Here is a 115,343-nt window from a genome sequence, read left to right as displayed (position 1 = left end):
ACATTAGCTATATTCTCATTTCAATGGAGGTGGAACGACTATATTTGGCCACTTATAGTAATTAGTAGCCCAGAACAGTACACTCTTCAAATTGCGTTAAGGAATATTATTGCAGCGAATAGTATCAACTGGCCATTGTTGTTATCAGCTTCAGTGATCTCTATTTTACCAATGGTAGTCCTATTTTTCATATTTCAGAAATATATCATGGATAGTCAAGCCACTTCAGGGTTAAAAAGTTAAATAAAGAAATACTAAATTAGAGACTTGTGCTATATTTAAATGTTATTAGATTAAAAATTCTTAAAACCACCTTTAACATCTTTCGATGCCACTGAAAAACTGTACTGTTTATGATCTAAGGAATAAAAACAGCGGTTTTCTGAACGTATTTTTTCGAAAACCGCTGTTTTTAAGAGGAGAGTTTTCCCGCTTATTTCTCTATGAGTTTCAATATTCTTTTGACGTTGAAGGTGAAGATAGCTATGGTTGCTTGTAAGTCCATGGCTTTGAGGCCTGGAGATGAATCTTATATCCGTGCCGATGCTTTAACTCTCTATTTTTCGCCTCTATTTTGTACCATTCTTTGGCTCGTTCTTTAAATGCCTCCGTTTTTAAAACTCTCCTTGTTCTTGATGTCCATGCGATGTAGAGCGGTATAGGTTTTACTTTTGCGGCCTCCTGAAAGCATCCTTCTATCAGAGTACAGGTCTTGCATTTATCTATATCATATATTCTAAGGTTTGAAATTAAATAAATAGTCCAAGCTGATCAGTTACCGTTTCCATGTCTTTATTAATCAAAATTACTCTTGATTGTAGAATTTCTGATTAATAGCTCAGGTTCGAATAATATCGATTTGGTTTTTGTTTTTTTGTTATTCTCTTTAATTTGTTCAATTATTAATTTAGCAGTTGTTTCAGTCATGTAGCTTTTGGCATGCTAAGGGACGGTTAGGTTCACTTCAGAAGCTTCTGCCATGAGAATTATCAAACCTAAATATTTACGTTAAAATTGCAAGTGCGATTTTATCGTTACAATAAAATATTTATTCACCGCTTAAACTATCTTCTTGCAACTAAATTTCTCTGATAAGTAATGAAAATAAGTTTGTGTAACTTTCTCAGGCATCCAGAAAATCCTTTATGATTGGGCGGTATAGGGAAAATCAGCTCTCTTCAGAATCTTCCCCGTAACCTTTTGCAAAACATTATCTTCATGGCTGGGGAAGCCATACCGAAGCCCTGCCACTTGTGCGGAATTTGGAGCCAGTTATAGCGAAGAAAAGAACTACCGTTTGCGGAACAGTTATCCACTGATCGAACTAAATCATTTACAGAATATAGCCTGAACCACAGCGAAGCTGCTTGCCATTGACTGTAACACCTCATTCCAGTAAGTGCTTAGAATCTATGTGTCAGTGTTTATCATATCTGAGCAGGTGTGCTCTTTCTTAGGCATAATTTGTGCTAAACTCTTTTTTTGTCTCAAGGATCTAAACACAAACTTCTTACGTTATCCTTTGATAAATTCATTTATACCATTTCATCGATGATGTGGAAAAAGGCTTGGCAAACGGAGGGAGGTTTTTAGTTCCTTTCGGTTCCGAGTGCATATAGAAACAATTAACAATAAAAAAGATAGAGAGGTTTTAACTCTCTATCCCTTGGTATGTTTAGTATTCTATTTGATTGTATACCAAAGCCGAGAAACTCCGCTTTCAATTAACAATTAGTTTGGCCCGCTCAGTGATTTTTAACTATTATTCAGTGCTTTATGGTAGGCACCAGTACGTATAATTACCTCTTCAATAACTTCATTTAAGGATTGTATACTTGGTTTTAAGATCTCCATAGGTGCATATAAGTCCTGGTTTTCTATTAATACTTTTCTAAGCGCATCAGACCAGGCAATGTTCAGCTCTGTATTATAGTTAATTTTCGCGTGCCCGTGTGAGATTGCTTTTTGCAAATCACTATCAGAAATTCCAGAAGCTCCATGCAGTACAAATGGGGTATCGATAGATTGTCTTAAACTGGCCATCTCTTCAAAACCTAGATTTGGCTCTCCTTTATATTTTCCATGGACTGACCCTAAAGCAGGAGCCAAGCTATCTATTCCTCCCTTTTTTACTAGCTGAATACATTCGTTCTGATCGGCATATTTAAGATCACTGTAAATACCATCTTCAGTTCCTCCGACACTTCCAACTTCAGCTTCCACAGTGACACCATGTTGATGTGCATATTCAACTACTTCCCTGGTATTCTTCACGTTTTCTTTAATCGGCAATTTAGAGCCATCGTACATTATTGAACCATAACCTGCATCCACCGCTTTTTTACATCGTTCAACCGTTTGACCATGATCCAAATGCAGTACGGTTGGAACAGTAATCTCTAGATCTTCCTTCATAATATCAAAGGCACGGGCAAGCAGCTCAAATCCACCCAGTTGGTCAACTATTTTATCTGTTGTGCCTACAATAACAGGAGCGTTACATTTCTCAGCTGTTTTCAAAATAGATTCCAACCAAATCAAGCCATTCATATTGAATTGCGGAACAGCATACCTTTTTTCAAATGCATCATCTAAAATATTATACATATCATCACCCTACTCCATGGTTAACTTTCACAGGTAATCCACTTTCGTATGATTCTCTGGCAGCCAACGCGATTCTCTGGGCCATAATTCCGTCTTTAAATACCACTTCTGTTTCTGTATCGTTGACAACGCTATCTACAAATTCCTCGGTTTCCCTTATAAACGAATCATTATATCTTTCAAGGAAAAAGTGCAGTGGCTGATCCATTTCCACTGTATTCGAATGGAAATACTTCAGATTTGTTGCTGTTTCATTATCAGCCACCAGAGCACCACCATTGCCAAACACTTCAATACGCTGATCATATCCATATACAGCTTCCCTGCTATTATCGATTACTCCAAGTGCCCCGTTTTCGAAAGTTAACGTAATAACAGCCGTATCGATGTCATTTTTCTCGGCAATCTCAGGGTTAACCAGGCTCGTTCCTTTAGCGAAGACTTCCACTACTTCAGAACCTACTAAATACCTCGCCATATCAAAATCATGAATACTCATATCCATGAACAACCCGCCGGACGTTTCAATATAATCCAGATGTGGCGGGTTAGGATCTCTGGAGGTAATCTTCAGTACATGAACGTCCCCAACATTGCCACTTCCAACTCTTCTTTGCATTTCCTTGAAGTTTTTGTCAAATCGTCGGTTGAATCCAACTTGGAATTTCACACCTGCTTCTTTAATTTCTTGATACGCCTCAAGCGTTTCCGCATCATCGAAACTGATCGGCTTTTCACAGAATACATGTTTGTTAGATTTTGCCGCTAATTTAATCAGGTCAGCGTGTGTGCTAGTAGGCGAGCAGATGAAAACGGTGTTAATCTCTTCATCTTCAAAAATATCGTTATAATCTTTGGTTATCTCTTCAACCTCACTGTCTTTAAACCACTCTTGTAATTGGTCAGCAAACAAATCAGATACCATTTTTAATCGGACGTTCGGATTTGCTTTTAAATTATTAATGTGTAATTTACCAATTCGTCCTGCGCCAATAACGCCTGCTACAACTTTGCTCATAAAGATATCTTCCTTTCTCTAATTAAGCTAATACCAATGGGGAGAATATAATATACATAGCTACGACTGTTAACAGAATAATAGCTCCCACCCATTTGGAGTGTTTCCATGGAGTTAAATCCACTTTATTCTTATACTTCTCAAATTCGAAGTCTTCTTTATCAGGCTTCCAAGTGCTGAATACATACAAGATCGCAATATCAAGCAGGAACAATACACTCCATACATACAAGTAATGGACATCTGCAAGCATTATCTTCGACAAGCTATAGGTGATTACATGGAAAATGAATGTAAGTTTCGCACCGAGTGCTGATGTTTTCCTCGAGAAAAATCCGACTAATATAATTGCTAGCAGAGGCATGTTATATAAGCCATTAAATTCCTGGATTACCGCAAACAGACCTTGAGGGAACAAAGAAATTAATGGAGCTATAATAATAACAATAACCCCGACGGCAACAGTAAGTATTCTACCCATCTTGGCTATTTGACGATTATTCGCCTGCTTATTGATCACTGGCTTATAGAAATCAAGGCTGAATAATGTTACCGTAGCATTTAGGGCGCCAATGAATGAACTCATGATCGCTCCAAAAACGACAGCGCCGAATATACCATAAGCCCAATCAGGTAAGACCATCCCAACTAAAGAAGGATAGGCAAAATCCATTTTCATGTCACCACCGAAAATATTATAGGCAATAATACCTGGTATAACTAAGAAAAAGATGCCGAATATTTTAAAGAAACCGACCAACATAGTACCTTTCTGAGCTTCTTTTAAATTTTTAGCAGCAAGCGCTTTTTGAACAATCATCTGATTTGTACACCAAAAATACAAATTGTTAAAAAACATCCCGAAGAAAAGTGTAGGCCAAGGCACGATGGTCGAGTCTACAGCTCCCCAGGCATTCAATTTATCGGAAGATTCAGTCACTAAAAGGTCTACACCACTTAAGAAACTATTATTTCCTAAGGCTATAAAACCTAATATAGTAATAGATAAGCCGCCTACTACTAAACCAATTCCATAAATGGAATCGCTATGGGCAACTAAGGACAAACCACCCACAAATAGATAGAATACACCGACTAACCCAATCAGCGAGGCGATGATGACTACAGCCGTCATAGAACTTACTCCAAGTTGCTCTTCAATATTAAATAAATCATTAAAAATTAACGACCCGGAATATAACACAACCGGCATAAAACTGACTGTGTATGTAAACATGAATAGGATAGAAACAATCCTTTTCGTCATGGTGTCATATCGTACCTCTATAAAATCCGAAATGGTATTTACACCATATTTGAAATACCTGGGAAGAAAAATCCACGCACTCATTACAATAGCGACAGCAGCTGTAACTTCCCATGCCATAACTTCTGCACCGACTACATAACTTTGGCCATTTTGTCCGACAAGGTGTTCTGTCGAAAGGTTGGTCATTATGATAGACATACCAACCGTCGTTCCTACCAGGGATCGTCCTCCCAGAAAATATCCTTCAGAATCACGTGTATTGACGCTTTTACTTCGATAATAAGCGTACAAGTAAATAGCCAGGACAACGGCTGCAAAACTTAAAATAGCAAACCAGTTCATAATTATTCTCCTTTGTACTTAAACTACGCTTTCAATATACTGTTTCGCTTTCAACGCATATTCGAATGCATTGCAAGTACCAGGATCCTGTTCAGCTTCTACAACAATCCATCCTTGATAATTGTTCTCCACTAAATAATCCATGATCGGCTTGAAATCAATAAATCCATCACCCGGTACAGTAAAAGCGCCTTTCTTTACGCCGGTAAGAAAACTGTCTTTTTTATCGACTACTTCTCTGGCAATCTCTTTTCTGATATCTTTAAAATGGACATGTTTGATTCTATCAAAATATTTCTGCAATATATAAAGAGGGTCTTCACCAGAGAAAACGAGATGCCCAGTGTCGTACAACAAACTGACTTTTTTCGGGTCTGTTTCTTCCATTAATCTATCGATTTCCTCGGTTGTCTGGACACTCGTGCCCATATGATGATGATAAACTACAGTCATCCCCTTTTCATTAGCCAGTTCTCCTAGTTTCTCCAAGCCTGTAGTGAAAAGTTTCCATTCTTCCTCAGTAAAAGTCGGTTTCTGTTCAAACAGCGGAGTTTCCATCTGCCCTTGAATGCTATTACCTTGCTCAGACACTACGATTACTTCAGCTCCCATCGCATACAGAAAGTCTCTGTGTTCAATGAAAGCTTCTTTTACCTTTTCAAAATCCTGAGTAGTCAGGAAGGCACTGAACCATGCACTGGCAACCTCAAGCCCTCTGATCTCGAGATATTCTTTTAAGGTATCTGGATCTTTCGGATATTTGTTACCAATCTCCGTTCCTTTATATCCCGCAAGTGCCATTTCGCTTATGCACTGTTCAAATGAATTTTCTGAGCCTAATTCAGGCATATCATCGTTTGTCCAGGCAATCGGGGCGCATCCCAATTTAATATTGTACATTATCTAATCCCCTTCGTATTCAAGTTCCACCAGGTTGTCCTCTTCGAAGGACTTTTGGCATGCAAGTGCGACTTCTGTACTTCTTAATCCGTCTACAGCTGAAACTTCTGGTTTCGACTGTTCCCGGATACATCTGACAAAGTCTTTGATTTCATCCACATATGCCTCCCTGAAACGTTCCGGAAAGCTTTGAGACGTCGGCCTGACCACCCCGTTTTCATTAAAAACTGTAACTTTGTTTTTATCAGGGGTCGCAGCGATCCGGACCATCCCTTTGGTACCGATAACTTCTGTTTCCACATGATATCCGTGGCTTGCGGTACGTCCCGCCACTAAAAAAGCGGTTACATTATTTTCAAGCTGCATCGTCACCGTACCAATTTCTACTTCATTCAATTCACCCAGTTCAGGAGCAGCTTTGTTATTGCCCGTTGCCCAAACTTTTTTAATTTCAGAATTTGTAAACCAGCGAACGACGTCGATGTCATGGACACTCATATCCAGGTAAATGCCACCACTTGGGCTCTTTTTAGCAAATTTCACGAAGCTGTCCAGTCCAACAATCGGGTCGATTCCATACGAACGAATAATAGAAATGTCTCCAATTTCTCCACTGTCGATCATTTCTTTCGTATATAAGTAATCCGCGTCATATCTACGCATAAATCCTAAGTGGAATACATGGTCACTATCGTTGATTACCTGGCATGTCTGCTTAATGTCCTCTACATCCAAACCAATCGGTTTCTCGCAGAACACATGAAGTTTATGCTCAAGAGCCAATCGAATATGTTCGGTATGAAAACCGGAAGGCGTAACAATACATACGGCGTCCAGTTCTTTATTTTTTACCATGTCTTCATACTGGGTATAGGCGTATGGAACGTCATATCTGTGCTGCACTTCCTTATTAACTGCTTCATCCAAATTGGAAATGGCGGTCAACTCGACGTGTTTCATATTGCAGATATTATCCGCATGGATAAGGCCAAGACGGCCTAATCCAGCGACACCAATTTTAATTGTTTTCATCTATCTCACTCTTTTTCTCTTAATATTGTTTAGCCTTGTTTCTCATGCTGATTACTTCTTTTACTTTGTCAGTGACGTTCTCATTAGCGGAATGTTCCGAGATACCAACATTCCAGAAACTCTCATAGCCATCTGTCATCGTCTTAGGCAATACTTTTATATCAATCAATGTGGAATTTTCACTTTGCTGTGCTTTTTTGATCGCCTCTTTCAGTTCCTGATCGTTTGTGGCTGTGAACGTATTAAAGCCATAACCTTCTGCTACTTTCGCATAGTCCACGGTTAGAATACTGCCATCAGATTTGGTGAACTCTGTACAGTAGCTGTCGCTTCCGTGCCCCATTTGAAGGTTGTTAATACATCCATAACCAGAGTTGTCAAAGAGTACGATATTCATCTTGTATCCATATTGAAGAGCGGTCACCATTTCTGTATGGAGCATTAAGAAGCTTCCATCCCCAACCATGCTATAGACCTCTTTATCAGGATGGGCGATTTTTACGCCTAAGGCGCCTGCTATTTCATACCCCATCGTGGAGTAGCCGTATTCAACATGGTAGGTGTTTTCCACAGTTGGATTCCATAACCTGTGCATATCCCCCGGCAGAGAACCAGCAGAAGTGACAACGTAACTGGAAGGATCGATCAAGTCATTTACTTTTATCAATGCATTAGTCTGAGGATAAGTTGTTTCCAATGCATCGGCATAATCCTTCAGTTTTTCGTGGCCGAAAGCATCATTGATTTCCGGTTGATAAGCTTCATTATCAAAATCAACAGTAATTTCCCCCAACCTCTTTCGTTCATCCAGCCATTCATTTTTGTAGCTTTCCAACTGTTCAGCAAATTCGCTTTCATAGCTGTTCAACAGATCATCAAGGCGTTCAATGGTCGCTTTCGCATCGCCCACGAGCTGTATGGCATCCATCTTATACGTTTGCATCCTGCTGACATTAATATTGATGAATGTCGACTCCTCAAAATTGAATGCTGTTTTGGAAGAGGAAGTAAAATCGGTATATCTTGTACCAATACCAATGATTAAGTCAGCTTCTTTAGCAGCCTTGTTGGCAGCCAAGGTTCCAGTGACTCCGAGTCCTCCCATGATATATGGATGATCGGAAGATACAGTGGATTTCCCTGCTTGTGTTTCAGCAAGTGCCACTTTGTACTTTTGTGAAAAATCAGCGATTTCTTTGCCTGCAAGGGAGTATTTTGCTCCCCCGCCTACAACGATCAGCGGTTTCTTCGAGCTACTGATTGCTTCCTTCGCTCGCGCCAGTGCCGCTTCAGATGGTACGGCACGATCAACGTAATGAACTCTTTTCTGGAAGAAGGATTCATCATATTCAAATGACTCGCCTTCGACATCCTGGGCAATTGATAGCGTGACCGGTCCAGCAGTTTCAGGATTTGTCATTACTTCAAAAGCGCGCAGTAGCGCTGACATCAGCTGTTCAGGTCTTTCAATCCTATCCCAGTAACGGGATACAGGCTGCAGAGCGTCATTAGTGGTAATTTTATGGCTGTGTAGCTGTTCAATCTGTTGCAATACCGGATCAGGCTGACGAGTAGCAAACGTGTCACCTGGCAGGAATAGAACAGGCAGGTTATTAGCTAATGCCGTCGCACTGGCTGTCACAAGATTTGCGGAACCAGGCCCTACAGAAGAAGTTACTGCAAAGATTTTTCTTCTGAAGTTTTCTTTCGCAAAAGCTACAGCAGCGTGTGCCATACCTTGCTCATTCTTACCTTGAATCACTTTTAGATCTCCCCCATCCTCCTGGAGAGCCTGACCGAGTCCAAGCACGTTTCCATGACCGAATATGTTAAAAACTCCTTCGACAAACGGAGTTTCCTCACCGTCGAAATGGATATACTGGTTATTCAAAAACTTCACAAGTGCCTGAGAAGTAGTTAATTTGATTTTTTTTGACATAAAAACTCACCCTTCATGACTATTCATTAAGTTTTCAATGTCTGCGACTGTAGGCATCGCATCTGATGAGCTATGCTTAGATACCACGATAGAAGCAGCCGCGCTGCCATATTGTAATGCTTCTTTAATGCCTTTGTCTTTTTTCATTGCATAAATGAAACCAGAGGCAAAAGAGTCACCTGCACCGAACGTTTTCAACACTTTGGTTTTGTAAATGGTACCTTCAATGACTTCTCCATCATCGGTGAAAGCTCTTGATCCCTTTACGCCATGTTTGACGACAATCAAGTGTGGGGAGTACTCCAATAGCTGCTTTACCGTTTCTTCATCGGTATTGCCTTCCCCATTTTCCATCACGTCGAATTCATCTCTTGTTCCAATGACGATATCTGCCATTCTTGCTATCGCTGTCATATAAACAGCAGTCTCTTCTTTGCTTTTCCATGTATACGGACGATAATCCAACTCAAAAATTACTTCAACACCATTCTTTTTAGCCACATCAACCGCATGCAGTGCCGCTTCTCTTGATGGAGACTGGCTCAAAGAGGTACCGGAAATAAGGAGCGTGTTGGCACTTTTGATATAGTCGTCATCAAAATCGGGAACGCTTAAATAAAGATCGGCTACATTGTCACGATACATTAAGATACTGCACTCTTTCGGGCTTTTGATTTCCGTGAAGGTAAGACCAATTTTCCTACCTTCTGTATCTTTCTTAATGTACTTAGTGCCAACCCCGGATTCTTTCATGTAATCTATAACGAAGTTACCATGTTGGTCATCGGAAACTTTTGCAATCATTCCGACATTTAATCCCAATTTAGAAGTTCCAATCGCTATATTTGCAGGGGAGCCTCCCACATACTTAGTAAAAGTCATCGATTCTTCCATTGGGCGATTAAATTCTGTAGCATTCAAATCAACAGCAGCTCTACCAAACGTAATTAAATCTATTTTTTTCATCATTTATCCCTCTCTAATATCCATTCATGGTCTTTGTCATTATGAAACTTCCATTTTCTTTTTGGTCCAGCCATAACATTTAGATAGTAAAGGTCGTACCCATCCGGAACTCCTACTGGATGAAAACCTTTAGGAACAGACACACAATCCTGGTGTTCTACGGACATGGTTTCATCTAAATCACGGTCATTTGTATATACTCTCTGAAATACAAATCCCTGTTCTGGATTCACTTCATGATAGTAGGTTTCCTCCAGCATCGATTCTTCCGGGAGATTATCCTGGTCATGTTTGTGCGGCGGATAGCTCGAAAAGTTTCCACTGTCTGTATACACTTCTACCACCAAAAGATTTTCAGGAATGTCTACATAATCAGGCAGTATATTGTGTACGAGCCTTTGATTGGAGTGCTTTCCCCGTTCTTCAATATCATTTTCTGCCGCACGGATTACTTTTGTGTCCAGTACTTTAGTAGAGTTCGAGTAACATAGAGCCAGTTTTGCCTGTTTGTTAGACTTGACTTTAAACTTTTTAGTAGAAGGGACATAAATGCTGTCCGTCGGCTTCTTTTCAAACACAGATTCTCTGCTGCCAAGGTCTGAATAGGTTTCACCATCGACATCCACATCCACATTCCCTGTCAGGACAACAGCACATAATTCTGTATTTTCAAGGTTCTCTTCGTACTCAGCACCTTCGTCCATTTCAATCACCTTGAATTGGACATATTCAAGGCCCGTATTTGATTTGTTCAAATCCTGAATTAAAGTTACCCCTTCAGATAACTTTAATTCTCTTTTTTTATATAATAGATCAGCCACTATTAACCCTCCTCAGTAAACTCTGGTTCCTGATAACGCGCTGTAACAACTTTTTTTCTTGTGTAAAACTCTACACCATCTTTTCCGTTAGCATGAAGGGACCCAAAGAAGGAAGATTTCCAGCCGGAGAACGGGAAGATTGCCATTGGAGCAGGAACTCCCAGATTGATTCCCAACATGCCTGCATCGATGTTTTCGCGGAAATAACGGACGCTTGAAGCACTGTCCGTGAACAGGCAGGCACCATTAGCAAATTCTGACTGATTGGCTACTTTAATACCCTCTTTCAGATTTTTCACTTTGACTATTGACAAGACAGGAGCAAAGATTTCATCTTTCCAGATTTTCATTTCTGTGTTTACATCTTCAAAGATTGTCGGTCCTACAAAGTAACCTTCCTCGGAGCAATTCTCACGTCCATCTATAAGGAGCTTTGCACCTTCTTTTTCTCCTTCTTCGATGTATTGGATGGTACGTTGCTTGTTCTCCTCTCTAATAACAGGTCCCAGGAATACACCATCATCCAGACCGTTACCCATTTGGATGTTTTCTGCTTCTGTCTTTAGTTTCTGAGTGAACTCATCATAGATACCTTCTTCTACAGTAATGACTGCAGCTGCCATACAACGCTCCCCAGCAGAACCAAATGCTGCACCAATTACTTCTTTTACAGCTTGATCCACTTTAGCATCGTCAAGCACAATTGTATGATTTTTGGCTCCGGCCAAAGCCTGTACGCGCTTTAGATTGTCGGTACCTTTCTTATAGACATACTCCCCAACTGGTTTTGAACCGACGAAAGAAATCGCTTTAATATGTTCATTTTCAAGAATGCCGTTTACTACATCGTGAGCTCCGTTCACTACATTGAATACACCATTCGGCAATTCTGAAGCTTCCATTAGCTCAACAATTTTCTCAATGAGTAGTGGAGTTTTTTCTGATGGCTTCAATACAAATGTATTGCCTGTTGCAATCGCCATCGGGAACATCCAGCAAGGTACCATCATTGGGAAGTTGAAGGGAGTAATACCACCGACAACACCCACAGGATAACGATAATTGGTTCCCTCAATATCTGTCGCAATGGAAGGCAAGGAATCCCCCATCATAAGACTTGGTGCACCAGCTGCAAATTCAACATTTTCTATTCCGCGTTGAACTTCCCCAAGTGCTTCGTTTAAGCTCTTCCCATTTTCTTTTGTAATGATTTCTGCCAGTTCCTCTTTGTGGTCCATCAACAATTGTTGAAACTTGAATAAAATACGAGCTCGCTTAGGCACGGCGACATTCTTCCACTCATGGAAAGATTCTTCAGCCACCTGAGCAGCTTGATCGAGTTCCTCTTTAGTAGAAAGCGGCACTTTCGCCATAACTTCTTTCGTAGCCGGATTATAGACATCAATTGTTTCAGTACTTTTACTTTCGACCCATTCACCATTGATATAGTTTTTAAGTATCTTTGCTTCTGACATTTTACATCCTCCTAGGTAATCGCTTTCATAAAAGTGATTATTTTATGATTAAAGACTATCAATCAATCACTTTTTAGTCAAGTATTAAATATATATTGATAAACTTTTGATATTTTTATGTATCTTTTGATGATATTAATCATGGAATGTGCTACAATGTGACTATAAACATATTAAACGGATATTTCACCATATGTTATCAAATACATATGAGTTCGTAGAAAAGCGGAAAATAATAGGGGGTGGTGCTTCATGAAGGTTAAACGAATTAACCAAATTGAAGAATACCTAAAAGACAAACAGGAGGCATCTTTAGAAGAACTGAAAGAGCATTTTCATGTCTCACTTAACACAATCAGAAGAGATATCAATGAATTAGCAAAATCTTCTACTATAAAGAAAGTATATGGAGGGGTTATTTACAACAAAAATAACCCGGTTACGAAAGATTATGAAGACCGGAACATTAAACATCTAAATGAAAAAAAAGACATCGGTCAACATTGTGGTCAATTTATCGAGCAGCATGACATCGTTTATTTAGACTCTGGTACGACAACACACTTTGTGCTTGATAATTTGGACGAGAATATTGAATTCACACTAATTACTAACAGTTTGGAAGTGATTAACAAAGCTGTCGAATTTCCTAATGTCAGCCTTATCATCATTGGAGAAACATATAAAAGATCGACGAAATCGTTCACCGGTATTTCCGATGACCAGACAATAAGCAAGTTTAATATCAACAAAGCGTTTATGTCAGCTACAGCATTTTCTCTTGGTAATGGAGCTTCTAATTCGGATTTGTTGGAAAACAGAATTAAAAAACTGGTATGCAAACGAGCACAGCATGTCTATCTACTAATCGACTATTCAAAATTTGGAAAGACTTCCCTGTACACTTATTGTAATTTAGAAGATCTCCATACTATCGTTACAAATAACCAGGTTGACCACTCATACGTGAATGCAATTAAGGAATCTAACACGAATATCGTTCTATTGTAGAAAGGAGAAAATTATGCCGTTATTAAAATTTCATTTATATGAAGGTAAGAAAGAAGAAGAAATAAAAGAGATACTCGATGTTACCCATGAGGTAATGGTCGATGCATTTGAAGTTCCTGGAAGGGACCGCTATCAACTGGTTCATGAACATAAAAAGTATCAGATGGTAATGGAAGACACGGGACTGGGGTATGAAAGGACAGACAACTTTCTTTTGATTCATATGATTTCAAGAGAAAGAACCAAAGAACAGATTACTAAATTCTACAAAAACCTAGCTAAAGATCTTGATATAAAGTGTAATATTAGCCCATCTGATTTAATGATATCAATATCGTCTAACGGCGATAACGATTGGAGCTTCGGTGGAGGAAAGGCTCAATTTCTAACTGGAGAGCTATTATAAATAATCATTGGTCCTCATAAATATAAGCAAGGCCCGGGATTCTTTTTAAAAATCCCGGGCCTTGCTTTTTCATTTCAACTATAGCTATTTATTTAAATAAAGGTTAGCTACTTCCTTAACAAGATCATGAACCATTTGAGCATTCGAAACATGATCCATGGCATGGATTAAATATACGGTTATAGGAATTTCTTCTGTCCTTGCATTCAAACTTAGAATATTCGTCTGTTCCTTATGAGCATTGAGCAGAAACTCCTTGGAGAGAGACATCTTTTCATGGTATCCTTCCCGGTCTCCGTCTTTCGCACAAGTTAATGCTTCAAAGGCATTATTTTTCGACTGAGCAGACTCCGTAATTAGAGGCATAAACGCCGTAATATCGACGTCCATTTTTATATAACCTCATTCAGCTGTTCAAAAATACTAAATGCATTCATATTGTTAAAATCACTTACTGAAACCTTAAGTACTTTACCTTTGGTGACCTTCCTGTATTCATCTTCTCTATGATGGATCTGAGGTACAAGAAGAACGGCATCAACAGCTTCTTCTTGTACATAATCCAACCCTTCTTCAGTGCTCTTCGAATTTATATTGAACTCTTCTTCATTCTCTTGCGCTAATTCGTTCAGCTTTGTCACTAATAAACTTGTTGTAATGCCGGCTTCACATACTACAATAATATTTTTCATTGCGCATACCTCCGAAATTCTGATATATCCTAATTTATATTACTTCAAACTGTTATTTCAAACATAATACATTCCTTCTTATACTGTTTAACCTAAAATTATACATTTTAAACAGAGCACCCAATGAATTACCTCAGGTCCTCCAGAACCTGAAGAACCTGGGGCAAAATGTCTATCCCTCAACTACATTTTCTCTATGTATGGACTCATTGCAAGTATCCAGCACCTTAATATTGTTATTGGTATCTTCAGGTGTACACACTGGTTTTGTGCCTGGTATCGGCTTCCATTTCAGATTATCCTCTTTCTAAAAAAATTAAGAGAAGTACCATTCCTAGCACTCTAAGTTTAACAGAGGAAATAAGTGCAATATTACGCGGTGAACCCTCTAAAGGTAAAATGCAACATTTGTTACTTCTTTTGTAAGATTTTCTTCATCACTTTCAATTAAATCATCTAAGTTATCTTCTGCTGCTAAAGAAAGTTCTGGTTCGCTACGTAACACTATTTCTTTAGAATCAATAGTTACGCCGAATTCTGTAACATCCTTAAAAGAAATAACATGAATTTGTTCCTGCTGATAATAATCTCTTCTCTCTTTTTTGTCATTGTCTAATAAGTTATTATATTCATCTAAAAAAACAATTATTCAAATCTATGCTCACAAACTCATATCCAAAATTAAAATTAGTAAACCTAGATTTTCCAAAATTCAAAACTCTATTTTTATCGATATGATACTTCGATTTTTTCTTCTAATTTATCTTTTTGATTTTCCTTCTAAAGACTCCCCACACATTTAATCCCCCTAGTGAAATTTATAACTATGCACAGAAACCTATCATTAGCTACTTGATTTTAGCCTTGGATTATTATTCACCTTAAGAGTATTCATTTCCTCTTTTGGGTTACAAATAAACTTATTGAAACTTCCTACATTAACCAATATATAGATATAGCATCTATTATCTTAACTCAACTGAAAGTATACAACCCTTCACCAAACAATTTGCAATTCTTGATATGAACTGCTTTTGCGTTCTTGAACTTACGATCAAAAAAAACTACCCCTTTTTATAAGGAAATAGTCTTCTTAACTATTTATGCATTGTACAGCTTCTTTAAAATCAGGCTATAAGAATAATGTTATCACACCACACCGCCCCTTCACTACATTAGTTAAATAATGAATGATAAAATGTAAAAACCCCTATACAATCGGTTTTCCGACTTCAAAGTATTAGCATGAGATTAAATAATTACCAGTATTAAAAAAAAACCCAGTCACGAAAAGACATCCACCCTGTCAAAGTGAATGTCCTTGTATGAATGCTATCAAAAATCTTGTAATAAATACTGTTATATCACTTTTTTGACAGCCCAATAGGAATGAACCACCCCATTTTATATGTAATTTGATAAGTTCGGTCCACAAATGCTCCACTTCTGCCCACTAAATAAACGGTTTATGATCAACAGCTTACAAGGACTTGGGAGTACATATGATCAAACTAAATGAGGATGGTTGTAATACCAGCAAATTAAGCTTTTTTGGGATTAAAAGTGATGGGTCCAAATAAAAATGGGGCAATAATAATGAAATCCTGCCCCAAATCCGCCCCAAAGGAACATGTTGTTAATTACTCGAGTTTCTTCAATACTAGTGACGTGGGTAACTTTTCTATTACATATTTATCCTCTTTCAGTACTGGCCGCACTTTCTTGTTCAAATTTTTCTTTTCTAACTTTTACCGGATCTTTTGTCATCATACTTACTATTATTAATCTTACCAAGGATAACCCTAAGACAAAAGTGACATATGGGATAGTTGTATTCAAAGAGTGGGCGATACCTGTCCCCAATAGGAGCCGTTGTGGGGGTGCAGCCTTTTGCTAACCCTCCTTACGTGGAGGCCTCCAGTGTGGACAGCGCAGCCCTATCTATGAAATATGTTTTTTTCATTGGGGCCTTCACCCTTGGGCGATTTTTGCCTTGCTAGGCCTGGGACTTGCATACTTTCAGTATAGAAAAGATTTGCCTGCAACGATAAGTTCCATCTTTTACCCCATTTTAGGCGACAAAATTTATTCGCCGATGAGAAAGACCATTGATATCCTTGCTGTATTTATCACAGCCATCGGTGTCGCAAGCACGCTGGGGTTAAGTGCCCTGCAGATCACCGGTGGGTTAAATTTTTCTTACGGTATTCCGAATACGACAACCTTCCAAGTAAACGTGATTGTAACCGCTACGGTTCTCTTCTTAATATCAGCTTTGTCTGGACTTAACCGCGATTTTGGTCACCTTATGGAAGAGTTCTATCCTCATATTATGCAGCTCACCCACGAAAGTCATTTTATTTACGATCGTGCTTCTCGTCTCACGGATAAAGATACGCTCATTCTAGTGGCCAATGCACCTTACACTACTCAAAGTGTAAAAGTAGCGAAATTCCTACATAAAAGAGGTGTATCCATTATCCTCATTACAGACCTCCCATCCTGCCCAGCTGCATCATACAGTTCTATAGTGCTCAACACAAAAAGCAGCGAAAAACAATACACCATTCTGCCTGCAATAGCCCTATTAGAATCTCTTGTCATTGAATTTGGCTGAAAAAAATCCGACACTTCCATCAGTCATCTTGATGAATTGGGAAAAGTTTTACGAGAAAGGAATATTACTAGGTCTTAAAGGAATTTTCTAGCATACTTCAAAAGAAGGAGTTGGTTGTTCAACATATCGTAAACTTTCAATCCAAAATAGATGAAATTAAGCCAATCCATATTATTAATTACTTAGATAGTCTAGGACATGATGTAGTAAGAAAAGATGGTAAAGCAGGCGGTTTAGCTTCAACAAGTGTCTTATATCATTATCGTGTCCTTGAAGATATATTTAGCCGGGCTCAAGAATGGATACTAATTAAAGAGAATCCTGTTAGAAGTGTGAAGCGTCCTAAGATAGATAATACATAAATAAAGAAGCGATTCCCCTTATTTGGCCCCTTTAATGGATAAAGTGATAGAACAACATCTTTTAGAACTATACTACTCTATTATCTTCATGCTCTTTCGCAAACCACCTAATAACTTGTTGAGATAGGATATCTAAACACTTGGTGAAATCTCCTAATTGTTCGGATGGGCACTCCATGCCCTTCTTTTCATAATTTGTTTTAGCATGAGCAAACATATTTCTAGTATTACTAATAGCATTAGCTACTTCTTCAACAGCTTTTATTTTGTCACTATCTTTGCTATCGTGATTTAATTTCTTGGTGAATTTCAGGAAATTTGGTGCTTGTTCTCTGATTTCATATAAGTCACAACATGTTTCGATAGTCAATTTAATAGCAAAATAATCCTTTTGATTTGTTCTATTTCCTTCAAACACTTTACTTAATTCCATAATATAGTTAGCATCTGGATTAAGAGCTCTTGAACTAAACAATTTCTTAGAAACCGAATTAATTAAATCTTGTTGAATAACTGTCTGAGAAACATATTCTATTACTTTTGTATAATTTAATACAAGAATCTCAGTATTCGAAGTATTCAAAGAAGAATTGTATAACTTTAGTAATTCTTCTACTCCTTTTCCACGTAATAATGGTCTAAGCCTCGTAGTATCATCATTGCAATCTAATTCATCATAGTGAGAGTCACCGCTCATAAGCCTAGCAGACAAATGAATACTAATCCCTAAAGTGGATTTCAACTCAAATAAATATGCTTCAATTAAGCTTTCTGCTATGCTCTCATCTACCGAGTCCTCCGCACGTATTTCTATAAAATTGTCGTAATCGTCTATGGGAGGTACATGATCGTCATATTTCTTATCCATTATTAATTTAATTCCATAACTTGTTAAACCACTTACCACTTCAATTACGTATTCTTGGTCGTCTATTATTTCTTTTGTAGCAGGTATATCGATACCATGCACATGCATTAGTTCTTGTAACTGGCTGTCTATATAAAAAAGTGCTACTCTTTTACCAATAAACTTATACTCATTAAACACTCTATACCGATTAGCTTCATAAACTACGTCAAGTAATTCCCCAATAGGATAAGTTTCATCCGAGTAGGATTCTGGAAACCAAACCAATAGTTCATAATTCTCATCTATTACGTCTTCTTCATCGTCTTCTTCAGAATCGTCTAATACAAAGTTACACCCAATAGAATGTCTTTCAAAAAAATCTAACAGTTCACTTACCTCTTGTCTTAAATCATCAGGAATAAATTTAATACTCAATAAACTCCCTCCTCTTATTAATTAAATAAAATAAGGGCGATATTCTTATTAAATAATCGCCTCGATTGTTTAATACTCTAATTAAAGGTAAATTGCCATCTGATCGATTTGTTATAAGTCGCACGGTCAACTCTAAAATTACAGAACTCTTGATGACTCACATATACAAAAGAATTGTCTATAACAGCTATAACATTCGAGAAAATACACAATCAGAAAATTATTTTGGGAAAAGATTCTCATTTTCCCAAAATCTAGCTCCTAAACTATGGTACATTGTGCTCCTGTCACCTTTTGACTTGTTGCAATGTTCGCAAGTTAACTGGAAGTTAGTAGGATCATTCGTCCCCCCAGATGGAAGTTAATAATAACAGAACTGTTCATCAACAAAAGAGAGAACTCTGTGTGATTTTATGAGTGGTTCTATCACCAAAAAAGCGGTTTTTAAGAAATACGTCCCCAATACGTCCCCATTTCACCTGTATCAGCCTATTTACTCCATATCTGTATTAACTTTATATACAAGAAAAACCCCTGCATAGCAAGGGTTTCCTGTGTTGTGTACTAGTGGAGCATAGCGGGCTCGAACCGCTGACCTCTACACTGCCAGTGTAGCGCTCTCCCAGCTGAGCTAATGCCCCGTATAATTTTTCCGACAAAATTTATTATAGCGCTTTTAAGTCGTTAATTCAATACTTTTTGGACTTTATTTTTACATTTCAGCCAATAATTCTGACATTTGGGAAGTTATTTCTTTCATTTGTTTTCACAACCGACTCTTCCCTCCAGCAAACACAACAAAAGTCTATCTCTCTAAAGTTAAGAGAGATAGACTTCTTTCAGTTATCTAGTCTGCGACCACTTCTTCTTCTTTTTCTTCCCTCAGCTGATCCATAAGGTTCTTAAGCAGTTGAATGCCGTCGTTTGTTCCGATGGATTCCGGGTGGAACTGGACGCCTTCAATAGGATATTCAAGGTGTCGGATGCCCATGATTTCTCCTTCAACGGTGGCGGCGGTGATTTCAAATTCTTCGGGGACATCTTTTTTATCGACGATCAAGGAATGGTAGCGCATGGCTTCCATAGGGTTATTGAGATTTCTATAGATCGATCGGTTATCGTGAAAGATTTCCGAGCTTTTGCCGTGCATCAATCGATCAGCTCGGACGACTTTTCCGCCGAATACTTGAGCAATGGCCTGGTGGCCTAAACATACGCCAAAGATGGGGATCGTCTTTTTATATCGGTCGATGACTTCAAGTGTGATTCCGGTTTCATCCGGTGAACAGGGACCTGGTGACAGAAATAACAATTCTGGCTGCAGCTCATCGATTTCTTCAAAGGTGACTTCGTCGTTTCTTCGCACGATCACTTCTTCGCCAAGGTCGCCTAAATACTGGACGAGATTGTACGTGAAGGAATCGTAGTGATCAATCATGTAGATCAACTCTGCTCAGCTCCTCTGGTCTAGATTCATTTTACAAGCTGTCGAATCTCTTGATAAAAACGTTCGAGTGCTTCTTCTTCCTGTCCATTTTCGAATGCTTCCAGCTCGCCTTCGATCAAACGAATAATCTTACTTCCGATGATGACGCCATCGGAGTGCTCTCTTACTAATTGTACATCTTCATTCGTAGAAACACCAAATCCGACGGCTACCGGCACTTGGCTATGCTCTTTTACCTTTTTAATAAATGATAAGGTTTCTGCAGACATCTGATTGCTTCCGCCCGTCACTCCGAGCGTCGAAACGCAATACAGAAAACCTTTAGCATGCTCAGCAATTTGTTTGATGCGGGTATCCGAATTAGGTGCTACAAGCGAAATGAACTCGACTCCTTTTTCTTCTGCCAACCCTCTGATTTCTTCACTTTCTTCGTATGGTAAATCAGGAATCAGAACACCTTCTGCTCCGTTTTCTTCTAACATTTCGAAAAAGCGATCGTATCCCATTTGAATGACAGGATTATAATACGTGAAAATAACGACTGGAATTTCCACCCCTGCTTCTCGCAGCTTAGGCACTAGTTCAATTGCCTTCGTCAGTGACATATTCTGTTGCAATGCGCGCTGTGCCGCCCTCTGGATTGTCGGTCCATCAGCTAATGGATCTGAATAGGGTACCCCGAGTTCCAATATGTCTGCACCAGCCTTCTGCAGCCGCAGTGCAAATTGGATCGTCAGTTCAGGAGTCGGGTCTCCAGCTACAACGAACGGGATAAACAAATCTTCTGTTTTCGTCAGCTTCCCTTGAAATGAAGTTTGTGTCAGCATATTATTCCTCCTCCTGAAAATGTTCCATCAGCGTGGCCATGTCTTTGTCGCCACGGCCTGACAAGTTGATCAGGATCGTCTGCTCTGGAGTCATTTCAGCTGCTTCCTTGAATGCTTGTGCCAAAGCGTGTGCCGTTTCAATCGCTGGGATAATACCTTCTTGCTCGGTCAATAGCTGCAATGCACTTAACGCTTCTTTATCAGTAATCGATTCATAGCGCACTTGCTTCGTTTGGAAAAGATGAGCATGCTCCGGTCCGATTCCCGGGTAGTCCAGCCCTGCTGAGATTGAGTACGGCTCTGTAATTTGTCCATTTACATCCTGCATAAGGTAAGTCATAGATCCGTGGATTACACCTGGAGTTCCTTTTGTCAGTGTAGCAGCATGTTCTGGAGTATCGATTCCTTTACCAGCCGCTTCAACTCCAATTAATTCACATGGATCCTGCAAAAATGGATAGAACATCCCCATTGCATTACTTCCGCCGCCTACACATGCATAAATCCGGTCAGGAAGCTCAGATTCCACTTCTAAAAACTGCTTTTTCGACTCATCCCCTATAACACGCTGAAAATCGCGGACCATGCGTGGGTAGGGATGCGGACCTACAACAGATCCTATTAAATAAAAGTGGTCTTCACAATTGGCGACCCAGTAACGAATAGCTTCGTTCGTTGCATCTTTTAACGTTCCATTTCCGCTCGAAACAGAGATGACTTCAGCCCCCAGCAGCTTCATTCGGAAGACATTGAGTTCCTGACGGCGAATATCTTCTTCACCCATGAACACTTTGCACTCAAGGCCGAATTTAGCCGCAACCGTAGCTGAGGCTACACCATGCTGGCCAGCACCAGTTTCTGCGATGATTTTCTTTTTACCCATACGTTTAGCAAGCAACCCCTGGCCGATCGCATTGTTAAGCTTGTGTGCACCCGTATGATTCAAGTCTTCTCGTTTTAAATATATTTTTGCTCCGCCCAGCTGCTTAGATAACTTATCCGCATAGCTTAGGGACGTCGGGCGTCCCGCATATTCTTTTAATACATGATGGTACTCGTCCAGAAAAGCCTGGTCGCTCATAGCTTCATCTAAAGCTTCTTCTAATTCTTGTAAAGGCCCCATCAACGTTTCTGGCACATATTTGCCGCCAAAATCACCGAAACGTCCTTTGATATCAGGAAAAACTTGCTGCATGTCGGTCCACCTCTTTCATGATTGCTTGGATTTTATATAAATCGTTCTGTTCATTCGTTTCAATTCCGCTAGATATATCGATGCCTTCTGGATGATGTCCAAGAAGCTGTGACACGTTCTCCGGTGTGATCCCTCCAGCAATCAGGCAGGAAACATTTTGTTCATTAGCGACGCGTACATAGTCTTCTACTGTACTCCAGTCAAAGCTGACTCCTGTGCCGCCGTATGCACCTTCTACTTTTGAGTCGATCACATAACCATCCGCTACGCCTTTGTATATCTCCATCTGTTCTAAGGCACCATCACGGTGGTGAACGACTTTCCAAACAGGCAGCCCCACCGCTTCTTTGATTTGCAATATATTTGAAACGGTCTCACTGCCGTGAAGCTGAATAACGTCCAATGAAACAAAAGAAAGCACTTCCTCCAGCTGCTCAATCGTCGGATCAACGAATACACCTACAAGCTTTTGTTTCGGCTTTGTACGGCGTACCCATTGGCCCACTCGTTCCGGCCGGACGTAGCGCTTTGTTTTTTTAACAAAAATAAAGCCTAAGTGGGTAGCGTTCGAAGAAGCGCTCTTCTCTACATCGCTTGCTGATCGATTGCCGCATAATTTAACGAGAGGCTCACGTATCATACGTTCACTCCGTCCAGGAGATTTGTCACTGCCTGTTTAATATTGTTTTGTCTCATCAGTGACTCTCCCACTAAAACAGCGCCCGCACCATAACTAACGACTTTCTGGATATCCTCATACGTGAATATTCCGCTTTCAGACACAAGAAATGCTTCTTCTGGGGCCAGCTTCGCCATTTTTTCGGTTTGTTCAAGCTTCGTTTCAAACGTGTGAAGATTGCGGTTATTCACACCTAATACCTCAGGTGTGAATTCCTTCAACACACCTTCAAGTGTTTCTTCACTATGCACTTCAACGAGCGCTTCCATGCCAGATTCATAAGCTTGCAAATATAACTCATGAAGTTTTTTCGGCTCCATGGCTTCGCCAATCAACAAGATAGCGTCAGCACCCATTAGCTTGCTCTCCTCCACCTGTACGGGATCGATAATAAAATCCTTGCGCATGACAGGAACATCCACGAATTTCTTAATATCCGTTAAAAAGTCGCGATGCCCCTGGAAGAAGTGCTGGTCAGTCAACACTGAAATCGCCTGAACGCCCGCATCAGCATACTGTTTCCCAACCATCACGTGGTTGAAATCATCGCGGATGACTCCTTTCGAAGGAGAGGCTTTTTTCACTTCTGCAATCAACCCGGCAATTTTATTCGAATTTTTAAGAGATTCAGCAAAAGGAACCTTCTTCACGTCAGCCGCTTCAGGTAAATATAGTCGTTCAATCTCTTGTTGTTTTATCGCTAGAATCGTATCAAGCATACTGACGTCGCTCCTTTTCCTCTTGAATAGAAGTGAAATAATCATATACCGTACCTGCTTCAATAGCTTGCTGGACTTTTTGAACGCCATCTTTTAAGTCTGCAGCTTTGCCGGCTACATACAATCCAGCTGCAGCATTCATCGTCACAATGGTCATGGCACTTTCGTTAGCTGTGCCTTGAAGTACCTTCTCTATAATTTGCGCACTATCTGTGCTTGTTGTAATTTGGATATCTTTCAATTGACCTGTATTCAATCCTAAATCTTCTGGCTCAATTGTGAATCGCGTGATATTTCCGTCTTTCAGTTCTACGATGTCCGTGACACCCGACATTGTGATTTCATCCAGCCCATCCCGGCCGGTAGCTAATAAGACGTGTGTAGAACCTAATTTATTCAGCGTTTCGGCCATCTTTTCAGCATAGGCCGTATCGTAAATGCCAATGAGCTGACGCTTGGCGTTCGCAGGGTTAGACATCGGTCCAAGCAAGTTGAAGACGGTTCGAAAACCAAGTTCCTGACGGGCTGGCCCGGCATGCTTCATCGCCTGATGATAATTCGGCGCGAACATGAATGTCATCCCTTTTTCTGAAATAGCTTTTGCCCCTTCTTCCGGGGTCGTATCAATCGGAATGCCCAGAGTTTCTAATACGTCGGCGCTTCCGCTTTTTGATGATACTTTACGATTGCCGTGTTTAGCGACTTTTACGTCCATGGCAGCAAGGATAATCGATACGGCTGTGGATATATTGAATGTGGAGCTGCCATCTCCTCCTGTTCCGCACGTATCTACGATCTCATCATTTTCTACTTCGAGCTTTGTCATATTGGCACGCATGGCTCGAACAAAGCCGGTCATTTCTTCAACCGTTTCTCCACGATGACGGATGACGGAAAGGAGACTCATCAGCTGGCCCGTCGTTGCGTTGCCCTGCATGATTTCGTTCATAGCTTCGAATGCAGCTTCTTCTGTCAACGTTTTTCCTTCTACAATCTCACTTAAAATTTGTTTCATTTCGTCTCGACTCCTTCTCTGCTCTTCTCAAATGCTCGCTCAGCTATTTCTATTGTGCGCTTCAATGCGCTCGCTTTATTAATCGTTTCTTGATACTCTGCTTCTGGATCGGAATCGGCTACTACGCCGGCTCCTGCCTGCACGTATACTTGATCGCCTACTTTAGTCATCGTACGAATGGTGATGCAAGAATCGATATTACCATCAAAGCCTAAATAAACCACGCCTCCTCCATATAAATGACGGGGGGTTGGTTCAAGTTCCCTTAAAATTTGCATAGCTCTGATTTTCGGTGCGCCAGAAAGTGTGCCGGCTGGGTAAGCAGAAATCAAGGCATCAATTGGGGAAACTCCTTCTTTCAACTGCCCTGTCACCTTGCTGATGATGTGCATAACCTTCGAAAACCGACCAATCGTCATATAATCAAAAACTTTGACGGTCCCATATTCTGCAACTCTTCCCATATCGTTACGCGCTAAATCTACTAGCATCCTGTGTTCTGCCTGTTCTTTTTCGTCAGCTAAAAGCTCTTCAGCTAAGGCATCATCTTCTTCCTGAGTGCTGCCTCGTTTTCTCGTGCCGGCAATAGGGTGGATTTCAAGTTCACCGTCCTGCACTTCTAACAGCCGTTCGGGAGAGCTTCCCATCACTTCTACGTCATGAAACCTCAAATAAAACATATAGGGAGACGGATTGACTTTTCTTAGAATTCGATAAAGCTCAAAACCGCTCCGTTCGGTCGTTGCTTGAAACCGCTGGGAAAGCACCGCTTGAAAGATGTCGCCAGCTAATATATATTCTTTAATTTTCTCTACATCATTTTTGAAATCTTCTTTTTCGTAATTACTCTTCAAATCTATGGAATGATCTGAGAGCTCGTCCGTCAACATCAAGTCAGGAAGGAAACTGTTTTCTTTCAGACGCTGGCTTACTTCTTTAACACGCCCGGCTGCTTGTTCATACATTTCCTCCGCAGCCTCATCGCCGTTTAATCTAGCAAAAGTCAAAATTGTCGTTTCTTTTGTTTTATGATGGTAGGCAATTAGAGTTTTACAGAACAATAGGTGATAATTGGATAAATCCATATGATCGGGTTCTGCAAACGGTACAGGCTCATAATCGGAAATCGCATCATAAGCGATATATCCAACAGCCCCTCCCTTAAATGGCAAAGGAACATCTGCCTGTTTTACTTTTAATTCATCTACCGTCTTTTCAAAGGCGTCCTTGAAATTCGACGCAGTACGGGTTGTTTTTTCCTGAAAATCTTCTATTATAAACGTGCCTTCTTGCTGAGAGATATCAATCATCGGGTCTAAACCAATAAATGAGAAATTAGACCATGGAGATTCAGGGTCCTGGCTTTCCAGCATATAGACGGCCTCATCGCGCAATGCGTGAAACATGTGGATGGGCGTAAGTGTATCGGTATAAAAGGATTGGGAAATCGGAATCGTGCGGTATTCCTCAGCATCTGCAAGGAATGATTCCTTTGTCGTCATACTCATGGGTGCTCACCTCTCCATAATTTGTTATGGAAAATGAGACGTTGAGGGGTATTCAAATGTGGGATGAAAAAAGGTGGAATTCAATGGCTCAGGCCATCTGACAGCTCCTAACGTCCGTCGGATTCCTAAAGCTCGCTCAGCTCACCCTGTTTCCTCAACTAGACTAATCTCATTCTCTGCTCTTCATGCTTTCAAACAGTGTATAAAATTCTGATAATAATGTCAACTCATCAATTCATAAAAGGGAAACCAATTGGATATATAGAACGTATAGAAGATGAAGGAGGAAAAATAAATGATTCTATTAACACAATCTGCCCCACAATTTTTCAGCGACAACTTGGCTATCTTAGCTCCGCTCATCATTATTCAGCTGATCCTTGTGATTACGGCTCTTATAAGTTTAGCAAAAGTACAATTCACGAATGGCCCAAAATGGTTATGGGCGCTTATCATTATCTTCTTTAATATTCTCGGACCTATTGCTTATTTCATTTTCGGAAAGGATGACTAGAAGTGCAAGTTGAACAACTCACAAAATCTTTTGGTAAACAAGAAGTCGTACGTAATGTTTCCTTTCATTTAGAGCCGGGACATTGCGTCGCGCTCCTTGGTCCTAACGGTGCTGGAAAAACGACAACCTTAAGGATGCTGGCAGGACTTATACGTCCAACAAATGGCAGCATCCGATTCTCTGAATTCGAAACGAAAGATATCCGCGAGCAAATCGGATACCTGCCGCAACATCCACAATTCCACACTTGGATGAGTGGTAAAGAGTTCCTCGTCTATGTCGGACGCCTTGCCCGCTTATCTAAGAATATGGCAAATGAGCGAGCTTTAGAATTACTGGAACGAGTAGGTCTAAAAGATGCCGGACATAAAAAGATCGGCCAATACTCTGGAGGGATGAAACAGCGCCTTGGCATCGCCCAGGCCATGATTCATAAGCCTAAGCTGCTGATGCTTGATGAACCTGTTTCTGCATTGGATCCGATCGGGCGTCGTGATGTACTTAATTTAATGGAAGAATTAAAACTGGAAACCACATTATTGTTTTCCACGCATATCTTAAGCGATGCAGAAGAAGCAAGTGATCAGCTGTTATTGATGCATCATGGCGAAATTATTGAATCCGGTTCTTTTACTGAGGTTCGGGGTAAGCATCCGATGAATAAGATTCTTCTTCAACTCGAGAGTCAAGAATTGCAAAGCTATCTCGAGAAGCTGCGAGAACTTCCTTTCATCACCGAGGTAACCGTGAAGAAAGAGAGCTTTCATTTAATTGTAGATGATATGGAATCCGCTCGTCACAGCCTGCTTACACTATTTGCTGAAAACAATTGGCCTGTCGTTCATTTCGAATATGGACGTATCTCTCTGGAAGATTTGTTTATGAAGGTGGTGAATCAGCATGCAGTGGATGACCATATTTAATGCACAGTCTCTCGAATCGTGGCGAAATTTCAAGTGGATATGGGTGCCTCTCGTTTTTATTCTTCTCGGGCTGATGGATCCGCTAACTACATATTACTTGCCGCAAATACTCGATTCAGTAGGCGGGCTGCCTGAAGGTGCTACGATTGATATTCCTACTCCCCCTCCCACTGATGTAATCATGATGAGCATCGGCCAGTTCAATATGATTGGAGTTGCTGTTATCGTTCTTATATCCATGGGCGCAATTTCAGGAGAACGAAAAAGCGGTAAAGCTGAGCTGATTCTCGTCAAACCAGTCAACCACATGGCTTATATTACTGCAAAGTGGGCAAGCTTTTCACTTTTGAACCTTACTGCAGTATACGCCGGCCTATTATCAAGCTGGTATTATGTTTCCATACTATTTGAAAACATTCCTTTCACAAATATTATCATGTCCGGGGCTTTTTATAGTTTATGGATCCTTTTTATTACTGCCGTTAATTTTTTCATGAATACACTTGTTAAAATTCCGGGCCTTGTGGCTTTTCTAACGATTGCAGTAATCATTGTGATGCAAATCTTCAGTCAGATTTTCCAACACATCATTGAGTGGCTCCCTAACTTAATCCCTAACTATATGATAGAGATCATAGAAACTGGAAATGTACCTTCAGAGTTATGGGGAGCTTCTTCCGTTACGGTATTACTCATGGTAGTTTTACTTATAGGGGCGAGTTATTCACTAAAGACTAAAGAAATGAGTTGATGGGAAATATAGTATGATTGTACTCTCAACTAAAAGGGTATGAAATGGATAATGATGTTGAAAAGGGAGAGATTTGTTTGAAACCTACTGCGTTGATTACCGGTGCTTCTGGAGGTATCGGCTATGAATTTGCCCACTTGTTTGCCAAGGCGGGTTATAACCTTATTATCGTCGCTCGTTCAGAGTTGAAGCTTCAACAACTTAAATCAGAATTAGATGGCCATTCAGTCATCATCATTGCAAAAGACTTATCAAGACCCGGTGCCGCAAAAGAGCTTTACCACCAAGTACGTGATCACGGAAAAACGGTCGAAGTCCTTGTCAATAATGCAGGATTCGGGCTCAATGGGCCTTTTGAGGAATTACCTTTAATAGATCAACAAAATATGCTTCAAGTCAACGTTCAAGCGTTGACTCAATTAACTCATTACTTTTTGCCCGATATGAAGGAATCTCCGCTTCATGATATACCAAAAGGAATTTTGAACGTGGCCAGTATTGCAGCTTTCCAGCCCGGACCGCGAATGGCGGTCTATTATGCTTCTAAAGCCTATGTGCTGTCATTTTCTGAAGCTTTGGTAGAAGAGTTGAAAGATACTGATCTGACGGTTTCAACCTTATGCCCAGGTCCGACCTCCACCAACTTCTTCAAAAATGCGAAAGCTGAACATACGAAATTGGTCAATCGTACAATGACTGCTAAACAAGTAGCAAATGCCGGTTTCTTAGGATTCATCAAAGGAAAACGTGTGGTCGTTCCTGGAACTATGAATCTTTCCTTATCTTATACAACCAAATTCGTACCAAGGTCACTGGCAGCTAAGCTCGCTCATTATATGGATTCTTAATAATACCGGGTGACCACTTCAGAAAAGAACTGTATTCTTAAAAGCACGGTTTCGTTATTCATTACTTGAAGAAATGAGTTCTTACAATCCTGCCATATTAAGGAATAATCCTTTTATGGATTAACCTACCTTAAAAAATAGGCTTGGTTAAAGTTCCGTGTTGATATTCATATAAGCTCCCTATAGTGGAAGACTCAGGATCGAGATGTTTGGACTGTTTCCGTTATGTTTAACAGAGGTAAGAGCTCCGGGAAATCACTCGCTTTCCGTGGGAGCGCAGTGAGCCTCCTCGAGCTTCGCTCTCCGGGGTCTCACCAAGCACTCTCTTCCCACAGGAGTCTTGCGATTTCCCGGAGCTCTTTGCGATGAGTAGGGGGTACGGAAGCACCGTTTTCAGGATATCAGATGCTGCTGCGCTTCAGTTATGATAAAAGCTTGATATTGAGCGGTTTATCCCCATAAACAATCGCTTCGTCAAAAAACATATAAGTATGTTAGTATGCTGATTGTTATAACCATGCGCCTCAACACCTTAATGTAAAGCAAAATCTTCTAACTGGACAGAGATAAAGAAGACGCTCCTTATTGCAAAACAGGTTCATTTCTAGCTTACTTTCACGGAAATGAAAAGCCTATTAGATAGTTAGTTTTTCTAAAACAACCGGTTGAATTATTCTGTAAACGTTCGTATAGAGAGTTTCTGCTTCTCATTTCTTAGTTCCATCCCGTAATATAAGTTAGGGGTATTAGGGATTGGCGAGACTCCTACCTTTGAAAGCGGAAGCGCTTCTTTCAGCGGCGTTGGACTGGACTGAGCTGGCGGAGATAAAGATAATTATAAGAACGATATAAGGGGGTTCGTTCATTCCATTTCTCATGGGGTGGTTGGGAAGCTAGGAGACTCGCGTGGGAGAAGGGTGTAGCTTCCCAACCACCCCTGACTCTTAATAGGGTAACGAACCCTGGTTATCTCGAAACTGAGTCTTAAAGTATCCTGCCATATTGTTGAATAACTCACTTATCAATATCCACAATCACCTTTAATATAGCCTAAAAATAAAGAGATCAGCCTTTTAAGGCTGATCTCTATTTTTAAGCAAACTCCTCCGCTGCTTTTCTGAACCCGTGAAATGGGCGGAACCCTTTACTGGTGTAGTAACCCTCAGATGAGTTAGTCGCCAGCATTTCAACCCGAGTACTCGGATAACAGCTATGAGCTTTCTCAATCAACTGCTGGGCAAAGCCTTGCTTCCGGTAATCCTCACGAATAAGGAGCTCTGTAATATACAGCGTCACTGCCCCATCTGTAATCCCCCTTAGATATCCAATAATCTCCTGATCCATTAATAACACAAGAGCCGGCTCAGAGTTAATCCACGCCTGTAACGTTTCCTCTGAATTATCTATTAATTGAGTCCACCCTTCTTGTTTGTTCATCTCTTGAATCGTGTCAAAATCATGAATGCGGAATGAGCGAATGGAAACTTGTGACATGTTAATTATCCTCCTTTAATTCGTTTTAAGGACCTCTTCCTTACATAACGATTGAACTTGGTTTTCGTTTCACTTAAAATATAATTCTTAATCATCACCCTGACTTATTTTGAATTATGCTAAAATATGTTCTAGAAGAGATTTATGTAAGGTTTAGGAGTGACTAACTTGAGAATTATGATGATAGCTTTTGCTTTACTTGCCACGCTTACGATCAGTGCCTGCTCATCTGGTGCAGACCTTTCAATCGAATCATTGAAAGAAAATTATCCAGAATCATTCGGAACACCTGTTGAAGACAATTTATCAAGTGAGGAGCAAGAAACATTAGGCCTACCTTCTGAACTTCCATTTGAAAGTGAGTCTATCGAGGCTAGTGTGATAGAGAATGAAGCAGAAATACATTACCAATCTCGTAATGCAGACGAACTAACGGTAACAACGATCTACAATCCCGGAAACGTTCTTCAAGAGACAGAAACAAGAATGACACTGAACTCTGGTTCTATTGCTGGAGTTGACGAAGGGGAAGCTGCTGTATTCGTCGAATGGTTCGATGACGAGGACGGAGTGATCTATCAAATGGCTTATTCACCTATGGAAGAGGAAAACAGATTAGAAAAAGCTATAGACATTGCGAACTCTATATAAAAAATAAACCCGAGAACGGTTCACTCTCGGGTTTATTTATTTAAAATGAGGGCGGAAACCCGTCTCCAGGAAATACTTGGTTGCCTGCTGCACATTCATAAACGATTTGATATCAGCCAGTTCAACTCCATTTTGAGTGAACTGCATCACTACTTGAGGACGTAACCCAGCCAGCACTACCTCGATTCCTAATAGCTGCAAATTTCTCACTAAATTTTTCAGGAGGACGGCCCACTCTTGATTGATGCTTGATATGCCGGAGAATTGGATAGCTAACCTGCTGATGTTTTGATCGCGGCATTGCTCTGGAACACGTTCTAACAAAATATGTTTTTGCTCTTCTCGTAGAATGGGCTGCAAAGGAAGTAAAGCGTATCCTTTAGCTATCGTCACCACGTTGGCGGTCATGTCTTCGATCATTTGTACAAGCTGCTTCTCACCTTCAGCGGTCTCGGTTAAGTCATACACTCTTGTCAGTACGAAACTTTTCCCTTCATGTTCGAATGTTTTCGTATAAATTTGTAAAACCATTTCCTTGCCACGCCATTTATAAGGCAGCCGTTCAACACTTCTCTCTATTTTGTCCTCAATGGTTTTTGCGGTAATCTGTTTTGATTTATCCTCGTGGGGAAACAGTTCTTTTATATTTTCTCCGATGATTCTCTCATTTTGCAGCTCAAAAATCTGAACATAGGCAGGGTTTACATATGTAATCTCATAATTCTGATCGGTGATCACAACACCTTCATCTAATAAGTCCACAGCATGTCTTAATAACATAGCCCCATCCCCTATCGCAATTTTCTTACTATTAATTATGGCGCATGTTGTCAAAAAATCAAGATAAATAAAAAAACACCCTTTCCTAGGAAAAGATGTTTTAAACGCCCTCAAGATCAGATACAGATTCCTCACTATGTTTTAGAATAATTTCGACATGCCTCAAGTTTCCCATTTGGTCGAAGTCAATGGACAAAGTATCCCCAGGTTTAGCAAATTCTATGAGCCTATCCTTTAGGATCATTATTTCATTACTAAACAAATCCTTTTGAATCAAAATTGCATGGGTGTCCTCGTATCGGTCTAAGACATAGATGTTCAAAGCAACATACACCCCTTTTTAGAAATGGCCTAATTTTCCGACAAAATTCTACTATATATTGAAACTTCCCTTCCTAATCAATTTTAAACATGCTTTCAAAACAAAATTCTAGACAAAAGAAATAATAGCTGTTAAATTAAAACTAACAACCGTTAGTTAGTAAATGTTGAGGTGAGAATAATGACAGAACAAAAAATAATAGATGCCGCCTTAGAATGCTTTGCGAACGCTGGCTATCAAAATACAAGTCTCTCTGATATTGCGGATAAAGTTGGCATAAAGAAGCCGTCTTTATATAACCACTTTGCCAGCAAGGAAGCGATATTTCTTAGAGTTTTAAAGGAAGTCTCACAGAAAGAATTGGCCTACCTTAAAGGCTTCACAGAATATACGGAGAATCGAACGGTTAGAGAAAAATTCCAGGAAATTTTCAAACTTTATGTAGATCATATGTCTTTCTCTACCGAAGGAGCCTTCTTTAAACGTTTTACTTTTTTTCCACCTGAAGAATTTGCGGAGGAAATAAAGCAGGTATTCGTACGAACTGAAGAAGAAGTGAACACAATTTTAGCAGATATTTTTAAGGAAGGAATAAAAAGAGGAGAAATACGTCCTTTACACTTGAGTGAACTTACCTCCGCTTTTTATACCATAATAGACGGGTTGTTTTTAGAAGAAAATTTTTATGACAGAGATACACTTATTAAACGCCAGAAAGCCAGCTTCAAAATTTTTTGGCTGGGTATTCAAGCGTCAGACCAGGAGGGATAATCCATGGCGTGGATTTATATTTTAGTAGGAGCCGTCTTTGAAGTAGGCTGGGCGGTAGGTTTGAAGCTTTCAGAGGGATTCTCAAGACCGCTTATTTCCATTATTACAGTCTTGTTTATATTCATCAGTTTTTACTTATTCACAAAAGCGTTACGTTTGATCGATATCGGTACAGGCTACGCCATTTTCACAGGGTTAGGCGCAGCTGGTACGGCAGTTATCGGAATGACATTTCTTGGTGATGGAACTGGCGCCGGGAAGGTCTTTTTTATTGTTCTTTTAATTTTCGGAGTGATCGGGTTGAAAATGTCAGATACCCCTGACGAAGTCACCCATTCTGTTCAGGAGGGATAACCATGGCATGGATGTTTTTAGTGTTGGCTGGTATGGGAGAAATGCTCGGAATGTTGTTTCTCAAGCTATCCGATGGTCTGAGTAAACTAAAACCTAGTATCTTCGCCCTGCTTTCAGGTTCTTTAAGTTTTTATTTTTTGTCATTGTCTCTTAAGGACCTTCCAGTAGGTACAGCTTATGGAATTTGGACCGGTATTGGTTCTGCCGGGACAGTGATTCTCGGAATCTTGTTTTTTAAAGAAAAAGTCAATACAAAACGAATCTTCTTCGTATCTTGTATCATTGCTGGGGTTGTAGGACTAAAACTTGTCTCTTAATTTATTAAAGAGCCGCTTCCTTATGCTGCATTGTATCTATTAAAAAATATGCTAATGCAAACTATTCCTTATAATCCAACAAATCTTTTTATTTGGTGGGTTACAACGATAGGAACCTAACCCCGCACCTGAAGAAACCAGCGATGATGATTCTTAGACTCAACAATATTAAACTTAAAAGTGGTCCACCTCTTTCACATGAAGAGGTGGACCACTTTTATTTTTGAGGCAGATCAAGTTTCCGATCCTCTCCCCAGATTTCATTCAAGTAATCATCGCGCCCGGAGTTGCCACGATAATAGTCATAACGCCATTCATTCTCTTTATAATAATCCTGATGATATTCTTCGGCTTTATAAAATTTCTGTGCTTCTTTAATCGGTGTTACTATTTCGCCTTCATATCGCTCGGTTTTTTCTAAAGCGGATTTAGAATTTTCAGCTGCTGTTCTCTGGTCCTCAGAGTGATAAAAAACCCCCGTAGTGTATTGGTATCCACGATCGATAAACTGGCCTTCATCATCTGTAGGGTTGATTTGACGCCAGAATACTTTTAAAAGATCCTCATAAGAAATAACCGATGGATCAAAATATACTTGAACTGCTTCGAGGTGGCTCGTTTCTCCACTTGCTACCTCTTCATATGAAGGATTCACTTCTTCTCCACCCGTATAACCCGATACAACTTCATCCACACCGGCGAGTTTCTCAAAAGGAGGTTCCATACACCAGAAACATCCTCCAGCGAAAGTGGCTACATCATAGTTTTCAGGAATTTCTGTATCCGTCACAGCTTCACTTTCATAGCTTCTTTTCGTAAAATAAGCGTAAGCTTCAGGTATGAGAAAAATGCCAAGAACAACCGTAACGACTGCAACGAGTAACCATTTCATACGCTTCCCCATCTCGTTCACCTCATCGTTGAATTAGCTTTTAATTCATGATACCACGGCTGCTCCTCAAACCCCTACCATATTGTCTGCTCACTGCTCATTGAATGCTTGATCTGCTGTCGTTTCCCCAGTCTCTGTAATGTTCGCAAAGAGAGACCTCTTGATGATCTTCAATGCATTATCATTGTCATCCGTTTTTTCTGAGGCTACACAGTCTGCAGGTACCCAGAGGTCATAATCTCTCATATAAGCGTCATTAGCTGTGAAGAGGATGCAGATATCTCCAGCAACTCCTGTAAGGATGAGTTTCTTAACCCCCAGCTGCTCAAGCAGAATACTTAACTGAGTGCCGAAAAATCCTGAATGCTTTGGTTTTATTACAAAGTAGTCTTCGTCGTCCGGTATCATTTCGTCGATTACAGGTTTGCCTGGTCCACTTTTACATTCTTCTATCAGTTCTGGTACATTATCCTGCCATAAGCCAAAGTTGTCGTTTACATAAATGACTGGCATGCCTTTTTCCTTCGCTTCACTCTTTAATTTATTGATAGGTTCTGTAATTTCCTTCGTGTGTTCGAGGAGGTCTTCTCCTCCATCAAAATCCATTTTGTTGATCATATCGATAATAATTAATGCTGTATCTTGAGACATGTTTAATCACTCCTCTCTATACTTCGGAGGGCCTGCGGGAATCTGACGTTTGTGCTCACTCGTTGTGTGAAGGTTACGAAGAACTTTTTCATCTTCAGGATCAATCGACTCGCCTCGCAAGTAAGCATCAATCGCTTCGTAAGTAATGCCCATTTCTTCCTCGTCAGACTGGCCGTCCCAAAGCTCGGCACTAGGCTTTTTATTAATGACTTCATCTGTAACACCTAAATGGCTTGCCATCTCTCTAACTTCTTCTTTTCTTAGATGAATGAGAGGTACAAGGTCCACTCCTCCATCACCATATTTTGTGAAGTAACCCGTATAATCCTCTGCTGCATTATCAGTACCCACCACTAAATATCCATAATTTTGCGCCACAGCGTATAATGTACTCATTCGAAGACGAGCCTGTAAATTCGCTCCTCTCAGCTGAGCATTTTCTTCGTTCCATTCTCCTTTGTTCTTCAACTCTTCCTCAATACTGGAATAGGTTGCTTTATATGATTCGGTCAGTTCGATACCTATATAGTCAAGGTCAGCATTCTCTACGGTCGCCAGGGCATCAGGCTGATCCTCTACCCCTTTATTGATCGGAAGGAGTACCCCTAAGGAATGATCAGGGAAAGCCCTCTTGATTAAGTAAGAAACGACAGCTGAATCAATACCGCCGCTCACCCCTACTAAAGCTCCATTCGCTCCTGCCTCTTTCACTTTATCTTGCAGCCAGGTTACTAAGTATTCAATGCGTTTTTCCATCATCAAGCTCCTCTCGTCTTTTTGCTTCTTGTCCTTATGTTCCTGTAAAACTATATTAATAAACGTTATAAAAGAGTTTGTGTGAGGTTATTTTCGGATATCCAATGAAAAGTACTATGAAGATAAAGGTTCTTATTATGGTAAAAAAGTAAATAATTTTATTTCAATTCACTGGAATTCTTACTCGCATCGTAGTCGTAACTCCCCAAGAATGATTTTCAAATCGAATAGGATAACCGCTATAAAGAAAAGAGATAGCTTAATTGGAATTAAGCAATAAATATAAAGGGACTTTTAGTATATAAAGAAATAATTCTACATTTTTTAAAAATCCTGCCTCTGTCGAAAAATTAAAATCTGGAGATTGATCTTACTTGGAGAAAGAAAGGGCTCCATAACCTGAGCTCTCAAATCAAATAGCTTTAAAAAATATATTTTTTACGTGATAATGAAGAAAGAACCAAGGTCAAGGAGTGACTTTTAATGATTGAAAAAGAACAGCACGTACTTGTTATATTCCCACACCCGGACGATGAAGCGTTCGGAGTATCTGGGACCATTACTTCATATATAAAACAAGGAACTCCCGTTACTTATGCCTGCCTTACCCTTGGGGAGATGGGCCGTAATCTGGGTATGCCTACATTTGCGACTAGAGAAAGCCTTCCAACTATCCGGAAAAAAGAACTTGTGAAAGCGGCCGGGGAGATGGGGCTGACAGATTTACGCATGATGGGGCTGCGTGATAAAACACTGGAATTCGAAGATGACAACCGTATGAAACAGCTCGTGACTGATTTAGTCAATGAACTTAAGCCTTCCCTTGTCATAAGCTTTTATCCTGGTTACGCCGTCCACCCCGATCATGAAGCGACTGCACGTGCCGTTGTCAGTGCTTTAGGGGAAATGGACCCTGCCTTCCGCCCGAAATTGCACGCTTTAGCGTTTGCCAATAATACCGAAGAGGAACTAGGTAAGCCTAATGTTATTAATGACATCAGACATGTTCAGCAAGAAAAGCTGAATACGATGCGCGCTCACATCTCTCAAACAGCCCGCATGCTTGACATGCTGGATGAAGGGATCGAAAAGAACGATCCTGAAGCATTGAAGTGGGTTACATCGGAGCACTTTTACACATATACTTGGGAAGACAGCTGACCTTTATGGTCGGCTTTTTTTATTGTATAGTTTTGTTCTACTAGACTCGGATGGGCACACTAAAGCAAGTTCGCTGCTGTCCGCAGTTTCGTGTAACCGAGCTTTCCTTTAAATAGCCCGTTTGAGTCATATGATTTTTATGTCTACTCATGCTAATCTAGTGTTAGTGACCTTAAAAGGAGTCTTATTATGAAAAAAATATCGTTATTATCCCTATTGTTTTTTCTAACGTTTTTGGCGGCATGTGGTTCGTCTGAAGAAGAGAATTCATCAAATGAAGAAGAAATGTTCCAACCTGAAGTAGAAGTTAACTTCGAGGAAGAACCTCTTTCGGTTAATGAGCAGGCTTCGATTCAAGCGATCGTTACTAGTAATGGTGAACCTGTAAACGATGCTGATTATGTAGAGTTTGAAATTTGGAGTGATGAAGAAGGCGAAGATGAGTCTGAGACTATTGAAGCTGAACGTGTAGACGAAGGTCAATATGAAACTGCCTACACCTTTGATACTTCTGGTACATATCAGGTCATTGCCCATACTCAAGCAAGAGACGTCCATACGATGCCACAGGTGGAAGTACAAGTCGGTGAGGCTTCAGAAGGAGAATCTGACGGCGAACACAGCCATTCAGAAGACACTGAACATGATCATGGATCTGGTGAATTTACCGTCCACTTGATGACAGCAGAAAATTTTACTGCAGAAGAATCTTCTGAGTTAATGACTCACATCCAGCAAAATGACTCCCCTTTCGAAAAAGGTGAAGTCACTTTTGAAATCAGATCGGATCAATTAGAAAAGCATGAATTCGTCGAAGCTGAAGAAGACGAAGCCGGCGAATATACAGCGGATTATGAGTTTCCTTCTGAAGGAGAATATGTAGTTAATGTTCATTATGAGAAACCTGAAGAAGAAATTCATGGACATAAGGAAGAATCCATTGAAGTAAAAGAATGAAGAAACCTGACCGGTGATGCGGTCAGGTTTCTTTGCTAATTGCTCATTTTCTAACTGTTCATCAAAATAAAAACGAGCCTCTCAAAAGAGAGACTCGCTTCTCATTTTTAGCATTTAAAGCTCAGCGTTTTGAAGTTTTTTCTTCTTCGCAGCTTTCTCACGCTCGTTTTTATTAAGGTATTTCTTACGAAGTCTGACTGCTTCCGGTGTTACTTCGCAATACTCATCATCATCTAAATACTCGATGGCCTCTTCAAGAGTAAGCTTACGAGTTTTCTTGATGGAGCTTGTAGTGTCTTTGTTAGCAGAGCGCACGTTCGTCAAGTGCTTCTCTTTCGTAATGTTTACAGTAAGATCGTTATCACGATTATGCTCGCCTACGATCATTCCCTCATAAACTTCAGTACCAGGTTCAACAAAGATAATACCTCTATCTTCAAGGTTCATAATACCATAAGTGGACGCTTTCCCTTTATCTAGAGAAACAAGAACTCCTTGACGACGCCCGCCTACTTGACCTTGAGCTAATGGAGCATATCCATCAAACGTATGGTTAAGGATTCCATACCCACGCGTCTGAGTCATGAACTCAGTAGAATAGCCTATCAGACCACGAGATGGTACGAGGAATTCAAGGCGTACTTGACCGTTACCATCGTTCACCATGTCCTGCATTTCACCCTTACGAATTCCGATGGATTCCATGACAGCACCCTGGTAATCTTCTGGTGTGTCAATTTGAACACGCTCTACTGGCTCGCAAGTGACACCGTCGATTTCTTTGAGGATAACTTTCGGCTTGGAAAGCTGAAGCTCAAATCCTTCACGACGCATATTTTCTACAAGGATGGACAAGTGAAGCTCCCCACGCCCTGATACCGTAAAGGCATCTGGTGAATCCGTAGGTTCTACACGTAAACTTACGTCCGTTTCTAATTGGGTCAACAAGCGTTCTTCAATTTGACGGGAAGTAACATACTTACCTTCGCGACCAGCGAAAGGACTGTTGTTCACTAAGAACGTCATTTGAAGAGTTGGTTCGTCGATACGTGGAATTTCCATCGCTTCTTGATTATCTGTCGGGCAAACTGTTTCGCCGACGTTGATATCTTCTAAACCAGCAAGAGCAATGATATCTCCCGCTTGAGCTTCTTCGATTTCAATCCGCTTAAGGCCGATGAAACCAAACAATTTAGAAATACGGAAATTCTTCACAGAACCATCTTTTTTCATAAGAGAAACCTGCTGGCCTACTTTTATGCTCCCACGGAACACACGTCCGACGCCGATACGTCCAAGGTAATCATTATAATCAAGTAATGTTACTTGGAATTGAAGAGACTCTTCTTTCGTATCTAAAGGAGCCGGGATATTGTTCATGATCAGCTTAAAGATAGGATCCATTGTTTCGTTCTGATCTTCTGGCTCATCACCTGAAGTTCCATTTAAAGCAGAGGCATAAACAACTGGGAAATCAAGCTGTTCATCATCTGCACCTAATTCAATAAATAGATCCAGAACCTCGTCTACTACTTCTTGTGGACGAGCATTCGGGCGATCAATCTTATTTAGAACGACCACTGGAGTCAGTTTCTGTTCAAGAGCTTTTTTCAAAACAAAACGAGTCTGTGGCATACATCCTTCATAGGCATCTACCACTAATAATACGCCATCAACCATCTTAAGGATACGTTCCACTTCGCCGCCAAAATCAGCGTGACCAGGTGTATCCAGAATGTTAATACGTGCGTCGTTATAATTGATCGCGGTATTTTTAGCCAAAATCGTAATTCCGCGTTCTTTTTCCAAATCATTAGAGTCCATTGCTCGTTCATCCACATGTTCGTTATCACGGAAAGTTCCTGAGTAGTGAAGCATTTGGTCCACTAACGTAGTTTTTCCGTGGTCAACGTGTGCGATGATTGCGATATTTCGAATATCATTTCTGTGTTGCATGAAGCACACACCTCTTTCAAATTGCAAATTATTCAACCGTTCTATTGTACCATACTTCAAAACATATTAATACCTAATGTACACTACTTTGTCATAATTTAAACACATCTGCTTTCAATTCCATGATAAAAGTATATAACAATCTTTTTATAAAGACTAATTACTAGTACAATATGAGTGACCTATCAGGCGAGAAGAGGGAGTGAACTATGACATATCAACAAATTAAATGGCTGATTGTTGTCGTACCGGCCCTTGCTATCGGACTTTGGGAATACATTCGTCATGAATGGCTGCTATCCATCATATCCATGGAACTTGGAAATTGGCTTACTCCCTTATTCGTATTAGCCTTCTCCATTCTTATAAATTCCAAACTTTTTCAAATACTAGAGAAAAATCAACGAGAGCTTGAACAAGAGAAAATGAAACAGGCGATTATTAACGAGCGTCAGGAGATTTCAAGAGAGCTGCATGATTCCATATCTCAGTCACTCTTTCTCCTGTCTGTCAAAATCCAGCAGCTTCACCACTCTGATCAAAAAAAGATAGTTGAAATTGAATCAACTATTGATAAAATACAGTCTAATGTCCGTCACTCGATCAAACACTTAAGAACGCCAGACCTTCAAGATTGGAATATTGCTTTACATGACTTGCTTGATCCCATGCGCAGACAACGTCCCGACATAAAATTCCATATGAATTGGCCTTTTCAGAACCAAAACTACACTATGGACGAAAAAGTTCATTTTTTCTGGATTATCCGTGAGGGGTTGATCAATGTCCTTAAACACGGTGATCAAGTCTCCAACGTTACAATTATAGGCACCCCAAATAAAATAGAACTCATAGATGATGGAACAGACCTAATAGCAGAAGACGCCCAACCCCATTATGGACTGGAAATGATGAAAGACCGCGCAAAGTCGATTAACTGGAAGCTCTGCCTAGTCAGAGAAAGAAATCAGACGGTACTAAGATTGGAGAAAGGAGAGAACGCGAGTTGAATCCCTATAAAATCCTAGTTGCCGATGACCACGAAGATGCGAGAGAAGCGATTCGCTCTCTCCTCTCCCCCTTCGATCATTATGTAATTGTCGGAGAGGCAGCCAATGGCCAGCAAGCAATAGACTTGACGGCTCAGCTCCACCCGGATGTTATTTTAATGGATATCCATATGCCGGGCATAAACGGCCTTGAAGCTACCAGACATATAAAAAAACACTCCCCTGAAGTGAAGATCATCATTTTGACTGTATCTGAAGAAAGCACTCACCTTTTCGCTGCTTTAAAAGAGGGCGCACAGGGCTATTTATTAAAAAGTGTACGTCCTTCCGATTGGAACAGCTACATTGATGCTGTTATAAAAGACGGGGAATTTTCCGAAGAATTAATAGAGCATACCTTATCCAAGCTCACCCAAAAACAGACAAGCAAACCACCACTGTCCGCTCGTGAATCCGAAGTGATGAAACTGGCCGCTTCGGGAGCAACAAACAAGGAAATTTCAGAACAGCTATTTATAACGGAGAACACGGTAAAAAACCATTTGAAAAGTGTACTTCGTAAACTGCACATAAAAAATCGAGTAGAGCTTGCACGAATGGCTTATGAAAAGCATTGGCTGTAAGGGAAGGGAAGTTTTATGAAAACGAAAAGACAAGGAGAATGGCTCGAAGTCATTGTACCTCGAAAGTGGGATGGATTCACGATTGAACGGATTATGAAGAAAGAATGGCTCGTCCCTAGAAAATTGCTGCACAAATTTCGTACAGAACGATCCGTCACTTTAAATAACGAATCGAAACATTGGAAGCAAACCACTGTAAAAACTGGAGACGCCCTGCGGATTAGATTGTTCGAACCCCAGGATCTTGAAGTCACTCCTACCTATATGGAAATAGACGTGATTTATGAGGACGACCACCTGTTAGTCGTTAACAAGCCGGTCGGGATGGATACCCACCCGAACCAGCATGAGCAAGCGAATACGCTCATCAACGGTGTTGCCTTTTATTTTCAAAGTCATGGGATTGAAGCATCTCCCAAATATGTTCACCGCCTGGACCGGGACACTTCCGGGGCGATCCTATTCGCTAAGCACGATCTGGCTATTGCACGCCTCGGCCAGCAATTGAAGGAAAGAAAAATTAAACGAACATATATTGCCTGGGCTCACGGGAAAGTAAAACCGGCTAAAGGAGAAATCAATCAGCCGATCGGGAAAGATCGGCATCACCCGGTCAGACGAAGAGTTTCAAAAAATGGACAAGACGCAATGACTCACTATGAGAGGATCGATTATAGTTCTGAATTCAAAGCTTCTCTCCTTAAGCTTGACCTTAGCACAGGAAGAACGCACCAAATCAGAGTACATTTAAGTCATATGGGTTATCCATTATTAGGAGACGTATTATATGGTGGGAAAAGCGATCCCCAATATAAACAGGCCCTTCACGCAGCACGCCTGACATTCACTCATCCATTCACGGAAGAACATATTGAATGCTTAGCTCTTCCTAATGAAAATTCTGCTCTGTTTAAGCCTTACCACGTCCAACGTCTCTCCCATTCTTTCGGGAAGTAAATTTCACAGACAAAGCCACCGATGCAACGAAGCGTCTGTTGGTCTAATAGACAAACAAGGTAACTGGAATTTTATATTAAATTAAATGTAGAGTTTGTGAAGGGTTGTTCTTAAAGTATATGGCAGGATAGTGGAAGACTTGGTTTCGAGATAATTTGGGTTCGTGGCTGTAATGAGAGTCTGGTGTGGTTGGAAAGCTACTCGCTTTCCTGTGGGGGAAGTGGCGAGCTTCCTCGGGCTTGCAGCCCTGTGGGATCTCGCCTACATCCTTCTCCCACGGGAGTCTCGCAGCTTCCCAACCACACCAATCGATAAGAGATGAACGAACCCTCTTATACCGTTCTTTGAATTATTTTTATCTTCGCCAACTCAGTCCAGTCCATACGCCGCTGAACGAAGTGCTTCCGGTTCCAAAGGTAGGAGCCTCGCACATTCCTAAAACCCCTAACTTACATTACGGGACGGAACTAAGAAATGAGAAGCAGAAACTCTCTTGTACCAACGTTTGCAGATTCATTCAAAACCGGTTGTATTAGAAAAACTAACTATCCAATAATGAACCCTTTTTGCAAGAAGGTGCGTCTTCTTTATCCATGTTCGTTTTTTGGTGAGCGGTTGTTTATAGGGATAAACCGCTCAATATCAAGTTTTTATCATAGCTGTAGCGCAGCATCCGAAATCGGTGTTTCCATACCATCTAATTATGGCAAAGAACTCCGGGAAATTACGAGACTCCTGTGGGAAGAGAGTGCTTGGTGAGACCCCGGAGAGCGAAGCTCGAGGAGGCTCACCGCGCTCCCACGGAAAGGGAGTGATTTCCCGGAGCTCTTACCTCTATTAAACATAACGGAAACAGTCCAAATATCTCGAAACTGAGTCTTCCACTATAGGGAGCTTTAGTGGAACAAGACAGAAAACCAGCAAACAACAACGCTTGGATATTAATAACCAAGCGTTGTTGTTTGCTATTTATTATTTATGGCACTAACATTCTTCCTTGAATAGTAGTAATTAAGCTGCTCTTTCAAATTTCCCCTCAGTATCTCATGGGAATTTTTAAAAGTGTTCAATCCGTTATAGCCTTATAGAGTTCATCGTATTTTTCAGCACAACTTAGATCTAAATCAGTAAGTCCCTTAGCATTCCAGGAAGTCAGTTTCATCGTTACCATTTTATAGTCAATGCTGATGAAGGGGTGATGTTGAATATCCTCTGAATAAGCAGCCACTTGATCAACGAACTCTATTCCCTTTAAGAACTCACGAAACCGATATCGCTTTACGATGAATTTCCCATCTTCAAGCTTCCAGTTATCCAGCTGATCGACTCTATCCTGCTTTTCTCCTTCAGGTATTCTTTCGGCCATATTATTCACTCCTTTGTTTTAGAGTACTGCTCAGTTCAATGAATTCTTCGACATCTGCTGTGCAGAGCTTCAACGCTTCTTCCCAAAATTCAGTATCCTCTAAGTCTACCCCCAAATGTTTCTTAGCTAAATCCTCGACATTCATAACTCCTGTATCCTGTAACAAAGCAATATATTTCTTTTCGAAAGCATGGCCTTCCTTAGCAGCTTTTGCATAGATTCCTAGACTGAACAAGTAACCGAACGTGTATGGAAAATTGTAAAATGGTACGCCTGTTATATGGAAGTGAAGCTTGGAGGCCCAAAACGTTGGATCGTATTCAGAAAGAGAATCCTGATAGGCTTCTTCCTGGGCTTCGACCATTAACTCGTTTAACCTCTCTGTAGACACTTTACCCGCTTTCCGCTCATTATAAAAACGAATTTCGAACAAATAACGGGAATGGATGTTCATAAAAAATGCGACACTCCGCTGAATTTTATCTTCAAGAAGGAGAAGCTTTTCTTTAGGATCAGCAACACTCTTGACTGCCGCATCAGCTACAATCATTTCAGCAAAAGTCGACGCTGTTTCCGCCACATTCATAGCATAGCTCTGGTTATAAATGGGGAGGTCATTCATAACATGCTGGTGATAGGCATGTCCAAGCTCATGTGCAAGTGTAGCTATATTTGACAATGTGCCTGAATAAGTCATGAATATCCTTGTTTCCTTGCTGTGAGGAAAACTCGTGCAGAATCCTCCCGGTCGTTTCCCAGGCCGGTCTTCTGCTTCAATCCACCTTTTCTCAAAGGCCTTCCGAGCAAACGATGCCATTAATGGACTGAACCTTTCAAACTGTTCAACAATGAACCTGGCGCCCTCTGTGTATTCCATTTTACGCTCCACGTTTCCTATAGGCGCGTCCACATCATAGATGCTCAGCTTGTCTATCCCTATCCATTCCGCTTTTTCCTTCAAGAACTTTGTATAATACGACTTATACTTTGTAATCGTATCCCACATCGCTTTTAAAGTTTTTTCACTCATACGGTTATAAGATAGCGGTTCCTTTAAGGGGTTGTCCCACCCTCGATGTTTATACGTTTGTAAACGGAATCCCGCAAGATGGTTCAAGGTTTCCGTGAACACATCCGATTCTTCCTGCCATGCCAGCTGCCAATTATTGAATACTTCTTTTCTGATTGTACGGTCCGAATCACTCAACTTATTAGCAGCCTGCCCCACGGAGAGTTTTTCACCTTTATAAGGTAAGGACATTCTACCAACGAGAGTATCGTACAATTGGCCCCAGCCATGGTATCCATCCACAGCCAGATTATTGATGAGGGTTTCCTGCTCTAAGTCCAGCTTATCTTTGGCTTTTTCTCGACGTTCATCAAGAACGAAAGCAAGTTCGGATAATTCGGATTCCAGCATTAAAGCCTTCCAAGTAGAAGAATCTATTTGGACAAGCTTTTGATCGAATTCTGTTTGGATGTTATTATATTTCGCGCTAAGTTCTGTACGTTTTGAAACCCACATTTGTGCCTGCTTATCCTTCACATCCTGAGCAGATAAACAACTGATGAAAGCACTGAATTCCTTTAATCTTTTAGCTGCCTCCTGAGCGTGGTCAATTACTTCTCTCAGCTCTTTTGTTTGTTCAGGTATTTTCGGAAAAACGAAATTTTGGACGTGCTGATGAAGCTCGGATATTCTTAATTCTATATTTGCAACATAGGTTGTCAGCTCAACAGAATCGCTGCCCCCTGGAAAAATAGCATCCAAATCCCATTGTTGATGGTATTCTTTCATGTCATAGTACTCCTTCCTTTTTTCAAGCGTAAACCTATTGGAAGACAATCATTCCCATGGTAAACTTGAGAAAATATGTAGTGATCAAATTGAACCATTACTAAATATATCTTCATTATTCATCCTTATTTATTGTATCAGAATATTCCAATAATCATAAAAAATTAAAGAGTTTTTTATAGGGTCAGACAAACTCCGGTGTTAACAATCAACAATCCTGGCATATTACTGAATAACCATTTCATGAAACCAACAAGGAAAGGATGATGGAAATATGCGTTATAATCGCCAGGAAAGCCTCAGGTATACATTAAAAAATCCCCCGCCTGCTAAATTCAAAATCTTTCAAATAGAAGATAACCCTGTACATACGTCAGTTGGCGATGGACATGTATTAAATCTCAGTCCGAATGGCCTGCTGCTTTCCACCAATTTAAAAATGCCTTTCCACAAAAAAGTACGTGTTATCATAATGGCGACTTTTTTGAATACAGCAGTAGAGTGGAAAGCTGAAATTGTATGGGGAAAAGAAAAAGGTTCGACTTATCATTACGGATTGACCCTGCTGGATGATCACAGTAAAGAAATCATCCGTATATTGAAACAATATAAAGCAAATGAAAGTACTAGCTGAGAAGCTGGTACTTTTTTTGTGTGCAAGAATAGTTATTCGCCTATTCTCTCTGCTCCTCATAAAAGTATTCAAAAAATTTCAAATCTATGGTTCACATACCCTAATTTTAATGATAAACTTAGTTTGTAACATAATTGAAATATAAAAGTCATATAAATGAAACTATTGTAACATTATGTCGATTATCAACTACTAATAAACCATAGTTTAAGCTGAAAATAATTTGGGAAAACTCTTATCACATCAAGTCACTGATTCGGAAATCATCCATTGAAAGGGGATTTTTTTAATGAGAAACAAAGCAGAATATGATTCTATAGATTTCATATATGGTTTAGGCGGCTCTGCATTTCTTACTGGTCTGCTTTACGTACTGATTTATATTGTATAATACACATACTTAATCACTTAAACCCATTTCCATTTTCTATGGAAATGGGTTTTTTGGTTATTCCCCGCCGTAGGGCTTGTATGACTTTTGTTTTACATTTTACTCCTCTATACTAAAGGGCACGAGGTGAAGTATGATGTTAAGAAACCATCAAGGGTACAACCAAATGTTTAAAAAAAATAAATTAAGTTTCGGTTTGACTATCCCTCTGGAAAACCATCATAAACAAGTCCCCACGATGGATTTTCAAATTGAGAGAGCTCAGCTTGCTGAAGAGCACAATTTCCAAGCATTGTGGCTGCAGGATGTATTACTAGAAGATCCTACTTTTGAAGATCCATCTACTGGACAAATTTTTGATAGTTTCCTGTATGCAGTCTATCTCGCTTCCCATACGTCTGCTATAAAAATAGGTACAGCTGCAACCGTCCTACCTTTACGCCACCCGCTCCGCACTGCCAAGGAAGTGGCCAGTATAGACCGTCTTTTTCCTGAAAGGTTTTTGCTCGGGGTTTCTTCAGGTGATCGACGAAAGGATTTCGAAGGGCTGGGAATTCCGATCATGGAACGAAGAGAGTGGTTTAGAGATGCCTTTGAAATGCTTCAGATCTCCCTTTATGAAGAATATCCTAATTACCAATCCAAGTTTGGAAAAATGGATAAATCGAACCTCGTTCCTAAGCCAAGCAAGCAGATCCCAATTCTTATGACCGGCTATTGCCAGCAGACATTAGACTGGGTCGCGGAGCACGGGGACGGCTGGATGTTCTACCCTCAGCGTCCTGAACAACAAAGAGAGACGATTCACCAATACCGTGAAAAAGTTAGCACTTACCACGGAAATGAGTTTCGTCCATTTATCATGCCGCTGCCCTTAGATTTAATGGAAGATCCCCATTATCCCATTGAAAAAATTCCAGCAGGTTACCGCACGGGACGGCTAGGTTTAATTAAAATATTGGAAAAGTATCGTATCGTCGGTGTCAATCATATAATGTTCGGCTTATCTCAAAGCACGAGAGAGATTGAAAACGTCATTGATGAAATAGGAAACGAAGTCATTCCCTACTTCCAATAGAAAGGAGAGTCTTTAATGCAGAAGCCAAGCATTCTTCTAATTGGCACGGTTCATTTAGCCATGGATCCTGATATAGTTAATCATCAAAAAGATCAAATCAAAAAAGTAGTGGACGCTCTCCAAACCTATGAGCCCACTAAAATAGCCGTAGAAAAACCTTTCCTGATTGAAGAAGAACTGGATAGGAAATATAACGAATTCAAGGATGGAAAGCTTCTCCCTAGCTATGACGAAGTGGAACAGATCGCTTTTCCACTCGCCGCCCATTTTGAGCACCAGAACATTTATCCAGTGGATGAAGTAGTCGATATGTCAAATCCTTCATTAAACCAGGTGTTCCAATGGGCAAAAGAACATCAGCCTGAGCTTTTTCAAGAAATCGCAGGAGTACAGACACAATTAAAAAGGATTGAAGACCATTCGACATTTATCAAATCCCTTCAAACAATCAATGATAATTCCTATATAGAAGAAATGCAAAGAGTTTATATGAAGTTGACAAGAGTAGGCGACCGTCAGCACCAAGTCGGAGTGAAGTGGCTTAAGCAATGGCATGAACGTGACTTAGCCATTGCAGCTAATATTTCAAGAATGGCTGGTCCTGGTGACAGGATTATTGTTTTAGTGGGCGGCGATCATCTTCATTTGCTGCGCCGATTTCTCAACGATAGCGGAGATTTTAATATTGAATCCCAATTAGAATATCTTCCAAAATAAATAGAAGAGCACGGCCATATGGCCGTGCTCTTCTATTTATTTTTTTATTAATCATCATCTTTGTTGCGGTCTTCAAGTACTTCTAAAGCCGACCTTTTTCTCTTTTTACCCTTACGGTTCCAACGTTTGATATGAATCGTTGGCGACTCATAATCATCAGAAGCCCTTATATCGCTGTTTGAGGCTTTCATAAAGGACCAGGACAATAATAACATAATGAAGATCAGTGGAAATCCACCTACGATACTCGCTGTTTGAAGCGTATCAAGTCCTCCAAGGAACATTAAAGTCATCGGCATAATACATAAAGCAAAAGCCCAGAATAAACGATTCCATCGAAGAGGTTCTCCTCTTACTTCCTTCTGAACAACAGCCGCAAGTATATAAGAAGAAGAATCAAAAGTAGTGGCTAAAAAGATAATCGCTAAAATAGTGAAAATAAGAACGATAAACTTAGCCAGCGGTAACTGATTGATAATTTCTATAATCGTGGCAGGTGCTCCGTTAGCATCCAGGAAACTAACCACGTCTAATTGACCCGTCAACTGCATATATAGACCAAAGTTACCCATGATTCCAAAGAACAAGACACATCCCAGTGTTCCATAGATCATTGTTCCAAGAACCATTTGCCTAATCGTTCTCCCTCGAGAAATGCGAGCAATGAACAACCCGACAAATGGCGCATAAACAAGCCACCATGCCCAATAGAATACAGTCCATGACTCTGGAAACATGGTCTCTTCATATCCGCCTACGTTTGCGAAGGGTTCGGTCCAAGTTGCCATTTTGAAGAAGTTATCTAAAATGATTCCTAATGAGTTAAAAGTCGTTTCACTCATGAAACGTGTCGGTCCTACGATAAAGATAAAAGCTAAAATAAATATGGATAACCAGAGGTTGACGTCACTTAAGATTTTTATCCCTCTTCTTAAACCTGAATAAGCACTGATAGCAAAGATGGTGGTACAAACTATCATAATTGCCGCTTGTAAACCTAGAGTAACCTCTATACCAGTCAAGTCACTCACGCCCTCAGCGATCATCGGCGTACCGAGCGCTAATGTAGTACCTGCTCCTCCCATTAAACCGAACATGAATAAAACGTCTATAACTGTGCCAAGCGGTCCGTCTACAGATCGTCCCAGCACGGGTCTTACAGCTTCACTGATCTTAAGTACTGGCTTTTTCCTTACATAATAGAAATAAGCGATCGGCAGTGCAGGTAGAGTGTATATCGCCCAAGCGATAGGTCCCCAGTGGAAAATGCCATACGCCGTAGCCCATTCTACAGCTTCCTTAGATCCACCTTCTTGACCGAACGGGGGACCTTCATAATAATAAGCCCACTCGATGACCGCCCAATACAGAATACTGGAACCGATACCGGCAGCAAACAACATTGCCGCCCACGAGAAGGTGTTGAACTCAGGTTTTTCCCCTTCGTCACCCAATTTAATTTGTCCATTTTTACTGAAGGCAACAAAGATAAGAAAAGCAAAAATCAGCAAGCCCATCATCATGTACATAACGCCAAAGTTCCCGCTTACGAATGTGTTAGCCTGACTAACAATTTCTTTACCGCTTTCCGGGAACAGAACAAGAGGCACCGTTACTCCTAGCAGTAAGATCAGCGCCCCAATAAACGTACCCCAGTCTATTAACTTTGCATTCAAAACGATCGTCTCCTTTTTATCTCTCTTTATATCTTGTTTAAAGCGTAGCAAAGGTGATAAACAAGCACAAACAGGGTATATCCTTATAAATGTCTGTTAACTACAAAGAGCGGGCTATTACAACACATTTCGATTCCATTCGACATATACCTCCCAATTGCTGTGCATTCATTTTAACTGATAGAAAATGGAAGGAAATCGGTTTGAGTTTCTTCAATTAAAAAATCAAGCCTTTCATGTACACTCAATTTTTTTCACTTATATTATTTCTCTTTTCCATTCAGCTTCATACTTACAAATAAACATTTGGTAAAATAGCGATAACAATATATTTGACGGCTAAAGCGGCTGACATTTCGTTTCAAGCCTATAGGTACTCTTATAGGTTAAGGTTATTTTTCAGGTAACAACGGAGAGGTTACTGATTTAACAGACGCTTTCTCTTCGACTTCCTTATTCATTCTTTTGTTTGTCTTACCCTGTATCAATAGCATGATACATATCGGCGGATATGATGCAGATTTAAAGAATTTATTATTTCTAAAGGCTGCATTCAGGAAACATAAGCCTCTTCTAGCCAATGTATGGAGCCCTATTTAAATATTTATAGCACTAAGCATGGAGCAAAGGCTTTGAACTTATCTCTGTACTCGACTCTTTCGATACTATTGTTTCTGTTGGAATGGTGGTGTGGCTGGTTTAAATGCAGAAATACTTCCATTAAAATGGAAGTTGATGAAGGGTTAGATAAGAGGGACTTTTTCAGTATATAGCTTTACTGTTTTATACGTTATTTTGTTGATCTTTCTCTCCTTTAGATTATGAGACAGCTCAAAACCCATCATCAGATATAAAGATGAAGTTTGGATTGCTCAAATGAATAGGATTCATTGCTAACTTTGGCCTTATCCAGCCTGGATCCTGCGACGCTGCCGGCAACTTAATACAACTGTTTCTATAATAATCCAATTAACACTGAGTAACCCTTACAGAGTTACTCAGGGAAACTTTATATTTGCGATTTGGTTCGGTACGGCCATGGTTTATGAACCTGGCTGTTATTGTAAGAAAGGAAGGATCGATATTTATGTTAAAAAAAATCAGAAACGCCTGGTCCCTGTTCAATCCTTTATATCTTCCCTTAATCACCGCATTACCTGTCGGCGGCTGGTTGTTGGTTACAGATATAGATTGGAACGCCACCTATTTAGCCTTATATATTCTTATTATCATGTTCCTCACCTTTTCAGGTGCAGTGGAGATTAGCAGTGAGGAAATGAAGCATCAAATATTCGGATATGTTTATATGACAGCAAGCTTAATACTGGCTGGAGGCGGCCTTTTTCTTTGGCTCGCATAATTGAAAAGTATTAGGCGACTTAGTTTGAAGCTTCAGATTCGATGTAATCAGGAAGTTTCCGTGCCGAAAATGATATGATCTTTTTCCGTTTGTAAGAATAACGTAAACCCCTGCTGAGGGGTTTACGTTAAGAAAAACTTATTGTGAGGAATTTTTACAGAAGGACGCCTTCTTTATTATGCTTACATAAATTTCATGGGTAGAGCGTTTATCCCATTCTTAATGGGGGGTGGGGAAATGACGAGACTTCCGCGGGAGAAGGATCCAGGCGAGATGCCGGAGGGCAAGGTCCGAGGAAGCTTGCCAGGCCTCCAGGAAAGCGAGTTGTTTTCACCGCCAACCCACCATCTTATACGGCAACTATCCCATTTATAATAGTCCTCAACAATTCTGCTTCTATAATTGTATAATTCACTTATGATAATTCACTAATAACTGTATACAAAGAATTAGATAAAAAATAGAAATGGAAGTATCATCGGGATCATGATGATTATGGTGAATATCAGCCAAGCGCTAGGGTTGTCGCTTGTGAGTTGTTTTCGATAAGACATCCCCCATGCCATCAACAACAACAAGGTCATGATGATACTGCGCAGATGAAAATCGCCGTCCTTATTGTTTGTGAAGATATAAACCCCGCCCTCAATAACGAGAAGGGCTCCGACTGCTGAATTAAATATATGTGTAAATAACCTGTTCATCGTTTCACCTCTCACATATCTTTTAAACAAAAACAAGTATATCAGACTAGATAAACAAATGGGAGCAAAAGAATAACCAGATGAAGTTTGTTTACACTCCTCTGGTTAGAAACGATCGACCACTTGTTTCAGTGAATCTGTTAATTCGAATACTGGTCCATCCTTCTTTAATATTTCCCAATGGTTCGGATAAAATAACACCTCTAATAACGTTCTTCCATTAGATTTCAAAGTAAGACCTCCGTTAACTTCTTCTGGGGAGCCGACCTCATCTGAAGAAGACTGCGGACTTTCTTTAAGTTCACTTAGTACTTCACGGATTTCTCTCTCTCGCTCTATCTTTTCAGATTTTCTGCCCTCTTCGAATGAGTAGAGCTTTAACTCAAGAGGACGTTCATATTCATCCCATGAGTAAGGAGTTACAGGATCTTTATTGAAAGATATTGGACTGAAAAAATATTGATTATTCACGTAAATGACCCCAATAACAAGGGAAGCAGCTATTAAAGGAAGGATTAAAAATATTTTCTTCATCTTCTCACCTCTAGTTATTATGACAATATGTATTCTCTATAAATATATACGAGCAACATCTGGAAATAGTTTCACATTATTCCGAAATTAAGTGGATATATTTAAAAAGCATCAAAGTTTGGGAGGTGATCCAAGCTCTGATGCTTTTTTCATCATAAATCTTTATAAAACCCAGTTGCTTTTCCTTCGAACCCTAAACGATGGTAAACAGAATGTGCGGAATCTCTCTCGCTGCGATTCCCACTATTCAATGTAATACGATTAGCACCTTTAAACAATGTCCATTCTTCTGCTTTCCCCATTAAACGCCGGCCAATACCTTTACCCTGAGCATGTTCATCGACTACAAAAGCAATGACTCTTACATGAGTGTCCGATGTATGATAAGCCAGGCTATAGGTCATACCTATCATCCCTAACAGCTGTTTATCTTTTTCATAAACGAACGTTTGGTAATAAGAATCATTGACGATTCGCTTTAAACGGACTTTCATTGCTTCGGAATCGGAAGGATAACCGAGGATGGTCATCAATTTTGCCAATTCCTCACCATCGCTTATATAAGCTTCTCTAATCATATTAGAAAGAGTTCTGTTCCTGCCGGCGCAGTTCAACTCTGCGAATTTTGCCTGAGGTGGTTTTGGGAAGCTTATCTACAAATTCTATCTTTCTTGGATATTTGTAAGGAGCTGTTAGATTTTTCGTATGGTCTTGCAAGTTTTTAACAAGTCCTTCATCTTCGTTATATCCTTCTTGCAAGATGATGAAAGCTTTCACTACATTTCCCCGCACTTCATCCGGGCTGGCGACCACAGCGCATTCCTGAACAGCCGGATGCTTGACGAGTGCATCTTCCACTTCAAAAGGACCTATCGTATAACCAGAACTGATGATAATATCGTCGCTTCGTCCTTCGAACCAATAATAACCATCTTCATCTTTACTCGCCTGATCGCCTGTAATGTAGTACTCTCCTCTTTGAGCCATTTTTGTGCGCTCAGGATCTTTATAATAATTTTTAAATAAGGCAGGGGTATTGGTATGGACAGCAATGTCCCCCACTTCACCAGGCATTACCGGTTCCCCTAACTCATCGATAATCTCCACTGAGTTGCCAGGTGTCGGCCGTCCCATTGATCCGGGACGCACCTCCATATTTTTCAAAAATCCAACTAATAGAGTGTTTTCAGTTTGTCCATATCCATCTCTCACCGTGACACCAAAATAACGTTGAAATCTATCTATTACCTCACGATTAAGAGGTTCTCCAGCCGAAACCGCACTATGAAGATGCTTCAATTCATAATCAGATAAGTTATCGACCTTAGACATAAGACGGTATTCTGTCGGAGTACAACAGAGTACATTCACTTCATATTTATCCAAAAGGCTCAAATAAGTTTTAGGTTCAAATTTCCCCTGATAAATGAAGCCAGTGGCACCTGTACCTAGAACAGATAAAAACGGACTCCATACCCACTTTTGCCACCCAGGCCCAGCTGTTGCCCAAACTGTATCTCCATCCTCAATAGCTAGCCAATTATCTGCTGCCGTTTTCAAATGAGCGAATCCCCATCCATGGGTATGAACTACACCTTTTGGATTTCCTGTAGTTCCTGAAGTATAGGATAGAAATGCCATCTCATCACGGGTGGTTGCAGCCGCATCCAAGTGATCAGGTTCGTCCTTCATCAATTCATCAAGATGAAGCCATCCATCTTTATAACCACCTAAAGAGAAAGCGGTTACATTAGTCATTTCAGCTACATCATTAAACTGCTCTGTAAATGGTTCATAACAAATGACTGCCTTAGCTTCACTATGTGACAAGCGATAAGAAAGGTCTTTAGCCCTAAGCATTTCTGAACTTGGGATTACGACTAAGCCTGATTTCAAGGCTGCTATATAGACAGCATACGCTGAAATGAATCGCGGAAACATAACAAGAATTTTATCACCTCGACTCAGCCCTGCATTTTGAAAGACTCGCCCAATCTGGTTCGCCTGTTTAACCAGGTTTCTATATGTAATTTCTTCCTTTTCACCATTTGCGTCTAACCAAATCAAGGCTTTTCGGCTGGGATCGTCAGCGTATTTCTCGATTTCTTCTGATATGTTGTATTTTTCGGGTGCGATCAATTCTTCACGATTCATAGTGGTACCTCCCATTAAATCTTGATAACATGTAAAACCGTTCCTATTATAACAAATTATCTAAATTATTAAAAATTAAACTCCTTGAAATATCCTGCAAAATATGAGGCATCCATAAATTATATTAAAGGCGTCAACTCTGCGGTTAACAAAACTGCCCCAAAAGTCTTCTTTAGACTTTTGGGGCAGCTCCTTATTACATTACGCTAGACGTTTAAAATTCTGCCCTAGAATTTCATTCATAGAATGAACTGTAATAAAGGCCTTTTCATCTACCGCTAACATATATTTCTTAAGTTTAGAATAATCTTTTCGATTCATGATCGTTGTAATGACTTCTTTATCTTCTTGGTTGAATGCTCCTTTTGCATAGTGGACCGTTGCGCCACGCCCAAGATTCTTCACGATGTAATCCTGTATTTCTTCACTCTTACGGCTGATAATGACGATTTCTTTATTGTTATCAAATTGCTGCAAGGTATAGTCGATGACTAACCCGTTCAATATGACACCAAAGAAAGCGTACATACCGACTGTTGGTCCGAAAATGAAAATGGATGAAGCAGCGATTGCTATATCTGAAACCAATACTCCTTTACCCACTTCTATTGAAAAGTATTTATTCAATATCATCGCTATGATGTCTGTTCCGCCAGTAGAGGCCCCTTGATGAAAAACAATTGCCATCCCGGACGCTGCTATAATTTGTCCAATGATTAACTGAATCAGCAGATCATCACTTAATGCTTCCTGCATAGGAAAGAATGTTTCTAACCCCCATACCATAAAGGACAAAGCGAAACTTGCATATATCGTTTTTGCACCGAATTGGAATCCTAGAAATATAAAACCGACAATAAACAGGACAATGTTCAGCATGATCATGATCGTTCCTAGAGTCAATCCGGGAAATACATTATTCATAACGATTGATAAACCACTGACTCCTCCTGTAGCTAAGTTGTTAGGTGATAGGAAAAAATGCACATTGACCGCCACTGCAAGCGCACCTACATTCATGAGTAAAAAAGATAGCAATTTTTTAGTCATCTGTGAGCCTCCTTTTATATAAGTATTTTTTATAGTATTTTTCGTATGAGAAAAACAAGTACATACGGGATTATAGAAGGCTTTGAAGCACTTGTAAACAGTTATGATCAAAAAAAAATAAATACTTTTTTGTAAGCGGTTATTAAACAATTATTAAGAAAATTCCGATGTTATTATTAGAAGGTGACAGTAATCTTTTCCTAGGAAAATATGCTCTCTTTTTGTTTATTTTAAATAGCTGTGTTAAACGTTGGTGTGGATTTATACATAAGTGAATTATTCAATGAGATGACAAAAGGAAGCTCCGGGAATTTGCGAGACTCCTTTTGTAAAAGCGGAAGCGCTTCGTTCAGCGGCGCAGGGACTGAGCTGGCGGAGATAAACACACCTTTGCGAATAAAAAACTAGCAGCTGATCGATCAGCTGCTAGCTCAGGTTCTAAAAGGAAGCCTTACAGTAACGCACGTTCCTTCGTTCTTACTGCTTTGATAATTTAACCTGCCATCTAAATCATCAATCATTTTTTTCGTGACCATAATTCCCAGGCCCGTTCCTTTTTCTTTTGTAGTATAAAAAGGCTCGCCTAACTTCGTTAGTTCCTGCTCAGATAACCCATGGCCGTTGTCAATGACAGATATGATAAGCTCGTCATTTTGAAGAACGGCTTCAATTTGAACTTCACCGTCTTCGTCGAGAGCATCCATGGCATTGCTTACAAGATTGATCAAAATCTGTTTTAAGCGTTTAGGTTCACAATAAAACCCATTCAGTCTTGAGTCACACGTGTAGTGAATCATCACTTCTTTATTTGAGATGTCTGGGTCTAGCAGACGACTCACATATGAAATAATAGCATCCAAATTAACGTATTCAAGCTGGACTGAAGATTTAGGCTTTGAAAGCATCATAAAGTCTTGAACGATGGATTCTATGCGATTGACTTCATCCAGGATAATATCATGGTAACTGTCACGAAGGTCTGGATTGACGGCCCCTATTTGCAGGAAGCCCTTGATAGCGGTTAATGGATTCTTAATTTCATGAGCTACACCTGCAGCCATTTGAGTGATCGTAGACAACTGCCTTGACTTTTCTTCAAGAAGTGTCATTTCTTTAATTTTTGTGATCTCTTCGTCGATTCCGACCACATATTGTTTGCCATCATCTTCGGCTGGGAACCCTTTCATTCTTATCCATTTACTTTCACCGTCAGGCGTTGTAATCGTAAATTCGACCTGGTGCTCCTTTTGAGTCATTATAAGGGCCGCTTCTTTCACTTGATCAAGGTATTCCTTATCGATCAGATCAAAAAGACGGGGAGGATCATTTAGAATGATTTCCTTATCCACTCCATAGATCTGAGTAAAGGAGTCACTGAGAAAAACTAACTCCCCTGTTTCAGGAGAACAGACCCAGCATGCTTCTTTGATATGGTTTGTGATGATTGAAAAGCGGTTCTCCGACTTTCTCAATCTTTCAAATTGATCCATATACCAGGTAATATCTTTCGCAATGATGGTAATACCTTGTTCACTAGGTACTATAGTCAAGTCCATCATAACTCCCTTTTTATGAAGTGCGCCCTGGAATTCGACGGTTTCTTGGGTTTCCATAGCTCTCAGACAATGTTGGAAAAAGTTATTATAATCATCTACAGAAAACAAGTCCCAAAGTTTTTTCCGATAATATTTAGATAAAGGAAGATCGACCATGTTTTCCATGACTGAATTTGCATAGATGACTTCCCAATTACTGTTCAGCATCGCTAAACCATATGGGAAATTATCTGCCGCTTCAACTAACCGTTCTTTTACCTTTGATGTTCTCGTCGTCTTAGCCTGCGTCTTGAATGTTTCCGTTAAATTGAGTACCGTACATGAGGGTAATGGATTTTTTTCGTATACTGGTAAGATTTTTGAGAAGGTATTTTTGTTTGGTTAAACAAAGAGGAAAAAATAACCGCTATATCTCCATTCGATAAATGAAGCAATTTACAGGAAAATGTTTTATTCACATCAGCTATTGGAATGGTCACAGTTAATTCCGCCTCATCCCACTCTGCTAATTGGTGGATGACACGGTAGATTTCACCACGATCATGAATTCGAAATAGAGATAACCAATTGGAAAGATGCAATTCGGCTTCATCTATCATTAGTTCAGAAGATAACCCACTATTAAGTGTAACGGTCTGGTGATGTACGTCTAGAATACACGCCGGAGTACCACTAATCTCCAGAATGGCAAGCATTTCTCCACTATACAGATGGTCGGAATACTTTTCTTTAATCACCAAATTTATGACCTCTTTTCTTTACTATTCAATATTTTCCAATACGGCTTTCATTATAACTTAAACAGGGAAATTTTTGTATATTTTATTACATTTTATTATTTAAAAAGATTGTAGAAATTACGCATGGTAATAGCCTATGAAAGCCCCAAAGGAATTAGTACATTTTTAAATGCTATCTATACTTCTCCAAAGTGTCAACGACGCATAACTTCGAAAAGGATGCCATCCTTTGCTTAATTGTATCATTTTCTGGTGGTCGGGTTTACTCTCTAAATCGAAGTAGTGTTTCATCGCATTTTGAATTCCGATATCTGCTTTAGGAAATAGATCCTCTCTACCTACACCGAACATCAACCAATTTTCCGCCGTCCAAGGTCCAATCCCCCGAACTCTTGTAAGCTGTTTGATGACAACTTCGTCAGGTAATGATGCTAGACGCTCTAAGTCAAGTTCGCCAGAAGCAATCAGCTTTGAAGTATCTATTATATATTCTGCTTTCCTTTGACTGAACTGTAATTCACGTAATTGGTCGTAACTTAATTCTGATACCCTCTTAGGACTTGGATAAAACCAAACACCTTTATAACAGTAACCGAATTGCTCTACAAATCGAGTGCTGAGCGTATAGGCAAATTTCATATTCAGCTGCTGATGAATGATTACCTTCATCAAACAATCATACAGATGGAAATCTTTAACGATCGGAGTGCCGAAATGAGTTGTAAATAATTCAGCCAGGTTTGTTTTTTGAAAGTGCTCATGAACCTCGTTCAAGTCTCTATCCCATTGAAAAATAGAATAGATATATTCCAATAAATCTTCTTTAGATTGTTCATCTTCACTTCTTACTTCAAATAGAGGGCGTTTTGTCGTTCCAAGCGCTTGAATACGCACGACATGCGATCCATTCGTTAATTTCACAGGTATCTCAATCCATCTCTCTTCCCGGCTCAGCTTGGTCAAAGGATCGAAAGCCCATCGTGCAAGCGAATAGTCAAAGTCATACCCAGGAACTGATTCAACTTGTTTTTTCCACATGCCGCAACCCGCCCTTCTCTAAATAAAAAGATCTGACTACCATTACAATAGCCAGATCTCTCTTTTATCAAACTTATAGTCCCAGGATGGGAAATGGTAAAATTTTTTTAAGCATCAAGTCATTGAGATTTCCAAATTCATATCCGCGTTTTCTCAGCTCCACGATTAAGCTCTCCAGGGCTTCAGCATTATCTTGAGAAACGGTATGAAGCAGAATAACTGCGCCCGGATGAATCTGTTCCATAACATTCTCATAAGCATAATTACTTCCTTTTTGACGGTCCGTTTCCCAATCTACAAAAGCAATGGACCAGAAGGCATGCATATAACCAAGTTCTCTCGCCCATTCTAACGTAGTAGGGTTAAATGTCCCACGTGGAGGACGCAAAAAAGTCATTGTATTTTGATCGGTTATTTTTTGGACAGCTTCGTCTACTCGATCCAGCTCTTGTTTTATTTCCTCTTTTGAAAGTTTAGTGAAATCAGGGTGCGACCAAGAATGGTTCCCAATCAAATGGCCCTCTTCATTCATTCTCCGCACTAAATCCGGTGCGCTGTTTATATAGTGACCCGTAACAAAAAAAGCGGCTGGCACTTCTTGTTCTTTTAAAACATTTAAAACCTCATCAGTATACCCTTGTTCATATCCATTATCAAAGGTGAAATACACCACTTTATCTCCAGAAGAATCTGCGTAAAAGCCATCATACTTTTCAATCATCGGACCGTATCTTCCTACGTCTGGAATTTCACCACGTTTATTTTTCTCAAACCCCCATCCTTCTGCATCAGCAGCGATAGGAAGCATTAAAACCAATGTGATCAATATACTTGTTACCCTTACCATCATTCTCACCCACTTTTTTTTAGTATGTGTGGGAAAGAGTAAAATATGAAAAAGACGAACAGAAATTTTCCTGTCCGCCTCGCTATATAAAATTGGCTCTATAATTTTCAGAATTAACCTTCACATAAGCTCCCTATAGCGGAAAACTCAGTTTCGAGATGTTTCGACTGTTTCCGTTATGTTTAACAGAGATAAGAGCTCCGAGAAATCACTCCCTTTCCGTGGGAGCGCAGTGAGCCTCCTCGAGCTTCGCTCTCCGGGGTCTCACCAAGCACTCTTTTCCCACAGGAGTCTCGCGATTTCCCGGAGCTCTTTACGATCATTAGTAGAACGGAAACGTCTTTGATAAAACAGATAATCTACGAACCGAGGTAGAATTTAAATCATGAATACTTTCACTCAGAACATGGCCAGCGGTAGACATACACCACCTCCAACCATGTAGTGTGTCATACCTAAATAGAAGTAGCTTCTCTCTTTAATTATATACGAACATTGGCGTTAAATACTGAGGGTCATAACAAAGAGCTCTGGTTAAAAAACTGAGGTGGAAAGCAATATTTTCATTTCGAAGATATCGTGAAGACGCTCTTTCTTAGGTGAGGGTTCGTTTCTCACCTTCATTGAATGGGGTGTTGTGAAGCTGCGAGACTCCCGTGGGAGAAGGATGTAGGCGAGATCCCACAGGGCTGCAAGCCCGAGGAAGCTCGCCACCTCCCCCACAGGAAAGCGAGTAGCTTCACAACAACCCCTGACTCTCAACACGGCAACGAACCCATACTATCTCGAAATCAAGTCTTCCACTATCTTGCCATATAGTTGAATAACTATATAATCTACAGCGAAGTTTAACATTAACGTTTGTTTTTAAACTTGAAACAGAGACGCAGTATTTAATTTCAAAGTGGCTATAAAATTAACGACGCAGCCCATCCAAAGATAAACAAAGGAATATTGTAGTGAATGAAAGTCGGCACACAAGTATCCCATATGTGGTGGTGTCTTCCGTCAGCATTTAATCCGGAAGTCGGTCCTAAAGTACTGTCAGAGGCCGGCGAGCCCGCGTCCCCAAGTGCTCCAGCTGTACCAATCAATGTAGCCGTAGCCATAGGCGAAAACCCTGCACTGAAACAGATAGGTACAAATAAAGCGGCCAGGATTGGCACTGTAGCAAACGAAGACCCAATCCCCATTGTTACTACAAGTCCCAGCAATAAGAGAACAAACGCGATAAATGCCTGGTTATCTCCGATATATTCCGAACTTGCATCTACGAGGGAGGAGACAGATTCTGTCTCTGTTAATACATTGGCGTAACCGCCCGAAATTAACATAACAAATGCGATAGTTCCCATCATGGCAATTCCATCCGTAACTACACGATCTCCCTGCTTGAATGGGATAACTTTGAATACAAACATCAAAATCAAGCCCGCTAAAGCAGCAAGAACAAGATTCTCATAAAAGGCCTGGATGAATAAGGTGACGAATATAGCAATGAGTGTCAAACCGTGTCGCCAATTGAAGCGAACAGACTTTGTCTTTTCAGACGAAGGCGCAAAATTTATTTCATGAGCTGCATCACTTTCTAACGGCTCTCTTTTCCTCCTGTAAGTGTAGAATACGGCAATGAACAATCCTACAATCATCCCGGATCCTGGAATGAGTAAAGACTGAGCAATCTCTGTAATGCTTATTGATAGACCGCTTGAGTCCATTGATTCCTGGATCGTCTGATGAAAGATCAAACCGAAACCGACAGGAATCATTACATAAGGAGCTTTCAACCCAAAAGTTAAAGCTGCTGCTACAGCACGCCGATCAAGCTTCATACGATCGAACAGATGAAGCAACGGCGGAATGAGAATGGGAATAAAAGCGATATGCACCGGGACGACGTTTTGGGATAAACTTGCCACTCCTGCGATGACTAGTACGGTGAGAGTCCTCATATCTTTAAGTACTCTGACTAAATAACCCACAAGTATAGTGGTAATTCCTGAATAATTGATTGCTACAGCAAAGGCTCCTAATAATATATAGCTTAGAGCAACGCTAGCCTGTTCCCCCATGCCATCAGTTATTAACTTGAGAGAAGCTATCAAAGATTCCCCGTTCATAACTCCCGCTGTAAGTCCGGCAGCGAGAATGGCAATAATTACATTTACACGTAATAAACTTAATATAGTCAGTACGAGAACTGACATAATGACAGCTGCTGCCATAAAAATCTCTCCCCATGTTTCTAATACCTTTTTTACATTAGCGATTTACCATAATAAAGTAGGATTACAAAAAAATCAACCCTCATATACCAGATGAGAGCTAATGCGTAATCTTATATTTTCTTTTCTACATCCTCAAGTATTTTGATGAGCTCATCAATGTCTTCCACGGATGTCTCTTCAGGATCCATGTCATCTAAGCGTTTAATAAACGCGTTAAGTCTTAGTTTAAGATCACTTAATTTTTCTTGTTGAGTCAACAGGAAGTCCCCCTTTACAGGTAATCGTACAATCACTTTGCCTATAATAGTACAAAGTCAGCTATGTGTCCATATACAAATTAAAAAACATGCTGTTCCCATTTTTACCAATTAGGGTCCAGCACATTTTCACTAACTATTTTAACTGATACGAAAAGCTTACATGATCCTGTATAGGAATCCAGGCGCCGACTCCTTGACGTGTCACATTTTTAATATCTATGTTCATATTGGAACCTTTCAGCTGGATGTACACGTCACCAAACGCTACTTCTCCTTTTTCATTAACTGCTGGAGCATAAGCTTTCAACTGTCCCACTTTATTTACAGGGACAGCATACGTATTAGTCTGCTTAGTTCCCCGCCCGAAAGAGCTTTGCAGGGACAAAGGAAGTTTTGACTTCGCCCGGGCTTCTAATAATATCAGCTTCATCATTTGATCTCCATGACTCGCTTTTGATGTTAGGCCGCCTTTTATATGTTTTTCTTCTTTTTGATCATAGCTGATTTCTTCCGTTTTCTGACCGCCCTGGTTGTTCAATTCGTTCAAGTTGATTTGCTGGTATTCCCAGTTGATGTTTGTTTCCTTAGATTCGTAAGATAAAGGCCATCTTCCAAGAAAAATCTCCCCCCTGTAGCCAACGGCGAATGGAGAAGGTTTAATCGAAGTTTGATTAAGCATTTCAATGAGTTCAGGATTTGAAATCCGGACATCTGTGTCGTTTATTAGTTCATTGGTCAACTCTTCGGCTTCCAATATTTCTTGATCTTCTGTTGAATTAGGATACGTATTATCCTTAGATATATTGAGTACGTGACTAGGTATTTCTGATTGACTTTTTATTTCTTTTTCCTCTGCAGCTCCATTTAAGGGATGGATATATAAGAGCATGCCTAAGCATACAAGAAATCCTAAGCATTTAAATCTCATGGTGTGGGCCACCTTTCTTTTTTGTTAGCTTGTGAAAAATGCCCACAACCTATTCTCAAGAGGAGGTTAAGCGGTTCATCACTTTTTCTGCCTTTGGATCCAGAAATTGAATAAATGGCCCAATACATACTAAAATAATGATAGTACCGATACCGATCGGACCTCCAAAAATAATAGCAAGCAAAAGGGCAACCCCTTCTGTCAATGTTTTCGATACAGTCAGGCTTAACCCGAACCTTTTTTGCAAAGCAACCATGAAATTATCAACCGGATTAAGCGAAAATTTCGGCTGCAAATAACATGCAACTCCAACAGCAATGATAAATATTCCACCCACTAATGTGATGATCTGAAAAACCATCTGAGTAAGTTCTAAATCAGCAAATACATTTAACAGCCAAAAATCAATAAACTTACCTAAAATAACAATCGTGATGACTGCTAAAAAATCAGGCTTTTCTTTAGCGATCAAGGCATTCGTTAGAATGAGGATGGCTCCGATGATGATGACCCAATTCCCAACTGTCAAACCGAAGGTGTTCGTTAAACCGACATTCATTGCATCCCAGGCGCCCACGCCTAAATCTGCGTTTATCGTCAGAGAGATTCCAAAAGATATAATAATAAGCCCGACCAAGAAGAAAAAAACTTTTATGACGAATGTCTTCACGTGGACACCTCCAGTTAATTTATAGGTGAAAAATCACAAAAAAAAGAGCACCATCCTATTAATTAGGATAGGCTCTTTCATTCTACTTGCTTAATTCAATACACTCAAGTGTTTCTTCCACTTTAATACTATTCACAACGGACTGTACCATTGAACAGTTTTTACTTGAGATTTCCAGGTTTTTAAGAAGCTTATCCTGGTTTAAGCGATATCCCTTAATAACAAAGTGCAAATGGATGCTTTCAATTCGATTGGCTTCCTCAGAATTCCTTTTAACATCCGCCGTCACTTTAATATCTTCATAATTGATCTTTTGTTTATCTAAAATTTTTCTATAAACACCGATACTGCACCCTGCTACAGAAGCCACCATCAGCTGGTACGGGCGGTAGCCATGAAGTTCATCACCTGAGATATCAAGCTGGCCGTACTCGAAAGACGTTCGAACACCATCTTCTTTAATGTAAAAATCCATCTTCTAACCCCTCCTTCAAACTTTTAATATCTTATATATAACTATAGTAACCGTTTTCCCCCATTAATTAACCTTAAAGCCTTGCTCCCATCTATTTATTTCGTTTAGGATAGTGAAGGATTGACTTAAATCAGGTGGAGGTGCCTCATATGGTATCAAAGAAAACACGTTTTTGGATACTTATTGGCTTAGTCACTATTTCTGGATTTTCACAAGGGATGCTTCTCCCTTTATTAGCCGTTATTTTAGAGCAGAACGGTGTATCCTCTTCTATCAATGGGATTCACGCTACTGCTTTATACATAGGTATTCTTATATCATCTCCATTTATGGAAAAGCCATTGCAAAAGTTCGGATATAAGCCGGTGATTTTATCCGGTGGAGCGCTAGTCATACTTTCACTCTCTTTATTTCCCGTCTGGCAGTCCTTATGGTTTTGGTTCATTTTAAGAATGATGATCGGAATCGGAGATCAAATCCTGCATTTCGGTACGCAAACCTGGATTACTGCTACAGCACACGAACACTCCCGGGGAAAGAGCATCGCTTATTACGGTTTATTTTTCAGTTTAGGGTTTACGCTTGGGCCTTTGATGACGAACCTTCTCTCTATAAATATGCACTTGCCTTTTATTCTCTCGGCGCTTATCAGCTTATTAGTGTGGGGGACGATGTGGCTTGTACGGAATGAAATGCCTCCAAATGAGCACACCACCGCTTATGGGACGAGTTCATATAAACGTTTTGCGCTAGCGATTAAACTGGGATGGGTAGCCTTTCTCCCCCCTTTTACGTATGGTTTTCTAGAAGCTACGCTGCATGGGATTTTCCCTATTTACGGAATGAGGATTGGACATGATGTGAACATGCTCTCCTTCATCATCCCATCCTTCGCCGCCGCGAGCCTTCTTTCTCAAATACCTCTCGGAAGTCTTAGTGATCAATATGGCCGAAAGATTATAATAATGTCAGTGGTGACATGCGGCATGGCTGCCTTCACTTTTGCAGCGTTATTTGAAGATTCAACCATTGGATTATTTGCAACATTTGCAATTGGCGGTCTATTTGTCGGCTCTCTATTTTCACTAGGCATTTCCTATATGACGGATTTATTACCGGGAGAGTTACTTCCAGCAGGTAATATTTTGTGTGGTATGTCATTCAGCCTTGGTAGTATCAGCGGACCTTTTTTAACAGGTATATTCATTGATGTATTCCCTGGCGTGTCCTTTTTCTATACGATAGTGATTCTTTTATTGATCGTATTGGCAGCTACGGCTTTAAAAACGAGTCCTTCCGCCACACAAAAAACTATGTAATCTACAAAAAAACTGTGCCCTTTATTTTGGGCACAGTTTTTTATTCATTACTCCGATAAAGCTTCATCAAGAACTTCCAGATTTCGTTCCATCAGTGTGAAATAATCTTCTTCGTCTTCAATATCATTTTCAGTCAGAACTGAGAGATTGTGGATTCTTAATGCTTCTGCTCCTATCTCATTTTGAACGACCTCAGAAACTTTCGGAGTGATATTTTGTTCAAAAAGTACGTGATTTAAATCGTGCTCTTGTGATTTACTTATGATCTCTTCTAGATCCTTTTGAGATGGTTCATTAGTCGGGCTTAATCCAGAAACGGAAATTTGCTCAATACCATAAGCTTGCTCCCAGTACCCATAAGCTGCATGTGATACAATGATTTCCTTCTTTTCTTTGCTTTCTATCTGCTCATGGAACTCTTTGTCCAGTGACTCTAACTCCGCCTTTAACTCTTCAAAGTTCTCATTGAATTGCTCTTCAGAATCCGGTTCAAGCTCAACCAACATATTTTTCACATTCTCCGCCATTTCAATAGAACGGATAGGGTCCAGCCAAACGTGTGGATCTTGTTCCCCATGGTTGTGGCCCTCGTGATTCTCTTCTCCCGATGACTCTTCCTCATGGGCATGGTCTTCTTCTGAATGGCCTTCTTCCTCATGGTCATGGCTTTCTTCTTCTGAGTGGCCTTCTTCTTCATGGTCATGGCTTTCTTCTTCTGAGTGGCCTTCTTCTTCATGGTCATGGCTTTCTTCTTCTGAGTGGCCTTCTTCTCCATGGTCATGGCTATCTTCTTCTGAGTGGCCTTCTTCTTCATGGTCATGGGAATGACCGCTTCCTTCTAAATCAATGCCATTTGCAGCCTCGAGGATCTTTACATCCTCCGAGTCAATTGAATCTGCAATTTTTTCAGCATAAGTTTCTAGCCCGGCACCATTGTAAATAAAGGCATCAGCCTCCGCCATCTCCACCATTTCTTTTGTGGTAGGTTCATACGAATGGGCATCAGTTCCCGGCGGCAGGATGGTATTTACTTCTGCAGCCTCCCCAGCAATTTGCTGCGCGAAGAATTGTAATGGGTAAACCGTTGTATTTATTTTCAGCTTTTCTTCGTTATCACTTGATGACTCCTCAGAAGTCTGTTCGCTGCAGGCTCCTAAAACTAAGAAAATAATGAGTATAAGTAGTCCAATTTTTGTTCTATTCATTTTTCTCCTCCTTGCTGTTCCGTAATAGATTATATCGTAGTGATTACTTTTTGTAAACTGTAACCATTACATTTTATAATCAAATAAAATAGAGGTCCATAACCATTGTTATAGACCTCTTTCCCACTTTAACTGCAAACAGGACACTTGCCGTAAATCTCAAATTTGTGATTTTCAATATCATATCCTTTTAAATTCTCGTTGATGCTTTCCATAGGGCAAAATTCAATTGACTTCGTTTTGCCACAGTCTGTACATATAAAATGATGATGGTGGCCCTGTGTACCGCAGCCTAACCGGAAATGCTTTTCCCCGCCTAGCTCGGTAGCTTCCAGAATTTCTTCATCCGTAAGCAGGTAAAGATTTCTGTAAATCGTGTCATAACTCACACCTGGAAAGTCTTCCTGAATTTCTTTCAAGATGGACTTCGCTGCAATATATTGGTCTTGTTTAACGAAAATCTCAAGGATTCTTTCTCTCTGACGAGTCCGCTTATAGCCTTTTTCTTTCAGTTTTTGCAGTGCTGTTTCTAAGTTCATACTGTTTCACCCTTTATATAGAGCTGATTTCTTACCCTTTTATATATGATGGACATAATCAATACTAAGATAGCAATGACGACAATCGTTCCTCCTGGTGGAACACTAAGTTGATAAGAAGATATCAAACCAAAAATAACCGAGAACTCTCCAAATGCGATCGATAGTCCAATCGTCTGTTTAAAGCTGGAAGCTATTCTCAAAGCAGCGGCTACCGGAAGCGTCATCAAAGCGGAAACGAGCAGAATACCAACAACTTGCATGGAGGAAGCTATTACTAAAGCAACCATAATAATAAATAATAAATGAATCCCTCGTCCATTCACGCCAGTGATCGAAGCATGTTCTTCATCAAATGATAGTACGAATAATTCCTTATAAAATAATATCACTATCGTAAGTACAGCAAGGGTTATGCCCAAAACCGTCCACATGCTGGATCGACTGACGGCAGTCACGCTTCCAAATAAATAACTGAATAAATCTGTGTTAAATCCATCCGCTAATGAAATAAGGATGACACCAACACCTATCCCGCCTGATAAGATAATAGGAATAGCAAGTTCTTCGTAGTGTTTATAAAGCTTTCTCAACTTTTCAATGAGGATTGCGCCTCCCACGGAAAAGACCATTCCCATATAAATCGGGTTCAACTCATTGATACCGGTCACTCGTTTTTCAAGCAATAGACTGGCTGCGATCCCTGTCAGCGTAATATGCGAAAGAGCGTCAGCAATCAGGGAAAGACGCCTGACAACGATGAAGACACCTAATAGAGGAGCTACAAGACCGATAAGAATTCCTGTAATGGCTGCATTCTGTAAAAAATCGTATTGGATAAAACTCTCAATCATGGTCTGATCTCCTCATGATCATGATTATGGGTCAACTGCTGAACAGAATGACCATAAAGTCGATTGAGGTCTTCATCGTCAAACTCCTTATATTCTTCTGAAGCTCCGTGAAAGTGTATCGTCTTATTCATACATACGACGTGCGTGGCATGTTCAGTAATTGTACCGATATCATGAGTAACCATTAACAATGAAATGCCTTTATCTTGATTGAGCTTTCCTAATAAATCGTAAAAGGCTGTCACATGCTTAGCATCCACCCCTACTGTCGGTTCATCAAGTATAAGCAGGGAAGGATCGCTTACTAAGGCACGGGCGATAAATACACGCTGCTGCTGGCCTCCTGATAATTCTCCGATATTGGTATTCGCGTATTCTTCCATTTCAACCGTTCTTAAGGCTTCAAGCGCTTTTTCTTTATGCTTACGATTAAAGAATTTGAATGCACCGATTCGAGAAACCAACCCTGTTTTGACTACCTCCAGAACTGTTGCCGGAAAACCAGAATTAAAGCTATTGGCTTTTTGCGAAACAAAACCAATTTCTTCCCATTGATTAAACTGCTTAATAGGCTTGCCAAAAATTTTCACAGTACCTTTATCTGGTTTGACTATACCCAGCATAAGCTTAATCAATGTTGATTTACCTGAACCATTAGGACCGACAAGACCTAAGAACTGTCCTCGTTCAATGGAAAGGTCAATATTCTCTACCACTGTTTCTCTATCATATTTAAATGAAATATCGTCCATCTCTACTATTTTATTAAAATTCATGAAAGATCCCTCTCGAAATAATAATGATTACGAATAAAATTATAATACGTTCATACATTGAAGTAAATGATATTGATTTTTTGCCCTATTGACAAATGAATGTTTTCAGGCAAAATTAATAAAGTCTTTTCAATACGTAACTATTACGATTACCAACTATACTACATGTATCAGAGGAGGACAAGCATTGTACCAAGAGAACACTTCGAATTACAAGTGGGGTTATATACTCCTGTTTTTATTTTTTCTAATTTTTATTTATGGAGACCTGCTCCCTTCCACTTTGATTACTGATATTTCACCTGCAATACTTGATATGAATACGATTTTTCTAAGTATCGTGCTGGAAGCGATCCCCTTTGTATTACTCGGCGTATTTGTCTCCGCGCTCATCCAGACTTTCGTAAAAGAAGAGACGTTAGCGCGATTCATCCCATCACAACCCATCTTAGCTCTTCTTCCCGCAGTCACGATTGGCGCCATTTTTCCTGTCTGTGAATGTGCGATTGTTCCTATTGTCCGACGCTTGATTCAAAAAGGCATGCCATTACATGTAGGGATCGTTATCCTGGTATCAGCCCCTATACTTAACCCTATTGTTTTTTTATCAACCTTTTACGCGTTTCAAACCGACTTGACCGTAGCCTGGGCAAGAATGGGAATCGCGCTTGTCGTTTCCTTGATTATCGGCGGCATCGTATACTCACGATTCGGAAACAGCTGGCAGTTAAAAGAAGAAAAAGGGCTTATTACTCACGGCCCCCATAGCTATCGCAACCGCTTATCGGAAACTTTCCATCATGCCAGCGATGAATTTTTTGATATGGGAAAATTCTTGATCATTGGTGCCTTATTAGCAAGTGTGATCCAAACGTTTATGGCAAGGGACTTATTGTCAGACGTCGGAAGTGGTTTTCTTGCTGGGCCTGCTGTCATGATGGGACTCGCATACTTCCTTTCCCTGTGTTCAGAGGCCGACGCATTTGTCGCTTCTTCATTCAAAGGTCTTTTTTCCACCAGTTCACTCCTGGCATTTCTCGTCTATGGGCCTATGACCGATTTAAAAAATACGATATTGATGGCTGCATATTTCCGTAAGCGTTTCGTTCTTTCCTTCATTATCATCGTAACGATCGTCGTCTATACAGTCACTCTATTGTTCGATCTATTTTACTTGTAAGGAGGTACTCTTATGGACAGGAACTCTCATTATTTTGTAAGAAGTGTCATATTATTAGGGTTTGGATTATTCATAATCAAACTGCTCATTTCTGGTGATATCTATAAATTCATCGCCCCCCGGATGATGCCTTATATGTATTTCGCGCTGTCTGTCATCGCCGTATTAGGAATGATTCAATTCTTCAGAAGTGGAACTGAAGATGAACAGGCATGTGATTGTGGACATACTCATGACCTTTCAATTTCCAAAGGACGCTCCCTGTTCGTTTATTCACTGTTCATCATCCCAATCGTTTCTGGGATGATGTTTTCCGATCATGTGCTGGGCAGCTCACAAGCCATGAATAAAGGCTTTAAATATGAACTGAGATCAAGTTCACCCTCTGAAGAATATGACAAATCTGAAGCATCTTCCCCCGAAGATGGAGTAGTATCTGAAGAATCAGATGATTTATTAGAGGATCCCGCCATACTATCAGTGAGCGATCGTTATCCAGAGCTTCAGAAAGAATTCCAAGCAGCTACATCCTTCACTCTCACAGAAGATAATTATATTGGCTCAATTTCACTTTTAGAAGACCAAGCGGACGACTACGTGGGAAAAGAAGTTAAAATGAATGGATTCGTCTTCCGTGAAGACGGATTCCCTGAAGACCGGATGGTAGTCGGAAGATTCGGAATCAGCTGCTGCGTGGCGGATGGAGGCATTTATGGACTTTTAGTTCAAGGAGACAGTCAAAATTTAAGCGAATTTAAAAATGATACGTGGGTAGAGGTTACGGGAATCGTCAAAAAAGTAGAACACAACAATTGGGAACTTCCTTTGATTGAACCCACTTCTATCAAAAAAATTGAAATTCCAGCGGAACCTTATGTTTATGAAGAATTTGAATTTAGTGGTTAACCCCTTTTAAAAAAGCTTCCAAAATTCTGTTAAGTAAGCAAAACCACTGAGAAATTGTAAAGGTTTCTCAGTGGTTTTTTATTTCAATCCCTGCAGCCTACTTAAAAGCTAAGCTTTAATAGAGTTCGCATTCATTTGATACTGTAATAGTCGCTCCGCTACTTTCTTTGCACCTGATATATTTCTGGATACAGGCCCGATTTCTAATTCAGCCAAAGCGCCGCCTACATGGAGGCACGGAGCCCATTGCAAATTTTCGTCGACGACCGGGAAACCACATTCTGCACAGGAGAGACGTTCGCGGCTTATCACTCCGTGCAGCCATTCTTTTTCTGGAAGTTCAGGTGTCGATCCTGTAGCTAGCACAATAGACTTGAAATGCTGGCTCTTCCCACTTTGGAATGCCACGTCAACCCCACCCCCTCTATCAGCTACATCTTTTATAGAACTCGAAACAGTTTGAATTTTCCCCTCTTCTTCCATCCGCTTCAACCGCAAAAAGACATCACGGTTTAGAGAACCCTTAAACCGCGCTTTTTTAATCATATCTCTTCTATTTGAAAAGCTTTTCTGCTTTTCAAATTTAGACAAGTATTTTGGCCCAAGCCACCCCGGGTCGCTATCAAAATCATGGACCCTGAATGGATGGCGCTTAATTAAGTGCACTTGACCCGGATACTTCTTACCGAATTTTATAGCAAGATGAGCAGCTGAAATACCACCACCTATAACAGCTATAGGTGGATCCTCTTTGAATTTTTCATACTTTTCCTCATCAAACAAATGCACACACCTTTCCTGGTGCTTGTGCAATTGATCATACCAACCAGGGTATAAAGGCTGATCATTGACTCCCATCGCTAATAAAACATGTTCACTCTGAATATGATCACCATTTACAAGCGAAATAGACCATCCTTCTTTATTTCGAATAAGGTCTTCCACTGTCCCTTGATACCATGATTTGGACCAATTTATCTCCTCCATTAGCGAAATGCTGTGCTCATTGAATAATTGTAAAGAAGGGCGTTTATATCTTCCTTTTAAATGATGTTTTCTATCCGTTTCCTCCGCATACTTCTGTAAGGCAAAAGGATCCGTGCTTATGTGGTGAACGGATGGAGATCTTAAATAATCCATACCAATAGTTCCGGTCAACTTTTCCCAGCGCCGTAAAGGCCTTTCGTGAGGATCTATTATAACGAGGTCTTCATTTCTGATTTTGCCTTTTTTTAATAGATAGTAAGCAGCAGTACAACCATGAAGACCTCCCCCAATAATCGTCCATTTCTTAATTGACATAAACTCCGCCCCTTAAATAGTAATCATTACTTTTTAAAATTATAATCATTCTGCGTCAACTTGTAAACAGTATTCATTACACTTTAACCACAATAAAAAAACCGCCCTCAACAAAAGAGGGCGGCAGAACAATCTACAAATATCTATTATATCTTCGTTCCAAATACTCCTGGAGCGCGGAAAACACCATAGTTAAAGGCCAATATATCAATGCAGCCAATATATACAGCGTCATGGAATCATTCGTCCGACCGGCGACAATCTGTGCTTTATTCAAAATCTCGGGCACTGAGATCATTGCAGCAAGAGAAGTTGCTTTAAGGAGATCAAGAAAAACGTTCGCCAAAGGTGGAATTGCAATTCTCGTGGCCTGAGGTACTATTATTCTTCTCATGCTCTGCCAATAACTGAATCCAAGCGCTCGGGCAGACTCCCATTGACCATGGGCTACACTGGCCAAAGAGGATCGGTTGATTTCAGCAATATACGCGGCACTGTTTGTACCAAAGCCAATAATCGCTGCGGTAGGCCCCGTCAAAGTAATCCCTAATACGGGCAAACCGAAATACAAGACAAATAAATAGACAAGAATCGGTGTACCTCTCATAAATGAAATATACACCCTTGCCGGCCACCTTAGTAAACGATGGCTCGATCTGCGAGCTAAAGCAAGAAAAAATCCTAATACAAGTCCGATCAGCATCCCTATAATAGCTACCAATATTGTATAAGGTACACCTTGTAATACGAAAGGAAGGTTTTCCCATGCTCGCTCTGGTTCAAATAATTTCTCTATGTTAACTTCCCTAATGTCAATTGAGAACATAACTGCTCACCCTTAAATGTCAAGACCTTCAATCTCTTCAGCATCTACATCAGGTTCTTCAGAAGCGTCCTGCCCACCATAGAATTCTTCTGAGATCTCAGTCAAGGTTCCATCTTCTCTCATCTCATTAAGTTTTTCATCGACTTTTTCTTTCAATTCGTCTTCTCCTTCAGGCATGACAATTCCAGATTCTTTCGGATGAAATTGCAGATCTGGATGGATCGTCACCTCTAACTCAGGTAAAGCCTCTAATGCAAGGGATTGCAGGTAATAATCATTAATGATCAAATCTGTACGTCCATTTTCTACATCACGTAAGTAAACATCGTTCGTAACATTACCATAAGACTTGATTTCAGCTCCAAAGTGCTCGGCAATCTGTGCATACACTGTAGTTGCACCTCCACCATGAACTTTGCCTTCTATGTCTTCAAGAGATTCTATACCTGAAAGGTCATCTTCTCTTACTACCATTGTGGAGTAAGAGTGTTTGTAAGGTTCACTGAAAGTGAAGCTTTCCTGCCTTTCCTCCGTAATTTCCATATCGTTCATCACCATATCCACACGGCCGCTTTCGATTGAAGACAGGAGCCCATCTACACCGTATTCTTCAAAAGAAAGGTCCACCTCTAAGCGATCAGCAAGCTCTTTCATAATCTCCACATCGTATCCAGTCAGTTCATCTGAATCCTCTGGATAAAAAGATGCTGGATAAAGCGTACCAGATGTACCTACTACCAGCTCGCCCTCCTCTTGAATTTCATCCCATTTTGAGGTCTCAGAGCTGGAATCACCTTCTCCTCCTGAAGAATCTTCCTCATTCTCTGAACCGCAAGCTATCAGAACTACGGCAAGCGTAAGTATAAGTATTGATAAAAGCCATTTTTTCACGTTTGTCTTCCACCTTCCTGTTTAAATTTCATACTTAACCAATATAGCAACAGGACGGCTATAATATCAACCTGAACGCTTTGTTTTTTAACGGTTCTTTTTTAAAAGCCTTTGTTAAAGATCCGTGTTGATATTCATATAAGCTCCCTTTAGTGGAAGACTCAGTTTCAAGATGTTTGGACTGTTTCCGCCACAAAAATAGAGCTTGAAGGTCCGGGAAATCACTCGCTTTCCATGGGCGTACGGTGAGCTTCCTCGGGCTGACGCCCTCCGGGATCTCACCCTGTACTGTCATCCCATAGGAGTCTCGCAATTTCCCGGCCTTTTTGCTTTTGTGAGGATAACGGAAACATAATATGCGCTGCTTCACATAATAAATAACGGCTTTTGAATAATAACCGGTGAGACTTTTGTATGCAAAGGTGCTTGATAATTACCTTAAAGTGCAGAGGATCTTAGAACTAACCTAGATCAGTGGAGTTTGATGCTCCTATTAGTATTATCAAAGTCTTTTTCAAGCGATTTCGAGAGTACATCTTTAGTGAGGGGCGGCGGGGAATGGGGAGACTCCTGTGGGAAGAGAGTGCTTGGTGAGATCCCGCAGGACGGGACGTCCGAGGAAGCTCACCGCGCTCCCACGGAAAGCGAGTCATTCCCCGCCGCCCTGATCCACTTACCAAATGTCTCGAAACCGAGTCTTCCACTATCCTGCCATATTGTTGCATAACTCACTTATCAATATCAACAACCACCTTTAACATAGCTTTTTTTAAAAAACAAAATAAGCCACCTCATAGAGGCTGGCTCAAGTTTGTTGAAACGGATGACGGTTCTTATGTTTTTTATGGATAAGTGCATTGATCTCCCCACCGATTAATATGACAACACCAGAAAGGTAAAACCAGATCATAAGGACAATGACCCCGCCTAAGCTTCCATATGCAGCAGAATAGTTACCCAAATTCTCAACATAGAAAGAAAAAAGCAGTGATACTAACTGCCAGCCAACCGTTGCGAATAATGCTCCTAAAGTGATCTCTTTTAATTTCATCGGCTGGTCAGGAGCCATGAAATATAAAAAGGATAAAACGATGAAAAAGATGACAGAGGAGATAACCCAGCGTAGAGTGTCCCAAATTTGAAGAAAATCCTCAGATAAACCGAACATCGAAAAAACGTACACTCCTATTGCGCTTCCTAGGACTGGCAATAAGAAAGCTACGCCAATCACTATGATCATAGCCACCGTCAACAAAATGGAAATCATCCTGGAAACTATAAAAGAACGTTTTTCACGTGTATGATGGGCCCGATTGAAAGCTTTGATCAGCGTATTGACACCATTAGAGGCAGCCCATAACGTACCGATAATACTCACAGAAAGAAGCCCACTATTACGTTCACTGAGAATCTGGGTAAGATTCTCAGATATCAGTTCATAGGTATCTGATGGCGCATAAGTACTTAGAAAAACAAGGGCACGGTTTTCATCAATATTCAAGTAACCAAGAAGCGTAATCAAAAATATCATGAAAGGAAAAAGCGACAATAGGAAGAAGTAAGCTAATTGAGCTGCAGATCCCGGAACGTCATTATCACCTATTTGTTTAAACAGCTCTTTTACGAATGTAACCAAGTCTACAATCTCCCCCTCGCCCTTAAATGATTATGAAGCTTCTTTAGAATTGTCTACCGATTCTAATTTATTATTCACCTTCTCGTCCATCTCTCCTATCTTATTCAATGCTTCTTCAGTCTTTTTTAGAAGTACTAATAATTCATCGATTCCTTTATTCAATTTTCGGGAAAATGTTTCATAATTCACCCTTACAGAATGAATGGCCTCAGAAGGCTGATTCACGTAGCTTCGGCAAGAAGTACTTGCCCCTTTTGTTTTTGTTACGACGTAACTGCGCGTCTCTTTATCAAGAAGCATTAACGCCCCTCCTATTACTGCTCCAGCCAAAACACCTTTTAATAAATTACTTTCAGCCATTAAGATTCCTCCTTAAAATTTTTGTTTTTTATATGTTGGACTAACCTTTGACACCCTGAATGAATCAATTCATAAACATAGTCGAAGTTTCCAGTGAAATAAGGGTCCGGGACATCTTTACTTTCATTATCGTCTACAAAATCCATAAATAGACGAACCTCGACTCCGTTTTTCTCACGTATCGCCTTCAAATCACTTAAGTTCTGTTGATCTAAAGCAATAATATAATCGTATCGGTCCCAATCTGCCGGATCCACTTGCCTTGCTGTCATTCCACTATAGGAAATATCATGTTCATCAAGTATCTCCCTCGTACCTTTATGCGGTATTTTGCCGATATGCCAATGTCCGATTCCAGCAGAATCCACGAGCACCTTTTCAGACATCCCTTCATCATCGATGAGTCTCCGAAACACAGCCTCCGCCATGGGTGAACGACAAATATTACCTAAACATACAAATAAAACTCTGATCATCCTTATCCTCCCCCATCATAAACAAATCATTTCAAATAAATTATATCATGAAATGTGCAGGTGCCTCGACAGACACGACCAGCATAAGTAAGAAACTGGAGACGGATGGGGTTTCCCTCCTCGCAATTGGTATTTGGCTGCGTTAATAAGGTACAGGTGTATAGTGCTTATAAATATAAAAAATGATAAATATATTCTATTAATTTTAACCTAATTCTCTAGTTGTTAAACCGACGTTTTACAACTATATTTGTAAATTAGCTTGACAATTACATATAATTTTCGGAATATTTTATATATATCCATATTATTGAATTCGGCTCTGTTAAATGAGATTGTTAATATTTCTATCGATGTTTAGGATTTCATTCATCATGCTAATAGTAAATTAGAAAAAACTGCAGTAATTGATCTATTTCTTTCTACATGATAATGGGGTCAGAAAATTACATCCGATGAATAAACACTAAGTTTTACAGAGCTAAAAAAAGAGGGGGATTTTATGGGAGAACTAGGTGTTATACAAAACTTCTTAAGCTCAGCCAGTTCATTTGTATGGGGGCCAGTACTACTGATTTTACTAGTTGGTACCGGCATATACTTAACCTTAAGACTGGGCTTCCTGCAGTTCAAAACTTTACCTTACGCTTTGAAACTTGCATTTAAGCCTGGAAAAACACAAAAAAAAGAAGAAGGAGACATCTCACATTACCAGGCTTTGACGACTGCACTAGCAGCAACCATCGGGACTGGTAATATTGCCGGGGTCGCGACAGCCGTCGTTCTTGGGGGACCTGGTGCTGTGTTCTGGATGTGGATTACCGCTATTTTCGGAATGGCCACCAAATACGCTGAAGCGATCTTAGCGGTGAAATATCGTGTAACCGGGAAAGATGGCAAAATGTCCGGCGGACCGATGTATTATCTCGAAAGAGGACTCAAACAGAAGTGGCTCGCTGTTCTATTTGCAATATTTGGCGCATTTGCAGCGTTTGGAATTGGTAATATGGTCCAGTCCAACACAGTATCGGACGTTATGGACTCCACTTTTAGTGTTAACCCATGGATTACAGGGATACTCTTAACTATCTTTGCGGCGCTCGTCATCTTAGGTGGGATTAAAGGAATCGGAAAAGTCACCGCATTTTTTGTACCTATCATGGCCGTTTTTTATGTTCTTGGCGCACTCATTATTATTTTCTTAAATTTCGATTTAGTACCTGAGGCTTTTGGAATCATATTTACGGATGCCTTTACAGGTGAAGCTGTCGGTGGAGGGATTCTCGGTACTGTTATTCGCTTCGGTGTAGCACGAGGGGTCTTCTCGAATGAGGCTGGTTTAGGTTCTGCACCTATTGCAGCCGCTGCAGCGCGAACTGACTACCCTGGCAGACAGGCACTTGTTTCAATGACCCAGGTTTTTATCGATACAATTATTGTCTGTACGATGACAGGGCTTACTATTGTCATGGCTGGTCAATACGGAAATGGCGAGTTGGACGGAGCTGACCTGACGACTAGCGCTTTCCAAGTATTCCTTGGTGATTTAGGGATGTATATCGTTACAATAGGAGTTATATTCTTCGCCTTCTCTACAATTGTCGGCTGGTCCTATTATGGGGAGAAGTGTTTCGGTTACTTAACCGGAGACCGAGGCATTCCTTTTTATAAGGCAATTTTCGTTTTATTCGTCCTCGTTGGAGCCGTTGCCCAGCTTGACACGGTTTGGTTATTCGCTGACGTCATGAACGGTCTTATGGCCTTTCCAAACTTGATTGGTCTTCTGCTTCTATCTGGTGTAGTAGCTGCTGAGACGAATAAGTTCCTGAAAGTAGCGAAACAAGAAAAAGAGGAAGAAAAAAGAGCACGTTACAACAGTTGAGCTTAACTAAACCCGCCCCTTCACTGAAGGTTCGGGTTTTTATTATGTCTGTATTTTGAACTTTTTGAAAGGAATTCCCTTATTTCATTCGGTGGAAGAGGTTTGCTGAAATAGTAGCCTTGGTAGGATTCACATTGATTCTCTCTTAAAAAAGTAAGCACATTTTCACATTCTACCCCTTCAGCTACAACACCGAGTTTAAAGGCATCCGCCATTTGGATGATGGCCTTGACAATTTCGGCATCACTCGGGCCTGTTTTTACACTTTTAATGAATGTTTGATCAATTTTTAAGTTATGAATCGGAAACTGTCTTAAATAACTGAGGGAAGAGTATCCTGTTCCGAAATCATCTATAGAAAGCGTGACTCCCATGCTTTTCAATTCCTGCATCGTACGGATACATTCAGTAGAATTTTGCATGACACTATTTTCTGTAACTTCGATTTCTAAATAAGATGACGGCAAATTATTTTGTTCGAGAACCTTTTTAACTTTATTTGAATAATTCTCCTGCTGGATTTCAGTAGCTGATACATTGACCGCAACTCTTTCTGCAGCAAAACCTTGTTTCAGCCATTCTTTAGTTTGACGGCACGCTTCGCCCATCACCCACTCGTCTATCTGAGAAATCATGCCAGCTTCTTCAGCAAGGGGGATGAATTCTCCCGGGGAGATCCATCCATTTTCTGCATGATTCCATCTGACCAATGCCTCAATGCCGTTTATTCCACCAGTCCTAACGTCCACTTTTGGTTGGTAGTGAAGTGTTAGTTCGTTATTTAAAATAGCTTTTCGTAAAGAACTTTCTAAAGAAAGCAGGTGATTGTAAGACTTATTCATATCATCTGAATACAAAAGCACATGATCCCTTCCGCGGACTTTACAATATTGCTTAGCTATATCCGCTTGTCCTAAGATTTTCTGAGATGTTTGACTCCCTTTACCAGAGGTAGAGACACCTATACTGAGCGTCAGAAAAATTTCTTTCTCTTTCAAGTATATGGGAGGTCTAGCCCGTTCGAGGATCTTGTGCCCAAATTCCATGATTCTAGAAAGAGACAACTCCCCCTGGATGATGAAGATGAATTCATCACCTGTGAGCCTATAGAGTTCAATATTAGGTTCGAGACAGTCTTTTAGACGTTCAGCGATTTTCTGGATGACTTGATCACCTGTTACGTAACCGAGTGCATCGTTTACGTTTTTGAACCGATCCAAATCACAGTACATGACAGTGACCGGATGATGCTCGGAAGAATTTTCGATTAAATTTTCCAAGTCTGCGTGTAATTTGCGCAGGTTCGGTAAATCGGTTAATGGATCGTGATAAGCCATATGTCTGATCGTAGTTTCAGCTTTTTCATACATTGTGATTTCGACAGTACTTCCGATAATTTCTGTGACTTCCCCTTTTTCACTGATCGGAGAAAGTGTCGTATAAAAGAACCTTCCTTTATAGCGGTGTTTATATGATAAGGATTCCCCTGAAAAAGCTCTTTCATATTGACTGGCATAGAAAAGAGACTGATTATGTCCGAACAACTCCTTCAATGATTTGTTTGCGACATACCGGGTGGTCAGCCCAATTTCATGAGCAAGCTTACCTTCAAACAGGGGATAATAATACTCGTTACTCTCTTTATCATACCGCACTTTAAAAACAAGGTTTACCAAAGCATCGATCGTCCTTGAGTAATCGGCTGTCACTTGATCCAATTTCTTTATTTCTTCTAATTTGTAATCATTGAATCTCTGTAAAGCTCTTCTGTAAGAGGGATCTGAGGAGAATTGTAGTAAGGAGTCATACAAATTATTATATTCTGAGGAATGATGCACAGGATCGAAATTAGACATAAAAACAGCCTCCGATTACATACGACTTATTTTGTAATTATACATGATAAAAAAACAGAGTTCTACAATTTACACCAGCCAGCAAACTACGATCACAGCCTTATTTCACCTGTACGGAGTAATTCGATTGGAGCTTGAAAGCACTGCACGATGGAGCAGGGATCCTGCAAGATCTAGCAATTTATTAACCAGGCTCCGCTAGTTTTATATGTAACGAAACCCATTACCTCAGAATCCACCCCCAGCAATGGTGACTAACTCAACTTAGCGTTCGGATACATTCCGGGCCTTCGTTTTTTGCAGAGTTTACGTACGTGCTTACTTCATTTGCTTCAAGTTCTTCCATCGTCAGTTTATTTATAAAATCATGGGCATCTTCTGGCTTTAATGTTGATGGCGCGATCCACTCAGATTGACTATTTTTTGGAAGGATGACGGGCATCCGATCATGGATACTTTCCATGAAGGCATTGGCCTCCCTTGTTAAAATCGTACACGTGAAACGTTCCTCCTCCTGAGTTTTCCATTGGTCCCATAATCCCGCAAAAGTGAATAGCTTTCTATCTGTGGGCTTAATTCTATAAGGCTGTTTTATTTTATCTTTACGTTTCCATTCATAAAAACTATCTGCAATGATTAAGCAACGCTTCTTGGCCATCAGGTTTTTAAAACTGGGTTTCTTGTGAGCTGTTTCACTTCGGGCATTGATCATCTTATAGCCAATTTTGGGATCTTTGGCCCACGATGGAACAAGCCCCCAGTACATATAGCCCGCACGATTCTTCTCTCCATCGTTTATAACCGCCAATACTTTTTGACCTGGAGCAATATTATACCTTTGTTCGAATTCTGGAATAGGGGAATTCAGTTCGAACTCATTCCTAATATCCCTCTCATCAACCGTAAGTGTAAACCTTCCACACATCTATAAAACCTCCCGCACAAAGCGTTATTCACCATCCAAATTTACGTTCGATCTTGCTGCTATACTGGCGAAAAGCTTGAGAACTTTGAAGCTTCCTCTTTTCCATCAGCATATTGTACCTCAACTTCTTTTCAGTAAGCTGAACATTCCACCTTGAAGTTTCTTCACACTTTTCGCTCTCTGCTATTAATTGCTCTAACTGTACAATTTCTTTTTTTAGCTGCATCTCTTCCGGAAGTATATTAGCATTTTTTAAAATGCGATAGCTATTTCGCAAGTCGTCTGGCACATAAGCTAGATCATCCTTAGGCAGCGGTTTCCCTTTTCCTGGTAAATGATCAAAATCCCCCTGCTTAATAGACGCTCTAATCTTTTCTTCAACCAAATGACCTAAATCCATAAGTTCTCCTCCTCTCATTTAAAGCAAACGTCGTTCATAAGCAAGACGATCTTCTAAAGGGAGAGCTTTTACTTGCAGAATCCTATTGATCTTTTCTTGATTCATCGGATCATTATAGAGTACATCATTGACGTCTGCTATTGTGACACTTTCAGGTCCAGACGATTTCAAAATAAGTTGATCACCAGCCTGAATAAAACCTTCGCGCAGTACTCTTAGGTAAAATCCTGTAAAACCCGTTTCCTTAACTAGTTTAGGAAAACCTTCGATGCCATGAGTGCGAGCTATGATATAGCAAGGTTTCCTCGGCTTGGTTACTTGAAGCTCAGCTTCACCAATAGTAAATATATCCCCTATATTCGTTGTCCGCTCATCAATACCTTCTACCGTTATATTTTCTCCAAAAGAAGGAAATGGAAACCTCTTGTCATACTCTTTTTCAAAATACTTATAGTGCTGTGCAGGATATAGACAGACAGCCTGATCTACCCCGCCATGATTCTCTTTATCTGCTTGTTCATCTCCAGTAAAATTCAACTCGTTCAAATAAACTGGCTCAAACACCGGCTTTTTACGATAAGCGCTCGTAATTTCTCCTTTGTCCGTATCATACCGTTCAGGTCTCCCCACATTTAAAGATACAAGCTTATACTTCATGCAGCGTCCCCTCTCTCCACTTTTGAACCCAGGCGGGCAAATAATCATAGCTCCAGGCATCACTTGGATAGTCTATAAATAATTCTTCTCCATTTTCATACAACACTTGCACTAGTTCATTTACGGCTCCAAAATAGTAATCATAAAGAAATTCATAGCTGAATGGTTCTTTCGGAAGATGATTTTCTGCACAGACTTGAGGATCGGAATAGTTCAAATACGTTCTGCAAGGAATCGGGCGGACCTCATACGCCATACAGGCTTGTGTGGTTGGATCAAGCATCGGACAAGGCATATTCAGCTTCTTGTAATCAAGTTTCGTTGATTCGTCCGTAAAATCCATAGATAATGCTTGTTTTAATTTATTTTTTTGGTCTTGGAAGTATCTGTCCCAATGGTCATAAATGGCCTGTTTTCTTTTTTGGGGGAAATTTTTTATAGACTGAAACAACATCTTCGCTTCCATTTCACTAGTAATTATAGGAAAATAACAACAGAAGGCACACCCTTTGAAACAGCTAGCTTCCATATTTGAAAACTGCTCCATTCTGCTGATTTCCTGGTCCACTTCTGAAAGTAGTCTTTGAAACCCGTTCAGTATCACGTCCTCCGTATTTAGTTCACTATTTAATAACTCGTCAACTATATCGTCAAAAAAAATCGGGTCCAGTTCATAGGATTGATTGATTTTAGTTGATTTTTCAATGATTTCTTGGTGTTTTAAATACCGTTCCATCTGTAAAAACTCCTTTGCTTCTGTTATCCATAGTATACACGCGTATGGGCATGATCGACCACCAGTTCACAGCACCAAATAATTCTTTTTGGTTCGACCCCCACAAAAAAAAGTTAGTTCAAGAAACTTATATAAGAATCTGTCATAAATTTGGAGGTACGCTACATGTTTTCAACTGCAGAGATAGGAATAGATTTAGGTACAGCTAACATACTTATATATTCAAAGTCTAAGGGAATTCTTTTAAATGAGCCATCTGTTGTTGCTTATAACACAGAAACTAAAAGTGTGGTTGCCGTAGGAAAAGAAGCGAAGGAAATGATAGGTAAGACGCCGAGGAATATCATTCCTGTAAGACCGCTGCGAGATGGAGTCATCGCAGATTATGATATGACGGCTCAAATGCTGAAGGAACTTATGAAAAAAGTAAGCAGCAAGTCCGGTGTATCCATGCGTAAACCAACGGTAGTAATCTGTACGCCATCAGGCTCTACCTCTGTTGAACGCCGTGCCATCCACAATGCCGTAAAAAGTTATGGTGCTAAACAAGTACACTTGATTGAAGAACCGATCGCCGCTGCCATAGGTGCAGACCTTCCTGTAGATGAACCTGTAGCTAACGTCATCATTGATATCGGCGGCGGAACAAGTGAAGTCGCTATCATCTCATTTGGCGGAGTTGTATCTTGCCGTTCGATCCGTATGGGTGGAGATGTTATGGATGAAGAAATCATTCAATATGTCCGTAAATCTTATAACGTATTGATTGGTGAAAGAACAGCGGAACAAATCAAAATGGAAATCGGCTACGCCTTGGTAGAACACCCTGAAGAAAAAATGGATGTTCGCGGAAGAGATATGGTAACAGGTCTCCCTAAAACAATCGAGCTTTCTTCCACTGAAATCCAGTCGGCCCTTAAAGAGTCACTTGAGCAATTGCTCGAAACTATCAGAGCTACTTTAGAAGACTGCCCGCCGGAATTAAGCGGGGATATCGTCGACCACGGGGTAATTCTTACGGGAGGCGGAGCCCTTTTGAAAGGGATGCAGGAGTGGTTATCCCAGGAAATTTCCGTTCCTGTCCATATGGCACCAAGTCCTCTTGAATCAGTAGCGATTGGAACTGGACGCTCTATTAAGATGATTCAGAAGCTTGAAAAAGCCGCTAAATAAACTCACATTAGTAGACATGAGACCGTCAATCTAATAATATCCAAGTAAGAAAGACTTTCCAATTACGGTTAGTCTTTTTTGCTATGTTGAAATTAGAGGGTTTTTAGAATACGATGGCGAATATAGAAACATATAAGCCAAATACACTTTAAAGGAGTAATGATATAAATATGAATAGGACCACTCTTCTAAAATGGATTTCAGGGGTTTTAGAGGGTTTGCTTGCTATTCCTCTAGCTGGAGGAACTTTTATTGTCAGCATGTCATGGACCCCTTTGCTGTTCATGTTCGCCCTCCATACCATTACCTTGATTTTATCCATTAAAGATTCTAAATTCAGTGCAGGCAGTATTTTAGGGATGATTACGAGCTTTGTTGGAGCTATCCCTATTATCGGCTGGATTATGCATACAATTACAGCCCTAGTCTTACTAATCGATGCAGCCATTGAAACAAAGAATTAATATTCTACTTAAACGGGGTGATTATTATATTTGTTTCACTATATATAGTTAGAGTTCATAAAGACGATTTACACCGCTTCACCAAGATAGCCCAAAAAGCAAAACCGCTCATTCGTTCTTACGGCGGGGAACCTTTTTTGTATCAGGAAGATGCACTTACAGGAAGGCACGGCTCTATGGGACTTCTGAATCTCTTTGAGCTGCAGGATGGAGAAGTGGTTTTTCTAGGAAAAGTGATTTTCCCATCCAAAGAAGACTATACACAAGGCATGGAAGGTATTAAACAAGACGACTTGCTCAAGCACCTATATGAACAACTTGCCGAATTTATTGACTTTACTTCACTCATCACCTCCACTTTTTATGATGCTGAGTCGGAAGTGTAGGGCTGATTTAGAATGCAGTCCACAAAAAAAGGAGGGCGTATAGCCATATTTACTATTATCTGTTTTTTCCGAGTGAAAAAAGATCGTGCCCAGAGATTCGTTAAGATGGCTAATAAAACTGGTGATATTCTATTATCTCACGGTACCCTTGAACACACAGTATACTTACCGAACGAACTGACAGGTGAACAAGGGTCTATGGGAATCCTTAACCTGTTCGAGTTAGAGGAGGATGAAGATTTAATACTTGGTCAATCAGTGTATAAAGACGAAGACCACTATTATGAAGTGATGAAAAAGACAGGATCAAATGATATGATTCACTATTTGAACGATCACATTAAAGACATTGTAGAGATGAATAAAGTCATAACGTCTAAGTTCAAGTTAGTTTAATTTCTTCGCAGGAGGAATGTTACATGAAAATAGTAGTATTAGGAGCCGGCGCATTAGGCGCATACTATGGTGCGCGCTGGCAGGAAGCAGGCCATGAAGTAGTCTACCTGGTTCGTGAAGGACGAGCTGAACAATTAAAAGATAACGGCTTGACTATATATAGCGAATTGGGAGATTATCAAGTACCTGATGTACAAATAGCAAAGGATCCCGAAGAAGTAGAGGGAGCAGATTTAGTCTTCTTATCTGTTAAAGGCTATCATCTTCATGGAACCATCGAGTGGCTGAAGCAGCTCGTACAACAGGGCGCAAAGGTCTTTCCTGTTCTAAATGGGATAGAGCATTTACCTATCCTGCAAAAAGAGCTTGGGGAGGAAGCTGTCATAGGCGGTCTAGCTTATATCATTGCCACATTGGATGACAAAGGGCACGTCATTCACTCAAGTCCATTTCACGACCTCGTATTCGGACCGCTGCACCCCTCTCAGCAAAGTCTCTGCGAAGAGCTGAGCCTCGCTTGTAATCAAGCGAACATGAGCGGTAGACAAAGCCCGCATATTTTAGAGGATATGTGGAGTAAGTACATGTTCATCACGGCTTTCTCAGGGATCACTACGTCGACAAACCTCTCGATTGGTGATGTGAAAAAGACTCCTCAAACGTTAGGAATAGCTAAACGAGTACTGGAAGAGATGAAATCTCTGGCAAACGCCCATGAGATTGAAATAACGCAGGAGCAAGTAGAAAATGCATTTGAACGTCTTAAAGGTCTGGATCACGAGATGACCTCTTCTATGCATCAAGACCGAAGGAAAGGACTGCCACTTGAAGTGGAACACCTGCATGGAGGAGCCCTTCGTCTAGGGGACGACCGCGATGTTGCCCTTCCTTATATTCAGACGATTCATGCTATGATCAAACCATTTGAAAGTGGAAAGATTTAATAAAGCCAGTTGACTTCAAGTCAACTGGCTTTTCTATGATTCACTGATTGGCTCTGCTTTTGGTCTTTTTCCATTCTTCAATTCTCTTATACTCAGTCCAAAATCCATTTGAAAATGAGGATAATCTTTAAAAGACCGCCAATCCCCGCCCCATTCAAACCCCAGTCCTTTAGCTATATCGACGACTTCCATCCAGTCCGCTTCCCCGTTATCATTGCCATCACGCTCCATATCCCACACCACTCTTTCATCTTCATTCAGCAAAGCAAAATCTATGGCAAGTCCATAATTGTGATAGGATTCTCCCCCATCCGCATTCGTCACCACTTCCCCATCTGTTGACCTTCCCTGCTCATATATTTTTTCCTGCTCTTCTATCGAACGCACTTCTTCCGTGATGACCACTTCTATTCCTATACTTTCCGCTTCGTCGACCAGCTGATTTTTCTTCCGTTCTACAGTAGGATGAAGGTCAGATGGGAGCTCTCCCTCCTCTACATAAAAACTATTATCTCGTCTATCCTGGATTTCAATTAATGTATATAAAAGCGTGCCGCCTGCTGTAGTAATGAACAAAAACCATACCGTCCGATTAAAAATTTTCCTCACCCTGCACGCCCCTTTTAATTTTTATAGGTATGCTAATTTTATCACATGAGATAATTTTCAACAGGATTCGATATTATGATATCAATGATATAATAGTTTTACATTTTTAAATCAGGAGGAATAGAAATGGCAGTATTTGCTGACAAAAGTACAAAACAAGTAATCTATGAACTCCTGATGCTCGGCCTGGCCGCATTTTCTGTAGCGACAATTTGGCAGCAAAATGAATATGATAGTTATATAGTCTGGGGGACGTGGAGTATCTTTTTCGTTGATTTCATTTATAGATTTTATAACTCCTCCAAAAAATGGGATTTTATAAAGAAAAACCCTTTCATAGTAATAGCAGCGATTCCTTTAGATGCTATTTTCCAATTCGCCAGATTTGCTAGAATCCTTCACCTACTAAGGTTGAAGTCTATTACCAAATATTATACGATGCCATTTATAAAATTTCTGAAAAGACAGCACTTATCCTACGTCATGGGGCTTACTGCAATCATCACTTTCATTTTAATCATTCCTATGAAGAATATTGAAGACAATCTGAACAGCTACCCTGAGACTCTATGGCACTCTCTGAGAGCTCTCACATTTTTCGGAAGGGCAGGCTTTGAACCAGAAACTATTGTAGGTCACGTTATTGTGGTTGTTTTCACCATTTTCGGAGTTATATTACATGGCCTGATATTAAGTATTGCCATTAATTTTATAATGGAAATAACATTCATTAAAAATTTAACCAGTAAGTGGAAAGGCGAAACGAAAGATAAAAAATGTCATAATAATGAATCGTAATTAAACCTCTGCTCACAAGCATAGGTTTTTTAAATTCCCCGCTTAAAATTAAATCTAAACTGTTTAAAATGATCCAGAAAAAGGAACACGGTTTATATCTATTATGGAGGTGTTTCTGTGACAGATGATAAAAACAAAGCTAATTACAGTTCAGATGAAATAGAAAGAAAGCTCAAAGAAGAAGAAAAAAGACCTGAAGACCCTGTCCCTGATAAGGATATGCGGAAAGAGGAAAAGGAAGTAGAAAGAGGCCGCACCTCAAAAAATGACTCCTCTACAGAAGAAAAATATGATGAAGATTTAAAAAATAAAAAGTCTAATAAGTAATAGGAGTGTTCATAATGTCTAAGTTCCAAGCTTATCAGATCGCCCAAAAGGAAAATGGGGATATAGAAGGAAAAATTGAGAATATCGCAAAAAAAGAACTGTCCGACAGCGAAGTATTCATTAAAGTTCATTACTCCAGCGTTAACTACAAAGACGGGATGGTTTCCACCCCAAACAATCCACTAGTGAAAAAATATCCAATAATCCCTGGAATTGACCTTTCAGGAGAAGTTGAAGAATCAAATGATCCCCGGTTTAAAAAGGGAGACAAGGTAATTGCCACTAGCTATGAAATCGGAGTAAACCATCATGGGGGTTACAGTGAGTATGCAAGTGTTCCAGCAGAATGGGTTGTCTCCCTCCCTGAAGGTTTGACCCTTGAAGAGGCTATGATCTATGGAACTGCCGGATTCACAGCTGCACTGTCTGTACACGAGCTGGAGCAGTCAGGACTTAAGCCGGAAAACGGTCCTGTATTAGTCACTGGAGCTACAGGTGGTGTAGGCAGCATGGCTATAGCCTTGCTCGCTAAAAGAGGCTATAACGTAGAAGCAAGCACAGGAAGTCTTGAACACACGGAGTACTTAAAAGAATTAGGAGCTGAAAAAGTTCTTACACGTGAAGATGTATATGATGGAAAACTTAAACCGATTGCAAGTGAACGCTGGGCCGCAGCCGTCGATCCAGTTGGAGGCGAACAATTAGCTTCCATTATCAGTCATTTACAGTACAACGGTTCGGTAGCCGTAAGTGGATTGACAGGAGGAACAAAAATTCCAACAGAAGTTTATCCTTTCATTTTACGGGGTACTAGTCTTATTGGTATTGACTCCGTCTATTGCCCAATGGAGAAAAGAAAGAAAATCTGGCATCGATTAGCCAACGATATGAAGACTACTCATTCCTTCGACCAATTGAAATCGGTCATCAACCTGGAAGAAGTACCAAGTACGTTGGAAGCTATTCTACATGGTGAAACACGCGGGCGTACTATAGTGAAGCTATAGTACAGTATCGTCATTGTAATTAAACTTTATAAGCAGCAGCCAATACATGTTGACATAAACTTATCTATAGGTTATAGTTTTATATTAGTGCCTTCGCTAAAGGTAAATCGGAAATGAAAGAGTGATGTGTATGAGACTGGCATTCTGCTACGTTTTATCACGACTTAATCACACTGGATCAGCTTCGGAGCTGTAAGGATGCAATAGAGGTAGGGATTGCGTCGTTTAAGTTGATAAAAACTACCATGTAGAACGAACCGCGGCAATATGGGTTCTTTCCCCCTTGCATCTTCTTGCAAGTAATCAACGAAAGAAAAATTCATTAATCCGAAAAAATCTATTCAAGCGGGTCAGACGACGGTCTGGCTCGCTTTTCCATTTTAATCCATGATACGATGAGTGAAAGTACTCTTAAGGAGGTCTTCCATTGACTGACTATTTAAAGAAAATCGAGCCCACAGATGTCAGATTCCTCATTGATCTGAGTGAAATTAAAGAAATGGTTCAACTCATGCTTGGGAATTTGAAAGAGCATTTACAAGTGGAACTTGGTTTCGATAAGATTGAAGATTCTTATAATACAACAATAGTTCGCCTGTTAATCAACTTAAAGGAAAATAATGTTCTTACGAATGAGCAGCATATGGAGCTTCTTGATAAAGGATTCTCTGCAGGTGATGAACCTTTCAAAAATGGGGATCAAGTACTTTACAACATTTTCGGGCACGACTACTCCATCATTTCTGTCACTAAAGATGAAGATGGGGATTTCATCACTATAGAAATGCCTTATGAAGCATTTAAAAATCGTTAAATAGAACTTGCAATAAATATTAATACCAACCTTAGAACACTTAAAGAGCTTGGAGATCCTATGTGACTCTAAGCTTTTTAAGTATTTTAGTTTATTCGATTAAAGCTCTCTTTAGTGGAAGACTCAGTTTCGAGATGTTTGGACTGTTTCCGTTATGTTTAACAGAGGTAAGAGCTCCGGGAAATCACTCCCTTTCCGTGGGAGCGCAGTGAGCCTCCTCGAGCTTCGCTCTCCGGGGTCTCACCAAGCACTCTTTTCCCACAGGAGTCTCGCGATTTCCTGGAGCTCTTTACGATGATTAGCAGCTCGGAAACGCTTTTGATATAACATTATAATCTACGAACCGAGAAGAGCCTCTCTCCTTAACTAATAAATCTAAACGCTGAAGGTTATTACCACCCATGTCGCTATCCTGGCAGTTAACAGAACATTAAACACTTTACTACTCTTTAAAAAGTTCATCCATCGCCTTTAGACAAATTCAATAACAGTACATAATCGATTTCTTATGTTTTTTATATCATTCCTTAAATTTATCTGAACTGCCTATTATGAATGAATGTTTTTGACTCTCCCTACCTGGCCGTCCTCTAAACGAACTTTAATCCCGTGGGGGTGGGTGGGAGATTTAGTCAATAAATCTTTAACCACTCCTCGGGTTAACTGTCCGCTTCTCTGATCTTTCTTCAATACGATATCGACTTCCAGCCCCGGTCTGATATCTTTTCTGTTTTCTCCGCTCATCATGTATCCTCCTACTTTCTATTATAGCCATCATATCATGTCCACAAATTGATATGTGTGAACTTTTATAAATAAACATCGTAGAACATTTCATAAAAGCTATGTTAATACATAACCATGATTAAACAATAGAAAAATCAACAAATTTTTTGGTACAACTATCATAAAAAAAGACACCCAAACCATGGGCATCATTTAATATTATTTCATTCATATGAGGTCTGGTTTTGGATCGTTCCATCTTTTTTATGAATGATCGCTTTCGTCCCTTTATTTTTAGCGATTTCCTTGGCTCTTTCTACGGCATCCTGCTTATTCTTAAATACATAAGACGCTCTCTTTGCATCTTCTGCCTGTACAGCCCATCCATCTTCATGCGATACAACATGTTCACCTTTATCTAACAATTCAGGTCTAGTCGAACTCGAATCTCCATCCGTGCTTCGTAAACTATTATCCGACATATTCCTCACTTGATCGATTTCACTTTTGCTCGCACTGTCGTACCATTCTTTAGCCTGCTCAGTAGCGATCGGTATAGCGCGTCCTTCATCGTACCCTTCATCTATCATGGCATTAGCGATCTCTATAGCTTTTTTACGAACCGTCTCATTCAGATTTTTCAAAGAGCTAGGGTAATCGTTAGTATCCCAAGGCATAAAAAAACACTCCTTAAACTTATTTTTCATCATTTACCTCTATAGACTTTAATTTAAACCAATTTTAATCGTCAAAAATGTTAATTTTTCAACATTAATTAGTTTTAAATATTTTTTTTAGGGAAAAATTTAAGAGATTGTTAGAAATCAGCGACGTTTTATGTTAGAATTCCTAACATGAGATAATTTAGAGATTTCAGATAATTCATTTTGCACTAAAATCTCAAAAATAAAAAAAAGGTGAGGGTAAATAATTATGGCTTATACGAAGGAGTCAATCAAGCAAGTTGTAAATGAAGAAAAAGTTGAATTCATTCGCTTAGAATTCACGGACATGCTAGGAGACACAAAAAACGTAGAACTACCTATTGAAGAACTAGAAACAGTTCTAGAAAACGAAGCTATGTTTGACAGTTCCTCCATCTCAGGATTCTCGGATATTCAAGAAAGTGACATGTATCTTTATCCCGATCTAGATACATTCCTTATTTTACCTCAGGAGATGGACGAAGATCCTATAGCCCGATTTATTTGTGACATTTACACTCCAGATGGCGAACCTTTTGAAGGTGACCCGCGTTATATTCTGAAAAGAGCCATGAAAGAAGCTCATGACCTTGGATATACTGTTAATGTTGGACCTGAACCAGAATTCTTCTTATTCAAACTTAATGATGAAGGCTATCCTGTCAGAAAAATGAATGACCGAGCAGGGTATTTCGATGCCTCTCCAAAAGATAAAGGCGACAACGTACGTCGTGATATCGTACGTACACTCAAAAAGATTGGATTTGAAATGGAAGCTTCTCACCACGAAGTAGCTAAAGGGCAGCACGAGATCAATTTCCGCTTTGATGAAATGCTGAAAACCGCTGATAACATCCAAACGTTCAAAAACGTAGTTAAAGATGTTGCAACGAACCATGAATACCATGCGACGTTCATGCCTAAACCGGTAACTGCGGATAATGGTTCAGGTATGCACTGCCACCTTTCCTTATTCCAAGACGGGGATAGCGCGTTTTATGACAACGGTACAGAGGATGAGATTTCTCAAACGATGAAACATTTCATGGCGGGAATCCTCCACCATGCCAACGGAATCGCAGCTATTACAAACCCTAACGTCAACTCTTACAAGCGTCTTGTACCAGGATATGAAGCTCCTGTAAGCAGAGCTTGGTCTCACTCAAACCGAAGCTGTATGATTCGCGTACCGACTACTCGTGGATTGGGTACACGCTTTGAAGTACGTAACCCTGATCCAACAGCTAACCCTTATTTAGCTCTTGCCGTTCTAATTCAAGCTGGACTTGAAGGAATCCGCAACAAGATGGATCCAGGTGAAGCTGAATCCCGTAACTTATATGAAGTTACTGACGACAGTGTCCCTACACTACCAACAAACCTTAAGGAAGCTCTATCTGCTCTTAAGAAAGATAAAGTTCTTATGGATGCCCTTGGAGAGCACACTTCAAGAGTATATATTGAAGAGAAAGAAGAAGAATGGACGGAATATTCCCTGCAAGTCAGCCAATGGGAATTAGATCACTATATGAGTAAATAAGCTTCTCCCCTTTTTCCTGTATATATTGCAGGAAAAAGGGTTTTTCTATATTATTCTTCTTTTTTTACTTCATTTTCAATTTCCTCTATTTCAGCATTCAATTCCTCCAATTTACTTTCCAGGGCGCTCATAAAGACGATTTTTGAATCCATTTCCTGCTCGTAATCAAATGATTGACCTAACAACTCTTTCACCTGCTTTTCCAATTGATGAAGAAGTTCATCCCCGTCTGTATTTGCTACTATCGGTTTTTCTGCCTCTAATAGTTTCTGCAGATCTGCTCTAAGTTTTTTATTCTTTTCCTTTAAGGCAGCATTATCCTCTATAACCTCCTGGCGCTCCTTTTCCAACTTAACCAAATTTTCTTCTGAAACTCTCTTAGCGATAACAAGCGTGTCACATTCCTTCTTTTTTTCTAAAAGTTCTTTTTGTATATTGTTATAACTGGCTTGAAGGAGAGCAGCCTCCTGCTGTTTGTCTAATAAACGGCTGCGGTGTACTGTCAATTCACTTTTTAATGATTGAACTTCACTTAAAAGATTTTGTTTTTGATTGATCAATACTGAATTTTTGTTTTGCAGAGACGCTTTTTCTGTGTTCAAGTTTTCTTCTCTCAACTTAAGATCGTTCACTTGCTTATCAAATCCTTTTAACCTTTTGCCAAGTTCCCCTTTAGCAGCGTTTAATTGAATGGTCAAGTCCTGTATCTCCTGCATGAGTTCTTCATTTTCCTGTTTAAGCCTTTCCAATTGGGAATAATGATAATTATCCTGATAATCTTTTACTTTTTCCTTGTATTTATCTAGTTCCGCTTTAAAATATATAAGCTTTTGCTGCATCTGAATAGGATCTTTTTTCATTTTGAACCCTCCTTATATAGGCTATTTATAAAGTAAATTTATGAGTTCTCCTGTTCATTTGTTACTCACGACATTGGATTAATTATTAAGCTTTTTCTTTCAATAGATTAATGACCTCTTCAAATCCCTGCTTATTCTCACTTATGAGCCGATCTAAATCTTCTAACGCCGAAGGGCTGACGGAATTATTTTTCCTTGTGTCTTCTTTTGGCTGCTGTCTTTTATCTATATTAAGCAACAGGTAGATCATAAGCATGTTAAGCGAGTTACTGTCCAGAAAAACAAAGCTATTGTTCCCCTCTTTTTTTTCGTTCCTCAGGTCTTTGATTTGGGTTTTCATGAATTGACGGATCAGATGCTTTACTAATAATTCTTGTTCCTGAGCGTAAGGCTCTTCCATTTTACCCCTCCTTTTTATAAACACTTCCATTCAAATTAATGGGATTAACAGCTGATAAACCATCTTTCAATTGGTCACTATATGAAAAACCCAGCACACTTCCCCCATAAGTCTCAGCGGGCATCCATTTAATTTGAAAGTTTGTGAAGGATAAGGTTTCTTGTGGGTGGATTGTATTTGTATCCAGGGGCTTCAGCCAGAATTCCTTTTTATTTTCCTGTTCGTTGATCCGCTCCCATCCTCCCTTTACTTTCAAAGACTGTTTACTGTCCTTGTAAACATATCTTCCTGAAAAAGAAAATGGTGCATCTTCTGAAAGAGTTATACATATATAAGGGTTCGTGATGGGCTGACTGCCAATATTGAGAATGTGATAAGAACCTATACACATATTCTCCAATTCTGAATCATGAGAAATGTTGAGGGAATATGTAAAGTAGCTGATCACGTTGAATTTTTTTGATACAGAAAGCTCTGTGACTAACTTTTTTATTTCAAGCAAATAGGCGTTTGTCTGGCTCTGAAGTATTGAAATCGCCTGCTCGATTTGATGATCTTTTTCCATTTTTTCACCCCTTTTCTCAAAAAAAAATAAAGAGAGGAAATCCTCTCTTTACTTTATGATTAGGAATTACCCATTATCACCATTAGACCCATTAGGGAAAACTACTGGACATTGTGGCGGACGAACAGGTGCAGGACAAGGAGTCGGAAGAATGTCTCTCGGCTCACAGAATTCAGCTAAGAATTCAACAGTCACAGGGAACGTGGACTGAATGCTTTGGCAAAGGTTAACTGAGATTGACGCATCGAACGATGCATCTACTGCAGTGTCACCAGGGTCACATTCGAATGTACAAATGAAGCAGTCAGCATCTGTAAAAGTTACGTCTACTTCTGTACCTTCCGGTGCGCAAAGTACGACTTGCTCACAGCGGGAGTAGTCGAGTTCAACTTCTTCAATAATTCCACCAGTTGTCGGAATTACAATAGTTACAGTAAAGTTTTTACGGATAGATACCAATTGAAGAACTGTTTCCACTCCATCAATAAGGAATGTACGGTTTTCACGGCTTAGGATATCTACACTTGTAGGAGTAACTTCACAAGTTACATCCGCTACGTCGAAGTCATCACACTCGACATCATCAGGCAGATCTTCGTCAACGATGTTAATTTCGAAAGAAGCTTCATTAACAATCCAATCGTACACCTTATCAACGTTCATACAAATTAATTCTTGGCCACCACTTAAGTTTTTTGCTTGCATAATTGCAAACACCTCCATATAAAATAATGTTTCTTTCATTCGTAGCATATGTTAGAAGAGAGAGACAGGTATAATGAATGCGCGGAAGTTTTCAAATAAATAACTGAAATTCTCTGCTGTCACGAATGAGTGAATCTTCAATAGTATATTAATGGGGAACCAAAGGGTGATGAGTGATGGATAGAAAAAAAACATTTAACTCACAGGAGATCCACAAACTCAAGCAGCGCCTTGAATCATATAAGCTGACCTTAGACACATTGAAAACAGAAAAAACAGTTGATGACTATCTCCTGATGAAAAACGAGTTATATGGTGTTGAGAATAAATTCGCTGAAATAGAAGGGGTTTTGAAGAATATGGAAGAAGAACATGAGCGGAAACAAGAGATTATGGAAAATCAGTTAAGAAGTTTCTCCTCCCAAATAGACTCATTAAATGAATCAGTGACTCTTCTGATTGAAGATGTTCAAATGGTGACGGAGAACCTCGAACAGCTGCAAATGGGAGAACTGATTGAAAAGGTGAATCAAATGGTCCATTTACAGCAACTACTCTTGGAGGCTAGCGAACGGAATGATTCCCAATCGTTAGCTGAGGAAGTAAATGAACTCATCCAAAAGCTTGAGCCTAAAGCGGCGGCTACTAGAAATCAAAGTTCACAACCAGCTAATTTCAGACAGTTAAGGAATATGGTGAAATCCTCAAGTGAAATTTACGATCCGAACAGCACTCAGCCCTCAAGCTACAACAATTATGCTCAGCCCCCGTACCAGCAGCAGAATAGGTCGTTTCAAAATAACCAAGCGAGAAATCAGCCTCATAATAGAAGGAACTCATTCAATCCAAATGCAAACGCAACAAGTTTGAAAAGGAAACATCCAAAAAAAAAAGCTGACCAACGATCCTCCGTCAACCAACCCGAAACGAAAAGAATAAAAAACACTCATCCGTCGGCAAATAAACACGAAATAACTACAGAAAAAGAAGATCATCCACCTCAGAAAAAAAATAACCAGTCCAGTTCACCATCTGAACTACCCGTATCAGATGCGCCTAAAGCAGAGGACTCACCGTCATTTTTTTCTTATTATCAGAAAAAAAACCATGAGGAGCAATAATTCTCTGATCATTCCTTATGAAACCTACAATCAAATGATTACACATACAAAAAAATGTTTGCCATATGAATCTTGCGGATTATTAACTGGCAAAAGGAATGATATTAGAAGCGTATGGGAATTGGAAAATGAGCTAAAGTCATCTACTCGCTTCTTTGTAGATAAGAAAGCTGTTGAGGAAACCTTGGAAAAAGTGTCAGAGATGAATGAAGAAGTTATAGCTATCTATCACTCCCACCCTAATACATCACCTGTTCCTTCAAGTTATGATTTGGCCAGCCATGTAGATCCTTTAGTCAAGATGGTTATTGTCTCACATAAAGAGAAAGTTCCATTAGTAAAGTGTTACCAAATTACCAGACACCGTTACACCATATGTCCACTTTTAGTTCACCCCATTCAATAGCCCTCTCCTTTTCAAGTAAAGAGATTATACTATACTATCACTTGAAAGGAGATGGACATATTGAGAGCAAAAAGGGTAAATAAAAGTGGATCGATTAAAAAAGCTTCGTCTGAACCGACGATTATTGAAACATCCCAATATAGAAAAAAATTATCCTATAAAACTGGAGGCTGCTGCGGAAAGAGACGCTAATCTCCCTAGTGGTATCTTTTAAGCATTGCGGTCAAATAAGGGGCAAGTTTCCCCTTTATCATTCAAGGGGACAACCTCTATTCTGACCACACTTATTTTCCATTCACTCGCAGTCACCCCATATACCACGTGGTCTACATATTGGTCGTACAGCCAGTCCGCTTGTCTAATGTTTCCTTCTTGAATAAAACCGAGACGTTTAAGAAATTGAGCGGCTTTTAAAATTTTCTGAAGTTGCCCGTATTTCTACCCGATTCAGCCCTTTTTCATAGATCGCTTAATCTACCATTGCTTCTGTAGCACGAGCCATAATGCTTTTTCCTGTAAATCTCTCTCCTAACCAGTAGCCGAGGCGAGTCTATTCCTAAAACCACTTTCTACTTATCAAGATGACGGAACAGGAACTCTCTTATGAATAAAAAAACCGCCCCTATTAGAGACGGTTTACATTGATTATGGTTTCAATATAAGTTTACCTTTCGTCTTTCTCCCCTGCAATAATTCATGGACATGGGCCGCATCTTCTAAATCGTATACTCCACCGATCGTCAACTTCAATTTACCTTGCTGCACAAGCTGGAGTAGTTCCTGTAAACTACTTTCTAATAAAGCAGGCTTTTTCATAATTTGCGGCAGAAAGAAGCCAATCACTGATAAATTACGATTCATTAAGCCAGATGGATACATTTCAGCTGGCTGACCACTGGCAACTCCGTAAATGACCACTCTGCCAAACGATCTCATACATTTAATCGTTTCATGAAAAACATTACCTCCGGCCATTTCTAAAGCGATATCCACACCTTTACCATCTGTTGCCTCCATAACCTCTTCCCGCCAGTTAGGGTTCGTGTAATTCACCAAATGATCCGCCCCAAGGTCCTGAGCGAGGGCAAGCTTTTCCGCTGTACTTGCTGTAGCGATCACTTGACCTGCTCCGAAATGCTTTGCAAGTTGTACAGCTAATGAGCCTACTCCTCCGGCGGCCGCATGGATCAACACGGTCTCTCCTTGCTCTATTCTACCCATAGTTTTTAATAAATGATAAGCGGTAAGTCCTTGCAGTGGTATTGCAACCGCTGATTCATCTTCCAATTCGTCCGGAAGCGGGATTAACGTCCTAGCGTCTACTGTTACGTACTCAGCATAGCCTCCTGAACCTATTAATGTCACTACGCGGTCGCCTTCCTGAAATTTATCTACCCCTTCTCCCACTTTCTCAACGACACCGGAAACCTCAGCTCCAGGAATAAAAGGTAAAGGAGTCGGAATAACATAGGCACCTTGACGTCTTGCTGTGTCAGCGTAATTGACTCCAATCGCCGTAACCTTGACAAGGACCTCTCCCTGTTCTGGTATAGGACGGTCGACGTCAGCTTTCTCCAGTACATCAGGACCGCCATACTCTTTGAATTGAATTGCTTTCATAATTATCTCATCCCTTCTATTTACCTAAGAATTCCGGCTTGCGCTTATCCTTAAACGCCTGCACACCCTCTTTATGATCCTCAGTAGCTGCCATCATCGTTTGAGTGATACGCTCCTGTTCGAGAATCGATGCCAAATCCGATTGATCTGCCTGATCTACGAGCTTTTTCATCATTCCTATAGCGCGCCCTGGCCCTTTAGCGATTTCTACAGCATAATTCATGGCACCTTCTTCAAGTTCAGCCAATGGCATCACCCGGTTGATTAATCCCCACTCCATCGCTGTCTCTACAGGGATGGGCTCCGCTCTGAACAATAGCTCTTTGGTGCGGTAAGGTCCGAGGATTTTGCTTAAAAAGTAGTGTCCTCCTCCGTCTGATACAAGCCCTACCTGAGCAAAGCTCAATACGAATTTCGTATCTTCACCAGCAATGATCTGGTCACATGCAAGAGCCAGATTGAACCCTGCGCCTGCCGCATACCCGTGCACGACAGCAATGACTGGTTTAGAAATATCTTTGATTTTTAATATAAGTTTGTTCAATTCCCCAACATGGTCATAAAGCTCACTAGCGCCAGCGCTTCCCATGCTTTTTACATCTCCTCCTGCAGAAAAGGCCCGCCCTGCACCTGATAACACAACTACCTTAATTTCATGATTATTTTCCGCTTCTCGCAGCGCTTCGTGCAAACCGAAAATCATCTCATCAGAAAAAGCGTTCAAACTGTCTGGTCTATTTAATACACAGGAAAGCACGGGACCGTTCAAATTCACCTGTAAATGTTCATTACTTAAAGAATTCAAAATTCAACACTCCTTATTTTTTATGATGTATACTGTTTTTCTTCAATGAGGATATCCGCTATAGTCCGGTTACGCTCAATTGTATCTTCCCAGTGATAGGCACTGAGCAGGAACGCAATATTTTGTAAACTTTTCAGCCTTTCTTCACCTGTTAATAGATTTGAAAGAAGTAATGTCGCCGATTGGTGGACGGACAGAGCAGCATTTTCTACTACTGTATAGGCCAGTTTAGTTTTAAGAGCAGCATTTGGCTTTGAATTTTGAATAGCTTTCATTGTGCGCAGGACGGTGGACTCACTTTCGTAAATCGCAATAACCAGGTCGGCAAGATTCATAAGCGTTTCCTGCTCGTTCTGAATAGCGTTTCCATACATATGATAAGCGGCACCCGCACAAACCAAATAAAGATCTTTGAATAAACGGACGGCTTCTTGCAATTTTTCTAATGGTCCTTCATTGTTCTTGAATTCACCATTTTTAAGGGAGAACTCGGCTTTCTCCATGATGGTACGGGCATCAAATTCGCCTTTGCCCGCCTTTTTGAAAAATATACCGGGTATGAGGAGACGGTTGATTTCGTTGGTTCCTTCAAAAATCCGATTGATTCTAGAATCCCTGTAGGCTTGTTCAATCGGGTACTCTTTAATGAACCCAGCTCCTCCATGCAGCTGCAAGGATTCATCTGCAATGTAATCAAGAGTTTCTGATCCGGTGATTTTACATATGGCTGATTCAAGAGCGTGTTCATTCATCGATTGAGCGATTGCTTTATGATCACTTGATTCATAATAGCTGCCTAATACGGATTCAATGTGTCCTGCTGTTCTATAAAGAAGTGATTCGGTGGCATAGATACGAGCGTTCATCTTGGCGAGCTTTTGTTTGCTGGCATTAAATTCTGCAATGGTTTTACCGAATTGCTTTCTTTCGGTCGTATGGTTTATGGCAAGTTTCAAGCAGTATTTAGCCGCTCCATTTGTAGCAAACCCAAGGTTAAAGCGTCCTAGATTGAGTACGTTTAAAGCGATCAGGTGCCCTTTCCCTACTTCACCTAACAGATTTTCAACCGGTACTTCACAATCTTCGAGGATGACTGAACAAGTGGATGAGCCCTTGATCCCCATTTTGTCTTCTTCAGGTCCAATTGATAACCCTTTAAAAGTGCGCTCTACTACAAAAGCCGTGAAATGTACTCCATCTACTTTGGCATATACTATGAAAGTATCTGAGAATGCAGCATTGGTGATATAAATTTTTGTACCGTTTAAAATATAATGGGTACCCTCGCTATTCAAAGTCGCAGTCGTTTTGGCTGATAGAGCATCTGATCCTGCCTCTGGTTCGGTTAAACAATAAGCGCCAATATATTCCCCGCTTGCCAGCTTCGGTAAATATTTCTCTTTTAGTAAAGGTGTTCCAAAATAGGTGATCGGCAGAGTAGCAATACATGTGTGGTTGGAATGAGCTACACTATACCCGCTCGCATTTCCTAGAGCTTCACCTACTATCCCTTTACTGATTTTATCTAGACCCAGTCCGCCGTATTGTTCAGGAATACTGTGACTAAGCAGACCGAGTTCACCTGCGTGCTTCATTTTTTCTTCTACAAGTTTAAAATTTCCCGCTTCTAAATCTTTTCTATATGGGTGGATTTCCCGGGAAATAAATTGCCGAGCGGTGTCGCCGATCATTTTATGTTCGTCTGTTCGGTCTTCTGGAGTGAAAATAGATTCAGGAAGAATTTCATGGATTAAGAAACCTCCTCCTTTAACAATCGTTTCGAGCGGATTCATTTATTCAACCTCCTTAATTTGCCTGCTGTCTTGGTCATATTTACATATTGTATGGAGACTGCCTTCCTGGGCAGCAAACTTAAGCTCTCGCTCATGCATGCCAAAATCGAGCAGAATGTTCCCTATCTTAGTCGACCTAAGCAATTCATACGGAGATAAGGATAATCCATTATAGAACTGCAGAGCGGTTTGGGCTGCATCAGATAAGTTGAATGTTTCTTTTTCTACTAAATAGGATAGAAGGCTGCCCGCTCCATAAAAATCTTCCATCGTAAAATGCCCGCTCGTACCAGAGCAGACTAATACGATTGTCTGATCACCTTTGTGCTGTTCTACTAAGTGTTTTGCCATTTCTCTATTGTTTAACAATGAAGAAGTATACAGATGTTCCGCTTGACTGGACCGATTGATGGCTACAGTACCATTCGTCGTTGAGAGAATCAGATGTTTACCTTTGACTATAGGGTTCAGGTACGTTCTTAAAGGATGATAGAATCCATCGATAGTCCGCCCCTGTTCTTCCCCCGCAAGAACATAAGAATCTTCATCCAATGATCTGGCTTTTTCGCGGGCCTGGGCTTGATCGTAAACAGCGAATACTGACTCGGCTCCATCCTCAAGTGCTGCGGTAATCGTTGTAGTGGCAAACAATATATCGAATACGACAGCCACTTTACCTTTCATCTGCTCTGGTTCAATGTCTTCTTTTTTGAAAATGAGCTGGATATTTCTCATTATAAACCTGCCGTTTCTTCTGCGTGTTCAATTAAGTTATTGACAAAAACGTTCATGTCAGCGAACCGCGGATCATTCGTTTGACCTTTTTTATACCTGTAGTAAATCTGCTGGACGATTCCTGCCAGCTTGAAATATGCAAAGGTTACGTAGACGTGGATTTGTTCCATGTCCCGCCCGCTTCTTTGTGCGTAACGCTGTATGAATTCATCTCGTGTATAAAATCCATCCTTAATGGTTACTGGCGGTTTGCCCAGTCCTGTTTGAATCAGCCCAGGATCGTCTTTTTCAATCCAGTAACTCATTGCGGAACCTAAATCGGCTAAGGGGTCTCCCACAGTCGTCATTTCCCAGTCGAACAATCCGGTCATTTCCGCCTTTTTATTGAACATCGCATTGTTGAGCTTGTAATCGTAATGGATGATAGAAGCTTGATTTGAATCAGGTACATGATGGGTGAGCCATTTTTTCAGTCGTTCACCGGAGACTACGTCATCCGTACGAGCTTGATCGAATCTTTTAATCCAGCCATGAACTTGACGCTCCATAAAACCCTCAGGCTTGACCATTTGTTCGAGGCCGGTCGTCTTGTAATCTATGGAATGCAGTTCAACCAGCCGATCGACCATCGTGCTGGAAAGCTTCCTTGCGAGATCGGGAACGTCCTTCATCTCATCTGGAAATTCAGTGTCTACTACAAATCCATGGCGCCGCTCCATAATAAAAAATGGTTTACCTAACACTTTCCCTTCGTCAAAAACATAAGGTTCCGGTGCTAGTGGAAATTTACTGTGAAGCGCTTTTAAAACACGATATTCTCTTTCCATATCATGTGCTTTTGGAGCAACAGGTCCTTTTGGAGGACGCCGAAGAACCGCCTCCCAATCTCCTGCCTTTAATTCATAGGTCAAATTGGAATGACCAGCTCCAAATTGACGGACTTGGAGAGGTTCATCCGGAACCTCATTGAAATTTTCTCTTATAAATGTTTCAATTTTTCTTCCATCTAACTCTTCGCCCTCTCTAACCTTCCGTGTATCCTTTGTCTCTTCCATGAATGAACCTCCTTACTTTGGAGCCAGCTGATGCGATTCCAGCTGCCTCTTCATATCTTCCGACAAAGGCTTGCTCAACTGCTTGTCAAAATCAAACTGCACGATTACAGAAAATCCTCTAGCAACTAAAACTCCCGACTCTTTTTCTAACATATCTTGTTCCAAGTGAAAGCTTGAATTCCCTACTTTAACGACTCTAGTGTTTATAAGTATTTCCTGGCCATAATACACCTGCTTAAGAAAATCGCATTTTATTGAAGCTAAAATGAAGTTCCAGTTTTCATCAACGAGTTTCAGCTCCTCAAAAAACTTAATTCTCGAGTCTTCCATGTAGATAAAAAAGTTATTATTATTTACATGGCCGAGTAAATCCGTTTCACAGAACCTGACTTGTATCACTGTTTCGTGCATTGTTCTTCTCCTCACTTTTTTACGTTAGATTGGTACGTATAAAAACCTTTCCCTGTTTTTCTTCCCAGTTCGCCAGCTTCTACTTTATCGACAAGTGTTTGAGAAGGCTTATCTTTAGGATCACCCGTTTCATTAAACTGTTGCTGCATTACATAATAGCCCACATCTATGCCTGAAAGGTCCATCAGTTCAAAAGGTCCAATTGGGTGACGAAGTGCTTTTCTCACAATCTTGTCGATATCCTGAAAGTCTGCATATCCCCCTTCATATAAGGCCATAGCTTCTTTTTGAATGGCGAAGAGAATACGATTAGCGACAAACCCTGAGATTTCTTTTTGAAGCAAAACGGCTGTACGATTCATTCGTTTACTGACCTCCATAACAAGCTGAGCTGTTTCATCGGAGGTGTGCTCTCCTTTAACGACTTCTACGCAGTCCATAACCAGGGGTGGAAAAAAGAAATGCATATTACATACTTTCTCAGGCCGGCTAGTAGCATCAGCTATCAATGAACTTACAATAGTTGATGAATTAGTAGCTAAGACCGCATGTTTGGGAGCTGACTTATCGACTTCAGCAAAAACTTCCCGCTTAATATCCAATTTTTCTACAACCGCCTCGATGATAAGATCAGCATCTCCTGCAGCCTCTCTTATATCATTTGTAAAATAAAGATTTTCAAAAGCCTGCTCCCGTTCTTCTATCGTAATTTTATCTTTACCTATCCATTGGTCCATAATTTCTGTCAGTTTCAACCTTGCCTGCCGTAATGATTCATCTTTTACATCTTGAATACTCGTCTTGTATCCAGCGAGGGCACTCAGCATGGCAATTTGATGGCCCATGGCTCCGGCACCGATTACCGTAACGTTCTGCACATTCATTATGATTCCTCCTCAATACCTTGTAAGATCATCGTCATATAGATGTTTGTCAGCTGCTGTTCATCCACCTGACCGTCCGGCTCATACCAGAAATAACTCCAGTTCGCTACACCTAACACCGCATAAGAGAGCATATCAGCTCTTAAGTCAGACCGGAATTCTCCGTGTGACATTCCTCCTTCGATGACGTTCTGAATATTCTTTTGGAACAGATCTCTTTTCGGTAAAATTTCTTTCGTTTTTGCTTCGCTCAAATTTCTGATTTCCCTAAAGAAAACCATGGCACTATCTGCACCATCTGCGATATTTTTCACCATCATCTCAACCATGGCATGGAGTTTTTCTTTATAAGACATTTCCTCCGCCTCTATGATCCTCTTCTGCTTATTCAGAAGGTCTGAAATGAATGAATCATGAATGTAAACGAGCACATCCTCTTTATTTTTGAAGTAGTAGTAGAACGATCCCTTAGTTATGCCATTGGCTTCGACGATGTCTTGTATAGACGTTTCTCGAAATCCTTTACGGCCGAATAGGGAGATACATGTATCAAGCATTTTTCCCTTCATGGCCTGGCCATCCCTTTCTTCTTTGATTGCCCGAGTATTTAACATGAAGCATGCATGCCGCCGTCTACAACGAGCACATCTCCAGTTACGTAATTAGAAGCGTTCGATGCCAGAAATAAAGCAGCTCCTTTTAAATCTTCTTCACTTCCAAACCTGGCAAGCGGTGTTCGATCTAAAATGAAATCTCCTCCCTGTTCAAGGACGCCTTTGGACATTTTTGTAGGGAAAAATCCTGGGGCCAGAGCGTTTACTTGAATATTGTTCTGCCCCCATTTCACTGCTAAATCTTTCGTGAATGTAATGACCGCTCCTTTACTGGCGTTATAGCCGACCGTGTCCATAAACCTGGCATCAGCCCCGCCCAGTCCAGCTACCGAAGCGATGTTAATGATTTTTCCTGAGCGCTGCTTGACCATCACTTCCCCCACCTTTTGAGACATAAGGAAAGTGCCAGTTACATTGACATTCATGACCTTTTGAAAAGCTTCCAGGGGCATCTCGAGCACAGGGGCTCCCCATGTAGCACCACTGTTATTCACTAGAATGTCTATCGTGCCGAATTTCTCTAGAGCTTGATCGACGACTTGCTGCACACCTTCAGGGTTTGTCACATCGCAGGCTAACGACAAAGTCTCGACACCCAGTTGTTCCTCCAGACGTTCTGCCACTTCATCACAAGCAGCTTTTTTTCTGGAACATAAAACTAAATTTGCCCCAGCTTCTGCCAAACCTTCTGCTATTTGCTCGCCTAAACCTCGTCCTCCCCCAGTCACAATGGCGGTCTTGCCTTTTAAATTGAACAGCTCCATTACATGCATCTATCTATTCCTCCTTATACTTAGCCAATTCGAGTTTAGCTATCTGTCTTCTATGAACTTCATCAGGACCATCAGCTAAACGTAGTGTTCTTGAATTCGCCCATTGGGCAGCCAACGTGAAATCATCGCTGACACCCGCTGCTCCATGAGCCTGAATGGCTCGATCAATCACCCTGAGTGCCATACTCGGTGCTACTACTTTAATCATGGCTATTTCTGATTTGGCAGCCTTATTTCCTACCGTATCCATCATATAAGCTGCTTTCAGTGTAAGCAGTCTCGCTTGCTCAAGTTCAATGCGAGAGTCCGCAATCCACTCCCGGACAACTCCTTGTTCTGCCAGTGGCTTATGAAAAGCTACCCTGCTTTGAACACGCTTACATAATTCTTCAAGCGCTCTTTCCGCAGCACCTATCAGACGCATACAGTGGTGAATTCGTCCTGGTCCGAGTCTGCCTTGAGCGATGGCAAAACCTTTTCCTTCTCCTAATAGAATATTAGATGCAGGAACTCTTACGTTCTCAAAATCAATTTCCCCGTGTCCGTGGGGAGCGTGGTCATAACCAAATACCGGCAGCATCCTTTTTATTGAAACACCTGCTGTATCTAATGGGACAAGAATCATAGATTGCTGCTCGTGCCTTGCAGCTTCCGGATCCGTCTTCCCCATAAAAATAGCAATCTCACATCTTGGATCACCTGCACCTGAAGACCACCATTTCCGGCCATTTATGACGTATTCATCACCATCGCGCTCAATTCTAGCTTCCACATTGGTCGCATCAGATGACGCTACGTCTGGTTCAGTCATAGAAAAACACGAGCGGATTTCTCCTTTGAGGAGAGGTTGCAGCCATCTTTCTTTTTGTTCATCTGTTCCATAGCGTGTAAGAACTTCCATATTTCCTGTATCTGGTGCGTTACAGTTAAACACCTCCGGAGCCAGCAGTGAACGTCCCATAATTTCGCATAATGGCGCATACTCGCTATTCGTCAGCCCAGCTCCATATGTATCATCAGGCAGAAACAAGTTCCAAAGTCCTTCTTTGTTTGCTTTTTCTTTCAGTTCTTCTAAAATAGGCGGGACACCAGCCCACCTTGATTCCTGGGCATTTAATTGTTCTTCGTATACAATCTCATTCGGGTAAATATACTCTTCCATAAAATCATATAGCTTCTGCTGATATGTCTTCACTTTCTCGGAATAATCGAAATTCATTTGCCTTCACTCCTATTCTACCGTTAACATACCAAACGGTTAGTATGTACTTTCTATTCTAAATGGATAATTCTGAAAATTCAAGCGTTTAGTGAATGGTTATTCATTTAACTTTCTCATATTTTCACTTTTCCCTAACGTCATAATTAACAGTTCGTGTCTCTTCCCTAACAGATCGTTCAGTCTGGTCACCTGTTCTCTCCCCATAAATGTCATCGTATGGAGTAAAATTTTCAACCTGAGCAGATCCCGAAACTTTGACTTTAAGCTAAGGAAGACTAAATAAATATCAACATATATTTAATATAGTCTTCCATCAAAAGAAAAAGCCTTACCTTCAAAAGGAAGGTAAAGCTTTTCTAAGCATGGATCACACAGTATTTCCTACAAATTGATCCAGATTAATATTAGATTTATCAGCTAGAGTTTTCCCTAGCTCTTCATCTGCCTGATAGAAGTTGGCGATTTGACGACCTACGATGTTACGGTCTTCAATTTGATCGAAATCCATCATGACATTACGGATAAGCGCTTCTTTCGTCTGTTGGTCATAGCTTCTATAAATACGACCGGCTTGACCAAAGTAATTCGGTTTATCGATGATTTCGCGTCCAGCTGTACCATTGATTGGCTGTGGCGGCTCTTCATATCCTTCCACTGGAGCGGGTTCTCCATCTTGACTATTCGGTTCATAATTCGTATGGCGAACCCCGCTGTCGCGTCCCATGAATCCATCCTGCTGATGATTATTCACTTCAACTTTTGGACGGTTAATCGGCAGCTGCTGATAGTTCGGTCCTACACGGTGTCGCTGAGTGTCCGAATAAGAGAATAGGCGTCCCTGAAGGAGCTGGTCTTCAGAAGGCAGCATTCCCGGGACAAGAACACCAGGGTTGAAACCGACCTGTTCCGTTTCTTCGAAGAAATTATCTACGTTTTTGTTTAACGTCATAGTTCCTACATGTTCCCAAGGAATGACCTCTTCCGGCCAATCTTTAGTTGCATCCAATGGGTTAAAATCAAAATCATTCAATTCATCCGGGTGCAGGACTTGAACATAAAGATCCCACTCCGGATAGTTCCCATCTTCAATAGCATTATAAAGATCTACTGTAGCATGGTTGAAATCTTTTCCTTGAACTTCCTGAGCTGCATCAGGAGTCAAGTTCTTTATACCCTCTTTCGGCTGCCAGCGCAACTTCACATAAAACGTTTCTCCTTCAGCATTGTACCATTTGAACGCGTGTACACTTGACCCACGCATATTACGGTACGTTGCAGGGATTCCTTCGTCGGTGAATAGGTGAAGCATCATATTCGTTGTCTCTGGAGACAGCGACATGAAGTCCCAGTAACGAGCTGGATCCTGAACGTTCGTTATTGGATCAGGCTTCAGTGAATGGATCACATCGGGAAACTTGATGGAATCACGAATAAAGAATACGGGTAGAGTATTTCCTACAAAGTCATAGTTTCCTTCATCTGTATAGAACTTAACGGAGAAGCCGCGCGGATCTCGAGCCGTTTCAGGTGAATGTTTCCCATGAATCACGGTTGAGAAGCGAGTAAATAACGGAGTTTCTTTTCCTTCTTCCTGTAGAAAATCTGCTGTTGTATATTTTTTCATACTGTTTTTCGTGACAAAGACCCCATGGGCTCCTGCTCCGCGCGCATGCACTACTCGTTCAGGTATGCGTTCACGGTCAAAGTGAGCAATTTTTTCAATCATTTGATAGTCTTCGATAAGTATCGGGCCGTTTCTTCCTGCTGTTCTTGAATTTTGATTATCAGAAATAGGTACACCTTGGTTGGTCGTCATACGTTTTTTATTATTTTTTTCAGACATAATACCCTCTCTTTCATAAAATTAAAATAGTATTCCCCATCAATAGTCAGATGGCTACTATGGGCTTTGTATATGAAATACCCTTGTAAATTATAATTAAAACTATTTTTAAATAATTATTATCTGAAAATCCTTAAAAATTATATAAGAATAATTTTGAACGCCGATGCTACAACAATTCTGGCTGCCTTTATAAATAGTAGGGACAAGCAATTTTAAAGACAGCGTCGCAAGCAAATGATAGACTATTCTTGTTCTCAATGATGAAGGAGGAATGGCAATGAATATATTTGATCCATATACATTACCTTCGGGATCAGAATTGAAAAATCGTATCCTGATGGCCCCTATGACAAATTTTCTATCAAACGATGACGGCACAGTTTCTCTTAAGGAACTTGACTATTATGCACGGCGTGCTGGTGGAGTAGGTGCCGTGATTACGGCATGCGCTAATGTAAACGCACAGGGCAAAGGGTTCGATGGTGAAATCGGAGTCGACCGTGATGAGCTTATTCCCGGCCTGAGGAAATTAGCAGCCAGTATTCACGAGAAGGGTTCGAAAGCCATTTTACAAATTTACCATGGTGGACGTATGTGCCCGCCTCACTTAGTTCCTGACGAAGAAACGGTGAGCGCAAGTGCGGTCCCAGCTGAACGCGAAGGTGCCCCGACACCGCGGGAGATGACGTCTGCAGAGATTCAGCAAACCGTTATCGATTTTGGTGAGGCTGCACGTCGTGCGATCGAAGCAGGCTTTGATGGTGTAGAAATCCATGGGGCAAACACCTACCTTCTTCAGCAATTCTTTTCTCCTCATTCCAACCGTCGTACAGATCAATGGGGAGGCAATGTACGCGATCGCATGAATTTTCCACTCGCGGTTGTTGAATCTGTAAAAAACGCGGTAAATACTCACGCGAATGGTCATTTCATTATAGGATACCGACTATCCCCTGAAGAAAGAGAAGAGCCTGGAATTACTCTAGAAGATACCATGCAGTTTGTCGACGTTTTATCTGAACAAGGATTAGATTACGTTCATGTATCTCTCATGCAGTTTTCTCAATCGTCTATAAGAAATGAAAATGACGATAATTCCGTCATAGAACTCATAACAGAAAGAATAGGCCATAAAGTTCCAGTCATGGGCGTAGGCTCCCTTTACTCTTTAGAAGATGTACAACAATCTTTAGAAACCGTGCCCCTCGTCTCATTAGGCAGGGAACTGCTCATCGATCCTGATTGGGTGCAAAAAGCTGAAACAGGCGAACCTGTACGTACTAAGATGGATCCTGATAAAAAAGACGAAGTCGTCATCCCTGAACCTATGTGGACGAAGATTATGAGTGTACCAAACTGGATACCCGTTAAAGAATAAATGAAAAATCGCCGTTTTTCTCATAATGAGAAAAACGGCGATTTTTTAATAAAACGATTGTTTAATTCGGTGATCCAGCCAGAAATTCCCGAACGGGATAAATGCTACGACAAACGCACTGGCCAGCCACTGAAACGACCAGCGGACCTTGTATGTCGTGTACAGCGCTATAAGAGCATAAGCAATAAAAAAGAAACCATGCAGAGCACCGACTACACTCACTACTTCCGGAATTCCAGCAATATATTTTAAAGGCATCGCAATCAAGACTAGGATCAGCAGCGATAGTCCCTCTGCAAAACCCGCCATACGAAAACGATGTAAAGGTTTATGATTCAACATTCCATCCTCCTTACAGTTCAAGGTCTATTCTAGCATACTACACTATAAATCAACTGATCTTTGCTTCACTTGTTTACTATTCGCTCGAGTGTCGTGACTGTACGCTCAGTTATCTTGATAGATAGCGGTGTTCTCAGGAAGGTTTTCAATGTTCCTTATTTTATTTCGTTTCATCAATCATTCTCCTTAAGAAGGCCTCCGTAAAATTAGCTCGGGGGAGTCGTTGCACGATCCAATCAAATTCACTGTCTAACAGCTGAGCGATTTTCTGCGCCGAAAAAGAATGACGAGAAATCGTCAGTTCTTCATATATTTCCTTCAGTTCCTTCTTATTTTCTTCTGATAATGATCGTTCAATTGTCTTCAGTCCAAGCTGAGCCCTCTTTGGACAATATTTATGTAACAATATTCTCGCCGTATTTTCAGCCACATCATTTAATACTTTTACCGACCATAAATCATTACCCCGTCCCGCAGACTTCTTATACTGCAGCAGGAAAAAAGCGGCATCATCAACTGCATCGAGAAATTCCTGCTCACTGAGCCTTAAATGCTGCTCCCCTTTTTCCATCCGGTTTTCAGGATCGTACAGCACTTTTAAGTAATCCTTATGAATCAGTGTCTCTTCCGTCACTGTAAATAAGTCAACATGCAGCAAATCCTCATAGACCGCTATGATCTGCGGGGCAATAATAAAGATGTCATCATAAAAGAGGATTTCTTTATATTCCTTGAGATGATGTTCTCTATTCTTCAGAAAAGAGGATTCATCATCTACTAAAGCATACAGATCCACATCTGAGTGCTCATCCTCTTCCCCACGCCCCATCGACCCTTTTAAAAACACAGCTTTTACCAGCGGGTCCTTCTTCAAGCTTTCAGTAATTGCCTTAACCGCTTCTTTTTGTCTCATAATCTCCCCCCTTTTTTAAAGTTTCAGTATTGTTCATGTAAACTCTCTTTTCTTGAATACTCAGTTTCGGTAATTTATGAAGAGATAGGGGCTAACCACGACATTTAGCATAGCTTTTAAGACTAAGATTCTAACAACATATCCTAAAATAAGGATGTTGTAAAGATAAGGAGAAAATTTATACAACTTAGAAAATTGCCAGTCTGAATCAGATACCTGCTTTGCCCAGATATCTTCTTTAATCAGGCGGAATCTTCTCCACTCATGCACACTAAAAAGGAAGGAAAGCAATAAGCTTCCCTTCCTTTAAGTCAAAGTGTTTTTATCGAATTTGACCGTTACCCTTCATTAAGAACTTAACCGTAGTCAACGCTGGCAGACCCATAGGTCCACGTGCATGAAGCTTCTGTGTGGAAATACCGATTTCCGCTCCGAAGCCTAGCGCTCCGCCATCTGTGAAGCGGGTAGATGCATTATGGTAAATAGCCGCAGCATCTACAAGACTTAAAAATAACTTAGCAGTTTCATCATTTTCGGTAACGATCGCTTCAGAGTGCTTTGTACCATACGTTTCAATATGGCCGATCGCTTCGTTGACATCACTCACGGTCTTAACAGCGATGTCTGTGCTCAAGTATTCATTGGCCCAGTCTTCATGACCGGCAGGAACAGCTCCTGGAATGACGCTTACAGCTTTTTCATCACCATGAACATTCACGTTATTGCGCTGCAGAGCTTCAATCAAAGCCTCACTGTTTTTCTCAAGCCATTCTTCATGAACGATCAGTGTCTCGGCTGCATTACATACTGCCGGACGGTCTGTTTTTGCGTTCACTAGAATATTGATTGCTTTTGTAGCGTCGGCTTCTTTATCAACATAGATATGGCAGTTCCCTACTCCAGTCTCAAGAACTGGAACTGTGGCATTTTCAACAACTGCTTGAATCAGCTTGCCTCCACCACGCGGAATAAGAACGTCGATGTGTTCTTTCATTGTGAATAATTCGTTCGTAGCTGCACGGTCAGTGCTTGCGATAAACTGTACCGCTTCTTTAGGGATCTTCGTTTCAGCTAATCCTTTGTGGATCACGTCTACGATCGCCGCATTGGAGTTGATCGCAGAAGATCCGCCTTTTAATACGATCGCATTTCCTGATTTCAAAGCAAGGCCCGTCGCGTCTACCGTGACATTAGGACGAGCTTCATAAATCATACCGATCACACCAAGTGGTACGGTCACCTTTTCAACTTGCAGGCCATTGTCTAACGTCCAGTCTGTAAGAATGTTTCCTGTTGGATCTTCAAGCTTAGCTACTTCACGTAAACCATTGGCAAAGTCCGCAACACGTTCTTTGGATAGGGATAATCGATCCATGAAAGCCTCAGAATATCCTTTTTCTTTTCCGTTCTCCAAATCTTTCTCGTTCGCCTGTAAAATGGTTTCGTATTCTCTCTCTAGTACGTCTGCTAAATGGTTCAGTGCTTCATTTTTCTCTTTTTCAGAAAGCACCATCAGTTTTTTTGAAGCTTTTTTAGCTTCTATCGCTTGTTCCTCAACGTTCACATTGCCTTTTGTTAGTGTCATCCAAGACCTCCTTGAAAATTTGAAACCCACTTTAGTGGGGGTATAAAAACTTTAGAACAGGAAGGCGATCCAGTACGTAACTGGCTCCTTCATTTTAACTCTTACACGCCTACCGGCAGTTTCACTTCTAAGTGGCATACTAAATCTTTACTTTCAATTGCAGCAAGTTCATATGATTCAAGTTCCGGGTCAGTCAACCCGATCATTTTCTCCAACTGTTTAGAAGAGTAATTCACTACACCTAAACCTACCTCTTCTCCATCTAAATCATGGATACGAACGACAGCTCCTTTTCTAAAACGGCCATTGACGTGATGGACGTTGACCGGATGCAGCCCTTCTTTCATATCAACGATCGTTTGACGGGCACTATGATCGATAGTGACTTCACCTTCTGGACCAGAATTGAACGCGATCCATTGTTTCTTCGCATTCAAGTTCTCGGTTTCTTTCGTCGGTTCAAAATAAGTACCGACGGCATTACGATAAACTGCATCATATACGATATTATCGGTACCTGCTTTTCCTAAGAAGGATGAGATTCCTGAAGCCATAGCAATTTTGAATGCATCGATTTTTGACTTCATTCCTCCTGTACCTACAGCGCTGCCTGGATCTCCAGCGGCTGCTTCAATTTCTGGAGTAATTTCGTGGACTTTATCGAGAAGCTTAGCATCGCTGTTTTTTCTAGGATCTGCGTCATAAAGCCCATCAATATCTGAAAGAATGATAAGTTCATCGGCATCAACGAGACCAGCGACTTTTGCGGATAGTGTGTCATTATCTCCAAATTTTAAACGATCAATGGTTATCGTGTCATTTTCGTTCACTATTGGAATAATGCCACGCTCAAGCAGGACATTGATTGTATTTCGAGCATTGTTGTAACGATCTTCATCAGAAAAGTCGCTTCTGGTAATTAGTATTTGAGAACCCATATACCCATGGGATAAGAATAAGTCAGAGTAGGATTCGATGAGCAATCCTTGGCCGACTGAGGCAGCGGCTTGTTTTTCCGGTAAAGAATCCGGACGCGTCAGACAACCCAGCTTGCGATAACCAGCTGCTACTGCACCAGAAGATACGAGTAACACTTCATGCCCGTCGTCCTTTAGACGCACAACCTCATCTACTAATTTCTCTAGCTTTCGTCGACTGATTTCTCCGTGAAGACTTGTTAATGAACTACTGCCAATTTTAATAACTACACGTTTCTTGTTCGTGTCGTTAACCAATATATCACTCCTATTTTCTCTGTTTAGTCTATTACTGCGTTTAGATGGTATCGTCATATTATTTAGATCCGACGAGCATTCCTTCGAGTTCTTTGCTCATTTCCTTCGAACGGCTTGCTGCTCCTTTGATCGCTTCAGAGATTGCTTCTCCTCCACCGGACTGATGAAGAGCTTCAAGGCCCGCCGCTGTGGTTCCGTTTGGTGATGTTACATTTTGTCGTAGTTCAGATGGACTCTCATCACGTTCGAGCATCATTTTTGCTGCTCCTAGAAGGGTCTGAGCTCCAATTTCACGTAACGTTTCGCGATCCATTCCTTCTGCGTTACCAGTTTCTTCGATATGCTCCATAAGGTAGTAGAAATACGCTGGTCCGCTTCCCGCAATACCTGTGAAAACGTCCATTTTATCTTCATCGATTAAAAATACCTCACCGAT

121 protein-coding genes, 1 tRNA gene and 1 pseudogene (2 of these 123 running past the window's edge) are annotated in these 115,343 nt (G+C 40.5%); 40 read left to right on the top strand and 83 right to left on the bottom strand.

Annotated features, from left to right (window positions below):
- A protein-coding gene (locus LF817_RS02735; protein ID WP_253934222.1) for a carbohydrate ABC transporter permease crosses the window boundary here: on the top strand, positions 1 to 243 show its end. It extends 588 nt beyond the left edge of the window; only the last 243 of its 831 coding nucleotides appear in the window; its start codon lies off the left edge, out of view; the stop codon is at positions 241 to 243.
- 1,512 nt (positions 244 to 1,755) lie between these two features.
- Here LF817_RS02735 and LF817_RS02730 read toward each other — a convergent pair.
- From LF817_RS02730 to LF817_RS02690, 9 genes are read right to left on the bottom strand one after another with little or no spacing between them, the layout of a single operon-like run.
- Positions 1,756 to 2,607, bottom strand: coding sequence for a ketose-bisphosphate aldolase (locus tag LF817_RS02730; RefSeq protein ID WP_253934221.1), 852 nt, complete (start codon positions 2,605 to 2,607; stop codon positions 1,756 to 1,758).
- A 4-nt stretch (positions 2,608 to 2,611) separates the two neighbouring features.
- Positions 2,612 to 3,625: an inositol 2-dehydrogenase gene (iolG, locus tag LF817_RS02725; protein WP_253934220.1), complete on the bottom strand. Its 1,014-nt coding sequence runs from the start codon at positions 3,623 to 3,625 to the stop codon at positions 2,612 to 2,614.
- A 22-nt stretch (positions 3,626 to 3,647) separates the two neighbouring features.
- Positions 3,648 to 5,237: a solute:sodium symporter family transporter gene (locus LF817_RS02720; RefSeq protein WP_253934219.1), complete on the bottom strand. Its 1,590-nt coding sequence runs from the start codon at positions 5,235 to 5,237 to the stop codon at positions 3,648 to 3,650.
- 18 nt (positions 5,238 to 5,255) lie between these two features.
- Complete coding sequence (gene iolE, locus LF817_RS02715; RefSeq protein WP_253934218.1) at positions 5,256 to 6,137, bottom strand: myo-inosose-2 dehydratase; 882 nt, start codon at positions 6,135 to 6,137, stop codon at positions 5,256 to 5,258.
- 3 nt (positions 6,138 to 6,140) lie between these two features.
- The gene (locus LF817_RS02710) at positions 6,141 to 7,169 is read right to left on the bottom strand and encodes a Gfo/Idh/MocA family oxidoreductase (RefSeq protein WP_253934217.1); all 1,029 of its coding nucleotides are present in this window, start codon (positions 7,167 to 7,169) and stop codon (positions 6,141 to 6,143) included.
- A gap of 19 nt (positions 7,170 to 7,188) precedes the next feature.
- Positions 7,189 to 9,108, bottom strand: coding sequence for a 3D-(3,5/4)-trihydroxycyclohexane-1,2-dione acylhydrolase (decyclizing) (gene iolD, locus LF817_RS02705; RefSeq protein ID WP_253934216.1), 1,920 nt, complete (start codon positions 9,106 to 9,108; stop codon positions 7,189 to 7,191).
- Positions 9,109 to 9,114: 6 nt separating this feature from the next.
- On the bottom strand, positions 9,115 to 10,077 hold the full coding sequence (gene iolC / locus LF817_RS02700; protein WP_371924985.1) for a 5-dehydro-2-deoxygluconokinase: 963 nt from the start codon (positions 10,075 to 10,077) through the stop codon (positions 9,115 to 9,117).
- A complete protein-coding gene (gene iolB / locus LF817_RS02695) occupies positions 10,074 to 10,895 on the bottom strand; it encodes a 5-deoxy-glucuronate isomerase (protein WP_253934214.1) in 822 nt (273 codons plus the stop codon). The genes iolC and iolB overlap by 4 nt, the downstream gene beginning before the upstream one ends.
- Positions 10,896 to 10,897: 2 nt before the next feature.
- A complete protein-coding gene (locus tag LF817_RS02690; protein ID WP_253934213.1) occupies positions 10,898 to 12,370 on the bottom strand; it encodes a CoA-acylating methylmalonate-semialdehyde dehydrogenase in 1,473 nt (490 codons plus the stop codon).
- A gap of 252 nt (positions 12,371 to 12,622) precedes the next feature.
- On the opposite strand from LF817_RS02690, the gene LF817_RS02685 reads away from it, so the two are divergent.
- Both LF817_RS02685 and LF817_RS02680 read left to right on the top strand, forming a co-directional pair.
- Positions 12,623 to 13,381, top strand: coding sequence for a DeoR/GlpR family DNA-binding transcription regulator (locus LF817_RS02685; protein ID WP_253934212.1), 759 nt, complete (start codon positions 12,623 to 12,625; stop codon positions 13,379 to 13,381).
- Positions 13,382 to 13,394: 13 nt separating this feature from the next.
- Positions 13,395 to 13,787 carry a tautomerase family protein gene (locus LF817_RS02680; RefSeq protein ID WP_253934211.1) on the top strand — a complete coding sequence of 131 codons (393 nt, stop codon included), beginning with the start codon at positions 13,395 to 13,397 and terminating at the stop codon, positions 13,785 to 13,787.
- 84 nt (positions 13,788 to 13,871) lie between these two features.
- Here the strand turns inward: LF817_RS02680 and LF817_RS02675 are convergent, their stop codons facing one another.
- Positions 13,872 to 14,177: a PTS sugar transporter subunit IIA gene (locus tag LF817_RS02675; protein WP_253934210.1), complete on the bottom strand. Its 306-nt coding sequence runs from the start codon at positions 14,175 to 14,177 to the stop codon at positions 13,872 to 13,874.
- A gap of 2 nt (positions 14,178 to 14,179) precedes the next feature.
- On the bottom strand, positions 14,180 to 14,479 hold the full coding sequence (locus tag LF817_RS02670; RefSeq protein WP_253934209.1) for a PTS sugar transporter subunit IIB: 300 nt from the start codon (positions 14,477 to 14,479) through the stop codon (positions 14,180 to 14,182).
- A 1,993-nt stretch (positions 14,480 to 16,472) separates the two neighbouring features.
- On the opposite strand from LF817_RS02670, the gene LF817_RS02665 reads away from it, so the two are divergent.
- Both LF817_RS02665 and LF817_RS02660 read left to right on the top strand, forming a co-directional pair.
- A complete protein-coding gene (locus tag LF817_RS02665) occupies positions 16,473 to 17,096 on the top strand; it encodes a MurR/RpiR family transcriptional regulator (protein WP_253934208.1) in 624 nt (207 codons plus the stop codon).
- A gap of 110 nt (positions 17,097 to 17,206) precedes the next feature.
- Positions 17,207 to 17,458, top strand: a complete 252-nt coding sequence (locus tag LF817_RS02660; RefSeq protein ID WP_253934207.1) for a hypothetical protein — start codon at positions 17,207 to 17,209, stop codon at positions 17,456 to 17,458.
- Between the two features lie 67 nt (positions 17,459 to 17,525).
- Here LF817_RS02660 and LF817_RS02655 read toward each other — a convergent pair whose 3' ends face one another.
- The 10 genes and pseudogenes from LF817_RS02655 to trpE form a co-directional block, all read right to left on the bottom strand.
- On the bottom strand, positions 17,526 to 18,743 hold the full coding sequence (locus LF817_RS02655) for a hypothetical protein (RefSeq protein ID WP_253934206.1): 1,218 nt from the start codon (positions 18,741 to 18,743) through the stop codon (positions 17,526 to 17,528).
- Between the two features lie 220 nt (positions 18,744 to 18,963).
- Positions 18,964 to 19,089 (bottom strand): annotated as a pseudogene (locus LF817_RS20340) (HNH endonuclease); the annotation flags it as partial.
- A gap of 222 nt (positions 19,090 to 19,311) precedes the next feature.
- Positions 19,312 to 19,384 (bottom strand) — tRNA-Ala (locus LF817_RS02650).
- 206 nt (positions 19,385 to 19,590) lie between these two features.
- Positions 19,591 to 20,190 carry an anthranilate synthase component II gene (locus tag LF817_RS02645; RefSeq protein WP_253934205.1) on the bottom strand — a complete coding sequence of 200 codons (600 nt, stop codon included), beginning with the start codon at positions 20,188 to 20,190 and terminating at the stop codon, positions 19,591 to 19,593.
- Between the two features lie 26 nt (positions 20,191 to 20,216).
- Positions 20,217 to 21,017, bottom strand: coding sequence for a tryptophan synthase subunit alpha (gene trpA / locus LF817_RS02640; protein WP_253934204.1), 801 nt, complete (start codon positions 21,015 to 21,017; stop codon positions 20,217 to 20,219).
- Between the two features lies 1 nt (position 21,018).
- The gene (gene trpB, locus LF817_RS02635; protein WP_253934203.1) at positions 21,019 to 22,212 is read right to left on the bottom strand and encodes a tryptophan synthase subunit beta; all 1,194 of its coding nucleotides are present in this window, start codon (positions 22,210 to 22,212) and stop codon (positions 21,019 to 21,021) included.
- Positions 22,193 to 22,852, bottom strand: coding sequence for a phosphoribosylanthranilate isomerase (locus LF817_RS02630; protein ID WP_253934202.1), 660 nt, complete (start codon positions 22,850 to 22,852; stop codon positions 22,193 to 22,195). The genes trpB and LF817_RS02630 overlap by 20 nt, the downstream gene beginning before the upstream one ends.
- Complete coding sequence (gene trpC, locus LF817_RS02625) at positions 22,849 to 23,610, bottom strand: indole-3-glycerol phosphate synthase TrpC (RefSeq protein ID WP_253934201.1); 762 nt, start codon at positions 23,608 to 23,610, stop codon at positions 22,849 to 22,851. Before trpC ends, LF817_RS02630 begins: the two co-directional genes overlap by 4 nt.
- Entirely contained in the window at positions 23,603 to 24,625 is a 1,023-nt protein-coding gene (gene trpD / locus LF817_RS02620; RefSeq protein WP_253934200.1) for an anthranilate phosphoribosyltransferase, read from the bottom strand. The genes trpC and trpD overlap by 8 nt, the downstream gene beginning before the upstream one ends.
- Entirely contained in the window at positions 24,622 to 26,127 is a 1,506-nt protein-coding gene (trpE, locus tag LF817_RS02615; protein ID WP_253934279.1) for an anthranilate synthase component I, read from the bottom strand. The genes trpD and trpE overlap by 4 nt, the downstream gene beginning before the upstream one ends.
- Before the next feature lie 301 nt (positions 26,128 to 26,428).
- Between trpE and LF817_RS02610 the strand changes: the two genes are divergently transcribed.
- The 4 genes from LF817_RS02610 (at position 26,429) to LF817_RS02595 (ending at position 29,169) form a co-directional block, all read left to right on the top strand.
- A complete protein-coding gene (locus tag LF817_RS02610; protein WP_253934199.1) occupies positions 26,429 to 26,647 on the top strand; it encodes a PLD nuclease N-terminal domain-containing protein in 219 nt (72 codons plus the stop codon).
- Between the two features lie 2 nt (positions 26,648 to 26,649).
- A complete protein-coding gene (locus LF817_RS02605) occupies positions 26,650 to 27,570 on the top strand; it encodes an ABC transporter ATP-binding protein (protein ID WP_253934198.1) in 921 nt (306 codons plus the stop codon).
- Positions 27,548 to 28,321, top strand: coding sequence for an ABC transporter permease (locus LF817_RS02600; protein ID WP_253934197.1), 774 nt, complete (start codon positions 27,548 to 27,550; stop codon positions 28,319 to 28,321). The genes LF817_RS02605 and LF817_RS02600 overlap by 23 nt, the downstream gene beginning before the upstream one ends.
- Positions 28,322 to 28,398: 77 nt before the next feature.
- On the top strand, positions 28,399 to 29,169 hold the full coding sequence (locus LF817_RS02595) for an SDR family NAD(P)-dependent oxidoreductase (protein WP_253934196.1): 771 nt from the start codon (positions 28,399 to 28,401) through the stop codon (positions 29,167 to 29,169).
- Positions 29,170 to 30,261: 1,092 nt separating this feature from the next.
- Here the strand turns inward: LF817_RS02595 and LF817_RS02590 are convergent.
- On the bottom strand, positions 30,262 to 30,663 hold the full coding sequence (locus LF817_RS02590; protein ID WP_253934195.1) for a GNAT family N-acetyltransferase: 402 nt from the start codon (positions 30,661 to 30,663) through the stop codon (positions 30,262 to 30,264).
- Between the two features lie 168 nt (positions 30,664 to 30,831).
- On the opposite strand from LF817_RS02590, the gene LF817_RS02585 reads away from it, so the two are divergent.
- Complete coding sequence (locus LF817_RS02585) at positions 30,832 to 31,314, top strand: hypothetical protein (protein WP_253934194.1); 483 nt, start codon at positions 30,832 to 30,834, stop codon at positions 31,312 to 31,314.
- A 36-nt stretch (positions 31,315 to 31,350) separates the two neighbouring features.
- Here the strand turns inward: LF817_RS02585 and LF817_RS02580 are convergent, their stop codons facing one another.
- Together LF817_RS02580 and LF817_RS02575 are read right to left on the bottom strand one after the other, a co-directional pair.
- Positions 31,351 to 32,094, bottom strand: a complete 744-nt coding sequence (locus LF817_RS02580; protein WP_253934193.1) for a PAS domain-containing protein — start codon at positions 32,092 to 32,094, stop codon at positions 31,351 to 31,353.
- A gap of 100 nt (positions 32,095 to 32,194) precedes the next feature.
- The gene (locus LF817_RS02575; RefSeq protein WP_253934192.1) at positions 32,195 to 32,416 is read right to left on the bottom strand and encodes a DUF3006 domain-containing protein; all 222 of its coding nucleotides are present in this window, start codon (positions 32,414 to 32,416) and stop codon (positions 32,195 to 32,197) included.
- Between the two features lie 180 nt (positions 32,417 to 32,596).
- On the opposite strand from LF817_RS02575, the gene LF817_RS02570 reads away from it, so the two are divergent.
- Genes LF817_RS02570 through LF817_RS02560 form a run of 3 tightly spaced genes read left to right on the top strand, consistent with a single transcriptional unit; the run spans position 32,597 to position 33,858 of the window.
- Positions 32,597 to 33,187, top strand: coding sequence for a TetR/AcrR family transcriptional regulator (locus tag LF817_RS02570; RefSeq protein ID WP_253934191.1), 591 nt, complete (start codon positions 32,597 to 32,599; stop codon positions 33,185 to 33,187).
- Between the two features lie 3 nt (positions 33,188 to 33,190).
- On the top strand, positions 33,191 to 33,541 hold the full coding sequence (locus LF817_RS02565; RefSeq protein WP_253934190.1) for a DMT family transporter: 351 nt from the start codon (positions 33,191 to 33,193) through the stop codon (positions 33,539 to 33,541).
- Between the two features lie 2 nt (positions 33,542 to 33,543).
- Positions 33,544 to 33,858, top strand: a complete 315-nt coding sequence (locus LF817_RS02560; protein ID WP_253934189.1) for a DMT family transporter — start codon at positions 33,544 to 33,546, stop codon at positions 33,856 to 33,858.
- A gap of 217 nt (positions 33,859 to 34,075) precedes the next feature.
- On the opposite strand, the gene msrA is transcribed toward LF817_RS02560, so the two are convergent.
- The 3 genes from msrA to nadE form a co-directional block, all read right to left on the bottom strand.
- Positions 34,076 to 34,762 carry a peptide-methionine (S)-S-oxide reductase MsrA gene (gene msrA, locus LF817_RS02555; RefSeq protein ID WP_253934188.1) on the bottom strand — a complete coding sequence of 229 codons (687 nt, stop codon included), beginning with the start codon at positions 34,760 to 34,762 and terminating at the stop codon, positions 34,076 to 34,078.
- A 78-nt stretch (positions 34,763 to 34,840) separates the two neighbouring features.
- On the bottom strand, positions 34,841 to 35,401 hold the full coding sequence (locus LF817_RS02550; RefSeq protein WP_253934187.1) for a cysteine hydrolase family protein: 561 nt from the start codon (positions 35,399 to 35,401) through the stop codon (positions 34,841 to 34,843).
- A gap of 6 nt (positions 35,402 to 35,407) precedes the next feature.
- A complete protein-coding gene (gene nadE, locus LF817_RS02545) occupies positions 35,408 to 36,157 on the bottom strand; it encodes an NAD(+) synthase (protein ID WP_253934278.1) in 750 nt (249 codons plus the stop codon).
- Between the two features lie 483 nt (positions 36,158 to 36,640).
- Here nadE and bshB2 point away from each other — a divergent pair, with 483 nt between their 5' ends.
- Both bshB2 and LF817_RS02535 read left to right on the top strand, forming a co-directional pair.
- Positions 36,641 to 37,318 (top strand): bacillithiol biosynthesis deacetylase BshB2, encoded by a 678-nt coding sequence (bshB2, locus tag LF817_RS02540; protein WP_253934186.1) that lies wholly within the window; start codon positions 36,641 to 36,643, stop codon positions 37,316 to 37,318.
- Between the two features lie 189 nt (positions 37,319 to 37,507).
- A complete protein-coding gene (locus LF817_RS02535; protein ID WP_253934185.1) occupies positions 37,508 to 38,275 on the top strand; it encodes a FixH family protein in 768 nt (255 codons plus the stop codon).
- Positions 38,276 to 38,389: 114 nt separating this feature from the next.
- Here LF817_RS02535 and typA read toward each other — a convergent pair whose 3' ends face one another.
- Complete coding sequence (gene typA, locus LF817_RS02530) at positions 38,390 to 40,231, bottom strand: translational GTPase TypA (protein WP_253934184.1); 1,842 nt, start codon at positions 40,229 to 40,231, stop codon at positions 38,390 to 38,392.
- A 209-nt stretch (positions 40,232 to 40,440) separates the two neighbouring features.
- On the opposite strand from typA, the gene LF817_RS02525 reads away from it, so the two are divergent.
- The 3 genes from LF817_RS02525 to LF817_RS02515 are packed head-to-tail and all read left to right on the top strand — an operon-like array spanning position 40,441 to position 42,821.
- Complete coding sequence (locus LF817_RS02525) at positions 40,441 to 41,241, top strand: sensor histidine kinase (protein ID WP_253934183.1); 801 nt, start codon at positions 40,441 to 40,443, stop codon at positions 41,239 to 41,241.
- Positions 41,238 to 41,864, top strand: coding sequence for a response regulator (locus LF817_RS02520; RefSeq protein ID WP_253934182.1), 627 nt, complete (start codon positions 41,238 to 41,240; stop codon positions 41,862 to 41,864). The genes LF817_RS02525 and LF817_RS02520 overlap by 4 nt, the downstream gene beginning before the upstream one ends.
- A gap of 15 nt (positions 41,865 to 41,879) precedes the next feature.
- Positions 41,880 to 42,821, top strand: a complete 942-nt coding sequence (locus tag LF817_RS02515; protein WP_253934181.1) for an RluA family pseudouridine synthase — start codon at positions 41,880 to 41,882, stop codon at positions 42,819 to 42,821.
- 1,066 nt (positions 42,822 to 43,887) lie between these two features.
- Here LF817_RS02515 and LF817_RS02510 read toward each other — a convergent pair.
- Both LF817_RS02510 and LF817_RS02505 read right to left on the bottom strand, forming a co-directional pair.
- A complete protein-coding gene (locus tag LF817_RS02510) occupies positions 43,888 to 44,187 on the bottom strand; it encodes a 4a-hydroxytetrahydrobiopterin dehydratase (protein ID WP_253934180.1) in 300 nt (99 codons plus the stop codon).
- A gap of 1 nt (position 44,188) precedes the next feature.
- Complete coding sequence (locus LF817_RS02505; protein ID WP_253934179.1) at positions 44,189 to 45,985, bottom strand: M3 family oligoendopeptidase; 1,797 nt, start codon at positions 45,983 to 45,985, stop codon at positions 44,189 to 44,191.
- Positions 45,986 to 46,259: 274 nt separating this feature from the next.
- On the opposite strand from LF817_RS02505, the gene LF817_RS02500 reads away from it, so the two are divergent.
- The 3 genes from LF817_RS02500 to LF817_RS02490 all read left to right on the top strand — a co-directional run bounded on the left by LF817_RS02500 (position 46,260) and on the right by LF817_RS02490 (position 48,805).
- Positions 46,260 to 46,619, top strand: a complete 360-nt coding sequence (locus tag LF817_RS02500) for a PilZ domain-containing protein (protein ID WP_253934178.1) — start codon at positions 46,260 to 46,262, stop codon at positions 46,617 to 46,619.
- Between the two features lie 527 nt (positions 46,620 to 47,146).
- On the top strand, positions 47,147 to 48,088 hold the full coding sequence (locus LF817_RS02495) for a TIGR03571 family LLM class oxidoreductase (RefSeq protein WP_253934277.1): 942 nt from the start codon (positions 47,147 to 47,149) through the stop codon (positions 48,086 to 48,088).
- Between the two features lie 15 nt (positions 48,089 to 48,103).
- Positions 48,104 to 48,805 carry a DUF5694 domain-containing protein gene (locus tag LF817_RS02490; RefSeq protein WP_253934177.1) on the top strand — a complete coding sequence of 234 codons (702 nt, stop codon included), beginning with the start codon at positions 48,104 to 48,106 and terminating at the stop codon, positions 48,803 to 48,805.
- A gap of 47 nt (positions 48,806 to 48,852) precedes the next feature.
- Here the strand turns inward: LF817_RS02490 and LF817_RS02485 are convergent, their stop codons facing one another.
- A complete protein-coding gene (locus LF817_RS02485) occupies positions 48,853 to 50,481 on the bottom strand; it encodes a BCCT family transporter (protein WP_253934176.1) in 1,629 nt (542 codons plus the stop codon).
- A gap of 1,087 nt (positions 50,482 to 51,568) precedes the next feature.
- Between LF817_RS02485 and LF817_RS02480 the strand changes: the two genes are divergently transcribed.
- Positions 51,569 to 51,841 carry a hypothetical protein gene (locus tag LF817_RS02480; protein ID WP_253934175.1) on the top strand — a complete coding sequence of 91 codons (273 nt, stop codon included), beginning with the start codon at positions 51,569 to 51,571 and terminating at the stop codon, positions 51,839 to 51,841.
- Positions 51,842 to 52,290: 449 nt separating this feature from the next.
- Here LF817_RS02480 and LF817_RS02475 read toward each other — a convergent pair whose 3' ends face one another.
- From LF817_RS02475 to LF817_RS02410, 14 genes are all read right to left on the bottom strand, one after another.
- Positions 52,291 to 52,545: a hypothetical protein gene (locus LF817_RS02475; protein WP_253934174.1), complete on the bottom strand. Its 255-nt coding sequence runs from the start codon at positions 52,543 to 52,545 to the stop codon at positions 52,291 to 52,293.
- A 105-nt stretch (positions 52,546 to 52,650) separates the two neighbouring features.
- The gene (locus LF817_RS02470; RefSeq protein WP_253934173.1) at positions 52,651 to 53,079 is read right to left on the bottom strand and encodes a hypothetical protein; all 429 of its coding nucleotides are present in this window, start codon (positions 53,077 to 53,079) and stop codon (positions 52,651 to 52,653) included.
- A 152-nt stretch (positions 53,080 to 53,231) separates the two neighbouring features.
- The gene (locus LF817_RS02465; protein ID WP_253934172.1) at positions 53,232 to 53,657 is read right to left on the bottom strand and encodes a GNAT family N-acetyltransferase; all 426 of its coding nucleotides are present in this window, start codon (positions 53,655 to 53,657) and stop codon (positions 53,232 to 53,234) included.
- 1 nt (position 53,658) lies between these two features.
- A complete protein-coding gene (gene mbcS / locus LF817_RS02460) occupies positions 53,659 to 55,233 on the bottom strand; it encodes an acyl-CoA synthetase MbcS (protein WP_253934171.1) in 1,575 nt (524 codons plus the stop codon).
- 201 nt (positions 55,234 to 55,434) lie between these two features.
- Entirely contained in the window at positions 55,435 to 56,283 is an 849-nt protein-coding gene (locus tag LF817_RS02455; RefSeq protein ID WP_253934170.1) for a YitT family protein, read from the bottom strand.
- Between the two features lie 431 nt (positions 56,284 to 56,714).
- The gene (locus LF817_RS20335; protein ID WP_371924989.1) at positions 56,715 to 58,196 is read right to left on the bottom strand and encodes an ATP-binding protein; all 1,482 of its coding nucleotides are present in this window, start codon (positions 58,194 to 58,196) and stop codon (positions 56,715 to 56,717) included.
- Positions 58,142 to 58,579 (bottom strand): hypothetical protein, encoded by a 438-nt coding sequence (locus LF817_RS02445; RefSeq protein ID WP_253934168.1) that lies wholly within the window; start codon positions 58,577 to 58,579, stop codon positions 58,142 to 58,144. Before LF817_RS02445 ends, LF817_RS20335 begins: the two co-directional genes overlap by 55 nt.
- 165 nt (positions 58,580 to 58,744) lie before the next feature.
- Entirely contained in the window at positions 58,745 to 59,617 is an 873-nt protein-coding gene (locus LF817_RS02440; protein WP_253934167.1) for a DNA-3-methyladenine glycosylase family protein, read from the bottom strand.
- Between the two features lie 73 nt (positions 59,618 to 59,690).
- Positions 59,691 to 60,467 carry a delta-lactam-biosynthetic de-N-acetylase gene (gene pdaA, locus LF817_RS02435; protein WP_371924984.1) on the bottom strand — a complete coding sequence of 259 codons (777 nt, stop codon included), beginning with the start codon at positions 60,465 to 60,467 and terminating at the stop codon, positions 59,691 to 59,693.
- Positions 60,468 to 61,372: 905 nt separating this feature from the next.
- Positions 61,373 to 62,689, bottom strand: coding sequence for a Na+/H+ antiporter family protein (locus LF817_RS02430; RefSeq protein WP_253934166.1), 1,317 nt, complete (start codon positions 62,687 to 62,689; stop codon positions 61,373 to 61,375).
- A 113-nt stretch (positions 62,690 to 62,802) separates the two neighbouring features.
- Complete coding sequence (locus tag LF817_RS02425) at positions 62,803 to 62,949, bottom strand: SE1561 family protein (protein WP_253934165.1); 147 nt, start codon at positions 62,947 to 62,949, stop codon at positions 62,803 to 62,805.
- Between the two features lie 136 nt (positions 62,950 to 63,085).
- Entirely contained in the window at positions 63,086 to 63,880 is a 795-nt protein-coding gene (locus tag LF817_RS02420; protein ID WP_253934164.1) for a YfkD famly protein, read from the bottom strand.
- Positions 63,881 to 63,935: 55 nt separating this feature from the next.
- Positions 63,936 to 64,550, bottom strand: a complete 615-nt coding sequence (locus LF817_RS02415) for a YczE/YyaS/YitT family protein (protein ID WP_253934163.1) — start codon at positions 64,548 to 64,550, stop codon at positions 63,936 to 63,938.
- An 82-nt stretch (positions 64,551 to 64,632) separates the two neighbouring features.
- Complete coding sequence (locus LF817_RS02410) at positions 64,633 to 65,025, bottom strand: OsmC family protein (protein WP_253934162.1); 393 nt, start codon at positions 65,023 to 65,025, stop codon at positions 64,633 to 64,635.
- 149 nt (positions 65,026 to 65,174) lie between these two features.
- Between LF817_RS02410 and LF817_RS02405 the strand changes: the two genes are divergently transcribed.
- Positions 65,175 to 66,344: an MFS transporter gene (locus tag LF817_RS02405; RefSeq protein ID WP_253934161.1), complete on the top strand. Its 1,170-nt coding sequence runs from the start codon at positions 65,175 to 65,177 to the stop codon at positions 66,342 to 66,344.
- Between the two features lie 47 nt (positions 66,345 to 66,391).
- On the opposite strand, the gene LF817_RS02400 is transcribed toward LF817_RS02405, so the two are convergent.
- The 4 genes from LF817_RS02400 to LF817_RS02385 form a co-directional block, all read right to left on the bottom strand.
- Positions 66,392 to 67,549, bottom strand: a complete 1,158-nt coding sequence (locus LF817_RS02400) for a metal ABC transporter solute-binding protein, Zn/Mn family (RefSeq protein ID WP_253934160.1) — start codon at positions 67,547 to 67,549, stop codon at positions 66,392 to 66,394.
- A gap of 128 nt (positions 67,550 to 67,677) precedes the next feature.
- The gene (locus tag LF817_RS02395; RefSeq protein WP_253934159.1) at positions 67,678 to 68,088 is read right to left on the bottom strand and encodes a Fur family transcriptional regulator; all 411 of its coding nucleotides are present in this window, start codon (positions 68,086 to 68,088) and stop codon (positions 67,678 to 67,680) included.
- The gene (locus LF817_RS02390; RefSeq protein ID WP_253934158.1) at positions 68,085 to 68,942 is read right to left on the bottom strand and encodes a metal ABC transporter permease; all 858 of its coding nucleotides are present in this window, start codon (positions 68,940 to 68,942) and stop codon (positions 68,085 to 68,087) included. The genes LF817_RS02395 and LF817_RS02390 overlap by 4 nt, the downstream gene beginning before the upstream one ends.
- Positions 68,939 to 69,718 (bottom strand): metal ABC transporter ATP-binding protein, encoded by a 780-nt coding sequence (locus tag LF817_RS02385; protein WP_253934157.1) that lies wholly within the window; start codon positions 69,716 to 69,718, stop codon positions 68,939 to 68,941. The genes LF817_RS02390 and LF817_RS02385 overlap by 4 nt, the downstream gene beginning before the upstream one ends.
- Positions 69,719 to 69,905: 187 nt before the next feature.
- Here LF817_RS02385 and LF817_RS02380 point away from each other — a divergent pair, with 187 nt between their 5' ends.
- Both LF817_RS02380 and LF817_RS02375 read left to right on the top strand, forming a co-directional pair.
- Positions 69,906 to 70,898 (top strand): permease, encoded by a 993-nt coding sequence (locus LF817_RS02380; RefSeq protein ID WP_253934156.1) that lies wholly within the window; start codon positions 69,906 to 69,908, stop codon positions 70,896 to 70,898.
- Between the two features lie 12 nt (positions 70,899 to 70,910).
- A complete protein-coding gene (locus LF817_RS02375) occupies positions 70,911 to 71,804 on the top strand; it encodes a TIGR03943 family putative permease subunit (protein WP_253934155.1) in 894 nt (297 codons plus the stop codon).
- A 108-nt stretch (positions 71,805 to 71,912) separates the two neighbouring features.
- On the opposite strand, the gene LF817_RS02370 is transcribed toward LF817_RS02375, so the two are convergent.
- The 6 genes from LF817_RS02370 to LF817_RS02345 all read right to left on the bottom strand — a co-directional run bounded on the left by LF817_RS02370 (position 71,913) and on the right by LF817_RS02345 (position 77,295).
- Positions 71,913 to 73,106, bottom strand: a complete 1,194-nt coding sequence (locus tag LF817_RS02370; RefSeq protein WP_253934154.1) for an FAD/NAD(P)-binding protein — start codon at positions 73,104 to 73,106, stop codon at positions 71,913 to 71,915.
- Between the two features lie 133 nt (positions 73,107 to 73,239).
- Positions 73,240 to 73,932: an amino acid ABC transporter permease gene (locus LF817_RS02365; RefSeq protein WP_253934153.1), complete on the bottom strand. Its 693-nt coding sequence runs from the start codon at positions 73,930 to 73,932 to the stop codon at positions 73,240 to 73,242.
- A gap of 12 nt (positions 73,933 to 73,944) precedes the next feature.
- The gene (locus tag LF817_RS02360) at positions 73,945 to 74,823 is read right to left on the bottom strand and encodes a transporter substrate-binding domain-containing protein (RefSeq protein ID WP_253934152.1); all 879 of its coding nucleotides are present in this window, start codon (positions 74,821 to 74,823) and stop codon (positions 73,945 to 73,947) included.
- A gap of 805 nt (positions 74,824 to 75,628) precedes the next feature.
- Positions 75,629 to 76,459, bottom strand: a complete 831-nt coding sequence (locus LF817_RS02355) for a YihY/virulence factor BrkB family protein (RefSeq protein ID WP_256558143.1) — start codon at positions 76,457 to 76,459, stop codon at positions 75,629 to 75,631.
- 30 nt (positions 76,460 to 76,489) lie between these two features.
- Positions 76,490 to 76,819, bottom strand: a complete 330-nt coding sequence (locus LF817_RS02350; RefSeq protein WP_253934151.1) for a YtxH domain-containing protein — start codon at positions 76,817 to 76,819, stop codon at positions 76,490 to 76,492.
- Positions 76,819 to 77,295: a low molecular weight protein-tyrosine-phosphatase gene (locus LF817_RS02345; protein WP_253934150.1), complete on the bottom strand. Its 477-nt coding sequence runs from the start codon at positions 77,293 to 77,295 to the stop codon at positions 76,819 to 76,821. The genes LF817_RS02350 and LF817_RS02345 overlap by 1 nt, the downstream gene beginning before the upstream one ends.
- Before the next feature lie 502 nt (positions 77,296 to 77,797).
- On the opposite strand from LF817_RS02345, the gene LF817_RS02340 reads away from it, so the two are divergent.
- The gene (locus LF817_RS02340; RefSeq protein ID WP_253934149.1) at positions 77,798 to 79,177 is read left to right on the top strand and encodes an alanine/glycine:cation symporter family protein; all 1,380 of its coding nucleotides are present in this window, start codon (positions 77,798 to 77,800) and stop codon (positions 79,175 to 79,177) included.
- Positions 79,178 to 79,197: 20 nt separating this feature from the next.
- Here the strand turns inward: LF817_RS02340 and LF817_RS02335 are convergent, their stop codons facing one another.
- From LF817_RS02335 to LF817_RS02315, 5 genes are all read right to left on the bottom strand, one after another.
- Complete coding sequence (locus tag LF817_RS02335; protein WP_253934148.1) at positions 79,198 to 81,033, bottom strand: putative bifunctional diguanylate cyclase/phosphodiesterase; 1,836 nt, start codon at positions 81,031 to 81,033, stop codon at positions 79,198 to 79,200.
- A gap of 259 nt (positions 81,034 to 81,292) precedes the next feature.
- Positions 81,293 to 81,958, bottom strand: coding sequence for an SOS response-associated peptidase (locus LF817_RS02330; protein WP_253934147.1), 666 nt, complete (start codon positions 81,956 to 81,958; stop codon positions 81,293 to 81,295).
- 28 nt (positions 81,959 to 81,986) lie between these two features.
- Positions 81,987 to 82,358: a DnaJ family domain-containing protein gene (locus LF817_RS02325; RefSeq protein ID WP_253934146.1), complete on the bottom strand. Its 372-nt coding sequence runs from the start codon at positions 82,356 to 82,358 to the stop codon at positions 81,987 to 81,989.
- Between the two features lie 18 nt (positions 82,359 to 82,376).
- Positions 82,377 to 83,015, bottom strand: a complete 639-nt coding sequence (locus LF817_RS02320) for an MOSC domain-containing protein (protein ID WP_253934145.1) — start codon at positions 83,013 to 83,015, stop codon at positions 82,377 to 82,379.
- Complete coding sequence (locus LF817_RS02315) at positions 83,005 to 83,751, bottom strand: YkgJ family cysteine cluster protein (protein ID WP_253934144.1); 747 nt, start codon at positions 83,749 to 83,751, stop codon at positions 83,005 to 83,007. Before LF817_RS02315 ends, LF817_RS02320 begins: the two co-directional genes overlap by 11 nt.
- A 165-nt stretch (positions 83,752 to 83,916) precedes the next feature.
- Here LF817_RS02315 and mreBH point away from each other — a divergent pair, with 165 nt between their 5' ends.
- From mreBH to LF817_RS02290, 5 genes are all read left to right on the top strand, one after another.
- Positions 83,917 to 84,924 (top strand): rod-share determining protein MreBH, encoded by a 1,008-nt coding sequence (mreBH, locus tag LF817_RS02310; protein ID WP_253934143.1) that lies wholly within the window; start codon positions 83,917 to 83,919, stop codon positions 84,922 to 84,924.
- A 170-nt stretch (positions 84,925 to 85,094) separates the two neighbouring features.
- On the top strand, positions 85,095 to 85,388 hold the full coding sequence (locus tag LF817_RS02305) for a hypothetical protein (protein ID WP_253934142.1): 294 nt from the start codon (positions 85,095 to 85,097) through the stop codon (positions 85,386 to 85,388).
- 17 nt (positions 85,389 to 85,405) lie between these two features.
- Entirely contained in the window at positions 85,406 to 85,774 is a 369-nt protein-coding gene (locus LF817_RS02300) for a DUF1428 family protein (protein WP_253934141.1), read from the top strand.
- 105 nt (positions 85,775 to 85,879) lie between these two features.
- Entirely contained in the window at positions 85,880 to 86,170 is a 291-nt protein-coding gene (locus LF817_RS02295) for a DUF1428 domain-containing protein (RefSeq protein WP_253934140.1), read from the top strand.
- Between the two features lie 23 nt (positions 86,171 to 86,193).
- Complete coding sequence (locus LF817_RS02290; protein ID WP_253934139.1) at positions 86,194 to 87,114, top strand: ketopantoate reductase family protein; 921 nt, start codon at positions 86,194 to 86,196, stop codon at positions 87,112 to 87,114.
- 33 nt (positions 87,115 to 87,147) lie between these two features.
- Here the strand turns inward: LF817_RS02290 and LF817_RS02285 are convergent, their stop codons facing one another.
- Entirely contained in the window at positions 87,148 to 87,723 is a 576-nt protein-coding gene (locus LF817_RS02285; RefSeq protein WP_371924983.1) for a M15 family metallopeptidase, read from the bottom strand.
- A gap of 126 nt (positions 87,724 to 87,849) precedes the next feature.
- Between LF817_RS02285 and LF817_RS02280 the strand changes: the two genes are divergently transcribed.
- The 4 genes from LF817_RS02280 (at position 87,850) to LF817_RS02265 (ending at position 90,669) form a co-directional block, all read left to right on the top strand.
- Positions 87,850 to 88,521: a hypothetical protein gene (locus LF817_RS02280; protein ID WP_253934138.1), complete on the top strand. Its 672-nt coding sequence runs from the start codon at positions 87,850 to 87,852 to the stop codon at positions 88,519 to 88,521.
- Between the two features lie 117 nt (positions 88,522 to 88,638).
- The gene (locus LF817_RS02275) at positions 88,639 to 88,848 is read left to right on the top strand and encodes a hypothetical protein (RefSeq protein ID WP_253934137.1); all 210 of its coding nucleotides are present in this window, start codon (positions 88,639 to 88,641) and stop codon (positions 88,846 to 88,848) included.
- A 14-nt stretch (positions 88,849 to 88,862) separates the two neighbouring features.
- On the top strand, positions 88,863 to 89,855 hold the full coding sequence (locus LF817_RS02270; RefSeq protein WP_253934136.1) for an acrylyl-CoA reductase family protein: 993 nt from the start codon (positions 88,863 to 88,865) through the stop codon (positions 89,853 to 89,855).
- Positions 89,856 to 90,282: 427 nt separating this feature from the next.
- The gene (locus LF817_RS02265; RefSeq protein ID WP_253934135.1) at positions 90,283 to 90,669 is read left to right on the top strand and encodes a hypothetical protein; all 387 of its coding nucleotides are present in this window, start codon (positions 90,283 to 90,285) and stop codon (positions 90,667 to 90,669) included.
- Between the two features lie 549 nt (positions 90,670 to 91,218).
- Here the strand turns inward: LF817_RS02265 and LF817_RS02260 are convergent.
- Positions 91,219 to 91,413: a YwbE family protein gene (locus tag LF817_RS02260; RefSeq protein ID WP_253934134.1), complete on the bottom strand. Its 195-nt coding sequence runs from the start codon at positions 91,411 to 91,413 to the stop codon at positions 91,219 to 91,221.
- A gap of 206 nt (positions 91,414 to 91,619) precedes the next feature.
- Entirely contained in the window at positions 91,620 to 92,072 is a 453-nt protein-coding gene (locus LF817_RS02255; protein ID WP_253934133.1) for a DUF2188 domain-containing protein, read from the bottom strand.
- 256 nt (positions 92,073 to 92,328) lie between these two features.
- On the opposite strand from LF817_RS02255, the gene glnA reads away from it, so the two are divergent.
- Positions 92,329 to 93,639, top strand: a complete 1,311-nt coding sequence (gene glnA, locus LF817_RS02250; protein ID WP_253934132.1) for a type I glutamate--ammonia ligase — start codon at positions 92,329 to 92,331, stop codon at positions 93,637 to 93,639.
- A gap of 50 nt (positions 93,640 to 93,689) precedes the next feature.
- On the opposite strand, the gene LF817_RS02245 is transcribed toward glnA, so the two are convergent.
- The 4 genes from LF817_RS02245 to LF817_RS02230 all read right to left on the bottom strand — a co-directional run bounded on the left by LF817_RS02245 (position 93,690) and on the right by LF817_RS02230 (position 96,169).
- Positions 93,690 to 94,499 (bottom strand): coiled-coil domain-containing protein, encoded by an 810-nt coding sequence (locus LF817_RS02245; protein WP_253934131.1) that lies wholly within the window; start codon positions 94,497 to 94,499, stop codon positions 93,690 to 93,692.
- An 85-nt stretch (positions 94,500 to 94,584) separates the two neighbouring features.
- Positions 94,585 to 94,899, bottom strand: a complete 315-nt coding sequence (locus tag LF817_RS02240; RefSeq protein ID WP_253934130.1) for a hypothetical protein — start codon at positions 94,897 to 94,899, stop codon at positions 94,585 to 94,587.
- A gap of 1 nt (position 94,900) precedes the next feature.
- Positions 94,901 to 95,464 carry a hypothetical protein gene (locus LF817_RS02235; RefSeq protein ID WP_253934129.1) on the bottom strand — a complete coding sequence of 188 codons (564 nt, stop codon included), beginning with the start codon at positions 95,462 to 95,464 and terminating at the stop codon, positions 94,901 to 94,903.
- A 66-nt stretch (positions 95,465 to 95,530) separates the two neighbouring features.
- Positions 95,531 to 96,169: a BMQ_0737 family morphogenetic spore coat protein gene (locus LF817_RS02230; protein WP_253934128.1), complete on the bottom strand. Its 639-nt coding sequence runs from the start codon at positions 96,167 to 96,169 to the stop codon at positions 95,531 to 95,533.
- A gap of 176 nt (positions 96,170 to 96,345) precedes the next feature.
- Between LF817_RS02230 and LF817_RS02225 the strand changes: the two genes are divergently transcribed.
- Genes LF817_RS02225 through LF817_RS20150 form a run of 3 tightly spaced genes read left to right on the top strand, consistent with a single transcriptional unit; the run spans position 96,346 to position 97,888 of the window.
- A complete protein-coding gene (locus LF817_RS02225; protein ID WP_253934127.1) occupies positions 96,346 to 97,290 on the top strand; it encodes a hypothetical protein in 945 nt (314 codons plus the stop codon).
- The gene (locus LF817_RS02220) at positions 97,220 to 97,696 is read left to right on the top strand and encodes a M67 family metallopeptidase (protein ID WP_371924982.1); all 477 of its coding nucleotides are present in this window, start codon (positions 97,220 to 97,222) and stop codon (positions 97,694 to 97,696) included. Before LF817_RS02225 ends, LF817_RS02220 begins: the two co-directional genes overlap by 71 nt.
- Positions 97,697 to 97,756: 60 nt before the next feature.
- Entirely contained in the window at positions 97,757 to 97,888 is a 132-nt protein-coding gene (locus LF817_RS20150; RefSeq protein ID WP_256558140.1) for a hypothetical protein, read from the top strand.
- 453 nt (positions 97,889 to 98,341) lie between these two features.
- On the opposite strand, the gene LF817_RS02215 is transcribed toward LF817_RS20150, so the two are convergent.
- The 11 genes from LF817_RS02215 to LF817_RS02165 form a co-directional block, all read right to left on the bottom strand.
- A complete protein-coding gene (locus LF817_RS02215; protein WP_253934126.1) occupies positions 98,342 to 99,316 on the bottom strand; it encodes a quinone oxidoreductase family protein in 975 nt (324 codons plus the stop codon).
- Positions 99,317 to 99,332: 16 nt separating this feature from the next.
- Positions 99,333 to 100,121, bottom strand: coding sequence for an enoyl-CoA hydratase/isomerase family protein (locus LF817_RS02210; protein WP_253934125.1), 789 nt, complete (start codon positions 100,119 to 100,121; stop codon positions 99,333 to 99,335).
- 20 nt (positions 100,122 to 100,141) lie between these two features.
- On the bottom strand, positions 100,142 to 101,914 hold the full coding sequence (locus tag LF817_RS02205; RefSeq protein ID WP_253934124.1) for an acyl-CoA dehydrogenase family protein: 1,773 nt from the start codon (positions 101,912 to 101,914) through the stop codon (positions 100,142 to 100,144).
- A complete protein-coding gene (locus LF817_RS02200) occupies positions 101,915 to 102,649 on the bottom strand; it encodes a 2-phosphosulfolactate phosphatase (RefSeq protein WP_253934123.1) in 735 nt (244 codons plus the stop codon).
- A complete protein-coding gene (locus tag LF817_RS02195; RefSeq protein WP_253934122.1) occupies positions 102,649 to 103,704 on the bottom strand; it encodes a phosphotransferase family protein in 1,056 nt (351 codons plus the stop codon). Before LF817_RS02195 ends, LF817_RS02200 begins: the two co-directional genes overlap by 1 nt.
- Positions 103,705 to 103,716: 12 nt before the next feature.
- The gene (locus tag LF817_RS02190) at positions 103,717 to 104,115 is read right to left on the bottom strand and encodes an acyl-CoA thioesterase (RefSeq protein ID WP_253934121.1); all 399 of its coding nucleotides are present in this window, start codon (positions 104,113 to 104,115) and stop codon (positions 103,717 to 103,719) included.
- 11 nt (positions 104,116 to 104,126) lie between these two features.
- The gene (locus LF817_RS02185; protein ID WP_253934120.1) at positions 104,127 to 104,999 is read right to left on the bottom strand and encodes a 3-hydroxyacyl-CoA dehydrogenase family protein; all 873 of its coding nucleotides are present in this window, start codon (positions 104,997 to 104,999) and stop codon (positions 104,127 to 104,129) included.
- Positions 104,999 to 105,568, bottom strand: a complete 570-nt coding sequence (locus LF817_RS02180; RefSeq protein ID WP_253934119.1) for a TetR/AcrR family transcriptional regulator — start codon at positions 105,566 to 105,568, stop codon at positions 104,999 to 105,001. Before LF817_RS02180 ends, LF817_RS02185 begins: the two co-directional genes overlap by 1 nt.
- A gap of 38 nt (positions 105,569 to 105,606) precedes the next feature.
- On the bottom strand, positions 105,607 to 106,386 hold the full coding sequence (locus LF817_RS02175) for an SDR family oxidoreductase (RefSeq protein WP_253934118.1): 780 nt from the start codon (positions 106,384 to 106,386) through the stop codon (positions 105,607 to 105,609).
- Positions 106,387 to 106,390: 4 nt separating this feature from the next.
- Positions 106,391 to 107,605 (bottom strand): acyl-CoA dehydrogenase, encoded by a 1,215-nt coding sequence (locus LF817_RS02170; protein ID WP_253934117.1) that lies wholly within the window; start codon positions 107,603 to 107,605, stop codon positions 106,391 to 106,393.
- 370 nt (positions 107,606 to 107,975) lie between these two features.
- Positions 107,976 to 109,451, bottom strand: a complete 1,476-nt coding sequence (locus tag LF817_RS02165; protein ID WP_253934116.1) for a catalase — start codon at positions 109,449 to 109,451, stop codon at positions 107,976 to 107,978.
- 280 nt (positions 109,452 to 109,731) lie between these two features.
- Here LF817_RS02165 and LF817_RS02160 point away from each other — a divergent pair, with 280 nt between their 5' ends.
- The gene (locus LF817_RS02160; RefSeq protein ID WP_253934115.1) at positions 109,732 to 110,832 is read left to right on the top strand and encodes an NADH-dependent flavin oxidoreductase; all 1,101 of its coding nucleotides are present in this window, start codon (positions 109,732 to 109,734) and stop codon (positions 110,830 to 110,832) included.
- A 45-nt stretch (positions 110,833 to 110,877) separates the two neighbouring features.
- Here LF817_RS02160 and LF817_RS02155 read toward each other — a convergent pair whose 3' ends face one another.
- From LF817_RS02155 to proC, 5 genes are all read right to left on the bottom strand, one after another.
- A complete protein-coding gene (locus LF817_RS02155; protein WP_253934114.1) occupies positions 110,878 to 111,174 on the bottom strand; it encodes a DUF3817 domain-containing protein in 297 nt (98 codons plus the stop codon).
- Between the two features lie 160 nt (positions 111,175 to 111,334).
- Complete coding sequence (locus tag LF817_RS02150; protein ID WP_253934113.1) at positions 111,335 to 112,087, bottom strand: nucleotidyltransferase domain-containing protein; 753 nt, start codon at positions 112,085 to 112,087, stop codon at positions 111,335 to 111,337.
- A gap of 322 nt (positions 112,088 to 112,409) precedes the next feature.
- Positions 112,410 to 113,672 carry a glutamate-5-semialdehyde dehydrogenase gene (locus LF817_RS02145; RefSeq protein WP_253934112.1) on the bottom strand — a complete coding sequence of 421 codons (1,263 nt, stop codon included), beginning with the start codon at positions 113,670 to 113,672 and terminating at the stop codon, positions 112,410 to 112,412.
- Positions 113,673 to 113,773: 101 nt separating this feature from the next.
- On the bottom strand, positions 113,774 to 114,907 hold the full coding sequence (gene proB / locus LF817_RS02140; protein WP_253934111.1) for a glutamate 5-kinase: 1,134 nt from the start codon (positions 114,905 to 114,907) through the stop codon (positions 113,774 to 113,776).
- Between the two features lie 58 nt (positions 114,908 to 114,965).
- Positions 114,966 to 115,343 carry the final stretch of a pyrroline-5-carboxylate reductase gene (gene proC / locus LF817_RS02135; RefSeq protein WP_253934110.1) on the bottom strand. 465 nt of this gene lie beyond the right edge of the window, so the window shows 378 of its 843 coding nt (coding positions 466-843); its start codon lies off the right edge, out of view — the gene reads right to left on this strand; the stop codon is at positions 114,966 to 114,968.

Source organism: Halobacillus sp. A1 (assembly GCF_024189295.1).
Lineage (GTDB): Bacteria > Bacillota > Bacilli > Bacillales > Halobacillaceae > Halobacillus_A.
The sequence above is the reverse complement of the archived record's forward strand: the minus strand, read 5'-3'. Positions and strand labels throughout refer to the sequence as shown.

What these genes read in the sequence shown, in the direction of transcription:
- LF817_RS02730 (WP_253934221.1), bottom strand. Translation starts at nt 2,607, where the DNA reads ATGTATAATATTTTAGATGATGCATTTGAAAAAAGGTATGCTGTTCCG.
- iolG (WP_253934220.1), bottom strand. Translation starts at nt 3,625, where the DNA reads ATGAGCAAAGTTGTAGCAGGCGTTATTGGCGCAGGACGAATTGGTAAA.
- LF817_RS02720 (WP_253934219.1), bottom strand. Translation starts at nt 5,237, where the DNA reads ATGAACTGGTTTGCTATTTTAAGTTTTGCAGCCGTTGTCCTGGCTATT.
- iolE (WP_253934218.1), bottom strand. Translation starts at nt 6,137, where the DNA reads ATGTACAATATTAAATTGGGATGCGCCCCGATTGCCTGGACAAACGAT.
- LF817_RS02710 (WP_253934217.1), bottom strand. Translation starts at nt 7,169, where the DNA reads ATGAAAACAATTAAAATTGGTGTCGCTGGATTAGGCCGTCTTGGCCTT.
- iolD (WP_253934216.1), bottom strand. Translation starts at nt 9,108, where the DNA reads ATGTCAAAAAAAATCAAATTAACTACTTCTCAGGCACTTGTGAAGTTT.
- iolC (WP_371924985.1), bottom strand. Translation starts at nt 10,077, where the DNA reads ATGATGAAAAAAATAGATTTAATTACGTTTGGTAGAGCTGCTGTTGAT.
- LF817_RS02690 (WP_253934213.1), bottom strand. Translation starts at nt 12,370, where the DNA reads ATGTCAGAAGCAAAGATACTTAAAAACTATATCAATGGTGAATGGGTC.
- LF817_RS02685 (WP_253934212.1), top strand. Translation starts at nt 12,623, where the DNA reads ATGAAGGTTAAACGAATTAACCAAATTGAAGAATACCTAAAAGACAAA.
- LF817_RS02680 (WP_253934211.1), top strand. Translation starts at nt 13,395, where the DNA reads ATGCCGTTATTAAAATTTCATTTATATGAAGGTAAGAAAGAAGAAGAA.
- LF817_RS02675 (WP_253934210.1), bottom strand. Translation starts at nt 14,177, where the DNA reads ATGGACGTCGATATTACGGCGTTTATGCCTCTAATTACGGAGTCTGCT.
- LF817_RS02670 (WP_253934209.1), bottom strand. Translation starts at nt 14,479, where the DNA reads ATGAAAAATATTATTGTAGTATGTGAAGCCGGCATTACAACAAGTTTA.
- trpA (WP_253934204.1), bottom strand. Translation starts at nt 21,017, where the DNA reads ATGCTGACACAAACTTCATTTCAAGGGAAGCTGACGAAAACAGAAGAT.
- trpB (WP_253934203.1), bottom strand. Translation starts at nt 22,212, where the DNA reads ATGCAGCAAGTTTTTCCTGATATCAAAGGACGTTTCGGTGATTTTGGC.
- LF817_RS02630 (WP_253934202.1), bottom strand. Translation starts at nt 22,852, where the DNA reads ATGATACGTGAGCCTCTCGTTAAATTATGCGGCAATCGATCAGCAAGC.
- trpC (WP_253934201.1), bottom strand. Translation starts at nt 23,610, where the DNA reads ATGCTTGATACGATTCTAGCGATAAAACAACAAGAGATTGAACGACTA.
- trpD (WP_253934200.1), bottom strand. Translation starts at nt 24,625, where the DNA reads ATGAAACAAATTTTAAGTGAGATTGTAGAAGGAAAAACGTTGACAGAA.
- trpE (WP_253934279.1), bottom strand. Translation starts at nt 26,127, where the DNA reads ATGACGACAAAGGAATCATTCCTTGCAGATGCTGAGGAATACCGCACG.
- LF817_RS02610 (WP_253934199.1), top strand. Translation starts at nt 26,429, where the DNA reads ATGATTCTATTAACACAATCTGCCCCACAATTTTTCAGCGACAACTTG.
- LF817_RS02600 (WP_253934197.1), top strand. Translation starts at nt 27,548, where the DNA reads ATGCAGTGGATGACCATATTTAATGCACAGTCTCTCGAATCGTGGCGA.
- LF817_RS02590 (WP_253934195.1), bottom strand. Translation starts at nt 30,663, where the DNA reads ATGTCACAAGTTTCCATTCGCTCATTCCGCATTCATGATTTTGACACG.
- LF817_RS02580 (WP_253934193.1), bottom strand. Translation starts at nt 32,094, where the DNA reads ATGTTATTAAGACATGCTGTGGACTTATTAGATGAAGGTGTTGTGATC.
- LF817_RS02570 (WP_253934191.1), top strand. Translation starts at nt 32,597, where the DNA reads ATGACAGAACAAAAAATAATAGATGCCGCCTTAGAATGCTTTGCGAAC.
- LF817_RS02565 (WP_253934190.1), top strand. Translation starts at nt 33,191, where the DNA reads ATGGCGTGGATTTATATTTTAGTAGGAGCCGTCTTTGAAGTAGGCTGG.
- LF817_RS02560 (WP_253934189.1), top strand. Translation starts at nt 33,544, where the DNA reads ATGGCATGGATGTTTTTAGTGTTGGCTGGTATGGGAGAAATGCTCGGA.
- msrA (WP_253934188.1), bottom strand. Translation starts at nt 34,762, where the DNA reads ATGGGGAAGCGTATGAAATGGTTACTCGTTGCAGTCGTTACGGTTGTT.
- LF817_RS02550 (WP_253934187.1), bottom strand. Translation starts at nt 35,401, where the DNA reads ATGTCTCAAGATACAGCATTAATTATTATCGATATGATCAACAAAATG.
- nadE (WP_253934278.1), bottom strand. Translation starts at nt 36,157, where the DNA reads ATGGAAAAACGCATTGAATACTTAGTAACCTGGCTGCAAGATAAAGTG.
- bshB2 (WP_253934186.1), top strand. Translation starts at nt 36,641, where the DNA reads ATGATTGAAAAAGAACAGCACGTACTTGTTATATTCCCACACCCGGAC.
- LF817_RS02535 (WP_253934185.1), top strand. Translation starts at nt 37,508, where the DNA reads ATGAAAAAAATATCGTTATTATCCCTATTGTTTTTTCTAACGTTTTTG.
- typA (WP_253934184.1), bottom strand. Translation starts at nt 40,231, where the DNA reads ATGCAACACAGAAATGATATTCGAAATATCGCAATCATCGCACACGTT.
- LF817_RS02525 (WP_253934183.1), top strand. Translation starts at nt 40,441, where the DNA reads ATGACATATCAACAAATTAAATGGCTGATTGTTGTCGTACCGGCCCTT.
- LF817_RS02515 (WP_253934181.1), top strand. Translation starts at nt 41,880, where the DNA reads ATGAAAACGAAAAGACAAGGAGAATGGCTCGAAGTCATTGTACCTCGA.
- LF817_RS02510 (WP_253934180.1), bottom strand. Translation starts at nt 44,187, where the DNA reads ATGGCCGAAAGAATACCTGAAGGAGAAAAGCAGGATAGAGTCGATCAG.
- LF817_RS02505 (WP_253934179.1), bottom strand. Translation starts at nt 45,985, where the DNA reads ATGAAAGAATACCATCAACAATGGGATTTGGATGCTATTTTTCCAGGG.
- LF817_RS02500 (WP_253934178.1), top strand. Translation starts at nt 46,260, where the DNA reads ATGCGTTATAATCGCCAGGAAAGCCTCAGGTATACATTAAAAAATCCC.
- LF817_RS02495 (WP_253934277.1), top strand. Translation starts at nt 47,147, where the DNA reads ATGTTAAGAAACCATCAAGGGTACAACCAAATGTTTAAAAAAAATAAA.
- LF817_RS02490 (WP_253934177.1), top strand. Translation starts at nt 48,104, where the DNA reads ATGCAGAAGCCAAGCATTCTTCTAATTGGCACGGTTCATTTAGCCATG.
- LF817_RS02480 (WP_253934175.1), top strand. Translation starts at nt 51,569, where the DNA reads ATGTTAAAAAAAATCAGAAACGCCTGGTCCCTGTTCAATCCTTTATAT.
- LF817_RS02475 (WP_253934174.1), bottom strand. Translation starts at nt 52,545, where the DNA reads ATGAACAGGTTATTTACACATATATTTAATTCAGCAGTCGGAGCCCTT.
- LF817_RS02470 (WP_253934173.1), bottom strand. Translation starts at nt 53,079, where the DNA reads ATGAAGAAAATATTTTTAATCCTTCCTTTAATAGCTGCTTCCCTTGTT.
- LF817_RS02465 (WP_253934172.1), bottom strand. Translation starts at nt 53,657, where the DNA reads ATGATTAGAGAAGCTTATATAAGCGATGGTGAGGAATTGGCAAAATTG.
- mbcS (WP_253934171.1), bottom strand. Translation starts at nt 55,233, where the DNA reads ATGAATCGTGAAGAATTGATCGCACCCGAAAAATACAACATATCAGAA.
- LF817_RS02455 (WP_253934170.1), bottom strand. Translation starts at nt 56,283, where the DNA reads ATGACTAAAAAATTGCTATCTTTTTTACTCATGAATGTAGGTGCGCTT.
- LF817_RS02440 (WP_253934167.1), bottom strand. Translation starts at nt 59,617, where the DNA reads ATGTGGAAAAAACAAGTTGAATCAGTTCCTGGGTATGACTTTGACTAT.
- pdaA (WP_371924984.1), bottom strand. Translation starts at nt 60,467, where the DNA reads ATGATGGTAAGGGTAACAAGTATATTGATCACATTGGTTTTAATGCTT.
- LF817_RS02430 (WP_253934166.1), bottom strand. Translation starts at nt 62,689, where the DNA reads ATGGCAGCAGCTGTCATTATGTCAGTTCTCGTACTGACTATATTAAGT.
- LF817_RS02420 (WP_253934164.1), bottom strand. Translation starts at nt 63,880, where the DNA reads ATGAGATTTAAATGCTTAGGATTTCTTGTATGCTTAGGCATGCTCTTA.
- LF817_RS02410 (WP_253934162.1), bottom strand. Translation starts at nt 65,025, where the DNA reads ATGGATTTTTACATTAAAGAAGATGGTGTTCGAACGTCTTTCGAGTAC.
- LF817_RS02405 (WP_253934161.1), top strand. Translation starts at nt 65,175, where the DNA reads ATGGTATCAAAGAAAACACGTTTTTGGATACTTATTGGCTTAGTCACT.
- LF817_RS02400 (WP_253934160.1), bottom strand. Translation starts at nt 67,549, where the DNA reads ATGAATAGAACAAAAATTGGACTACTTATACTCATTATTTTCTTAGTT.
- LF817_RS02395 (WP_253934159.1), bottom strand. Translation starts at nt 68,088, where the DNA reads ATGAACTTAGAAACAGCACTGCAAAAACTGAAAGAAAAAGGCTATAAG.
- LF817_RS02390 (WP_253934158.1), bottom strand. Translation starts at nt 68,942, where the DNA reads ATGATTGAGAGTTTTATCCAATACGATTTTTTACAGAATGCAGCCATT.
- LF817_RS02385 (WP_253934157.1), bottom strand. Translation starts at nt 69,718, where the DNA reads ATGAATTTTAATAAAATAGTAGAGATGGACGATATTTCATTTAAATAT.
- LF817_RS02375 (WP_253934155.1), top strand. Translation starts at nt 70,911, where the DNA reads ATGGACAGGAACTCTCATTATTTTGTAAGAAGTGTCATATTATTAGGG.
- LF817_RS02370 (WP_253934154.1), bottom strand. Translation starts at nt 73,106, where the DNA reads ATGTCAATTAAGAAATGGACGATTATTGGGGGAGGTCTTCATGGTTGT.
- LF817_RS02365 (WP_253934153.1), bottom strand. Translation starts at nt 73,932, where the DNA reads ATGTTCTCAATTGACATTAGGGAAGTTAACATAGAGAAATTATTTGAA.
- LF817_RS02350 (WP_253934151.1), bottom strand. Translation starts at nt 76,819, where the DNA reads ATGGCTGAAAGTAATTTATTAAAAGGTGTTTTGGCTGGAGCAGTAATA.
- LF817_RS02345 (WP_253934150.1), bottom strand. Translation starts at nt 77,295, where the DNA reads ATGATCAGAGTTTTATTTGTATGTTTAGGTAATATTTGTCGTTCACCC.
- LF817_RS02340 (WP_253934149.1), top strand. Translation starts at nt 77,798, where the DNA reads ATGGGAGAACTAGGTGTTATACAAAACTTCTTAAGCTCAGCCAGTTCA.
- LF817_RS02335 (WP_253934148.1), bottom strand. Translation starts at nt 81,033, where the DNA reads ATGTCTAATTTCGATCCTGTGCATCATTCCTCAGAATATAATAATTTG.
- LF817_RS02330 (WP_253934147.1), bottom strand. Translation starts at nt 81,958, where the DNA reads ATGTGTGGAAGGTTTACACTTACGGTTGATGAGAGGGATATTAGGAAT.
- LF817_RS02325 (WP_253934146.1), bottom strand. Translation starts at nt 82,358, where the DNA reads ATGGATTTAGGTCATTTGGTTGAAGAAAAGATTAGAGCGTCTATTAAG.
- LF817_RS02320 (WP_253934145.1), bottom strand. Translation starts at nt 83,015, where the DNA reads ATGAAGTATAAGCTTGTATCTTTAAATGTGGGGAGACCTGAACGGTAT.
- LF817_RS02315 (WP_253934144.1), bottom strand. Translation starts at nt 83,751, where the DNA reads ATGGAACGGTATTTAAAACACCAAGAAATCATTGAAAAATCAACTAAA.
- mreBH (WP_253934143.1), top strand. Translation starts at nt 83,917, where the DNA reads ATGTTTTCAACTGCAGAGATAGGAATAGATTTAGGTACAGCTAACATA.
- LF817_RS02305 (WP_253934142.1), top strand. Translation starts at nt 85,095, where the DNA reads ATGAATAGGACCACTCTTCTAAAATGGATTTCAGGGGTTTTAGAGGGT.
- LF817_RS02295 (WP_253934140.1), top strand. Translation starts at nt 85,880, where the DNA reads ATGGCTAATAAAACTGGTGATATTCTATTATCTCACGGTACCCTTGAA.
- LF817_RS02290 (WP_253934139.1), top strand. Translation starts at nt 86,194, where the DNA reads ATGAAAATAGTAGTATTAGGAGCCGGCGCATTAGGCGCATACTATGGT.
- LF817_RS02280 (WP_253934138.1), top strand. Translation starts at nt 87,850, where the DNA reads ATGGCAGTATTTGCTGACAAAAGTACAAAACAAGTAATCTATGAACTC.
- LF817_RS02270 (WP_253934136.1), top strand. Translation starts at nt 88,863, where the DNA reads ATGTCTAAGTTCCAAGCTTATCAGATCGCCCAAAAGGAAAATGGGGAT.
- LF817_RS02260 (WP_253934134.1), bottom strand. Translation starts at nt 91,413, where the DNA reads ATGAGCGGAGAAAACAGAAAAGATATCAGACCGGGGCTGGAAGTCGAT.
- LF817_RS02255 (WP_253934133.1), bottom strand. Translation starts at nt 92,072, where the DNA reads ATGCCTTGGGATACTAACGATTACCCTAGCTCTTTGAAAAATCTGAAT.
- glnA (WP_253934132.1), top strand. Translation starts at nt 92,329, where the DNA reads ATGGCTTATACGAAGGAGTCAATCAAGCAAGTTGTAAATGAAGAAAAA.
- LF817_RS02245 (WP_253934131.1), bottom strand. Translation starts at nt 94,499, where the DNA reads ATGAAAAAAGATCCTATTCAGATGCAGCAAAAGCTTATATATTTTAAA.
- LF817_RS02240 (WP_253934130.1), bottom strand. Translation starts at nt 94,899, where the DNA reads ATGGAAGAGCCTTACGCTCAGGAACAAGAATTATTAGTAAAGCATCTG.
- LF817_RS02235 (WP_253934129.1), bottom strand. Translation starts at nt 95,464, where the DNA reads ATGGAAAAAGATCATCAAATCGAGCAGGCGATTTCAATACTTCAGAGC.
- LF817_RS02230 (WP_253934128.1), bottom strand. Translation starts at nt 96,169, where the DNA reads ATGCAAGCAAAAAACTTAAGTGGTGGCCAAGAATTAATTTGTATGAAC.
- LF817_RS02225 (WP_253934127.1), top strand. Translation starts at nt 96,346, where the DNA reads ATGGATAGAAAAAAAACATTTAACTCACAGGAGATCCACAAACTCAAG.
- LF817_RS02220 (WP_371924982.1), top strand. Translation starts at nt 97,220, where the DNA reads ATGCGCCTAAAGCAGAGGACTCACCGTCATTTTTTTCTTATTATCAGA.
- LF817_RS02215 (WP_253934126.1), bottom strand. Translation starts at nt 99,316, where the DNA reads ATGAAAGCAATTCAATTCAAAGAGTATGGCGGTCCTGATGTACTGGAG.
- LF817_RS02205 (WP_253934124.1), bottom strand. Translation starts at nt 101,914, where the DNA reads ATGAATCCGCTCGAAACGATTGTTAAAGGAGGAGGTTTCTTAATCCAT.
- LF817_RS02200 (WP_253934123.1), bottom strand. Translation starts at nt 102,649, where the DNA reads ATGAGAAATATCCAGCTCATTTTCAAAAAAGAAGACATTGAACCAGAG.
- LF817_RS02195 (WP_253934122.1), bottom strand. Translation starts at nt 103,704, where the DNA reads ATGGAAGAGACAAAGGATACACGGAAGGTTAGAGAGGGCGAAGAGTTA.
- LF817_RS02190 (WP_253934121.1), bottom strand. Translation starts at nt 104,115, where the DNA reads ATGCACGAAACAGTGATACAAGTCAGGTTCTGTGAAACGGATTTACTC.
- LF817_RS02185 (WP_253934120.1), bottom strand. Translation starts at nt 104,999, where the DNA reads ATGAATGTGCAGAACGTTACGGTAATCGGTGCCGGAGCCATGGGCCAT.
- LF817_RS02180 (WP_253934119.1), bottom strand. Translation starts at nt 105,568, where the DNA reads ATGAAGGGAAAAATGCTTGATACATGTATCTCCCTATTCGGCCGTAAA.
- LF817_RS02175 (WP_253934118.1), bottom strand. Translation starts at nt 106,386, where the DNA reads ATGCATGTAATGGAGCTGTTCAATTTAAAAGGCAAGACCGCCATTGTG.
- LF817_RS02170 (WP_253934117.1), bottom strand. Translation starts at nt 107,605, where the DNA reads ATGAATTTCGATTATTCCGAGAAAGTGAAGACATATCAGCAGAAGCTA.
- LF817_RS02165 (WP_253934116.1), bottom strand. Translation starts at nt 109,451, where the DNA reads ATGTCTGAAAAAAATAATAAAAAACGTATGACGACCAACCAAGGTGTA.
- LF817_RS02160 (WP_253934115.1), top strand. Translation starts at nt 109,732, where the DNA reads ATGAATATATTTGATCCATATACATTACCTTCGGGATCAGAATTGAAA.
- LF817_RS02155 (WP_253934114.1), bottom strand. Translation starts at nt 111,174, where the DNA reads ATGTTGAATCATAAACCTTTACATCGTTTTCGTATGGCGGGTTTTGCA.
- LF817_RS02150 (WP_253934113.1), bottom strand. Translation starts at nt 112,087, where the DNA reads ATGAGACAAAAAGAAGCGGTTAAGGCAATTACTGAAAGCTTGAAGAAG.
- LF817_RS02145 (WP_253934112.1), bottom strand. Translation starts at nt 113,672, where the DNA reads ATGACACTAACAAAAGGCAATGTGAACGTTGAGGAACAAGCGATAGAA.